We start from the raw sequence: 115343 nt of genomic DNA, 5'->3' as shown, positions 1-115343 counted from the left end.
AGTGTTTTATTGCGAGTACCGAATCGTCGGGCGCGACGGGTACATCCGCTGGATCGCCGACCGACGAGTCAGAATGACTGGCTGGGAGGCGCGGATTGCCGGGATTGCAGAGGATATTACACATCACAAGCAGCAGCTTGCGCTGATGCAACAAACGGAAGCCATCGGCAAGATAGGCGGATGGGAGTTGGATTTTGTGACCAATCGCCTCCGATGGAGCGAAGAAACCTACCGGTTGCACGAAACCACGCCGGACTTGTACAGCCCGACGGTGGAAACCGCATTGAATTTCTACACGCCTGAAAGTCGGCCTCTGATCGCGGAAGCGATCGGAAAAGGGATTGCCAGGGGTGAGTCGTGGGACCTTGAGTTGGAGCTCATCACGGCGATGGGGCGGCCAGTTGCCGTGCGTGCAGCCGGGATGGTCGACGTCATCAACGGACGAGCCGTGCGAGCCTACGGGACGTTCCAAGACATTACCCAGCGCAAGCGAGCAGAGGAGGCACTCCAGCGGGCTCATGATGAATTGGAACGCAAAGTCATCGAGCGTACGGCAGAATTGCAGGCCAGCGAGGAGCGCTACACACGTGCGACGGCCATCGGCAAGGTCGGGGTGTGGGATCTGGATGTCAGAAATGGCCAATACCAAGGAGATACCAATCTGAAGGAACTGTTTGGCTATGGCCCAGAAGAACTGTCATTCGATCCCATTGTGTGGTTGGGCTTGGTCCATCCAGACGATCAGCCGATTGCCATGAAGCACTGGGAGTTAGTGCAAAGGGGAGCAGTCGAAGAGTGCCACTATGAGCTTCGCATGGTGAGAAAAGATGGATCTATTATTTGGACCGACGTGCGATGCCATGCGGTTCGAGACCGCAACGGACGATTGACGCACTTGATCGGTGCGACAGTCGACATCACCGAGCGTAAGGAAGCGGAACAAGCGCTACGGGCCAGTGAAGAACTATTCTCAAAAGCGTTCCGGTCCAGCCCTGACCCAATGACCTTGGTTGAGCTCGACTCGGGACGGTGGCTCGACGTCAACGACGCCTGTCTGTCCGCTCTCGGCTGTCAACGAGAGCAGGTGGTCGGGCGATCGGGGAACGACATCCAGCATTGGCTCACGCCGAGTGATCAGGTTCGCTTCACCGAGAGATTGCGCCGAGAGGGTTCGATCCGCAATTTCGAAGCTGTGTTGCAGACGGCCTGCAGTGAACACCGCGACTACCTCGTGTCTGCAGAGCAGATCGAGTACCACGGAAAACCGTGCATGATCACAGTCAGTCGAGACATTACCAAGCGGAGGCAGGCAGAACAGGCGCTCTGGAAGAGTCAGCAGGCCATTCGAGCATTGCATGATATCTCGTCGGCGCAAGGGCAGTCCTTCAAAGATCGGATTGAAGCGTTGCTCCAACTTGGCTGCCGCATCTTGGAACTTCCGATCGGGATGGAGACCGATCTCAAGGGTGAGGAGCTGGAGGTCAAGCGGGTAAACGCACCAGGCACGGCATTTTACGAGGGCATGCGCGTGCCGCTGGACAAGACATACTGTGCTGAAGCTCTCCGCCGGAACGGGCCGCTGAGTTTCGAACATGCCGGAGCTTCGGCCGAATGGCAGCACCATCCCGCCTATGCTGCATTGAAGTTGGAATCGTACATCGGGACTCCCATCAATGGGCTAGAACGCAATTACGGGACTCTGTGTTTCGGGGGTGTGGAACCCCGCGGAAAAGACTTTACTGAATCCGACAAGGATTTCGTGCAACTGATGGCGCGATGGTTGGGCGGTGAGCTCGATCGCCAAACAGCACTGGACGATCTGCGTGGGAGCGAGGAACGATACCGAACGCTCTATGATGAGACTCCCTCTATGTACTTCACTGTGAATAAGATGGGACTCATCAGATCCGTCAACCAATATGGCGCACAGTACTTGGGTTATCGCGTGGAGGATCTTGTCGAGAAGCCAGTGGAGACGATTTTCTTCGAAGAAGACCGAGCACGCATCTGTGCCGAGATGGACACGTTCTTTCGTCATCCGGAAGGCGTCGCGCAATGGGAGTTTCGCAAGGTGCGAGGGGACGGGACGGTGCTGTGGGTGCGCGAGTTTGCACGTGTGCTGCAGCAGGATGGAGAGCCATTGGCCCTCATCGTGTGCGACGATATCACCGAACGCAAGCACGCGGAGCACGCGCTTCGGGAAAGCGAGGAACGATTCTCCAAAGCTTTCAGAACAAGTCCTCATCCAATCGGGATCACGGAGGCCGCAACGGGACGTTGCATCGAGGTGAATGACGCCTGTCTGCACGCGTTCGGGTTTCGTCGTGAGGAAGTGATCGGAACCACCACGTTGTTGCTCGGGATTTGGCCGAATCTCGAAGATCGAGTGCGGGTCATTGAACGATTGAAAGCGGGGCAGCCGGTACGCAACATGGAGTTTGCCTTACGGGCCAAATCGGGTGCGCTGCGCTACTTTCTGACCTCCGCTGACCTCGCCGAGCTCAACGGAACGCTCTGCGTGGTGACCGTGGCGAACGACATCACGGATCGGAGGCACGCAGAAGAGGCATTGCGCCTTAGCGAAGAGCGGTTTGCCAAGGCATTCCAGGGCAGCCCCCATCCCGTCGTTATTACCGAGTTGGATACCGGTCGAGTCGTGGATATGAATGGTGCTGCCAGTCAGATGTTAGGCTATGGCAAAGAAGAAGTGGTGGAGGAAACGACTTTGCAGATCGGGCTCTGGGATTCTGTGGATGAGCGGGCCCGATACCTGGATCTGTTGAAGCGACAGGGATCGACCCGCAATGTGGAGGTGAAGCTGCGGAGCAGAAGCGGCGAAGTTCGCCAGTGCCTGCTGTCGTCAGAAGTGATCATGTTGAACGGCACGCAATGCGCTGTCACCGTCGGAAATGATGTCACCGAACGCAAACGCATGGAGCAAGCACTGCAGTTGACTCAGTTTTCGGTCGACCAAGCCGTCGAAGCGATTCTGTGGTTGGATCCGACCGCTCGAATATTCAACGTTAACGATACGGCCTGCCGAATGTTGGGGTACTCCAGGCCGGAACTGACGGCGATGACCGTGCATGATATCGACCCCAATTTCCCTGTCGAGCGATGGACGAAGCATTGGGATCATTTGAAGGAACAGGGAGCGTTGGCCTTCGAGGCGAAATATTGGTCGCGCACCGGCGATGTGTTGGAGATGGAGGTGACCTTCAACTATCTGTCGCATGACGGAAAAGAGTACGGCTGTGCGATCTTGAGAGACATCGGAGAACGTAAGCGAGCTGAAGCGGAACTTCACCGGTCGCATGCGTTTTTGAGACAGGTCATCGACACAGACCCGGGACTCATCTTTGCCAAAGATCGGGACGGACGTTTTGCGATGGCCAACAAGACGGTTGCCGACTGGTACGGAACCACGGTGGAAGATTTGGTCGGGAAGTCAGATGCTGACTTCAATCCGAACGCCGATGAGGTGGAGTTTTTTCGGGAAAACGATCGTGAGGTGATGCATACCGGACGGGATCGGTTCATTCCGGAAGAGAAATTCACCGATACCAAGGGGAACACCCGTTGGTTTCAGACCGTGAAACGGCCGATTTTTGATGACGATGGGCAGGTTCGTCTGGTGGTGGGCGCGGCGACCGACATCACTGAGCGCAAGCGAATGGAAGAGATGCTGCTGCAACGCGAGCGGGACTTGAGTGCCGCCCTGCAAGAACGTGAGCGGATCAGTCAGGATCTCCATGACGGGATTCTGCAGTCCTTGTATGCGGTAGGCCTTGGGCTAGAGGGTTGTAAACCGATGATCAAGCAACAGCCGGAACCTGTCGCGGCGAAGTTCATGTCCACACTTGATCAGACGATTGGGCAGCTCAATCACGTGATGGGAGAGGTGCGTAATTTCATTGCGGGTCTAGAGTCTGAGATTATCCAGGGCGGGGACTTTCCAACGGCCCTACGCACCATGGTCCAAACAATGTCCGGTGCTTCTTCGATGACATGTCGTATACAGATCGACGATGCTGCCGCACGTCGTCTGTCCACCGAACAGGCACTTCATATTATGAATGTCGTTCGGGAGGGACTGAGTAATGCGTTGCGGCACAGCCGAGCCACACAGATCATGGTATCGCTCCGAGAACTCGTTCGCACGATTCGTCTCACCATTCGTGACAATGGCATCGGGTTCAATGCGCGGTCGGCTCAAGGCGTTGGTCACGGGTTAAGGAACATGGCAGCCCGGGCTCAAAAGGTCCGAGGATCATTCGCCCTTCAATCGAAGCCATGGAAGGGGACGAAAATCTTACTCGATCTTCCAAAGGATGGTGACTATGCTCACAACTAAAACTCAAGTTCAAACCATTCGTGTGTTGCTTGTCGATGATCACGAAGTGATACGCGTGGGGCTTCGGACGGTGCTGGCTCAAAACCAGGGCATTACCGTGGTAGGAGAGGCCGGGACGATGGCGGATGCCATTCTGGAGGCTCAGAAGCTCAAACCCGATGTGGTATTGATGGATGTACGGCTTCCCGACGGTTCCGGTGTCGATGCCTGCCGAGAGATTCTTGGGGCTCTCCCAGCCACCCGAGTCATTTTCTTGACGTCGTATGCGGACGATGATTCAGTGCTCGCGGCCGTACTCGCCGGGGCACAAGGCTATGTCCTCAAGGAAATCGACTCGCCGGGACTGCTGGAAGCCATTCGTTCGGTCGCCAAGGGGCAATCCATTCTAGATTCGACGGTGACCGAACGAGCCCTCAGATGGTTGCGAGGAGTCCATGATCTCCCGGCCCCTCCAGGTACGGATCAACTTTCGTCTCAGGAAGAACGAGTTGTGGCATTAGTTGCCGAGGGGAAGACCAACAAAGAGATCGCGGTCGCGCTCGGGCTCAGTGACAAGACCGTGAAAAACTACCTTGCAAATGTCTTTCAGAAGCTTCGGATCACGCGGCGCGCCCAGGCGGCCGCCTTTTTTGTCAAACGACAAGGCTGATGATGCAACATTCGGCTCTAGTATTCTAGGGGCAAAATTCTCGCCCCGTTACGACCTTCATCTCTGGGCACTCTCCCTCGATTCGTATAGGCTCACTCTGGGTAGTTGTAGTTACACCTACACGGTGGGTACCTACCGGGAGGTTGTCCCGCATGACTGCTGTTATCTTCCTGGTCTTGCTCTTGCTCGTAGGGCTTTCACTCTGGATTGCCATTCGACAGCATCGAGAGAATGTTCTGCAGGCGAGGGTGATCGCGGCGACAAATTGCGGCGTCCTTGTGACGGATGCGACACTCCTACATCATCCCATCATCTATGCGAATCCCGCGGTTCTGTCGTTAACCGGCTATGCCGAGTCTGACCTCGTTGGTCAGACAACGGCGATGTTGAACGGTCCTGGAACTGATCGGGGAGCGATCGAAAAACTCGCATTGGCTCTCCAAGACGGACGGTCGTGTCGCGTATCGCTGCGGCAGTACCGCAAGAATGGGACGTCGTTTTGGAATGAGGTGACCTTGTCACCGATTGAGGATCGGACAGGACGGCTCCGGTCGGTTATCTGGATCATGAACGATGTGTCCCACCTCCGGCAGGTGGAAGCGGAGCGTCATCGTAAGATGGCATCCTCGACGGTTCTGTGTGATTTTGCCAGAGAAGGTATGCTGGTAACAACCGCGTCCGAGCTCATGTATGTCAACCAGGCTGGGTTGACTATCCTGGGCGCCACTTCGGCCGGGGAAATCATCGGCAGCCAGTATTTGGATTTCGTGCACTATGAGCAACAAGAGGCCGTACGCCTCTGGATTGCACAGACTGTAGGATCACGTCAGTCGAACAGCCGGTTGGAAACGAAGTTTGTACGATGTGATGGGCAGGAAGTGGTTGTCGTTCTGTCTGTGGCTCCTATCATGTGGGATGGAAAAGAATCCGTGCTGGTCTGTTTTTCTGACAGTTCCGGCCAGCACCCAATTGAAATCGAATCCTTCAACAGACGGCCTCAGTTCGTGCAAGCCCAGGCGAATGCGTACCATGATATGTGGGGATGGGCCATCGGGAATGGCGCAGAGATTTGGTCGGAAGAGCACTATCGTGTGCTGGGATATGAACCAGGTTCAGTACCGCCAACCTATGAGACCTTTAAGAAGGCTCTCCACCCAGAAGACCGCGAGCGTGTTCTCTCCCTGGTCGAGGAAACCTTTACTTCGGATCGCCCCTATGATCTCGAGTGTCGGATCATCCAGCCTGGTGGCGATATTCGATTTGTCCGTTGCCGTGGAGTACTGATACGAGGTTCTTCCGATCAACCTATTCGGATGTCTGGAAAGATTGATGATATCACGGACTACAAGTTGCTGGCGGCGATGGCTGAAGAACGAGATCTTCAATTGAAGACGGTCCTGGAGTCGACCTCCGACGGTATGCTGCTGGTTCGTCAAGATGGCACCATCTCCCTTATCAATAGCCATATCGAACGAATGTTTGGGTATGTTCGAGAGGAACTCCTAGGGCGACCTGTCGAGTGTTTGCTGTCAGCGCGAGATCGTGAGGACCAGCGAGAAAGGCGTGACGCCTGTTTCTCACTGGCCGGCTCCGGTCCCCTCGAGATCATTCGAGAAGTGCACGGACGTCGCAAGGATGGTGTGGAGTTTCCGGTCGGGGTTCGGCTGTCTCCTGTTTATCAGTCCAAGGGAAGGACAATCATTATGATGATAAGCGATCTCGCTGCTTGTCAGCAGCCTACACAGGCGAGCGAGGAGATCAAGGCTCGATGTGATCTTGCAGTCCTGACCGGACAGGTGGGGATCTTTGAGCATGACCACCGGACGAACACCCAGATTTGGTCGCCGATCTTGCGTGAGATCTATGGGGTCAGGGAGGACGAGTCACCTTCTCTGGATCGCTATCTGGAGTTGGTCCATCCCGGAGATCGAGAGAGGCTGCGCGCCGCGATGGTGCAGGTCCTCGATCATGAGAAAGAGAAGCGGTATACGGTTGAACACAGGCTGATCCGGCCGAACGGATCCGTCCGACACATTCGTCTTCGAGCCGTGACGCAGTGTGAAGATGCGGGGAGCAGACGGCGACCCACGCACACGATCGGGATGGTGGTCGACATCACGGATCAGGTGAATGCCTCACTGGTGGTCCAAGTTGTGGAGGAGATGGAGACCATGAGGAGCTTGATTGGTGGCATTGCCCACGAGCTCAACAATAGTCTTACTGCAGTGCTGGGCTTCAGCGAGTTGGCGCTGGGCTTGATTCCAGCCGAGACCAAAGCCCACCGCCATGTTAATCAAGTCATCGCTGCGGGGAGAAAAGCCCGCGAGGTGGCTCAGAAGATTCGCCGTGGTCTAGATCATGCGTCGTCCTATCCGGTCACTCGGGCAGCCGAGATCAATTCCGATCAGGAACGATCGACTGTGTCCATCGAGGTCTCGGATGCCGTCGGTCCTCGTAGTTGACGATCAGGACCAAGTCCGCCAGCTCATTCGTGAAACCCTGGAGCAAACCGGCTATGAGGTCGAAGAAGCTCGGGATGGGAAAGAGGGGGTAGAGCGATATCGTACGAAGCCGGTGGATCTTGTGATCATGGACATCCTGATGCCTGATCAAGATGGGCTCGAAGGCATTATGGTGCTTCGACGGGAATTCCCCGACGCTCGTGTGATTGCCATGACCGGAGGATCTGACGCCATCGGCTTCGGCAATGTCTTAGATATCGCTACGATGCTCGGCGTCAGACGGACTCTTCAAAAGCCCTTCGACCTGAAGGTACTCCTTGATACGGTTGCTTCAGAAATGATCGACTAATTGAGCCCCCCGTGCGCTTACCTCCCTCTGTTGACATCACCATGCAGCCCCGTCAAACTCTCCCGTTCGAGCTGACCACCCGTCGGGATTATGAAGTTCCTGAACGTCATACTTGGTACTACGGTTGCGACCGTCGGATTCTGGCTGATCTGGGGCGGTATTTCGCCGTTCATCGTGCTTGGGTGGGCTTTCACCGTAGGCCTGTTTCTATGGGTGATGGCAGAGTCGATCTCGCGAACATGGGCCTGGTCCACGCTCTTGCTCGGCTTAGAAAGCTTAGTCTGGCCAATTGTGTTGATGGTTCAACTCAAGGGGACGTCAGACTCAGTTCCTGAGTCTGAAATGGGAACGATACTCTCTGCTGTCGTCCTCGGTCTCTTTTCATCGGTGTTTTGGATCTCATTTGCGTATGGGTTGTTCAATCGATCTCGGACACCTGATTCGCCACTCTCCAAAGAGCGCTCAAGGACGCCGAGTGGGTCGCGATCGATGAAGAAAGCGAAAAAACCGGCTTAGCCTTGTCCCGTTTCGACAGGGTCTATGTCGATGGCAAACTTGATCCGTCCTTTTTGGTACTGCCGCTCTAATCTCCGAACTGATTCATGGACTCGACGACTCAGAGTCCTCTGTTCAGTGGCTTTGACCAGCATTCGTTGCTGGTGGTGTCGAAGCCGTGGACTAATGGCCTGGACGGGCCCCAGCACGATCAGAGATCCTTGATCAGAACCAACCTGGCCAAGATCCATTGCCCATCGCTTTGCGGCTGCTTCAACGAGCTCACGGGTTGTTCCGGTTACCGAGAGCTCCGCCAAGTGGCACATCGGTGGGTAGTTAAGTAGCCGCCGTGCCTCAAGCTCTTCCCGGTAGAAACGATCGGGGTTTTCCGATAACAGAGCTTGGACGGCATGATGGGTGGGAAATCGCGTCTGGATGATGACTCGACCTCCTGCCGAGGCTGGGGAGGCCAGGTCTGCAGCATCCATCAGAAGCTGATAGGTCCGTTCGGCTGATCGAAAATCGGAGATATACAACTCAGAATCTGCTTGAAGAATGCCGACCAATCCATGTGGAGGTAGAGGATCTCGGCGAAACAGTGCTTGGGTCCCTATCAGAATGTCCCAGGCCCCAGACCTCGCGGATTCCCACAATTGGCGGGCGGCAGCCGATCGACGAAGCGTGTCACCATCGATCCGTGCGATCTTGGCCTGTGGAAACAAGCGACGAGTTTCGGCTTCAATTCGCTCCGTGCCCTCTCCAATGGGACTCACACGGGATGCCTGGCACATGGGACAGGAATCGGGCAACCCATCTGAGGTCCCACAGTAGCGGCAGGTGAGACGGCTGGCCTCCCGATAATAAGTGAATGGAACGGCGCAGAAGGCACAGCGAGGTACCCAGCTACAATCTCTGCACACCAAGGTCCTTGCGTACCCTTTTCTATTGAGAAAAAGCAGTACTTTCGCCTGCCTCTTCAGGGTTTCCTGGATCGCCGAGATCAGTTTCAGGTTGAATAGGGTTTTCCCCGATTCCTTGCGGAGGTCAACGAGCTCGATTCTTGGTCGAAGCGTCGCATTGTGCTGAACGTCGTAATGCTCGGCGGTCGCGTCGAATTTAGACTCAAGCGATGGATGTGCCGAGGCCAGGACGAACAGAGCTCGCTCACTCTCCGCCCTCATACCCGCGACTTCCCGGGCATGATATCGAGGCTCCTGAGGCTCTTTGAGGGCGGTATCCTCTTCTCCTTCAACCCAGATCAGTCCGATCGATTCAATGGGCGAGAAAATGACAGAGCGAGTTCCTACGATCACGGATGGAGTTGAAGTCTCACTTCGTTCCAATCGATCCGACCCGAAAGATGTGTGTGCGAGGGTAATATGAAGCCCTGTGAGAGCTGAGAGGAGCTGCTTGAGCCACAGGGCTCTCGCGATCTCACCGGTTATTACAATGGTGGACCGCTTCAGTAAGTGAGTCTGGTGAATAGCGTCGGCAAGTCTTCTGATCCGATCCGGCCACGGAGCATGTAGGACGAGTTTCTGCATGTGGTTGCCTTGAAGGCACTGGCTGACGCGCGTTCTCCAAGATAGATCTGAGTCCGGAAGGTTTGGATGGAATAGAGCGGTGTCCATCCGTGCTCCGTCACCTTGTTCATTCGACACCAGTGTCATGAGCTGTTTCTGCTCTTCGACCTTGGGGTTGTCCGGAGGCACACGAGCGAGCCAGGACTTCTTGATGAGGGTGTCGATGATCCGTAGAGTGCTTGCTCGTCGCGTCGGATGCAGAGTCGACGAAAGGATTCCCGTCGTTCGACGGGCAATTCGCTGAAGAGTTGGCCGCAGATCGTCAGGGCAACTGCCGGTTGCCAATGCGACACGCCCTTGCGGAGTAGTCATGTATCGAGCGGGGGAAGTCGGGCGCATTGCGAATGGGGAAGATACTAGTCGAAGACATTGTCCCCAAGGTGCAACGTAGTAGGAAGCAATGTCGCGAGAGAGTTGGAACAGCTTGGGGGACAGTAACGGATTCCGTCCATCCTGTACGAGAGAAGAGATTTCCCTAAGAGAGGCGGTTCTTATCTCGGCTGGAAGCTCATGCGTGAGCGAAACAACCGCTCCTTCCAGCATCACACGGCCAAATGGAACAAGGACACGGCTTCCAACGCTAATGGCTTGAGCTAAAGTGGAGGGAACTAGGTAGGTGAAAGCTCGTTCGATATGACGTGGGACAATGACATCCGCATAGAGCGGATTACTTCGCCTCATGGCGGTCGAGTCTGTATCGGAAACCATTCTGCATTCTATCAGTGAAGAACTACGAAGAACATCGGGTATCGCGGCATGCCTGCTGGAGAGGTTTGGTTGATGCATGGAGGGAAACCAGGAACTTCACTTTCGCAGAGCTCCTGGTTTCGGTTGAAACTAGTCCGCTGGTGTCCCGGTAGCGGGTTGTTGAGGCAGATCTTGCTTATCTGTGTCTGCCGTCGGTGGACCACTCGGATCAGAGCCGTTGTCCGTGTTTGACCCATCGCTTCCAGAAGTTTGTGAAGAATCACCCAGCGACAGGGTTCCCGAACGAGCGGGATCGTCTGAACCGGCATGAGCGGAGGTCTGTTGGTCGTCGCTATCACGTGCAGTTAGAGTTGAAAGATTGCCACCCGAAGATTGTGCGTGAGTGTTTGCATCGGATGTAGGCGTTGAAGGATCAGCGACTGGATTGTACAGGAGAATTTCCACCCGCCGATTTTTCGTACGACCTTCCTCAACAGAATTTGTGGCCACTGGCTTGGTGTCCCCAAGCCCCACCGCATTAAGACGAGATGGCTCCACTCCACCTTTCTCCAGCAGATACCGAAGGACCCCGTTGGCGCGTACCTTAGACAATTCCAAGTTGTTGGGATACCGGGATTTGAGAGAGGGGCCGATCTCTACATTATCCGTATGACCTTCGATTCGGATCAGCCTCATATCGTCAGTGGTCCGCAGGTATTCGATCAACTGATCCAGGATCGGGTAATTTTCAGTTTTAATGGCCGCGTCTCCAGAGTCGTAGCGCAGGAACTTGGCCATTTCACCAAGATTGAGACGGCTCTGACCAGCCTCATCCTGGATTGCCAGCTTGCCGGATACCAGATCAACCGGAGTGACTTCTGTCGCCTGTTGTGTCGCGGACAAGTCCTCGTTTGTTGCGACGGGCGGCAGCATAGGTTTGGAGGCTTCAAGGAACTTGAACCGATCTCCTTTCATAACCCGAGTAGTGACCCTCAGGACTTTGGCGACAGCGGTGCGTGGTTCAGTCGTCAGCACCTTGAGTTGGCCGATTGTTCGCGGAGGAAGTCCTGCGCTCTGACGCTGGATATCGAGAAGATCGCCGGATTTCAATCCATCTTCCCACCCTCGATCCAAGTACACAACATTCGATTGGGCTACCAGCGTCATCGATCGGTCCGCTTGGAGTTCAACGATCATCCCTTCGAGATCGGAAACGTGTTCCACGGGGCTTGGTTCGATATCTGCCGTTTGAGCAACAAACCGCACTACTCGGTCGCCTGGAGAGATAGGTCCGTAGCTGATAACGGCCTTCGCTGTGGTAAGGGCATGACTGGCAGCCGTGACTTTCACGATTGCCGATCGATTCACAACAAAACCAAGGTATTCTCCAGTGACTGGGTGGAACACCTTCCGAACCCGGCGATAGACCGTAAAGAGATCTCCAACTGCCACGTCAGTTGAGTTGTTTAATTTAAGATAGAGCGGGTCTTGCCTGCCCAAGAGCATTCGATTACCCGAGGATTGATTATCGCCGGTTACCAAGTTCACGGTCCCGTCCATTGAGGATGTTTTCTGGATGGAGCCGCTGGCGAATGCCAGCGCGCGATCACCCAACCGAACGGATTCGACCTCTGAAACCTGGGCGTGTGCCCCATCGAGTGAGACGCTCAGGCTCAGACACAGGATTAAGACAAGGCATGCCACGGTTTTCATAGGTCGTTCCTTTTAGGCTAGAGTCCTTTGGAAAACCATAGCAAAAGGCGCTGCATTGTCAAGAATTTGAGCATGATTGATCGAGTTTGACCCGCATTTCCTCTCAGTGTTACCTTGAGGTCGGAGGGAGTGCAGGGGCATCCTCCCCAGAAATCTTGTCGGAGTGCTGAAGACGTGAAGACGCATAAGCAACCAGTCTCCCTAGCTAAGTGGTTCAGCACGAAGCATCGAATCGAGACACAGATCCACCGGCGCCGAACGATCAAGATCTTTTCTCCCTTACAAATAGAATGGGATGGTGCCCAGCCGTTCAGGTCCGAGCCTTCTCGCATCGATCCAGATGTCAATCAGGATCCAGCCTCAGAGGGGTGATTCCGTAGAAGGCCAGTGACGCCCTCGCAACGGTGCCCCACGCCCTGTCATTTATTGCTAGGGCTTTCGGCTCGATGGCAATTAGGTCCTTTGTTCTCTTGCTATCCCCGAGAGCTGGGCACTAAGATTCCTCAAATCGGTTGAGGAATACCCTTTCCAGGTCAATGCTTTGTGAAAGAAGATGGGGATGGACGGCGCTGAAATTCTCATTGCGTACCTGACTAAGTACTTCCCAATTCTTCTGTTTATTTTTGTGACTTTGATATTTGGAATGGTGACGTTGCTCATCAGTCATTTTGTTCAACCTAGGTACCCGGAACCAGAAAAATTGACGACTTATGAGTGTGGGTCTGAACCATTTTCCGATGCGCGCATGCCATTCCCTGTCCGGTATTACATTTTTGCGATGCTGTTTGTCATTTTTGATATTGAGGTCATCTTTCTCTACCCGTGGGCGGTTGTTTTTAAGAAGATTGGGATCATTGGGCTAGTCGAGATGCTCATCTTTATCGGCCTTTTCGTCGTGGCATACGTCTATGCTTGGCGCAAAGGGGCATTGGAGTGGGACTGAGGGCTGTATGGGACTGATTCAGTTAGGACGACATGAAAAAGATGGGGCTCCGGACGTCATTACAGGCTCTCTGGAAAAAGCTGTGAACTGGGCGAGAAAGGGCTCCCTCTGGCCTATGACTTTTGGTCTGGCTTGTTGTGCGATTGAAATGATTGCCGCCGTCTCTTCACGGTACGATATGGACCGATTTGGGGCGGGCGTGTTCCGCGGTTCCCCCAGGCAGTCTGATTTGATGATTGTCGCCGGGACGGTATGCCGTCGAATGGCGCCGGTGATCAGAAAGATCTACGATCAGATGCCGGAGCCTAAGTATGTGATTGCAATGGGTTCCTGTTCCACCTCGGGCAATATTTATGACAGCTATCCCGTTGTGCAGGGAGTGGATCGATTCATTCCCGTCGATATTTATGTGCCCGGCTGCCCTCCGACTCCGGAAGCCCTGTTGGATGGGATTCTCAAACTACAAGAGCGCATTATGCAGAAGCGCGTGTTTGTGACTCAACCTGATCAGATCAAGGCGAATTTGAAAGTCTGACCATCGCATGCATCCATTACTCGATCGAATTCAACAGGCTTTTTCGTCGGGAATTACCAGTTTGGGGGAATGGCGCGGTGATGTGGTTGTGGCCGTTTCGCGGGACAAGCTTCATGAGGTTGCCCAGTTCATGCGAGACGATCCATGGATGGATTTTGACTACATCGTCCACGTGAGCTCCGTCGATTGGCCGGATGATGAAGAACGATTCGAGGTTGTGTGGGAGTTCTACTCCATTCGAAAACGTCATCGTATCAGGCTCAAGACTCGAGTGTCTGAGTCGGATTGCGCGGTTGATTCCTTGACGGACCTTTGGAAAGGTGCCGACTTCATGGAGCGCGAGGTTTATGACATGATGGGTATCCGATTCCGAAATCATCCGGATCTCCGTCGAATCCTTATGCCGGATGATTATACCGAGGGGTATCCGTTGCGAAAAGATTTTCCCTTGCGTGGCAAGGGCTGGCGAGACACGTTTGAATTTCTGGATGAAGTGTCCCGGTAGGATTCTGAAAGTATATGGCTTTCGAAGACCAAAGAACCACCGTCTATAAGATCGATCCAGAGCATCCGGAAAGCGAGAGCCTTCCGACGCTGCGAACCGAGGAGCTCTTGCTCAATATGGGGCCTCAGCATCCAAGTACGCACGGTGTGCTGAAGGTGATTCTCGAGTTGGAGGGGGAGCGGCTGGTGAAATCTACTCCGGTGATGGGCTATCTCCATCGTGGGGTCGAAAAGCTCGCAGAAGACGGAACCTACCATCAATTCATCCCACATACGGATCGGTTGGACTACGTCTGCGCGATGTATAACAACTTTGCCTACTGCCGTGCCGTCGAAAAACTCTTGAACCTGCAGGTGCCGGAGCGGGCGGAATATCTTCGAACGATTGTCGCGGAAGTCCAACGCATTATCGGTCACCAATTTTGGCTGGGTGCCCAGGCGCTTGATATCGGCGCCATGACCGTCTTTTTTTATACGTTTCGGGATCGAGAAATACTGCTCGATTGGTTCAACGAACTGTGCGGCGCTCGCCTGACAACCAGTTGGTATCGAATCGGCGGGGTGGAGCGTGACTTGACGCCGGCGTTGATCGACAAGCTTAAACAGTTTTTAGACTATTTCCCGGCGAAGATCGATGAATATCAGGTATTCCTTGAGAAGAACCGCATTTGGATCGGGCGTACGAAAGGGGTTGCCGTCATTTCTGCCGAAGACGCGGTTAGTTTTGGGTTGAGCGGCCCTGTGCTCCGCGGATCAGGGGTGGACTACGACTTGCGCAAGTATGAACCCTATAGCGCGTATCCAAAGTGTGAGTTCAGCGTGCCGGTCGGGAAAAACGGCGATACGTATGATCGGTATTGGATCCGAGTGATGGAACTCTATGAAAGTGTCAAAATTATTCGGCAATGTCTGGAACAGATGCAGGAAGGGCCCATTATGGCGGATGCTCCAAGCGTGACCCTCCCGCCGAAAGAACGAGTCTTCACCAACTTAGAGGCGATGATCCAGCAGTTTAAACTCTTTTCACAGGGGTTCGATGCGCCGCCTGGAGAAATTTACTGCGGGACTGAGGCACACAAGGGCGAGCTGGGCTTTTACATCGTCAGTACGGGAGGTGGAAAGCCATATCGGCTGAAGATCCGCGCCCCATCGTTCGTGCACATGGGTGCGTTTGACCACATGGCTCGAGGTTATATGATCTCGGATGCCTGTACGATTTTTGGTACCTACGATATTGTAATGGGTGAATGTGATCGATAAGACTGCGTGGTGAAGCGTGCGGGAGATAGGCAGTGTTTGGTCGGTAGTGGGCACGGATAAGGAAAGAAGCCGAGACAGGGTGTAACACGATGGGACTCAAGCCAGCTACGAACCCCGATGTTGAATCGACAACGATCGAGCTGAGCATCGACGGAAAATCGGTGACGGCTAAGGATGGCGTGTCGTTGTATGACGTCATCTCAATGACCGGCAAGATCATCCCGGCCATGTGCTACCACTACACGTTCGATCCGTTCGGTTCCTGCGGGATGTGTCTGGTGATGCAAGAGGGGAAGAAGGCCCCTGTGCGCTCCTGTACGGCCAAGGCAGCAGCGGGAATGGTGATCCGAACGGAGGGAGAGGACTTGTTCCTGGCGCGTAAGAAAGCCGTCGAGAAACATCTCTCCGTGCATCCTCTTGATTGCCCGGTATGTGATGCAGATGGGCACTGTGAATTACAGGACATGGCCTTCCAGCACGGGGTAACAAACCTGGCCAACGCCAAGCAGAAATTCATCCCGGAGGACACGCGTAGTCCGGTCCTTGATTTCAATATGAATCGTTGCATCGCGTGCGCAGAGTGCATCAATGTTTGCAAAGATGTGTTGATGATCGACGCGCTGCAGTTCATGAAGAAGGGTGGGTTCAATCAGGTGGTCCCGAAAGGCGACCTGGCTCTCGACTGCGAATTCTGCGGGGATTGCCTAGCGGTCTGTCCCGTTGGAGCGATCACGAACAAGTTTTCCAAGTATCTGTACAAACCCTGGCAGATGAAGAAGACGACCACGACCTGTAATTACTGTGGGGATGGCTGTCAGCTGCACTTGGAAACGAAGGATACGGAAGTGATCCGCGTCTCATCTCCATTGTCCTGGAAAAATAAATGGGGGGATCGTTCTGAAACTGCGAAGGGCCACGGAGGGCTCTGTGTACGGGGGCGTTTTGGATTCGAGTATCTCGATAGTCAGCACAGGCTTGTGCAGCCGTTGGTTCGTGAAGGCGACCAATTGGTCGAAAAGTCGTGGTTGGAGACCATGCACGCCCTGGTAGATCGGTTTACCGAGATTAAGCAAAAGCATGGTGCTGATGCCATCGCGGGCTTGGCGACGGCGCGCTGCACCAACGAAGAGCTGTATGTGTTCCAAAAGCTGATGCGCACCGGTTTCGGCACAAACCAGCTCGACAGCAGTGCGCGCTATGGGCACATGAATTTTGTGCTCGCCTCCAAGCATGCCATCGGAGTAGGGAGGACATCGAACGATTGGGAGGATTTGACGAAGGCGAAGGCCATCATTGTGATTGGTTCCAACATCACGGAAACGAACCCGTTGACCGCCGTACGAATCAAAGAGGCGATCCGGGTCTACAAGGCTCAGGTCGTCACGCTCGACAGTGCCATCACGAATATGGCCAAGCTGGCATCGCATCCATTCTTGATCAAGCCCGGAAGCGAAGGAGCGGTGATCGATGGCCTCGTGAAGGCGTCGATTGCCTATGATCTGGTGGACGAAGCAGCTGTCAGTAAACATCCTGCGGCGTTTGAAGAGCTTAAGAATGCGGTAGCGAATTTAACGCTGGAAGATGTCTCTGCTCAGACAGGGCTCACCGTTGAGACGTTCAAAGACATCGCCTCTATTTTTGCCGAATCGCCAAGATCCATCATTCTGTGTGCGGAAGGGATTGTCAGGAGAACGAATGGCTATCAGAACATCCTCAAGCTGATGGATCTTGCTTGGATTACCGGGAAGATCGGGCGACCGGGGTGTGGTGTGAATACCGTGACCGAAGAGCCGAACGAGCAGGGGGCTGTGGATATGGGCGTGGCCCCGGAGTTCCTCCCCGGACAGGCTCGTTTTGATGACCCATCCGCTCGGGACCGTTTTTCCAGGGCATGGGACGTGTCGCTTCCCTCGATCGGATCGGGAGCACATCTGGTTGAGATTCTGAAAAAGTGTAAGAGTGGCCAGATTAGGGCCCTCTACGTGCTCGGGGAAAATCCTCTGGCAACGTTCCCTGCCTCCATGGAAGTACGGGCTGCACTTGAGCGTTTGGAACTGTTAGTCGTGCAAGATCCTTTTCTAACTGAGACGGCAAAGATTGCCGATTTTGTGCTTCCTGCTTGTACCTATGCAGAAAAGGACGGGACCTTTACGAACTTTGAAGGTCGCGTTCTTCGGATTCGCCAAGCGATGGATCCCTTGGGAGAAAGCTTGCCTGACTGGCACATCATGACGGCCCTCGCCAATGCCATGGGTTGCCGATGGGAATACCAATCAGCCAACGATATTCAGAGCGAAATCATGAAGCTCCTTCCCGGGTATTATAATCTTGGTCAACCTCGAAAATTGGCGCCCGCGCTCGATCAGCATCTGTCCAATGGGTATGTGGAAGAGGTGAAAAGTCGTTACCGTACGAGCCAAGCCTCTGTGGAACGTGCACGCCCCTTTATGTTGATCATGGGGCAGTTGTTGATGCATTCAGGAAAGCTGTCGACGCAAGCATCCGGACTGATCAAGATTGCTCCCAACACCGGGAAATTGCGGATGAATATACGGGATATGGAACGTCTGGGGATGCAGGATGGTACGAAGGTGCGGCTGATCTCTGATCGTGGATCGCTTCAGCTTGCAGTGCAGCCCGATCCATCCATCGCGCCAGGTACATGTTTTTTCCCTGAACATTTCAATGAACCTCCTGTGAAAGATTTGCTGACGGTTTCGATCGATATCACGACGGGTGTACCGTCGTTCAAACAGATGTGGGTCAGTATTGAACCGGTGTAAGTGGATGTGTACAGTGACTGGTTTGTGACGAGGAGCTGCAATGAGTGTCGCTGCCCTGACAAAGAAACTCCTTCATGCAGCGTTGTTCTATGAGATCTGGGACGCCATGAAAGTGACCTTTCGGCACATGCTTCATAAGCCGATGACGTTTCAGTATCCGCGTGAGCAACGAACGATCCCTGATACACACAGAGGAGCGCTGAGTCTGCTTCGGTACGATGACGGACAGGAGCGCTGTGTCGGTTGTGATCTGTGTGAAGTCGCGTGCCCGTCTCACTGCATCAAGGTGATCAGTGCGGAGGATACGACCCGCCCCCTTCAACGATACGCAAGTGAATTCTATATTGATATCACGAAATGCGTGTTCTGTGGCTATTGCGTCGAGGCCTGTCCGGTCAACGCATTGGCGATGACCAAGATGTACGAATATTCGACGCATGATAAACGGAGTCTGTTGTTCGATAAGAAGCGGCTTTATGATATCGGCGAGCGCTATCTTGAGGATGGGAAGAAATACCTCTATGCCCATAATCAGGAAAAGGATGTGGAGCAGAGCCGGGAATACCGGTACTACTTTCCTCAGTCGGTACAGAAGGCTACCCAACAACCTCCTAGGCATCTAAGCTGAGCTGAACACATGATGTTGGTGTTTTTCGCGTATTTCGCGTTGGTCAGTATTGCCTCCGGCGTCCTCACGGTGTCCTTACGCCACCCCGTTCACTGCGCGCTCGCGCTACTTGCCTTACTTTTGCACGTGTCAGGGCTGTTCATCCTTTTGAACGCAGAGTTCTTATGGGCTGTGCAGGTCATTGTCTATGTCGGAGCCATTCTCGTGCTCTACCTGTTTGTGTTGATGTTGATGAATTTAAAAACGGATGAACGCTATTTCCATTCATCGGCTCTGTATTTTGTCGGGCCCGCGGTCCTGGGGGCGGTGTATGTGCTGTTCCTCCTCCTGCAGTCTCCGTTCGATGGTGCGAAGGGTACTGCTCCGGCAAGCGCAGTACTGCAAGACGGTGATACCTATGCAGTCGGTATCAAGATGTTCAGCGACCACATCTTGCAGTTCGAAATCGTCGGTATCTTTCTGCTCGGGGCGATTATCGGTGCCATTGTCCTTGCCAAAACGCCGAAGCCTCTGGACCCCAAGGAAGAACGTTTATGATCCCCCTTTCTGCCTACACAGCGGTGAGCGCCGTATTGTTCATAACCGGGCTTCTTGGCGTACTTGTGAGGCGCAATTTCATCATTGTTCTCATGTCGGTTGAGATGATGTTGAATGCCGCCAACATTAATCTTGTAGCATTTTCGCACTATTTAGAATCTATGGCGGGACAGCTGGTCGCTCTTTTCGTCATTGCCATTGCTGCTGGTGAAGCCGCCGTCGGTCTGGCCATTATCATTGTGGTCTTTCGGGGCAAGATATCAACTAATGTTGATGAGATGAACCTTTTAAAGTGGTAGCGGGATCAGTGCTGTCCCAACGTTGAGGAAAATAGCAATTTGTATCTCGCGAGTGATTGATTCGATTAAGCATGCATTTCGGTGCGCGATTGAAGTCGGCACCAGGTTGAGAAACTTCGAACATCAAGCCAATTAAGGTGTTTCATCTCATGACGACAAAAACGTTGGGACACTACTGTAGCGGGATATCGTTGAAGAACAGAGGGCTCCCTACGCGGTGTGTCATTCCCGCCCATAGGATTCCAAGGTGATTGGCCATCTGGGGAATGATTCCCTGACATAAGATACGGAGAACTATAGGATATCGTGTCGAACCTCACCGATTTGCTGATTAAACTGATACCGATTTTCCCGTTGACCGCAGTCGTTTTGAACGGCCTGCTCGGGAGTCGTTATTCCCGTGATATGGCCCATCGGCTCGCATGGGGATCGGTCGGGCTGTCGTTTCTCTGCACGCTGGCAGTATTCACGGATGTATTGCGGACTGGAACGACGCACGAAGTGATCGCTTACCAATGGATTTTTGGGGGGGATCTGACAGTCAGTCTTGCCTATCTGGTGGATCCGTTAACCTGTGCCTGGTTGCTGGTCGTCACCGGTGTAGGTTTTCTGATCCACGTCTATTCCGTCGGATACATGCATGGGGAAGCCGGGTTTACACGATTCTTCACGTATATGAATTTGTTCATGGTCTCCATGCTCCTGCTCGTCATGGGGAACAACTATTTGGTGCTCTTCATCGGGTGGGAGGGGGTAGGGCTCTGTTCCTATCTGTTGATCGGCTATTACTATGACAAGGTCTCCGCCGCGAAAGCTGCGACGAAAGCATTTGTCGTCAACCGAATCGGGGATGCAGGTTTTCTGGTCGCCATCTTCTTAGTGTTCGTCAACTTCCGTACCCTGGACTATACCAAGGTCTTTGCGCAGGTCGGCCAACTGTCTCCGGAGATGGCCACAGCGATTGCCTTATGCCTATTAGTGGGAGCCGTAGGCAAGTCGGCGCAATTGCCTCTTCACACGTGGTTGCCCGATGCGATGGAAGGTCCAACACCGGTCAGCGCCCTCATTCATGCGGCTACCATGGTAACGGCGGGTGTGTATATGATCGTGCGGAACCACGTGATTTTTGATCTTTCTCCCGTTGCCATGTCCGTGGTGGCGTTGGTAGGTGGTGGCACCGCATTGTTTGCCGCGACCATCGGACTCGTCCAAACCGATATCAAGCGCGTGTTGGCCTATTCCACTGTGAGCCAGCTGGGATACATGTTCCTGGGTTGCGGGGTTGGTGCCTACACCGCAGCGGTATTTCATGTCATGACCCACGCGTTCTTTAAGGCGTTGCTATTTTTGGCTGCGGGATCTGTCATTCACGCACTATCCGGGGAACAGGATATTCGGAAGATGGGTGGGCTAAGCAAGCGTATTCCCTGGACCTATCGTGTCTTCCTGATTGGTACGATCGCCATCGCTGGGTTGCCTCCTCTAGCTGGATTCTGGAGCAAGGATGAAATCATGGCCCACGCCTTCATGAATCATCACTACCTCCTCTATACCATGGCCGCGATTGGTGCATTGATGACATCGTTTTACATGTTTCGGCTCACGTACCTCACGTTCTATGGCTCTTCGAGGATGGATCACCATGCGGAAGAGCACGTGCATGAGTCGCCCATGGTCATGGTCGCACCTTTGATGGTGCTGGCCTTTCTATCCGGAGTGGGCGGATTAGCCCTCGGGTTTCCTCCGGAACATGGGTGGCTGCATGGATTTTTGGCTCCGGTTGTCGGAGTTGCGGAAGAACATGAGGCCAGCACAGGGCTGGTATTTCTGTTAATGGGTCTGGCGGTCGCCATTGCCGTGATCGGCTGGGGACTCGCCCATTTCCTGTATGCGGTAAGTCCGGTCACTGCAGACAATTGGGCGGAGAAGTTTTCGGGGATGTATCGAACGCTCTTGAACAAATACTATGTCGATGAGTTGTATGACCTGCTGTTCGTCGAGCCGACGAAACGCCTCGGTATGGCATTGTACTGGTTTGATCGCACCGTCATCGACGGTGTGGTGCGCGCGGTAGGTCGACTCGCCGATTGGGGCGCCGCTGGGTCAACGTGGATTGAGAAGTACATTGTCTATGCCGGGTTGAATGTCATTGGATATGGCAACCATCTGGCAGCTCGCGAAGGACGAAAAATGCAGAGTGGCATGGTTCACCACTATGCGGCCATCATTGTTGCGGGTCTTTTTCTCCTGGCGGTGGTTGTTCAGCTAGTCGTTCAGATGTAGGTCAGCGGCACACAGGCTATCATTATGCTCGAAGAGCTCACGGCTGGGTTCCCAATTTTGTCCTGCATCCTCTTTCTCCCTCTGGTCGGGGCCACTATCCTGTGGGTGATTGAAGACGAGGATACGGTCAGGAGTGCGGCCCTCACCATCGCCCTTGTGGAGCTTGCTCTTTGTATATTTGTCCTGCTTCGCTTTGTACCGGAGTCGGCCGCCATGCAGTTCACGGAGCGCGTGCCATGGATCCCTGCACTGGGTATCAGCTATCACGTGGCTGTGGATGGAATTAGCGTCCTGTTCGTCGGTCTCACGGCGTTTCTGACGGTTCTGGTCGTAGTCTACTCATGGGATACGATTCGGCATCAGGTCAAATTGTACATGATGTGCTTGTTGGCGCTCGAGACAACGACGATGGGTGTGTTCGTGTCGTTGGATTTGATCCTATTCTTCGTGTTCTGGGAACTGATGCTGATCCCCAGTTATTTCATGATTAAGTTGTGGGGCGGCGGAGCTGAACGTCATTACGCCGCGTTGAAGTTCGTCCTCTATACGCTGTTGGGCAGCGTCTTCATGCTGGTCGGCATCGCTCTGCTGAATCTTAATTTTCATCAGTGGGCCTCATTGCATCATGCTGATCAGGCATACTCATTTGATTTTCTCGACCTTTTGAGTGTGCCTATTCCCATGAGTCAACAGCTAGTGATCTTTTGGCTGATGTTTTTGGGATTTGCGTTCAAGGCACCAGTCTTTCCATTTCACACGTGGTTGCCTGATGCTCTTTTAGAGGGGCCAATCGGTATGTCCGTGGTGTTGGCCGGTCTCAAGCTGGGGACCTTCGGCTTTATGCGCTTCAGCATCCCACTGCTCCCGGACGCGTCGAAAAGTGAAACCGTTGTCTCCATCTTAGTGGTCCTTGGGCTGTGTGCCATTCTCTATGGAGCCTGGATGGCCTTGGTACAGGCCGATTTGAGACGTCTCCTCGCCTACAGCAGTGTGAGTCACTTAGGCTTTGTGGTGGTGGGGCTGTTCGCCTTGAACTATCAAGGTCTGCAGGGCAGTTTGCTGACCATGATCAATTTGGGGTTCAGTACGGCCGGATTGTTTTTTATCGCGGGATTTTTGTACTCGCGCCAACAGACGACACAATTGTCGGCCTTTGGTGGAATGGCTAGGCAAGTACCGTTGCTCGCCACGTTTTTTCTGATCATTGGTCTGGCATCCATCGGACTCCCAGGGACAAACGGCTTTGTCGGAGAGTTTCTTATCCTTCTTGGGGCGTTTGAGGCCAAATGGTGGTTTGGCGCCGTGGCCGTCCTAGGAGTGATTTTCGGGGCTGCATATTTCTTGTGGTACTACGAACGATCCATGCTTGGACCGGTCGGGGCAGCGGTGAGAGCCACCATGAACGATTTGCAACTTCGGGAGATGGTCATTGCGGTCTCATTGTCTGTCATGATTCTTTGGATCGGGCTCTATCCATCTCCGTTTCTACGAATCATGAACGGTTCGGTTCAAGCGCTTGTCGACCGGCTTCACTACGATCAGTCGGCGGCGATTAGCGGTCCTCACGCTCAACAGGGGAAGTAGGTTCCGGTCATGGGAGAGTACGTACTGCTCTATATCCTTTTCGCTCCATTTCTGGGAGCGTTAGGGTTGATCTTTGTTTCGAATCGACAACCTCTACTTGTCCGTAGCATTGCGGCGGGTTCCGCGTTCGTCTCCTTAATCGCGTCGATCTATCTCTTCTACGCCTATGATCCGGTGAAGGGGGGATTTCAGTTTATCCAGAAAATGGAATGGTCCCGACAGCTCGGCATTTCCTTGCACCTCGGTGTCGATGGGATCGGAACCCCGCTGGTGTTGGCCTCGACGATTCTGTTGTTCGCTGGGATTTTCGTGTCGTGGCATATCAAAGATCGGACGAAAGAGTTCTATATTTGGTTGCTGATTCTAGCGGCTGCCACGATCGGCGTCTTTATGTCTCTGGATCTGTTTTTCCTCTACTTCTTCTATGAAATGTCCGTGATCCCGATGTACTTGCTGCTGGGTATGTGGGGAAGTCACACGAAGAAGTACCTCGAAATGACCGATTCCGAAGGAATGAAGCTGAGGGATTCCGTCGGCTATATTTTTAATTTCGGCTCCAACAGCAAAGAATACGCAGCGATGAAATTAGTGCTTTTTCTGTCTGCGTTTGCGGTGGCTGCGTTAATGGGCCTTTTGCTGATCTATAAATATTCCGGCCTCAACACCTTTGATATCTTGGTGCTGCGTGAACACGCAAACCTCATGAATATCCCCGTTCTGGGCACGACACTCGACAAGATTATTTGGGTCTTGATCTTCTTTGGATTTGCCTCGATTGCTCCACTCTGGCCCATGCACTCTTGGTCTCCAGTCGGCCACGCGGCTGCGCCGGCTGCCACGAGCATGCTTCATGCTGGCGTTCTCATGAAGCTGGGACATTTTTCCATTATCAGGGTTGCCTTTGAGATCCTTCCGGAAACCACCAGAGAAATGATGCCGATTGCCGCTGTCCTTTGCATGTTCAGCATCATCTACGGCGGCTTCGTTGCCTTTTACGCCAAAGACACCAAGTATGTCATAGGCTATTCCAGTTCCAGTCACATGGGCTATGTCTTCCTTGGTATGGCAGCTCTCGACTACATCAGCCTGAGCGGGGCCGTTATCTATATGTTTGCCCATGCTATGGCCACGGGTATGCTCTTTGCCATGGCGGGATGGGTCTATGATCAAACCCATACACGCGACATTCCCTCGCTCGGTGGACTGTCCAATAAGATGCCGTTCATTTCTGCCTGTTTTATTGTCGGGTGTATGGCTTCGATTGGCATGCCGGGCACGGTGAATTTTATCGCGGAGATCATGATCATCGTTGGGAGTTGGAATAAGTATCCATTGCAGGTCATCGTTGCCATGCTGGGCATCGTACTGACGCTCGCGTACCTCTTTAAAATGATGAGGGGGTTGTTCTACGGTCCAATGAATCAGAAGTACGGGCATGCACATGATGCCGTTTCGACGGTTGACCGTCTTCCGTTGCTCATCATGATCACGGTCAGTATAGGATTCGGTATTTTCCCGATGCATCTCTATGACGTGGTTCGATCTGGTGTGGATCCGTTGGTCGTGAGGATCACCGAAGTCGTCCCTGTGGCACAATCTGGGAGCGCTGAAGGTGTTCAACAGGCAGTCAGTCACTCGAAGATCCCATTGACCTCACCGATCAGCGTCGATGAGGTGGCAGTGACTCCGCGACAGATTTCAGGAGGAGGACGCGAATGATTTTTTCGCTGAACCTGTCCTTCTCGGATCTGCTGCTACTCGTGCCGGAAATCTTCCTTACCTGTTGGCTCTGCCTTGTGATCATCGTGGACTTCGTATCTCCCCGTCTACCGAAAGAACAGTTGGCGTATCTGAGCGTAGCGGGTCTTGTTCTGACACTCGGATGTTTGGCGTGGTTTGACATCGCTCACGTTTCCGGTGCGCTCTTTGGCAACATGTTTGTGCTGGATCGGATGGCGATTTTCTTCAAGATCTTTGTCCTGGGCGCCACTATTCTTGTGATTCTCTCTTCAGTGGAATACGTCAATCGGTTCACCTTATTCCGTGGAGAATACTATGTCCTTGTGGTGATGTCTGCGATCGGCATGATGTTCATGGCGTCCGCCAATGATCTCCTTTCAGTCTTTGTCAGTTTAGAGTTCTCCACCCTTGGGTTCTACGTCTTGGTCTCGTATTTACGAGAGGATATGGCTTCAAATGAGGCTGGCTTGAAGTTCTTCATCCTGGGCGTCTTTGCCGCGGGGCTGTTCGCCTACGGCATCAGCCTTGTATACGGAGAAACGGGCCAGCTGGTGTTTTCTGAGATGTCGTCCGCACGGGCGACCCCAGGTTTGATTATTGGATTTCTCCTGATCTTTGCCGCCTTAGGATTTAAGATCGGTGCCGTTCCCTTCCATTCGTGGATACCGGACACGTACCACGGCGCCCCAACCCCCGTCACAGCCTTTTTATCCATCGCGCCGAAGGGTGCTGCGTTGGTGATCCTGCTCAGGATTTTCCTCGTCGCGCTGGCTTCGTTTAAGCCGGTGTGGGTGTACTTATTGGTGGCCGTCTCGATCGTGTCGATGACGTATGGAAATATCGTGGCGATCGCCCAACGAAATATCAAACGCCTCCTGGCCTACTCCGGGATTGCCCAAATCGGGAATGTCCTGATTGGACTGGCAGCAGGAACGAAGATGGGAAGTGACGCGATACTGTTTTATCTCCTGGCCTACCTCTTCGCCAATATCGGAGCGTTCGCCGTCGTCATTGCAGTCAGCCACGCTATCGGACGGGATGAGATCGAGGATTATCGTGGTCTCAATCGGCGATCTCCGTTTTTGGCGTTTGCCATGTTGCTGTTTTTGTTGTCGTTAGCCGGGGTGCCGCCTCTTGCCGGGTTTATCGGAAAGCTCTACATCTTTATTGCGGCGATCAAGGAAGGACTCTACGCCTTGATCACGGTCGGGCTCATCAACATCGTCATATCGATGTACTACTACTTAATCGTGGTCAAACAAATGTACATCAATGAGCCTATTGATCCGTCACCGATTAGGATTTCCGGTCCGATGAAGGCTGTTATCTACGTTGGCTTGGCAGGGACTTTGGTGATTGGCATCTATCCCCAACCGTTTACAGATTGGGTCGTTGATGCCACGCTGATGTTTTCTAACTTTGTGACTCCTTCTGCTACAGCGGTTCCTTCGTCTGTTCATGTCGGCGGTTAGTTTTCTGCTTTGTCCTATCTAGAGTTCTGCTACAATTGCTCCGAGCGCGAAGTCTTGCAATGTTCGGATCCCGCACCACCATCACATCGGCGTGATGGCTTGTCATCCAGCCATGGAATCAGCCCCTCACCAGCAGTCAGAGCCGCCGACCCTCGTACCAGGGGACATGGAACCTCGCTCAGACATTGGTCTAGATTCCACGAAATCGAGCAACAGTCGTGTGTCCTGGTTCCAAAACCTGACCATTGAGCAACGGATACTGGCGGGTTTTAGTCTTGTGTTTGTCGGGATCCTTGTTATCACTGCCGTTTCATACCACAACACCAGCATTGTGCTGACCAATAGTCGACTTGATGGTCGCAGCCATGATCTGCTCCAACTTCTCAGTACCATTGATGTTGCGATGAACGAAGCAGAAGATGCCCATCGACGATATCTGGTCACAGGAGAAACGTCCTATCTTGAGTCCTACAAGAAGGTGGTACAACAAGAACCGCTATTCGCCACCTACCTGCGTGAATTGACACGCGGTTCTACGGAACAAGAGCAACGAGCTGGGGTGCTGGAACGGATGATGACGAAACAATTGAACGCCGAGTCCAAGGCCATTGACCTGTTCGACCGGGGTGGGTTTCGAGCGGTGAAGAAGATGGCGATTGAGGGGGCCGGCCGCCGAGAGTTGGGAGCGATTCATCAGCTCATTACCGATATAGATTCAGACGAACGGCAGACCATGAATCGCCGCATGGCGGACTCCGCTGAGGGGACCAAGAATACGATCGTGCTGTTGGGTCTGGGGGCTTTTCTCCAGCTGGTTTTGTTGGCATGGGTCTACTATCTCATTCGCCATGACATTACGGAGCGACGGCGGGTAGCGGAGGAGCTGCAGCGCCGTGGAGAGCTCTTGGAGGCGGCAAACAAGGAGCTGGAAGCCTTCAGCTACTCGGTGTCTCATGATTTACGAGCGCCTCTTCGGCATATAGATGGGTATGCCGCTCTGCTGCGCAAAACCGTCGAGCAGTCGCTGAGTGAGAAGGGTGCGCGGTATTTACAAACCATCTCCGATGCCGCCAAGCAGATGGGTCAGCTCATTGATGATCTGTTGGTCTTTTCACGGATGGGCCGACAAGATATGCTTCACACGAGTGTGAGTCTTGAGCAGTTGATCAGCAACGTCCTTGCGAATTTGCGTCTGGACTTGCAAGGGCGTGAGATATCGTGGACAATCGCCCCATTGCCTGAGGTCAATGGTGATCCGGCTATGCTGAGACAGGTATTTGTCAATTTGCTGACGAACGCCATTAAATTCACCGGCACCAGGCCAAAGGCGTCAATTGAAATCGGTGTCGAGCGTCCAAACTCAGCCGAAGTCGTTATTTTTGTGCGTGACAACGGAGTGGGTTTTGATATGGAATATGCCTCCAAGCTCTTTGGGGTCTTCCAGAGGCTTCACCGTGCAGATGAGTTCGAAGGAACCGGAATCGGTCTAGCCAACGTGCGCCGGATTGTTCATCGCCATGGGGGGCGGACCTGGGCGGAAGGAGCTCCAGATAAGGGAGCCACGTTCTTTATTGCATTGCCAACACGGAGTCGTGAACCATGAATGCGGTGAAACCAATCATCCTCGCCGAGGATAATCCACGTGATGCCGAACTTGCTCTTGCGGCGATGGAGGAGGAACATATCTCGGACAAGGTCGTCCTTTGTCATGACGGGGCTGAGGTTTTGGATTATCTCTACTGCCGGGGGCAGTTCAAGTCACGTTTGAAGGGCAACCCCGCCGTGATTTTTCTCGACTTGAAAATGCCAAAGGTGAACGGGCTGGAAGTGTTGCGTACCATCAAGGCGGATATTAATCTGCGGCCGATTCCGGTCGTGATGCTGACTTCGTCACGAGAAGAACGCGATTTGGCCGAGAGCTATGCGTTGGGAGCGAACGCCTATGTGGTCAAGCCCGTTGAGTTTCACAAATTCTTGTCGGCTGTGAAAGAACTGGGAACGTTCTGGGGGGTCATTAACGAGCCCCCTCCTGATGGTCTCCGGTCCGCTCAACCCCATTCATGACAACTCCGCTACGAGTGCTTCATCTCGAATCGAATCGGCACGAGGGTGACCGCGTTGAGACGATGTTGACGGGTGGAGAGATCCCCTGCGTGATACACCGGGTGGAGAGCCGAGCCGCCTATGCATCGGCGCTCACGGACGCCCACGTCGACCTTATTTTGGCGGAACTCAGCCTGCCTCAATGCGATGGACGGATGGCGCTTGGACTTGCTCGGAGATTGGCTCCTGGTGTTCCGGTTATCTTCGTCTCCGCAACTGTTTTGGAAAACCAACGGATTGAACTACTGTCTGGCGGCGCCACGGATTGTATTCCGAAAGCGGAGCTCGATCGCCTGGTTCCATCGGTGCGACGCGTACGACGTGAGCAACAGGAGCGTGCAGCGCGATTACAAGCCGAAGCAGCACTATCGGAAAGCCGAGCGCAGTTCCGACAGGTGCAGAAACTCGAGGCGGTCGGTCGCCTCGCGGGAGGCTTGGCTCATGACTTCAATAATTTACTCACTGTCATTATGGGCCAAAGTCAAGTGCTGCTCAGCGAGATGGACCTTGCGGATCCCCTAAGAGGTCGAGTTGAGGAGATGCACAAGGCTGGTGATCGTGCGAGGATTCTTATTCGCCAGTTGCTTGCGTTCAGCAGAAAACAACCGTCTGCGGCTAAGGTTCTGAACCTGAATAGGATCCTGGCTGACTTCGAACCCATGCTGCGGAGGTTGATTGGTGAGGATATTCAACTTCTGTTGAGAGGCAGTACGGATGATCTCAGAGTCAAGGCCGACCCAGCCCTGCTCGAGCAAGTTGTGATGAATCTCGCGGTCAATGCACGGGATGCCATGCCGACAGGGGGTAAACTCACGATAGAAACGGCTGCAACAGATCTCGATCGCACGCCCCTGTACCATATCAGTCCGCTAGCACCAGGAGCCTATGTCAGGCTTTCAGTCACCGACAGTGGCTGCGGTATGACTCCAGAAGTACAAGCGCATATGTTTGAACCCTTCTTTACGACCAAGGAAGAAGGAAAAGGAACCGGATTGGGGCTCTCGACGGTCTTTGGCATTGTGACTCAGGGGGGAGGCGGACTGGACGTGACCAGTCAAACTGGGGAAGGAACTCGGTTTGATGTCTACCTTCCACGTGTGGAGGCCGAGATTGAGACTGCTGCGAGTGGACAGGTAATCATGCCGTCACCACGGGGGCACGAAACGATTCTTCTCGTCGAGGATGATGAGAATGTTCGCGTATTGATTGGCGAAGCACTCCGCAAGTGTGGGTATCGAATCGTGGAAGCAAGAAATGGTGTGGAGGCTTGCCTTGTGGCCACCCCATACATCAAGAAGCTCCGGCTCTTGCTCACCGACATTGTTATGCCGGGCATGAGTGGAGTGGAACTTGCTCGGAATCTCCGTGTGATTAAACCGGGCCTCAAGGTACTCTTTATCTCGGGCTACACGGATGATATCGGGATCGGTGCTGGTGATCCAGGTACTCTGTATCTGCAAAAGCCATTCACGCCTGAAGTCTTGGCAGAAAAGGTGCGCGAGGTTCTTAACCTGGAACCTTCCAGTCAAGAGGGTGGTGACCACAGATCGGCGTCGCTGCAGTCATCAGTCCCACGTCAATCTTGATACATGGATAGACAACCCTCAGAATCGTTCAGTGATTGGTTTTCTGTAGGCTATGCGTTTAAGAGGCACCATTTGTCCCGATGGAGTCGGTTCGGAGCAACGTATCTGCTGATAGCCGCATGCGCGTTCCCCACTTCGAGCAGAGCCGGAGACATCTCGTGGTTACAGCTTTCCGACGGTATAAGGGTGTCGGTATGGAAGGCCCAGGATCAATGCCCGATCGTACCGAGAATGTTGATTGTCGATTTGGACCCTGAACGTATAAAGTTCTCCGTTCATTATTATGCCCAGGAAGGATTGTCGGAACCTCACAAGATTGACCAATGGCAGAAACGAACAGGGCACCACGTCGTATTTAATGCAGGGCTGTTCCGTGAGAACTTCGCGTATCTTGGTCTTCTCTATAAGGACGGGCGTTCGCTGGGGAGTCGACGACACCCTTCGTGGAGGGGATTGTTTGTTGCGGAGCCATCTGATTCCAGGTTGAAAAGGGCGCGAGTCCTGGATTTGGATTCGGAGGCCTTCGATGAAGAGCAACCTCCCTATCGAGAGGTCGCACAAGCCCTCATGCTTCTGGATCACGCCGGGAGGGTTCGCGTGCGGGAGTCGGGGAAATATGCGTATCAAACAGTCGTGGCAGAAACGATGGCCGGACACATTCTTCTCTTGAAAACCCTCGGAGCGGCCAGGTTATACGACATCGCGCAGTGTGTGAAGGACGTCCTACCTAGCGTGCGCCAAGCGATGGCCATGGATGGAGGGTCCTCTTCTGATATTCGGATTCTGGAATCGCTGTGGCAGAAGGACATCGACACAGAGGACCGCACGTCATGGAAGAGCCTGTTCGCTGGAAACACCGGGAGTCATATTCCCCTGCCCACGGTGATTGGGGCAAGTCCAAGAGATTGATGAACATGTGGCGCACGCTTGCTGGAGTTCTGGTCTACCTCGCTGTCGGAGGCTGTGCAGACGGTGCAAAGATCGTTCAACAGCACGACAGGGGTGGGGTGGTCATTTATCCGTTTAAGGAAGAGCAGGGACCCGTTCTCTCCTCGTTTCGAAAGGATGCCCTCGACCTGATGAAAGAGAAGTGCACCGGCAGGTCCTACTCCATTGTTCGGGAGGGAGAAGCGCAAGGACGAACTCGTGTGGTCAGTCCGCTGGATGGAGCCCAAGAACTTGTGGCAGAACGGAGATGGGGGATTCAGTTTGAGTGCAAATGAAGAGAGTTGGTTACATGCGATCGTGTTGTGCTAAGCCTGGTCCACCGTCCGCATGAGATCGTGAATGGTCAGGAGACTGATCAGGTGAACTTTTTCTTTTTCCACGCGTGCCCTCCCATCTTGTTCTAGACGGTCCACAATCACCAGTGCATGATCCACTTGAAGGCCTGCTTCCCGTGCGACTCCTACCGCTTTGAGCAGTGACCCACCGCTTGTGAGTACGTCATCCACGATGAGTGCTCGATCGGTCGGACGAACGCTGCCTTCGATGAGTTTTCCCAAGCCATGGTCTTTGGGTTGCTTGCGAACGACGAATGTTCGCCAAAGACGTTGGGGGGAAGCCGCACAGGCGAAATCAGAAATGGTGACAGCAATCGGGATGGCTCCGAGTTCGAGGCCTCCCAAACAATCGAATTCAATATCAGTCAGGGCTTGATAGGCCAGGTGCGCCACCAGACGGCGTGCCTCCGGATGTGCCATAAGGGCCCGACAATCGACATAAAATGGGCTGATTTCCCCGGAGGCGAGTTTGAATCCTTTATCCCGATCCCATTTAAAAGACTGCGTCTCATGGAATAATTTCGCCAATTGCTCCTGAACCGTCACGATTCGTCCTCCCGTTGGCAGGGCCCGGTATGGGCCGGCATTCTACACTGCCTGGAGGGCGGCTGGTATCCCTTTTCACGGATTCTTGTGGAGAATCACCGTGGAGAAGCGACGGACTTGCTCTGCCAACGTGCTGGCGACCAGCTGCAGATCGAACGGCCAGGCATAGCAGAGTTCTACCTCGGGATGTTGTGGCCGGAGATGCTCGAGGATTTCCGGTATCTCGATTTCAGAATGGGAGCCTCCCGGAGTAAACATCGTGGTCGTCACGGTGATGTGTGTCGCACCCTGTGCGATGAGTGCTTCAACGGCCTCTTCTAAGGTGGGAGCGCAGAACTCATTATAGGCGATGCCGAATAAGACGCCATCAAGCTGAGATCGTAACCGTTCAGCGACCGCCTGAAGGCCTGCCTCGTATGGATCGGTTTCTGCCGTTCTCGGCCATCGACGGATCTTTGTATCCAGTTCCATTTCTTCGGGTGATGGCGGTTGCTTGGCTGCACGCCGTTGAGCTTCTAATCGTTTCAGTCGGGTCACCAAATCCTGTGGGCAGTCCTTCGGGATCCCGCCATGACCAACCAGAACAACTCCGTTCATGCGATCTCTCATGGATATTTCCTCCTTCCGGGAATGCGTCGCTGTAGCGACGCGTCTCGATTATGTATCTCGTGGCTGATGGTGGTTTTCGACGTATGTTGCCGTAATTGTTATAGGATGGGTTTCTGGTCCGGCTAAGGTGGATCGTAGGTGGGTTTCCCACCATCCTGACCGTGAACGGTGTCAGGAGTGTCGCCGTTCTGTGTTAATGGTTATCGTTCGTCGCATAGTCGATTCCTCTTAGTCAAGGTACCTTGTGAAGTCCATCCCGTCTTGCTCGTGATCGATCACGGTAACCTCTGGGCGAGTCACTCTCCCGGAGATCATGTGACGCGAACCCCTTATGGGGCTCCGGGTGAGTCACGCAAGCCTCCACTCATTAAGCCTCACGTCCGGTTACACAGGAAAAACAACCTCTACCGGAGGTGCGTGGCGATCCGGTCCTAAGTTGGCCAGACCGACATGTATGTCCTCGACGCAGATCGAGGGAACACTTGGCAATATTACTCATAGCTGGGCATAATCCAAGAGGACCGCCTCAGCTGCTTTCCGGCCCGAGCCCAGCGCCCCGTCCAACGTACCGCTTTCTCGGTAATCACCACAGACGTAGAGCCCGTCGGCCACGCGGGCGGGGGCCGTTTGGTTGTGAGGCGAGAGCCGATCTATTGAAGGCAGCGCCCGGTAGATATGATCGGTCCGTAGATGACGCCACCCGTCAACTTGCGAGCCGAACCATGATTGAAGCGACAGCCGCACCGCTTCTGAAAAATCATCGTGTGGCTCTAGCTGTTCGGTGGCTGTCACTGCGATTAAGGCTCGCCCAGCCGGTGCGTACGAAGGCGCCGCTTCACTCAGCACGCACAGGGTTCGGACTAACCCTTGACCCTCACCATTCAATATCAACCATGGCCCGCATTGCGGAGCTGCCGGTGCATCGAAATACAGCGTCGTCGAACCCCGTGCGGCGGAGTTTGTGGTGTGCTCCCCGCGTAAGCGAGCTGCAGTCACGTCGTCTGTCGCTATCACGACTACCTCGCCTGTGAGCTGTTCTCCTGACTCCAGGACTAGCTTGGATCCCTGAATGCGTTGAACGGCTTGTTTCAGCTTGACGGACCCTGCGGGCAATGGATCCGCAAGGTGCTGTGCGATGGCGCTCATCCCGTCTCGTGGCAAGGCCGTTGCTCCTCGACAGAAGGCTCCCCAGACGAGTTCAAAAATCCAACAAGGAGTGGTCAGCGCTGGCTCCAAAAATACACTGCTGAGAAAGGGGTAGAAGAACCGCGCCATCATGGCGTCCGAAAAGTGATACGCCCGCAAGACGTCGTCGGTCGGCCGACCGGGGTCTCCCATCTTAGAGCAGAGGTGGTGGTGCAATGCGTCTCGACGCATACGCCACATCCGCAACTTATCGGCGAACGAGCCGATAGGACTGAGCAGAGTGTGAAGCATGTCTTGCGGTCGACGAAAAAGATCGCTCATCACATGAAAGCGGCCGCCATACCGAATGAGCACCCCAGGGTGAAACGGCTTAAGATCCAACGATGCATAGTTCAGCGCCTTGCGCGCTTCCGGATAGCCCGTGAGAAAGATCTGGAATCCGCGATCGAGCTGAAAACCTTCTACGTGGTCTGTGCGGACACGCCCACCGATACCGTCAGAGGCTTCAAGTACTGTGCAAGTGATTCCCGATTGTATCAGGCGACGTGCACAGGCCAGTCCGGCAAGACCGGCACCAATAATGTGCACGTGTGGAGTAGAGGGTTTCATAAAGCGGTTTCGTTTCCGGCGATGGCGGCTGTGGGGCGGCGCGTTGCTGTTGGAATATGTATGGCCATTTTCTTCTACTCTACAGTGTGGTTAGCTGCGATTATACCTGGCCAGGCGGTAGCAGTAGGTATTCTTGTAAGTTGGTTTTTCCATAACGGCTCCCTGGGTACACCTTTCGGATGAATCCCGCGACAAGGGCCATCACCTTCTTGACCGAGTGGGTCTTCTCAGGGTCTGTGGCAGGCAACAGACGGACGGTGATCGCGTTCTCGTGCAACTTGAGCTGGACAAAGAACGTGCATGCGGCACCCTGTTCGATCGCTACGGACTCCAGCAAGGCATCTTTCCCACTCCGCGACAAATAGAATTCCTGAACTTTGAGAATCTCGTTGGTGCTTCGGTGAATCATCGGCGTGAATGCTTGATAGGGTCCCTGCAGATCTCCGGCGTCTTCTACAACAACATGTGGCATTGCGTTTCCTCCCTACACATGATTCCGCAACATGAGCTCTTTGGGATGCGGGTTAAGATAGACCTGATCGCGAATGTATCCGACGTCGAAAACCTGGACGTAATGCTTAACCAGCGTGAGAGGGACGATCAAGGGTGTAAGTCCTCTATGATAGTCCGCGATCAGGCCAAGCAGCTCGGCTTTTTCATCCGGTTTTAACCGACCTTTGAAGTGGCCCACAATATGCTGTAGGACATTGACATGCTTACGTACCGTCCCCTTCATCGTGAGGGCTCGCATGAAGTGCTTCCCGTACATCACCGTCAATTCTTTGAGGCGATACCGCTCCGCCTGACCGATCAGACGCCCCATTGTTTGGTAGTGCTGCTGGCTATGGGCTAAGAGCAAATATTTGTGAATCGTGTGGAAGCGTATCAAAGCCTGTTTGGTAACTCCGTTCTGAACCAGATCCTGAAACCGGCGGTAGCAGAACACCCGCTCGATGAAGTTCTCCCGAAGGGAAGGATCACAGAGCCGCCCTTCCTCCTCGACGGGAATCAGGGGAAACTCATCTTGAAAGGCCTTGGCAAAGATTCCCGTGCCACTGTGGCTCGGCATCCCCTGTGTCGTGTACACGCGCACCCGTTCGAGTCCGCAACTGGGTGAGCCTCTCTTGAAGACAAACCCTGAGAGGTCCAGTTTGTTGAGAGAATCGAGTCGGCCCTCGACCATCGTCTCCATTGCTTCGGTGTGATCGTGCTTGCTCGTGATCGTCATCAGTCGAGGGCGATGCGGACTGCCCACCAAACGCATGGCTTCACGGGGAGTGCCCAATCCTGCTTCTACTTCGGGACAGACCGGGACCCATTCAAAGTAGCGACCCAGCACATCAGTTAAGAACTGGTCTCGTTTATGCCCCCCGTCGAATCGGACCTCCTCTCCAAGAAGACACCGACTGATTCCAAGGCGAAGTGGGGAGGTCGTCATCTCGTTGCCTCCTGCTTTCCGAGGGCGAGATATTCCTGACGGGCAAGTTGATGGTCCACAACCGGCGAAGGATAATCGGTTCCGATTCGGCATCCAGCGCGTTCTTGCTCATCTGCCGTCATGAGATGCGGCTCATGAATCCTTTTCGCCGATAGACCGGCAAGTTCAGGGACATATTGGTGAATGTAGGCGCCGTCCGGATCGAACTTCTTGCTCTGGAGAACGGGGTTAAAGATCCGATAGCCGGGCATACTATCGGTGCCGGTCGAAGCACACCACTGCCAATTGCCGTTGTTTGCGGCTGTGTCGGCATCGACGAGATGTTGCATGAAATACCGTTCACCGCTCTGCCAGTCGATACGGAGATCCTTGACCAGGAAGGAGGCAACGACCATTCGGACACGGTTGTGCATCCAGCCCGTTTGATTGAGTTGCCTCATTCCCGCATCCACGATCGGATAGCCTGTTTGTCCGTTGCACCAGGCTTGAAACAGGGAATTGCGCTCCGGACCCGGCTCACGCGCTGGAGGTACGGCCGCCTTGCGGAATGGTCTCTCGGCAACATGCGGGAATGAAGCCAATACTTGGTGAAAGAACTCACGCCAAATCAACTCGTCGACCCAGGTCAGGACATCAGGCCGGGACACTCGCCCACCTTTGGCCAGCGCGTTCAGCGCCGCGTGAACGGCCATGCGCGGCGACAGTGTTCCGAAACGGAAGTGTGGTGAAAGCTTGGCGCTCCCATCGACGGCCGGCAGATTTCTGCCTTGTGCGTATGAATGAATCGGCCCTCCAGTGAACCAGTGCAACCTCTTCATCGCGTTCCGCTCGCCCGGACCAATCCAGGGTACGCCCGGATCGTAGCCAAGCTCACTGGCCGAGGGGAGAGGATGAGAGATTGGGAGTGGAGCGGTTTTCTTGGCTGCAAGGAGCACGGGAATTGGCTGAACCGCTGGGGTCATGGCATGCCATCTAGTCCACCAGCGTGCGCGATAGGCGCTATACCGTTGCAACGGTTCTCCGGTTGCGCTCCGTAGCTCAGGTGCTTCAAACACAACATGATCTTTGAACGTCCGCACTGCCACTCCGAGCTTTGCCAAACGCTGGTGAGCCAGGCGGTCCCGTTCTATCGCGCCCGGTTCGTAGTCGCGATTCCAATAGACCACATCGGCCTTCCAATGAGTTGCCGTTTGAACAATTTGGTTAACCGGCTCGCCGTGCCGCCACTGCAGAGTAAGCCCGAGGGCGGCAAGAGAGGTTCGGAGGTCATCCAAGCATCCCAGCATAAAGTTCACGCATGCTGATCCGAACTCATGCGACTGCAGCAATGGCTTATCGAACACAAACAGCGGAATGACCTCATCGCATTCCTGGCAGGCCGCTATGAGTGCCGGTTGATCATGCAATCGAAGATCGCGCCTGAACCAGACGATTCCTCGCACAGGGTAACTCCTTCCGCTATCTGCTAGGGTGCCGGAGTTCCATGTGATCCAGACGGCCCTTTGGGAAGTTTGTCACCCGCCACTCGCTCGATGGAAAGTTCGTGAAGGCCTTTGTCGTCTTTCGCGCCCACCTTGACGACGGTGCCTGCTTCCCCTCGAATCATGGTGACCACTTCTTCGTACCGCTTTCCCTTCACTGGGATTCCATCAACACTGATGAGCTCATCCCCGTGTCGAAGACCGGCCTTGTGAGCAGGTCCCTCCGGGTGGACCATACCGACATACAAGATGGCTGGGTCCCCGATCTGCTCAGCTCCAATGTGAAGGGAGATACCGATGACACCGTTAGGAAGTTTCCCAGTATCTCCATGCCCATAGGGAAGCGGGGTCGTGGATTGCTCGGCTAGGGCCGAGCCTGAAGCCAAAAGCCCGATCATCAATCCTAGCGTAATGTATGAACGAAGGATTCTCATAGATACACCTCCTCGTGATTATCCTAGACGTATCAATCCAAGCAAACACAGTAGACCCACTGCTAGAAACCCCAGAATCAATCCCGCTGCAACATAGATGGCAAAACCCTCATGAGCCCAGCTCCTCGTGGAGGACGTCGGGCTATCTCTTCTCGAATGGCACCGGCTGGTCGTGATCCCCCTAACATCGATCATGGTATAGGTTCACCAGGGCTAGACTTCTTGAGTATGGTTCGCAACGCTGGTTCCAGCATTGGATATCGAAACGTATAGCCTTCCTGAATTGCTTTTTCTGGGATCACCCTCTGGCCGGTCGTCATTAACGTCCCCAACTCACCAAGGAGCATCTTCAACGCAAAGCTTGGAACGGGAAGCCACGATGGTCGGTGAAGCGTCTGCCCAAGGATGTCACAGAACCGGTTCATCGTCACAGGTTCCGGGGCAACGGCGTTGACCGGACCGGAAACCGTCGGCGTGGTCAGAGCCCAGTAAATCAGACCGATGTGATCACGACGGTGAATCCAGGAAACCCACTGGGTGCCTGGCATGATCGGACCGCCTGTAAAAAATCGAAAGGGCAACACCATCTTGGGAAGGGCTCCACCATCTTGTTCAAGCACCATGCCGGTTCGTAAGAGGACAACACGCGCACCGAACTCCGCAGCTCGAAGGGCTTCCGCTTCCCATGCGAGGCAGAGATCGGCTAAGAAGCCCTGGCCTCGCGCTGCCCCTTCATCCAGGCGGCGATCGTCGCTCGCACCGTAATATCCAATGCCAGACGCGCTGATGAAGGTGGCGGGTTTGGAAGCACATCGGGACAGGGCCTTCACCAGCAAGCGCGTAGTGAGAACTCGGCTATCGGTGAGCAGTTGCTTGCGTGCCGCTGTCCAGCGTGCGTCGGCAATGGGCGCTCCTGCGAGATTGATCACGGCATCGGCTCCCTCAAAGCTTTGTTCCCAGCGGCCTTGATCTCGCCCGTTCCAGAGGACCCAGGTGACCCGGGCGTCCGTTTCATGAGCAACCGGTCTATGGCTTCTCGTGAGGATCCTCACCCTATGGCCGTCGAGCAGGAGAGAATCGCACAACGGTCTGCCGATAAATCCTGTCCCCCCGGTCACCACAATATTCATAGGCCTATCTCCCGGCAACGCTACTGATGTGCTTGATAAGATACCAAAGTGCACTTCTATCTCTTGGTCCGACGACGCGCGACGACCAGGGCAATGGCCTGAGTGAATCCGATGATTACGGCACTCGCCAGGAACCCCATCGTGAGTAAAAGGATTAGGCTCATATCCATGTGTATTCTCCTCTCAATTGTTGAGACACGTTAACAGATGTTCGTCCGAGAGCTCGTACTCCACCGAGGGGACAGGTCTCGGTTAAACCGACACCTGTCCGCCTCGGCCAGCGGCGCCGTGCGGAGTTCCGGCGCCACCTGGACACACTAAAGGGCTAACTTCTGCAATGTGGTTCAATATTTGTGGTGACGTTACGTTCATATCCCTTGAATGGATCGGTTGTAAGAGTTAGGTCAGTCTTCCTCTTGTGTTTTCTTCAACACCATGGAAGCTCTCTAAGCCTTGGGGAACATGGCAGTCCTTGCAGCCTGGATCGGCCCCTAGCGCGCCATAGTGTGAAGATTTCTTCAGCTCCTCATAAGGGTAGGTCTGGGAGTGGCAGCTGACGCAGAATTCGGTCCTGGAGAGTGCATGCTCTCCGCCGAACACCACAGAGCTCGCTCCAACCATGATAAGTGCGCCGATCAGCTGCAACCCGCCGGTCTCGTGTAGGTATCGCCGTAATTTTCGTGCCATGATTCTTCCTTGCTGTACCCTGGCCGCCTACCTTGATCTACGGGTTACTTGCACACCGGAACCCACTGTTGAAGTTCCGATACGCTGGGGAGTCGTAGTCGGTGGTCGAAGGTATGTTGAAGTCGCGGCGCGACGAGCGCAGGGTCTCGGGAGCACCATCCCATGAGCCTCCGCGCAAGACTTTGTATTTACCAGTCTCCGGCCCCTGAGGATTGTTCGACGAACTATCGGCATAATAGTCTGGGTCGTACCAGTCACTCACCCATTCCGCGACATTTCCCGCCAGATCAAAGATCCCATAGGGGCTTTGGCCGTCTTTCAATTCCGCCACTGGCACTAACGCTGCATGGTTGTCCCACTTCTCTCTCCCATAGTTAGCTCGCTGTGGATTTGGTGGATCGTTGCCCCAGGGATACAGAGCTCCATCCGTCCCCCGTGCCGCCTTCTCCCATTCAGCTTCTGTCGGAAGCCGCTTGCCAGCCCACTTGCAATAGCTGTTCGCATCCTTCCAATCGACATTGACAACTGGGCGGTTCTCATAGGAAGGCTGGGCCATAGTTGTCCACGACGGCGGAGGGTCAAAGCTGTTGGCTTCTAGAAACTCCCCATATTGCCCGACCGTCACTTCGTGCACGTCCATGTAATACGCGTCGAGAAAAACTCTGTGCTCGGGCTTCTCATGGTCAGTTCCTTCGTTGCTCCCCATCGTAAAGTCGCCCGCTGGTACGAGCATCATCGGGGCCAGATCTTTGACGGTGACCTTCTTGGGTCCTGCCGCTGCCTTATAATCCGTGTGTTGCGAAGGTTTACCCTTGTGAGAGAAGGTATGGATGAACGCGATCACTTTCCAGATCTGGTCTTCTGAAAGGAGCGCTTTCCAAGGCATCATTGGCGTTTTGGGAATCCCCTCTGCCACGCGCCAGTACCAGTAGCTGTCTGAGAAACGGCTTGTATTGTGCTGATCGCGGAGACCTCCTCCACTGCTTACCGGTTGTCCATCCTGACCATGGCAAGAGTGACAGGCGACCAGTGGGACGGCTTCACCAAAATAGATGTCTCTTCCCTCCTTAACGATCTTTGAGTCGGTCCACCAGCCGGCTGGCATCCGTTTGTCTGCATAGGAGGGTGGAACTGGATCCAATGGCATGAGTTGTGCCGATGAGGCTGCGTGTCCAGCCAGCGTGAGGCTTGATACGATGACGAGGATGAATTGTCCGATCTTGCTTCTTCTCATACCCTTGCTCCTCCCTGGCGTACTAGCACTCTTGTCAGAGAGCCGTCGTCTGTTTCCACTACATAGTGCATTGCTCAAACCAACCGGAGTAGAGGCGCCAGGTCTCTCGCAGGTGTGAGACCCGGCTGCCTCAACTGACGGCGCCGTGCGGAGGAGCGGCGACGTCTGGACGAACTGAGGGACCGGTCTCCGACTGGCTGGTGGTATCAGGAATGAGTAGCACTGCATGGAACAAGATCCTCCTCCTACTTCTGGTTCTTGGTCGCGAGACCTCGAACACATCGAAAGCCTGTACCGTGGGTCTGGAGCGCGAACCCGCCGCGACCTCGTGCCGATGTCGTGATATCGGATGCGGGACTATGCCAGGACCCGCCACGAATCGACCGAACCACTCCCTTTTTGTCGGGACCTTGCGGATTCCGGTTGGGCGCATGCTGGTAATACTCCGCGTCGTACCAGTCCGACACCCATTCGCGCGCATTCCCGGCCATGTCCTTCACCCCATAGGGCGAGTCGCCACCGGGTAGGGTCCCCACTGCGTGCAGGGTCTGCTCGTCCTCCCACTCTCGATCAAAGTTCGCCCGCGTCGCCGTGGGCAGTTGATTTCCCCAGGGGTAGAGACGGCCGTCAGTCCCGCGCGCGGCCTTCTCCCACTCTGCCTCCGTCGGCAGCCGTTTCTTCGCCCAGCTACAATAGGCCTTTGCGTCGTACCAGGTCGTCTGGACCACCGGAAGTTGCTCAATACCCTCGATGGATTGGAGGGTCCCGGTGCCATAGGGATTGGGTGGTGTGCGATGGCCGATGGATTTCACAAAGGCCATATAGCGTTCATTCGTGACTTCGACTTGATCGATCGCATACTCGTCCAGATACACGGATCGTTGCGGCGATTCATCTGCTCGGCCTTTTCCTTCTGGATTGCCCATCAGAAATTCTCCAGCCGGAATCGTGACCATCGGCACCGGGTCAGCCTCTCTTGTCCCCGGTACCGCTTCCACGGTGGGCGAATGCATGAGCGCAAGGACCGTGACAACGACCATCGTTATTCTGGTGAACTGAGTAGATCCGTGCCACAGTCCAGTCATCATTTCTTCTGCTCCTTGCTACCCTGAATGGCTTGGGTGGTATGGAGTCTCACTTGCTTGACAAGGTCTTCGACTTGTCGCTCGTCTCCTCTGTCAGCTGCTTCTTGCGCCTGGGTCACCAGGGTCCTGGCTTCGTGCAGGTGCTGCTCGATTTCCGCCTGAAGGGCAGGCGAGGCCACGGTTCCTCCCAATGCTGCCCGGTGGTAGACCTCCCATGCCTGGTCCACTTCATGATTGGCCGCATGGACCAGTTGGGCCTTATGCTCATGCGGGTGCCCGGGTGAATCGATAGGACCTGCATGGAGAGATGAGGCTTCGAGTAGGGCGATGAGGATAATCCCTTGATAAAGAATTGTCTTGGGTATCATTGTTGCGTCTCCGTCACGATAAACCCCGTATAAGTCCCGTCAAATCTTCCTTCACGGTCGCTTCATCGATTGCTCAATCAATTGTCGAAGGTCTAGGAGCTCCCTATTCCTTGGGTCAAGGGCTAGTCCATGAGCGAGGGCCTCCTGGGCTTCTGCGAAGTGTTCTCGACCCATTTCCACGTAGGTCAAGATGGCGGCCTCCTTGATGCGTTGAGAAAGTTCTGGTGGCGCAGTTGTCGCGCAGCGGAATCCCAGACCCACGCCGTAGCTGTTATTGAGTGGATGATTCCAGAATCGGTGGGTTGTCCTTGTTGTCCCTTCTGGGGCGATCCAGGAGCCACCGCGAATGACGCGCTTCTCGCCGACGGTCAGACGATCCACGTACGTTCCGGTTCCACCCATCCACAAGGGTTGAGCCGGCCCGCCAGGATTCACGCTCGTTTCAAGCCGACCATAGTAGCGGGGGTCGTACCAATCTGAGACCCACTCGAAGACATTACCGGCCATGTGGTGTAGGCCATAATAGCTGGCTCCTTCTGGGTATGAATCAACGGGCATGGTGGCATCGTGCTTTTTCCCATAATTGACTTTCGCTGGATCAAACGCGTTGCCCCAGGGATAGAGATTACCATCTGGCCCTCGGGCGGCCTTTTCCCACTCTGCTTCCGTCGGCAGCCGTTTGCCGCGATAGTCGCAGAAGGCTCTCGCGTCCTCCCAATTGACCCCGACGACGGGCAGCTGAGGCGTATTTAAACGGGGATCGTCCCAGTAGGCCGGAGCTGGGTAGCCTGTTGCCTTGATGAATTCACCATAGTCTTTGTTCGAGACCTCATACGTATTAATGTAGTACGGATCCAAGAACACCATATGAGCCGGACTTTCGTCGTTCAGTGCGTCAGCGGACCAGGGTGTCTTCATGCGTCGTTCGTATAGCGTAGGCTTCTTGCCCGTGGCCGAGGGATCTTCCCGGTCGACCCCCATCACCGATCCTCCCTGCCCGATATACGCCATGTCCTTTGGTGGCAGGTGCTCTTCGGCACGGACTGTCGGGGTCGCTGTTGTAAATGCGACTAGCAGCGCCGCGATCACACTGGTTTGTGTTGTCCGCATTGCGCACCTCCATCACACGTTGGTTTTTTCGTATGCAGCGCTCTCGCCGCTCTCGATACGCCCGGTTCAACGATGGTTCGGCGTTGCCGTCTGCCCATTTGGCCTGTGCGCCATATCGAGCTGTTTCATTTCTCGTAACGCTGCTTGTGCGATTCCCCGTAACATCCCATTGAAGACAAACTCGTGTGGGATGTAGAGGGAATACCAGTACAGTTGGCCTTTCAGTCCCACTGGATCAAAGATCGCTGTCTGCCGTATCTGAGTGGAGGAGCCGGTCTCCGTCACCTCAAACTCCAGCCATGCCCTCCCGGGCAAATTCATCTCGGATTTGAGCCGCAGTTGGCGATTCGGCTCAATCGATTCGACCCGAAAGGAGTCGACGGTGTCGCCGATGCGGAGTGTCGTCGATGAAGGCCGTCCGCGCCCCATGCCGACTCCTCCTTGGAGTAGGTCGAGGAAGCCGCGCACCCGCCACAGCCAGTTGCAGGCGTACCAACCATGGTTACCGCCGATCCTCTCAATGCACCTGAAGACGGCGTCAGGTGGCGCTTCCACTGTTAACGTACGTGAATCGACGATGCGCGTGCCGAACCGTACGCCTCCCCACGACTGTGGCGAGCCGGACGATGAGAGCGAGTCGGACCAGCGTGTGGCGGAGAAATGGGTCTCTTCATGGGCCAAGGCCCGGCGAATGGCTTCATCGATTCCCATCGGACGTACAGAGAAGGTTGTCAGCGCAGTATTGTCCCGTACCACCGTGACATGAACAATACTCTCAATAATCGCTCGGCCGACGCGCGCGTAGAGCGGCGTGATCAGCCCTAGCCACAGTGCAGACAGCCAAGGGGTGAGGACCGGCAGCGGGATGATGAGAGGTGTGAGTCCACGTTGCCGCCCGTACGCATGCATCATATCTGCATAGGAGACTTTGTCCGACCCGCCGACTTCGTAGATACGGTATTGGGAGAGGGGAATCTGGAGCGACTCAATCAGATAGTCCAGCAAGTCGTCGATTCCGATTGGTTGCGCCTTCCCCTTGACCCATTTCGGTGTGAACATGATCGGCAGGCGTTCGACCAGCGCTCGAACCAATTCAAACGAGGCACTACCGGAACCGATCACGGCCGATGCGCGAAACTCACACACGGGGAGTCCTGACCGCCTCAAGATGTCTCCAACCTCGTGCCGACTGCGTAGATGTGTTGACAGCTCCTCCTCGTCGCTGCCTAAGCCTCCCACATAGATCAGACCCTTCACACCCGCTGCCTTCGCTGCCTCACTAAAGTTCCACGCTGCTTGCCGGTCAGTCTCCTCGAACGAGCCAGCCGAACTCATGGAATGGACCATGTAGTAGGCTACGTCGATCCCGTGCAACGCGTTGTCGAGACTCGCTCGCTCGAGCACGTTACCCGCGACAACTTCCGTTGATGGACCAACCTTCGGCTTCAGAATCTCGGGGCGTCTGGCCAGACAGCGCAGGCGGTAGCCCCGATTCTCCAAAGACGGTAAGAGCCGCCCGCCGATGTAGCCACTTGCGCCCGTCAGAAGGACGCGGGCGGTACTTAGGAATGCCGCAGGGTCCGCTGCCGAGTGACTTGAAGTTGTGGGTCGCGATGTACGCACGTGAGATCTCCCTAACGACGTCGACCAGCGAAGGGGGCGAGCGCCCCCTCCGTCAGTCCGTCCACTATTTCTTTTTCATACTGTTCTTGATCAGTTCACGGGTTGCCAGATACTCCTTGTTCTCCGGATCCGAGGCTAAGGCTTTCTCAATGGAAGCCATCGCGTCAGCGTGTTTTTCGGCGCCCATGGCGACTAATGCCAGAATGAATGCGTCGCGGCCTGTTTGCATGGCTTCGTCTGTTACTGTCTGGACGGACTTCGCACAACGAAATCCGAGGCCGACACCGTAGCTGTTATTGTCAGGTTGATTCCAGAATCGGTGGCTCGTATGCAGTGAGGTTTCTGGTGCGAGCCAGGAACCCCCGCGCAGGACCCGTACCGGTCCTTGATTGGCAAAGTTGTAACCTTTATCCGCGCCACGCGGGTTCATGGCTGGACTGGTTTTGTAGTAGTTGAGGTCATACCAATCCTCCACCCATTCGAATACATTTCCGGCCATGTTGTAGACACCAAACCCGCTCACGCCTTCAGGGTACGAGTCGACCGGCATCGTGCGGCCCACGTTCTGTCCATAGTTGGCCTTCTTAGGATCCAGCTTGTGACCCCAGGGATAATGATTGTCCCCATCCGGACCTTTGGCCGCTCGCTCCCACTCTGCTTCGGTTGGAAGTCGTTTGCCGTCCCACTTGCAGAAGGCGTTCGCGTCGGTCCAGCTGACCCCGACGACCGGCTGATTCGACTTTGTCAGTCGTGGGTCATCCCAATATGCGGGTGCAGGATGACTCGTGGACTTCATGAACTCCTTATACCGTCCATTAGAGGTTTCAAACTTGTCGATCAGATAGGCATCCAGCACGACCTGGTGCTTGGCTTCATCTGAATGTTCGTTGCTCCCCATGGTGAACTCACCCCTCGGGATGAGCACCATGTCCTTGTCACTAGTCGGCATGGCCGCCGCTGTGGCGGTGATGGCTCCTAACGCGAGTAGCATGCCGATGGCTACTTGCAAGATTGTTCGACTCCGCATAAGACCCTCCTTGGTTATGGCAATGAACCGGATCGTGATCATGTCCCTGCTACGCCGCGACGAATGATTCTGTTAAGCCAGCGAAAGCCGCAGCTTGACTCAGCTGCCGATTTCGCATAATCACGGCATCAGTGATGTCGCCACACTGCAGGCAGCGTTGTGTAGTGCACCCCAACTCACTGGTGTTGTGCAGCAGATCAAAGCAGGCCTCGTTCACCATGAGTCCTCTGCACCGGGTGCAGATGTCGTGCGAGACTGCCCCGAGGTCCTGGCAGTGAGGCTGGTGGTTTGTTGTCGGGCTTGAGCTCATGCTGTCCTCCATACTCACAATGTCCACACCTTGTACAATGTATGTCTAATGTATAAACCATAGTGTTCAATGTGTCAATGGTTAAATGTATAAATATTTGACAAAGTATGGACTTGTGTCTATACTTTTTCCAGTGAGATGAATACTCATAGAATTCATAGAGTTGCTAAACTCACAGGCCTTTCCAAGGACGTCATACGGGTCTGGGAACGTCGATTTGGTCTCTTGAAACCGACCAGGGGCGCCAATCGATACCGGAACTATTCAGATGAAGATGTGATGATGTTGCGGTATTTGAAAGAACAGCTTGATGGAGGAGCTTCCATTGGAGAGTTGGCAAAGCTGGGGCGGGAAGAACTGATAACACGGGCACGGGCCAATACGCCGCGTGTCGCAGTCGTTGAGAACATGTTTGGGAGGTTGTTGCAGGAGCTCGTGTCTACCTTGAATCCCCTGGACCGCGTGACATTCGAGAAGCGATTAAATGGAGCTGTCGCAGTCGTGCCTTTCGATGAAGCCCTCAATGGAATCCTGCTACCGCTCCAGGAACAAGTTGGACAACTCTGGCACGATGGTCATGTGGGTATAGCGGTTGAACATTACGTCACGAGTCAGATCCAGCAGAAAATTTTCTCAGCCATGAACCAGCTGCCTGTGGCGGAGTTCGGAGCTACTGTCGTCGTAGCTTGTCCGCCAGGCGAGGAACACGACATCGCGGCGTTAGCGGTCGCGTATCAATGCCGGGCTCGTGGCTGTCGAGTCTATTATCTAGGAGCCAACGTACCCATAGCTGCACTAGTCAAACTCTGCCACGAGGTCAAGCCAGACCTTACGATTATCTCTTTCCCCATCGTTCGGGCTGAGAATAAAGCTGCGGAGCTGATTCAAGCACTCGTACAGGATGTGAGCCCAGTATCCGATGTGGCCGTGGGTGGGCACGGCGCAATCGCGATACGCGACCGATTCGTGACCTCTGGCATCGAGGTTCTTGACGACTTCAGCGACCTGGAGAATCGATTGAATCGATTGATGCGAAAACCCGTGTTGCAGCGCTGAAGAAGGGCGACGTGCGAATGGCACGGGGAGTTCAGGGAATGAAAATGGTACTTGGTGGGAAGGGCTTGGTGGTTCCTTCTGGGAAGAGCATTTGTCTGAAGATTTACGGCCCAGGGTGCCTGTGATCCTGGTCAATTGGTCCACGAACGCACCAAGCCGGAAAGGTATAGATCTGAACGAAGCTGAGGACATTGCCGAGGAACGCGTCGACATATTTTGCATAGGTTGGTTGGTGACTTTCTGGGACTACTGACCAATAAGAGGTAGGCTGAATATTCACAAACGGATGACCCGGTGGGATGTTAGGGATGGGAGAATCAACTGCTGGCCCCACAAGGCTGCGCATTTCAATCGGTGCAGGGAGGCGCCACCCTTTTTGGCCTCCAGTGCTTCTGGTCGAGCATGTAGTACGGGCTTCGTTCCAGGTTATCGGGGTCGGTTTGGGGGCGATCTCCCATATTAATTCTGTATCAGTGTCGAGAACGGCTTCGTTGTTGAAATCGGGCAGAACCACAAAGCGGTTTGTGGCTGGATGCGCTTCTTGCCAGTTATGGACGATGTCGGCAATGACGACTTCCTTTTGAGCCAGTGGGCGGGTCAAGAGTTGAGAGCCCAAAAGGAAGGAGGCTGCAATGATGGCCACCATGGCGGAGCGAAATAACCATTTATTGGGCATCACATTGCCTGAGAGTGACGAGTAAAGTGAACGTTTTGCAAGCCTGAGGGGGTATCCTACGCCAGGGATGAGAAGCTGATCAAGCTCGCCGTACTGGGGTTGATGAAGGAGGATCGATACCGCAGAGCTGCCACAGGCTTTTTGCCTGACGAACAGGGAAGGGAGGTGCGGTCTTGCGAGGGAATACAGGCCGCAGGCTCACCCAGACGGGCGCGAGGCCTGAAATTGGTGGGAGGAAGGAATTGGGATTGAAATGATCTGCTTTACAGGAGTAAAATTTCGTTTGTGATAGGGGAGTGTTACTCTCATTCAGGGTTGTTGCTATGTTGTTTTGAAGGCTGTCGGTACGGTAAGACAGAAGAGACAAGTGGGCTTATTTTAGTTAGCGGAGATAAGGAGGGTTATAACTATGGCTAGTCAAGAGCGCGGGTATGATATTTCGCAGTGGTACGACTCGCGGCCAGCCAAGCTCGGCTGGTTTGGGATGTTGGCGATCGGCGTGTTTTGGGTCGTGTATCAACGGACCTTCGGGTACTCCCACGGGCTCGACTCCATGACCCCGGAGTTTGAGTCGGTGTGGATGGGGCTGTGGCGGTTTAACATCGTCGCCAACGCCATCTTCTTTGCCGTGGCGGTGGGCTGGATTTGGGTGACACGGGATCGCAACTTAGCGAACCTGGACCCGAAACTGGAGCTGAAGCGGTACTTTTATTTCATGGGGTGGTTGGTGTGCTACATCTGGGGCGTGTACTACGCGGGGAGCTACACCCTGGAGCAGGATGCGGCGTGGCACCAAGTGATCATCCGCGACACCAGCTTCACGGCGAGCCACATTGTGGCGTTCTACGGGACGTTCCCGCTGTACATCACGTGCGGGGTGTCGAGCTACCTGTATGCGCAGACGCGGTTGCCGCTGTACAGCCAGGCGACATCGTTTCCGTTGGTGGCGGCGGTGGTGGGGCCGATGTTCATTCTGCCGAACGTGGGGCTCAACGAGTGGGGCCATGCGTTCTGGTTTGTGGATGAGCTGTTTGCGGCGCCGTTGCACTGGGGCTTTGTGACGTTGGGCTGGTGCGGGTTGTTCGGGGCCGGCGGGGGCGTGGCGGCACAGATTGTGAGCCGCATGTCGAACCTGGCGGACGTGGTCTGGAACAATGCACCGAAGAGCATCCTGGATCCGTTCCCCAGCCAGGTGGATCCGAATGCGAAGCCTGGCTACTGAGCCGTAGAGAGAGGACGTATGCGGTAAGCAAGGGCCCGGGGCTCCAGTGATGGGGCTCCGGGCCAATTTTTTGGTGGACGCTGAGGTGTTGAGAGCATTGTGAGCTGATGGCCTTTGTAAGAGGCGCATGGCTCTGCGCGGAATCCCGAATGATGGAAGTGATGTCATGATGTGTTGTGTCGATTCCATGTGGAAGGAGGAGCGAGATGAGTGCAGAACGTACGTGTCCCACGTGTAGTACGGAGAATGCACAACGGATCAGTGACATCCTCCGTGAATCACAGTCCACGAGAAGTGGACCGAGGAGTGAGGTCCCGGCTTCGTATCACCCCCCAAAGGCTCCCTGGTCGTATCTTCAGGGGTTTTTGCTTGGCATACCTGTCAATGCAGCCGTCATGTTGACGATGGGATCTCCGCAGGCATCAGAATCTGAGATGGCCATGGCTGAGATGGCTTCCTCTGCGGCCTTCCTTGGGGTCTGGGTCGGTTATGGCATACTGAAGACCAGGAACTACAAACAGAAGCTAGATGAGTGGAAGGAGAAGATTGCCTCAAGGTTCTTCTGTCGGAAATGCAGTCATGCCTTTGAGGGATAGCCGATCTTCCACAAGAACTGGTCAACCGGGTGGTCCTGCTGTTAACCAAGAGGGCCGGTGCTAGGTTGGGCCCCCCGGCATGGACCATGTCTCGTTGAAGGTCATTGGTGATTTGTTCTGAAGGTAGATGTGTTGGCCGTAGGGTGATCCGGGAGTTTTGTACGAGATGCGCTGTGGGCTGGAGGCGACTTCATGGCGGAAAACTGGTGTCCTCAATCGGAATGTGAGGTTTTCAATAGCGTCGTTGGCGCATCTGATCCTTCCGTTTGGAGGGGAATTCCGGCCCGTGCCGCGTAGTGCCTGGGCCGGAGCATCCCGCTCAGCGTCGTGGCTTACCAGCGATCGCGCTTTCCACCACCACCCCCACGACCACCGAATCCACCGCCGCCACCACCGGAACGTGATTCCATCGGTTTCGCTTCATTGACCGTGAGTGTGCGGCCCCCCATGTCCGAGCCATGAAGCGCCGTAATCGCGGCTTGCGCCTCAGCATCTGAGGACATCTCCACGAAACCAAATCCACGCGACTGGCCCGTGAACTTGTCTGCGATGATCTTTGCAGAGGCCACCGTACCATGTGCCCCGAATGTTTCAGTCAATTGCTGCTCGGTCACCGAATACGGTAACCCACCGACGTAAAGCTTTGAACCCATAGCGGGGTCCTCCTGTAATGATGACATTGTCCATGACTCGAGGATTTCGCAAAAGGAAGGAGAGACCCAAGAAGGTACTGCGTAACAGGGCTCAGGGTAGACTTCCGATCACATTCTCGGCAGGCACAACATCGATAATAGGCCGTCTTGAGCTCGTTTCATGCGAGGCCCGACGCAATGAAACAGCCGTAGTGTATCAAGTTGCAATAATAATTGATAGTGTTCCTCGCCGGTCAGGATTTGATTTAATAGATAGGGTGAACAGCAGTCAGGAACGTGGGGATCCCCGTGCGGAGTTGATCTCTTCGCCGGATGCTGCCAGCAGCTCACTGGTCGGAGAGTCCCCTCTTCCCCACGAGGAAGTGCGGAGGAAGGCACACCCTGGCCGACAACTTCCTTAACGAACTTTTCGCCAAATTATGAGGTTTCCCAGATTACAGCGATGAAGAAGGGGACTAGGAGAAAGGCTTTAGCTTTGAGGAGAAAGCCGCCACAGGCAAGCTTTTCAAAGGCTTAGTGCACATTGAAAGGTCTGGTGTCCCCAACGGGATTTGAACCCGTGTTACTGCCTTGAAAGGGCAATGTCCTAGGCCAGGCTAGACGATGGGGACGTGCCGGTTCCGGTAAGAGAACAATCGCACTCTTACCACACTCGGAGTTGTGCTGTCACTAGCAAGGGTGGAGATTCCGGGACTTTATGGATCTGGGTAAATATGGTTTTGACCTGATAATTTTCCTGTCCGGCCAGATCTGCTAGGCTAGCGTTCCATAGACGGGCAGCTCCGAACCCATCGCGTTGAGCGTGGGGAGGCGTTGGTCTTTGGAGGAGAGAATCGGCTCGTTGATAGGCCACTGAATCCCCAAGGCCTGGTCGTTCCATAGAATTCCGCGATCACATTCTGGCGAATAATAGGCGGTGCACTTGTATAAAAATGATGCGGTGGCACTCGTGACGCAGAAACCGTGAGCGCAGCCTGGAGGGATATACATCTGCCGAAGGTTGTCTCCCGATAACTCCACACTATACCACTTGCCGAATGATGGCGAGCCTTTGCGGATATCGACAACTACATCGTAGACAGTTCCCTCAAGGGCCATGACAAGTTTCCCTTGGGCCTGTGGCTCTTGGAAATGGAGTCCCCGGAGAGTCTTGCACACTGATCGTGAATAGTTATCTTGAACGAAACGTTCGCGGATGCCCGCATGCCGATACCGCTCCTCGTGGTAGACCTCCAGGAAAACCCCACGGTGATCGGAGAGAATAGTAGGTTCAAACAAGAGCACACCAGGAATTCCAATCTGCGTCACACGCATAACATACTCCACTCAGGGAGTCGGGTTCGATCCACTCGATGGATGATTGGACGGATCGACGATATCGGGTCTATCGGGGTACAATTTCCCCAACCGATCGATGAGAGGAAGAGCTTCGGGTGAACTGTCCAGGCTTGGTTCACTGACGGGGTGGTCCCACACCAGCGTCGTAATGTTGGCCTCAAGGAGGAGCGATCGAATCGTCGCAGCACACGCATCGAGAGTGAGTTCTGTCCCACCTCGAAGGTCAAGCACTCTGTCTTTGGGATCGATCGGTGGGGCCTCAGTGTGGAGCAGTGACCAGCATCGGTCAAAGATGGTGTTCCGAAGGTCTGTTGGGACGTTGATTGTCTCCAGATCGGATGTGCAGAGAGCCGACACAAAGAGGACAAATTGAAGATCCGGCATGTCGGGGTTCTGGACATTGAGCGAGGGCATAGGGTTTTATTATCAAGAGTGACGCCCGACGAGTCAACTAGAGACTGCAGAGGGTGTGGTTTTCCACTGCATGAGGAGTATGGAGCAATGGTGATAATCGTCCTGACAGGACAACTTCAGACTTTTGACGGGGAGCGTGATCTAGCCTGTGAGATCGATCAATCGATGTCCATTCGGCAGCTGATTCAACGGCAGGGAATTCAACTTCGACATCTCCTTCAGCTGCTTCGAGAAAAGAAGGTGTTGGTGACGATCAACAAGCGAATCGCCAGCGATGATTCGATGGTTCATGATGGGGACACCATCCGCCTCATCGGGCACGATGGGATGGGGGGCAGTGGACTTGGGCCTACTCACTCATAAGAGTCCTCAAAAACAGCGGGACCGAGAAACCTTGTGGTTCTCGGCCCCTTGTCTGTTGTGAAGCTCTCTGGCGAAGTGCCAGCCTTGACGGATCGGTTTGAGTCCGGGCGCTGGAATGCAAATCAGAGCGTTACTTTTTCCCGAGAATTGCATCCTTGGCAGCTTTAGCCACGCGGAACTTCACGACGCGCTTAGCTGGAATCTTGATCTCTTCACCCGTCTGCGGGTTACGGCCGATACGCGCCTTGCGGTTGGCGAGCTTGAGCTTACCGATACCAGGTACGGTAAACACGTTCTTCGCCTCTCGATAGGCCAAGGCAGCCAGATCATCAAGGATCTGCACGGCGCCTTTCTTCGTGATGCCGGCTTTTCCGGCGAGATGATCTGCGATCTGCGACTTTGTCATTGATTTGGCCATTCGTGAACCTCCTTGGGGGTAAGGAATAAAATACGCCTAGAGTTTTGCCTGACGCACCTGATGCAAGAACATCCTAGTTGGCATTGAGAATCCAACGGTGGCTTCGTGCTCACAAGGTGAAAACCCGCGAGAGTGTAGCCAAGAGTCTGGAATGTGTCAACGAGAAAAACTGCATCTGGCGTGGCGAAAATGCGCCTAGGGGCCTCTTGCGGTCCATGCAAATGGAGGGGTACAGTAGAGCCGGATGGTCCTCCGGCGAATTACACGAGGCAAAACATTCTAAGGGATCACAATGGGTAAAGACCTGCCGATTTTATCCGTAAGTACCTCTCAGCCTGATGCCGAACAGGCGGAAGAGTTTGTGTATGCACGAGTCTTCTGTCAAAAGGAAAACTCTCCGCCTCTTAAGCTGCTGGTCGAATTCTTACAGTCTCGCGGGCAAATCCCGATCCTTCCTCCTGATCTGGATGAAGCAGCGCTCCAGGAATGGGCATGGGTTCAAGTTGCGCTGGGATATGATCGTGATCGTAAGCCGATCCAACTCTTTTGTGTGCGTGATCGTGGTAGCTATCGCGATGTCTACGATCAGGAACAGAAGCAATTCAGCGACATCCTGTCTGCTCAGGCGGAGGTAGAGTCACAGCTCGCGCTGGAATATGTCACACGCTGTCGGTTTATCCTGACGACGCGCATCGCGAAAGACGTGACCGACGAGGGCTACGATTTCAACGGCTGGATCCTTGAGTTCTATCAAGAGCAGTGCGATGGGATCGTCCAAATCGACAATCAAGGCTTCTATTCTCCGAAAGGCGACCTCATCGTGGATCTTTCGGCATCAGGCGAAAGCTGACGTGCCGGGGGCGCCCCTCTTGCCATCCAGCACTCTTTTTCGAACGACCTCACACTGGTTTGAACGCGCCAACGCTTCGTTCCTCGACAGTCTTCCCTGTCGGCAAGGCTGCTTCTCTTGTTGTATCGGAGTCTTCCCTGTGACGATCCTGGACCGGCAGGAAATCCAGCGGGGACTGGCGTCGTGTGCTTCGAAGGACCGGAAGAGGATGCAGGACAACGCGAGGGAACAGGTCAACCAGCTCTCCGTCATCGAACCGCGACTGGTGACGAGTCCATTCGTTGATCAGTGGTTGGATGACGAGATGGACAGACTTACCACCCGGTTTGATTCGCTGCCCTGTCCGGCTCTGGAACCAGACGGCCGGTGTGGCCTGTATGAGTTCCGCCCCCTCGTGTGCCGCTCTATGGGGATACCCTCAGATGATGGCCTCACTGTCACTGGTGCCTGCGCCGTTCAAACGTCAGTCCCCCTTATCCGGTTATCGAAAACCCTACGTGACGAAGAATCTGTCCTCTCGGGCATGGAGGCTCAACAACTTGCCAACTTGCGCAGGGCATTCGACGTTCAGGGTGAAGAGCTGCTCTTGCCGTATGCGTTCTTATCGAAGATTGTCACAGGCAGTGGAGGAGACACGAGCTAGACAGTATCTTTCACGCTATGCTAAGGTGATCCCCCTTGGTTGAGGGAGCGCCTGTAGCTCAGCTGGATAGAGCATCAGCCTCCGGAGCTGAGGGCCACAGGTTCAAATCCTGTCAGGCGCACCAAACCGCCGCTTGTGGTCGGTAGCGATAATTCAATACACGGTGGGGCCGTTAGCTCAGTTGGTAGAGCAGCTGACTCTTAATCAGCGGGCCGTAGGTTCGACCCCTACACGGCCCACCAAACCACGCTTGTTCGTACCGCCGGGTTTGATCAATCTAGGCGGATAAACCCCCTACAGTTGCCAGTGGTCTTAAACAGCGGATGCGACAGGAATCGTCCGCGGGTGAAGCCTCATTTTGATTCCACCTTTTGGCCGTAATGTGACCATCAGGTGGGGCTCGACCTTTTCTTGGGCAAGCTGGGGATCGTACCGACGACCGATCAGGGCCAACAGCAGTGGCCCTTCCACTGATGCGAAATGGAGGCCCACACAGGTGCGTGGCCCTGCCCCGAACGGCATATAGGCATAGCGCGAATTTGGCTGCTCACTATTCAGCCATCGCTCCGGCCGAAAGTGTTCTGGGTCCAGCCAATAGTCTGGGTGTCTATGCAGATTATACGTGCCGACCAACACGAATGAGCCTTCCGGCAACGACATACCGCCGACAGTCGTCTGGGTCGCCGCTTTTCGCTGTACGGCTGGTGCGGGCGGATAGAGCCGCAGTGATTCTTCGAAGAGGGCTCGAGTATAGGGGAGGTGCTGGAGATCCTCGGCGTTCGGCGTTCTTCCCTTGAGCACACGGTCGACTTCTTCGTGAAAACGGGCCCGTGCTTCAGGATGGGTTGCTAGGAGGTACCAGGTCCAGGCGAGTGCATTCGCCGTGGTTTCGTGTCCGGCGGCAAAGATGGTCAAGGCTTCATCACGCAGTTCCTGATCGGTCAGTCCCTCACCGGTCTCTTCGTCGCGAGCCTGAAGGAGCAGATCCAGAAGGTCACCACGGTGTGCACCGCTGTGGCGCCGTTCGGCCAGCAACCCATACATCAGTTCGTCCATAAACTGCATCACCGAATGAAATTCACGGTTACGTGCGGTGGGCACCCATAGTGGAAGAAATAGTGGATTACTGAACGAGTCGAAGGCGTACTTGATGCTAACGCGGAGGGCGTGACTGATCCTCTCGATGTGTTGAGTCATGCTGGTGCTGAACATCGTTTGTGAAATCACTTCAAGGGCGAGCAGCATCATCTCTGCCGCGATGTCGATCGTACCTCCCGCACGGTCCTTCCATGCAGCCATGCGTTGCTCGCCGACCTGGGCCATGCGCTCCGCCATCGTAGCGATGCGCGATCGGTGGAAGATCGGCTGGATGATGCGGCGATGTCGCTTCCACACTTCGCCCGAACTTGTCACTAAGCCATTACCCAGGACGAGTGAGAGGCCGGTTGGCCGCTGAGGGTCGTAGACTTTCACAAATCGGTCGGATTGTTTGACTAAGACTTCTTCGGCGAGATTAGGATGACTGAAAAGATAGAGTGTCCTCGGGCCCAAGCGAAAGCGGAGCGCATCGCCGTGCCGCCGCCACCATGCCGTTAGCATCTCCAGCGGTTGCTTTTTGAACGAACCCATGTGCCCAAGAAGTGGGACTGCCCCAGGAACATCGACGAGGGTGAAGGAAGGACCGAGGTTCGGCATAAGGTAAAGGACCCTATCACACTGCGCCTCTGCAGGCCACGTACTTTGTCGATGGGGTGTCTAGAGGCATAAGAGCGATAGGTTTTTGGCTTGACGGCTCCATTAACAAATGGCTGTCATTCACGTAGAGTGTGCGGTAGTAGGTGATAGAGGGGGGTGGGTGTCGGTGAGGGTGTTGCGGAAGCTTGACATCGGACTTGGGAAGTCAGGCATATATGTAATGTACCTTGCTCCGAGTGGTAGGATTCATGGCTAGCTCCACACGCATGTCTCAATTCTCGAAGCAGGATCTCTGGACCAAGGATCTCTCAACTATGCCATGGCCTCAGCGGGCGGGTACTCAGGTGATTCGGCTGGCCACGGCAGTGGGTATGGAGTTCCGGCATCGTTTGCTCGACGCCCGAGCGGCCGGACTTGTTTTTACCACGCTGCTGTCGCTTGTTCCCTTTCTGGCCGTGATGTTCTCGGTCCTGAAGGCATTCGGCGTTCACCATGTGATCGAACCGTCGTTAGCCCAGGCACTTGATCCTCTCGGCCCAAAGGGGCAGGAGATTACAAGGACCATCATCGGTTTCGTGGATAACATCAAGATTGGTGTGTTGGGAGTCGTCGGTATCGGCGGCCTGTTTTACACGACCTACTCCTTGATCGATAAGATCGAACAGGCTCTCAACGCGATCTGGCAGGTCAAACAAGGGCGGACGTGGGAAAGGAAATTTTCCGATTATTTGAGCGTAGTGCTCGTCGGGCCGGTTCTTGTCACGAGTGCCTTCGGTATGCTGGCGTCACTGCAAAGCCATACCATCGTCCAATATCTCGTGGAATTAGAACCGTTTGGGACTCTGGTGGCCTGGAGCGGCGAAGTTCTGCCCTTTGTGTTGCTCTGCGGGGTGTTCACATTCTTCTACAAGATGATCCCCAATACCTCTGTTCAGCTGCGCTCGGCTATGGTCGGTGGGTTTTCAGCAGGCACTCTCTGGATCATCGCGGCGGAACTCTTTGCCACCTTCGTGGTGACCTCAGCCAAGTATAGTGCGATTTATTCGAGCTTTGCCGTACTCATACTGTTACTACTCTGGCTATATGTGGGTTGGATGATTGTCCTCATCGGGGGGCAGCTGTCATTTTTCCACCAATATCCGACTGCCTATTTGTCCCGCCTTCTTTGGGAACAGGGTACCTCCGTCTTTCGTGAACAGCTAACCCTTAAGGTGTTGCGGGTCCTCGGGCACCACTACCTGAAGGGGGATCGCCCATTGAGACTGACGGAACTCTCGAGTGAACTGAATATCCCCCTTTCTCTGGTGGAGGAAGAAGTCGAACAATTGATTGAAAACGGATTCGTGGGTCGTCTGCAGGAACCGGAAGGGCTAAGTCTCATCAAATCACCAGACCTGATCCTTGTGAAAGAAGTTCTGGATAGTGTCCGCAACGGGACCCCTCCATGGATCGTACCCCATCTAGATGCGAGTGATCCGGTCACTGCTCTTCTGCGACGACGAGATCAGGCTGTGCAGAAGGAGTTGGCCGGAGAAACGGTCCAGTCACTGCTACAGAACCAAGAGCACTCAGGAACTGTTCGTTCGTGAAGGCCTGTTTAATAGGACGAACTGCGGCCCGTCGCGTGCCTACGTGCATCTATTCGGTTTGGGTTAGTCTTGGGGATGGCCGAACGATCGCACATACCGCAGGACCTGCCAGGCTTCTTCCTCAGAGAGAATGAGGGGAATAAACGGAGCCATTGCAGTGCCCTTGCTCCCGTTCTTGAGAATCCAGAAAAGTTCTCCGTCCGTTCGAGCCGCCTGCCATTCCTGGTCTGTGAAGTTTCTGGGGAGGGCACCCCTGAGCGTGCCTGGCTCAATGTCAGCCCCTAATCCTTTTCCGTCCTTACCATGGCACGTCACGCAGAAGGCCTTGCCATGGAAAAGTCTTCTGCCGTTTTCAATGGTTTCCTCGGTCGCAGGAAGAGGATTTGTCCAGGTTTTGACGGTTTCGATCTGGTCCATTGGCACTCGCGGTTTAAGGACGGCTTCGTCTGCCCCATAGGATGAGGGATTCCCCGAGATGAGCGCCACGATGGCGATTAGTGTTAATCGTTGCGAGATTCGCATGTAGCGTTTAGTCATGTATCATCCTGTATTCCTTCGGACCTGTGGGCGGGATCTTCACCATGCCAGAGGGAACGATCCCGCCACAGCTTATTCCCCGCACATTATTTGTCAGAATATCCAGGGAACTTATGCCCGAGTGATTGCGGGAACGTTACCGTACCATCCGGGAATTCCTGTCCGTGCTGCCAGAGCTGATAGATGACCCCGTCGGTTTCTGCTGCGGCTTCCGCTATTTTGGTGGCCTGGTCAGGGGCCACACCCAGGACTTGGACCCGGCCTGTGGCGATCTCCACCTTATGATCATGGAAATGTCGGTGCCACTGAATGGCAGGAAGCTTGCGGGTGAGATCCTTGGCAACAAAATATTCGACGGCGACCAAGGGAGCCTTGGGATCAGTGGATTCAAACAGGAGGCATTGAAGGATCTTGTCGGAAACGCCCTTGCAATAGTGGTGGAACGGGCCTCCGGGGGTCCCATCCGGCATCAGATGAGGTGCCTGCACATGAATATCGTATCCGACGGCCGGACCAGCTGGTTCTCCACTCACGGCTTTTTGAGTGGCCACTCCGCTACATCCGACAGCCGCCATTGCGACAATGGCTAATAGTCCTTTTCTCATTGCCATAACCCTCCCAAGGTTGAATAACGCTCGCCCAGCCCATCTAGGTCGAGGAACTTTTACGAGTTGATTTGACATTAGAGTAAAGTTGGGGAAAAAGGATTCAGCCGTCAAGGAGATTACTGCTTGACGGGGGTAGCGACGCTACGACTCCCGTGTTGACGGGGAAGAGGAATTGAGCTTGGTTGGTGTGATGAGGTGTTGGGCTTGCGTGGAGATCCTCCCTTCCGCATCCATCATTTCAAACAGCAAGCAGCATTTCAAGCGTCCACAGACGCCCAGCAAGCGGGGGTCATCGATCGGGATTTCTAGCTTTTTGGCCTGTTTCGCTGTGATGGGTTTCACATCGGTTAGAAAACTTGCGCAGCAGAGCACCAGGCCACAGGTGTCGATCCCGCCAAGCCGCTTGGCCTCTTCCCGTACACCGACTTGACGCATTTCAATACGACCGCCGAAACGACGTGCTAGATCTCGAACTAAGTCTCGAAAATCGATCCGCTCGTCTGCCGTATAGACAAACGTGAGCTGCCTGCGGCTCATGGCCCCATAGACTTCGACGAGTTTGAGGTGCAGGCCGCGCTCAGCGGCTTTGGCACGACAATAGGCAGAGGCCTCCCGGGAAAGCTGCTCAAGTCGGTCGATCAAGGCCCTTTCTTCCGGGTCGGGCAATCGCAGGATGGATTTCATGGCTCGCATGGGGGGTAGGAATGGGGTCGAATAGGGTTCGATGCAGACAATGCCGTATGTTAGCTCATCTTCAACATCTATTAACACGGCATCGCCGGTACGCAATGGCAGCCCAGCTGCGCCGAGCTTCTTCACCTCTCCACGGTTCCTGACCTTCACTCCGGTCAGCCGTACACGGTGAGGATACGCCGGAGGGAGGTCTTCGCATGGGACTCGATCCATGCCCTGATCATACACAACTTCTCTCGTTGGGGGAAAGGCCTGGAGGGAGGGAAATGGAACCTGTTCGGCTAGGAGCTGATTGGCGTGAAATTATATAAGTTAAGGATATATAAGCATAAAATTACTAGCACTCTGTCCCTCTGGTTGTGGTAGGCTAAATCGATTGTTGGGTTAGAGGGAGTGAACGATGGCCATGATGCTCGGAGAACGAAAGAAAATGTTGCGCATTCCAAACCAGGTGGTCCTTCCCTTTGGGTACCGGATTTCTGTCCGACAGCTCTCGGACTCTGAAATGGATAAGCGGGATGCGAATGCCGATGGGATTTGGGACGACGATACCAAGACCATTTATGTCCGAAAGCGGCTTCCGGTGACGCGTCGCCGATATATTCTCGCGCACGAACTTGGTCATGCCTGGTTGGACTGGCAGCACCGCTACATGGACGATGGGAAAGCCAGTATCTAGGCGCCGGCTTTCTCCAAGTTCAAGACGTACTCCCATTCAAAAGGGGTGACGGGCTGAACTGAAAGCCGAGACCCCTTTTGCAGTAAGATCATTCTCTTCAGTTTAGCCTGCCTGCGCAACTCGTCCAAGGTCACCGATCGCTTTAGGTGCCGGACATATGCGATGTCGACCATATCCCATCTTGGTTGAGAGGGCTTGCTTGCTGGGTCGTAGTGCTTGTTCTTCTTATTGAATTGCGTTGGGTCCGGGTAGGCGGTTTTCACCACCCGCGCGATGCCCACTACCGCCGGTGGGTCGGCGTTACTGTGGTAGAAGAGGATTTGGTCACCCACGGTCATTGTGCGCATGAAATTCCGAGCTTGATAGTTTCGCACGCCATCCCAAGAGGTCGTTCCGTTGGGAGATCCCCGCAAGTCTTCAATCGAGAACGTGGAGGGCTCTGACTTCATCAACCAAAAGTTCTTGGGAACCATTCGTCGTTCTCCCTACTATCTGCAGAATTCTGTCATAAGGTGAAGGAAGGCAGGACCGCGTCAGCCGCTTTCCTGTGTGCGGGATTCGAGGAAGTCTATCAGGGCTCGATAGGTGAGCTCTCGCGTTTGGTCTTTGCTGAGGTTCCGTACCGCAAGGTTTCTCTCTAGCCAAACGTGGTTGGAAATCTGTTTGACCGCCTGGTTACAACAGGTCCACATCTCGTGGAGAAACCCGTCGGGCAATCCAACTTGGACCCCTTCCGATTCGATGCGGTCGTCCAGAAGGGCGAGAAGATCTGATATGGCTTGGTCCGGTCTGTAGGCGGGCGGAGTGAAGCCAAACTGTTCTTGTGATTGTGCTTCTTGCTTCGCCTGGTCAACAAGGTCCTGCATATACTCTTTCAGGAGGCCGATGATGTGGCCGGAGAAGACAACGCGTGGTTCCATGTGCCATTATCAGGGTTCTGTAGGGCTGGAGCAACCCCAGGTGCGTGGTAGAAGCGGACAGATATTGCTCTATTATGCGGACTGTTCGGAGGCGCTGTTACGTGGGACAAAGATTAGGGCGGGGGTACATCGTGCTGCCAGGCTGATGAAGTTGCACCTGCATGGGATACAGAAAATTAGGCAGGGTCGATGTACCCGCGCACTATATAGTCTACACCTTTTTCTGCGTCCTACAACGCCGAAGATGGCCTTAGAAGTGAGGCCGTTTGGAGGTAGGCGAGAGCAGGAGCAAGTGGAGTTGGCATACACTGTATAGTGAAAGGGGAAGCCATAGCATATTCCCATCTTGTTTAGGGTGAGAGGGGTGATGCTTGATGGGGCAGCACGTATATCTTACGTTCTCGTCGTACCCTGTGAGCCAGACGAGAACCCAATTGTGGTCCGAGGCTAGAGGAGTCGCATATTGCAAGAGCGGTTTGAGATAGCCCTGAACACGCCGGCTGGGCAGATTGCCAGTGCCGTGGACGTTCCCACTGGAAATGTCTCGGTTAGTGCTGTTGTGCCATTGATGAGGAGTCTGGGAGAGGAGGCTCAAGCGCTGGAGGTGGTTCGCTCACTCGAATCGGGTAAGCCCGTCTCCTGCCATAAGGGCTGTGCTGCCTGCTGCCGGATGCTGGTACCCCTCTCGGGCCCAGAAGCCTTTGCGTTGCGAGATTGGATCCGTTCTCGGCCGACGGATGAACAAGAGCATATTGCGGGTCGGTTTTCTGAAGCAAAGACACGTCTGCTTGCGCAGGGTGTGTGGGGGCAGCTCGCTGCGCTGTGCGAGTCGCCGCTAACAACAGACGATGACACGCTGGAAGGTGTGAATCGGAGTTACTATGCCTTGCGGCTGCCATGTCCATTCCTAGAAGAAGAGATGTGTACGATCTATGACCAACGTCCGGCCGCATGTCGGGAGCTGCTTGTAACCTCACCGGCTGATCGGTGTGATGACCTGACCGAGAATCCCATCGACCCCGTTCCTGTGCCGATACAGGTGAGTACAGTTTTAGGATTGGTGTGGCAAGAATTGACAACGGATCCTACAAGGTTGATCCCCCTTCCACTGGCATTGGAATGGGCCGAGCGGCATGATGAACAGAGTCGTCGTATGTGGAGGGGGGGCGAGTTGTTTGATCAAGCGTTGGACAAGACCTGGCGTTTCTTAGGCCAAGCCTTTGCGAACAGCGACAAGAATCCTACGAAATCGTGACGGCTGCGGAGGAGGTTTTCATACATGAGCACGGAGAGACGAGATGCGTGAGCCAGTGGTAGTGTGTTTGGATCTTGAAGGGGTGCTGGTGCCTGAGATCTGGATTAACGTGGCGGTGAAGACTGGGATCGAAGAGTTGAAGGTCACCACGCGTGAGATGCCTGATTACGACAAGCTGATGGGGCAGCGGCTGAAGATACTGGACAGGCATCATCTTAAGATCAACGACATTCAAGCCGTGATCGCCAAGATGGGACCGTTAGACGGGGCGGGCGAATTTATCGCGTGGCTTCGTGAACGGTACCAAGTCGTGATCCTATCCGATACGTTCTATCAGTTTGCCGAACCACTGATGCGACAACTCGGTTTCCCGACTCTCTTTTGTAATCAACTGGAGATTGACAGGAGTGGACGGATCATCGCGTATCACATGCGGATGGTTGACCCGAAAAGACATGCCGTGGCCGCTTTCAAATCCCTAAATTTCCGTACCATTGCGGCTGGTGATTCCTATAATGATACGGCGATGCTGGCTGAGGCCGATGCTGGGTTTTTCTTTAGGCCCCCTGAGCATTTACCGAAAGAGTTCCCACAGTTTCCAGTGACTCAGACGTACGATGAACTTCAGGGTCGATTTGAAAGTGCGGGGTCGTAAGCAGTCAGGAATAGATGCGGGTGTGATCATACAATGAAGTGTGGGACTGGCTCATGAGACGCCTAAAAGTTGATCCAGAGTTGAGCGTAGGCCCAATCTTGACCAACGGCTCTGCGTCCTAGATTGTGTGAAACATAGGAACCAGGCCAGAAATGACCATAACCGGCTTGAAAAGCGACGAGGCCTTGCATGAAAAAATGGGTCCAGACGAAATTGATTTCATCACCCACATGCGTCTTGGTGTTGTCAGGCCTGGAATAGACATAAACACCTTGACTGGCGCGATACCAATTATCCTTCGCGTTTGCCAGATGCAAGTTCGTGTACCAGATTTCAATGTGATCATTCTGGGTCGCGCGCGCCTGGAAATTGCCTGAGAAACTCATCATGTTCTTCCATGCCATGACATCCATGTACCCCATGTGGATATGATTCGTTGGGAAGAGATTTTCAAATGTGTTGGCGGTTTTGCACGAGCCGTAGGCCGCATTTAATGTACAGTTCGCCCGACCGTCTCCAGAGGCATAGTCGAAGTTAAAGGCGAGGCGAGGCTTTCCTGGCATCTTGAACGCGGTATAGCCAATCCAGTTTCTGGTTGCCCAGGCATTGATGTGGAGACATTTCCCCTCACCTCCTGGGTTGCCACACAAGCTGCTGGCGCTGTCAGCAGTGTCTCCCATTTGTCCAAACTGGTAGGCGATTTCATTGGAAAAATCGAAGCCGCCCTTCTTGACGGCTATGCGGTTCCCAATTGTATGGCGGGTTTGGTTCCCATGCTTGGGTGTCCCGAGACCCTGGGCATTATTGCCATCTGCGCCGAGATTGTTCTTGTAATAGATGTAGAAGGGTTCGACCAGAGCCCAGGGGATGGTCTTGATTTGGTTATAGAACACCAGCATGTCGACTTCGCCCTGTGCGTTTTTGGCCTGACCTGTTCCGGGTAGATTTGGCCCTCCGCTACCGAGAGGGGCACCCTGAGGGAGATCGGTCTCGGCAAGTCGATACCAGCCGAACGAAGAGTCGATGATATCAGTGCTGTAGTTTGTCGTGATTCCGTCGAAGGAGAAACCAGTGTTGGCCCAATCGAAGTGGCCGAGCAAACTTTGGTCTCCGAAGACCAAGTATTGTCGGCCAGCCTTGAGGCCGAGGCCCTTGATTCCGGCAAAGTTGCGAATCAGCATGTAGCCCGCTCGAATTCCAAGGGAACACGTTGATTTCCCACTGCTGAGGGCAGGGCCACACGTATGGGAAATTGGGTCTTGGTTACCTCCCCATGTACGGGAATCAATCAACTCGAGATAGAAATTGATATCAGGAGACAAGTCATAGCCGATACCAAAACGGGTGAGCTGTTGAACGAATTGATCGTTGGCTTTGCCGATCAGACTATTCGGGGACCCCAGGGGCGCATTACACTCTCCGGCGCTTCCGATACCACTTCCAAAACAGACATTATTTCGGTATTCAGGACGAACACGCATGTCGGCGCGGATCCAAAGATTGCGAATATCGAAATTGCGGCCGATCCTTGGGTCAAAGAGTTCGTAGGCCTCTTTTTGGGGAATACCTCGACCGATGACGATTGGATTGGTAATTTTTTCTCCTTCGGGCAGTTCAAACACAGCGTCGGCTGTGGCTGCGAATGTTAGGAGAAAGCAGAGAGTGATGAGGGTGCTGTACGTCTTCGTCCGAATGCTCGACATGATGTGTTCTCCGATCGAGGTTACGGTGTCAGTGCCTTCGCGTAGGTAATAATCGCCTAAGCGGTGCCCATTGACAGGATCAAAGCAGCCAATGCTTGTCTTCATCCCCGATGCAATCGCGGGTTGGACCGCCCGTAGTAGCGAGCAAGGGGCTTGAGCTACGTGAAGGTCGTCGGGGGAGATCCTTGCGAGGTAGAATCTAGTAGAGCAGGTCTATCGTCGATATCTGTGTCATTTACATCTCAGTATGGTGCGTTAGTTTCTTGTATCAGGCGGGCCCGACTTGCCGGCCGTCTCGTCACTTTCTTCTGCAGATCGACCTGCGGCAGTAATCTCTTCCTCCGCTTCTTTTATAGAAGCTTGGAAGTCTTGCTCGACTGTTTTAACCTCCTGCTGGATAAGATTAAGCTCGGGTTCCACTGACTTTCGGAGATCATCCGCAGTATCTTTAAAACCCTTGATAGCCTTTCCAACTTGCCTTCCAACCTCCGGTAGCTGTTTAGGTCCGAAGAGAAGGAATGCGATGATCAGGATGATTAAGATCTCGCTTGTACCCAGTCCGAACATGGTTCACAGTGGCTCAGCTATGCTGACGGTGTAGTGGGCTCCAGCCGTCACGCGTCAGCTGGGCAATCAACCTTGCTTCATCTGGCCCGGTTGGGTCGTTTGCTGACCGGGCGATCGCGATGATTCCGCTTCGGTCGTGGTCTGGCCAGATGGAGCAGTCTGGGATTGGGCGTGTTGGGATTGTTCTCCAGGTGTCACATCGATCGCGTCAGCCTCATGGACCGATTTTTTAAATCCCTTGATGGCCTTGCCGAGGCCTTCTCCTAGTTGTGGGAGTTTGCCGGCGCCGAAAATGATCAACACAATGATCAAGATCAGCAGTAACTCCATCCAGCCAAATGAACCGAACATCGATACCTCACACCCACATTTTGGACGGTCGGTTATGCACGACAGGGACCTGCTTCGACTTCCGGAATCCTAAAACTGTTCGGCTGGAGGCTATAGAAGATCGTATGACAAAGTCAAGCGGGGGATGGAGAAAAAGCCGTTAGGATGGTTGGATAATGCCTCCCCCGAGGACCTTATCCTGGTGGTAGAAAACAGCAGATTGTCCTGGGCTGATCGCTCGCTGTGGGTGGTGAAATCGGACCCCAAGGCTGGAGGTTCCGAGTGGTGAAACGGTCGCGGGTGTTGCAGGTGTCGCATAGCGAAGTTTGACGTGGACTTCGGTTTCGCCTTGGGTGAGTCGTGGATTGAGGAGATTGAGATCTGACACCGTGCACTCCTTCTTGTAGAGAGAGTCTTCTGGGCCGAGCAGGACTGTGTTGGTGAAGGGATTGACTTGCTGAACATAGAGGCGTTGACCGGTGGCAATGCCGAGACCTCGGCGCTGACCAGGTGTGTAGAAGGCAATGCCGTCATGTTCGCCGAGCGGCACTCCAGCTTCGTTAATAAAGAGGCCTGATCTCTTGGCTGTGGGCCGCTCCTGCTGGATAAAGGTTCGATAGTCGCCCTGAGTCACGAAACAAATCTCCTGGCTTTCCTTCAGCTCGTCTGGTGGTAGGCCCAAGGCTTCTGCCTCTTCCCATACCGTTGACTTATGAAGGTCACCAACGGGGAAGAGGAGCTTCTGCAACCACTGACGGTGGAGCCTATAGAGAAAGTACGTTTGATCCTTGCGGTGATCAACGGCTCGACAAAGAACCGGAAGGGGGCCATCCATCGTGACCTGAGCATAGTGACCCGTCGCAACATAGTCGAAGCCTTGGGTGGTTGCCAGGTCGATGAGGGTCCGGATCTTGACTCGTTCATTACAGCGAACACAGGGGTTGGGTGTTGTGCCGGTCGTGTAGCCAGAAAGAAAATCGTCGATCACACCGGCCCGAAATGTCTCACGGGCATCAAGGACATTGTGGGGAATATGGAGACGCTTAGCGACGTGTTTCGCAATCCCTACCTTGCAGCAGCCTCGCTCTTGCCATTTTTTCGAGGTGGCGACGGAGTTGTCCTCGTGTTCCCATACTTGGAGGGTGATTCCGTGGACATGATAACCCTGGCGAACCAGTAATGCCGCTGCGACGGAGCTGTCAACTCCACCGCTCATTCCAAGAAGAACGGAGGGACGATTCATAGTGTTGGTATTGTAGCGGGAGGAGTACGTGAAGAGCTAGAGGTCGGAGGCCCGCATCCTGGCACGGTGGCTGGAAAAGTCGTAGCCGTGCTTGGATGGCGAAGGCTGCTCCTCAACCCATTTATGAGCCCCCATATCACACATCCCGTGGAAGTGGGCCCCATCTTCTATTGAAATGCCGGGGGTTCGAATATCTCCGATCAGGACACCATGTTTCTGTATTAAGATCTTGGCCGTTGCAGTCACGGTTCCATTGATCTTGCCACTGGTCATCAGCGTTCCCACGGAGATAATCCCTTTGACTGTAGCTTGTTCACCGACGATCAAGGTTCCTGTGGTACGCACCTCGCCCTCCACGCGTCCATCGATACGGATCGTACCATCAAAGTTGACGACTCCTTTGAAATCCACTCCTTTCGCAAGGAACGTGAAATTTTCGCTGTCGCCTGGCTCCGGAACCTGCTTTTCGCCTATGGCCCACATGAGGGTTCCCAGCTCCTTGTAGCAAAAAACTGATGAGGCGTACTCTTTACTGCGTCATCTGGTTCACGAAGGTGCCCACTCGTAGTACGTTGAGGTGAAGGAGTAGCGCATCGCTAGCCGTTCACTTTTCGGAGAGGGACCTCGCCGACTGTTCCGACTGGGTGGAGCACCGTGTCCCGTTGGATCGCTCGAACAGGTTGTTCCATCTCCAAAGTTCCGTTAAAGAGAACACCTTCTTCGATGGAAAGCATCGGAGTGGTGACCCCTCCATCGATCATGGCGGGAGCTCGCAGCTTCATCTTATCTTTGGCATGAATGTCGCCGGTGATTTTTCCCTTGCACACGATCGTACCCGCGGTCACTTTTGCTGTGATCACAGCGTCTTCCCCGACCAGTAAAACTCCTTCAGTGTGGATTTCTCCGTCGAGGGTTCCATCAATTCGGACCGTTCCGGGATAGGTAATCGTACCTTTGAAAACGACCCCCTTACCAATAAACGCACTGACATCTTGTCCGGCATCGGACCGCGTGGATTCGAAACCTGGTACAGGACCATCAAGGTCCACCTCATCAGAGCGTCTGCCATCCTGCTTGTCCTTCCACATACGGTCGCCTCCTCTCCCTGCGTGGGATAGCGGTGAGTAGCCGAATAATGAGTTCGTTCCCGTTAGGTGTCGTATCGGTCGGTCCTGCCAAGATATTTAGCGTTGAGAAGTGAAAAAACGCAAATAGATGTGATTTTTTGGCCAGGAGTTAGGCATTGCGGGGGAAGATTCAGGATGGGCTAGCTAAGGATAATATCGACAACGCCGTCAAGCTCTTCCTTTGAGAAGCAATGAATCACGAGGCGTGCTCCCTGCTTTTCAGGTTGGACGGTCACTTTTGTGCCAAGGCGCTTCTGGAGTCGAGTCTCGAGATCCGCCCAGAGTGAGGTGTGTGCAGGGAGGGGGCGACGTGTATTTGTCGCAAGAGAACGAGCAATCAGTTTTTCTGTGGCTCGGACGGAAAGGGAGGTGGAGACTACCATCTTCCCAAGGCGGAGTTGCTCTTCAGACGAGGGGAGGCTGAGTAGCACTTTGGCGTGACCGGCTGATAGGCGTCCGGCTTCAACGAGCGCCTGGAGTTCTGGATGCAGGTGTGTGAGACGAATAAAGTTTGCGACGGATGACCGATCGCGTCCGACTTTGAGCGCAATGGCGTCCTGTGTGAGACCGAATTCCTTCATCATTCGGGTATAGGCACGTGCGGTTTCCATTGGGTTCAAGTCTTCTCGTTGGATATTTTCGATCAGGGCGAGCAATAAGGATTCCTGATCGGAGCAATTCTTAATAATCACGGGGATCGTCTCAAGGCCTGCCTCTTTGGAGGCCCGCCAACGGCGTTCTCCGGCGATGAGCTCATAGGTGCCGTCACCCTTACGCCGCACGACGATTGGCTGCAGAACACCGCTTTCCTTAATGGAGGCGGCGAGGTGAGCGAGTTCTTCCTCCGGAAAGTGCTGGCGAGGCTGATAACGATTTGGCACAATAGCGTCGATCCGGAGCCGTTGAATATCGGGTCCCTCGGCGGAGAGGGTGACCTTGGCGGGTGCTAACAGGGCTCCAAGGCCCTTACCGAGCGCTTTCTTCTCCATGAGCTATAAACTCCTTAGCTAGAAGTATGTACGATTGGGATCCTGCGGACGCAGCATTGTACAAGATTCCAGGCCGACCGTAACTCGGCGCTTCTGCAAGGGCGACATTGCGAGGAATGACGGCTTGATAGACTTTGTGGACGAAGTGGGATCGGATTTGCTCGGTCACCTGTCGGGCCAAGCTGTTGCGTGAATCGTACATGGTCAAGACGATTCCTTGAATTTCCAAGCTTTGGTTCACGGATTGCCTGATAAGTTCAATGCTGTCAATAAGGCGTGAGAGGCCTTCCATAGCGTAGTATTCACACTGCACCGGTATGAGGACTGAATCAGCAGCCGTCAGGGCATTGAGAGTCAACACGCCAAGGGCTGGTGGGCAGTCAACAAAAATCAGATCATACCGTTGCCGTATGTCACCAATTATTGATCTCAGGTGTCCCTCACGCTCTTCAAGATTGGCAAGTTCGACTTCAGCCCCCGCAAGATCTGCGTTGGCTGGAAGCAGTGAAAGCCCTTGGATAGTTGTTGCGAGAGAAGCTTCTTGGATCGAAGTATTTTTCACAAGACAGGTGTACGTGGTTTTCGTCAAGGATCGCTGATCTATTCCTAAGCCACTTGTTGCATTCCCCTGAGGGTCCATATCAATGAGGAGGACAGATTTTCCCTCAAGTGCGATGGCGGCAGAAAGATTGATAGCTGTCGTTGTCTTTCCAACGCCTCCTTTTTGGTTTGCTATTGCGATGACTTTTGCCATTAAGGTACCCCCGGATCGGAATCATGTTCCACGTGGAACAACAAATATGATCGTCAAGGCGATGGTGAGAAAATAGAGATATGCCTTCTCCCGAGTCTTTTTGGAAGATCGAAGGAATAGTCGTTTAACAACCGCCATGGTTTAAGAAAATCGAGTCCACTCATGGACCTGGAAGAATAGAATATTGCGGCTCCGCCAGGGTGGAGGAGCTTAGAGCCGGACTGCAGAATAAGATTCAATTTCAGCGCACGCGTTGTGATGTAATCATAAGAATCGGTACCGCGGCTCTGGGATACAAACTGATCAAGCGTTCCCTCAAATATCTCCATATCTTCTAGCTGAAAGGTTCCGACAAGAAACCGAAGGAAAGAGGTTTTTTTTGAGGCTGGTTCTACTAGCGTGATCCGAAGATCAGGTCTAACAATTTTCAGGGGAACTCCAGGAAAGCCTGCTCCAGTTCCTACGTCAAGAAGACGACTGCCAGACCGCATTTCCACAGCATTCAGCACGGCAAATGAGTCAACGAAATGCTTAATAACGATTTCTTCATCAGAAGTGATGCCAGTTAGGTTGAAGGTTTGATTCCAAGTCTTAAGATGCCATAAATAGGCCACGAATCTTTTGACCTGTTCGTTATTAAGAGAAAGTCCAATACCTGAAGAACATGCATGAACTAAGCGGTGGAGATCGAGTTCATGTTCCACGTGGAACAATTACGCTGATGCTCATGGAAGGTCAATAGTAAAGGGATAGGGTAAGGATACTTCACGACACTGCGGAGCGATTTGATAGGTCTTGTCGTTTCAGTTTTTCAATTGTCACAAGCAGTAAGGATATGGCAGCTGGGGTTACGCCTGAAATACGAGCGGCTTGTCCAATTGTTTCAGGGCGGACTCTATTCAACCGCTCTTTTACCTCATGAGAAAATCCAGATATAGCATCATAATTGAACGTATGGGGAATCAACTTCCGTTCAAATCTCTTGAACTTCTCGACCTGTTGGATCTGTCTCCGCACATAGCCTTCATACTTGATTTGAAGCTCCACTTCATTAGCGGTCTCCTCGTCATTCAGAATCGATTCACCAAAAAACTCGACGAGATCACGATAGGTGGCTTCTTGCCGCTTAAGGAGTTGCGCCATAGTGAGGGTCGGTGAAGCGTCCTCCAGGTAGGTACCCTTGGCTTTCACGGAGTGTTCATCCGTGAATCGTGGCCTTGTCGCATTCAAACGCTCGATCTCCATTTCAATCGACTTCTTCTTCCCCAGGAGCTTTTCGTAAGCATCGTCTGGAATCAACCCGACGTCGTGTCCGATGTGCATCAAGCGCAGATCCGCATTGCTGTGACGCAGTAGGAGCCGGTATTCGGCTCGTGATGTAAACATGCGATAAGGCTCGTTCGTATCCTTTGTGATAAGGTCATCGATAAGAACACCGATGTAGGCTTGAGATCGGTCCAAAATTAAGGGAGGCTGTTGCCGAATCTTCAAGACAGCATTAATTCCTGAGAGCAAACCTTGTGCGGCGGCTTCTTCATATCCAGACGTACCGTTGATCTGCCCAGCGTGATAAAGACCACTCACCAATTTGGTCTCCAGTGTTCTGTAGAGTTGTCGAGGAGGGAAATAATCGTACTCAATTGCGTAACCGGGCTTGAGCATTTTGGCATGCTCCAATCCTGGAATCGTCCGCAACATTCCTGCCTGGACGTCAACTGGTAGGCTGGTTGAGATGCCATTGGGGTAGAACTCGTTGGTGTTAAGACCCTCCGGTTCGATAAAGATCTGATGTCGATTCTTATCTGAAAAACGTACGACCTTGTCTTCGATTGACGGACAATATCGAGGTCCTACTGAATCAATCGCGCCACTGTACAGTGGCGAGCGATCCAGGTTCTCCAGAATAACCTGATGGGTTTCAGGTCCGGTATAGGTCAAATGACATGCAACCTGGGTCGTCGTAACCTGCCGAGTTCGATAGGAGAACGCGGGTGGTGGGGTGTCGCCTGGTTGGGGAATCATGCTTGAGAAATCGATTGTGTCTTTGTCCAAACGAGGCGGGGTTCCAGTCTTGAGTCTCCCAGACTCAAACCCAAGATCGCGCATACAATCAGAAAGATGTTCTGCCGCTGCTTCCCCGGCGCGACCAGCTGGAAAATGGCTAAGTCCAATATGGATAAGACCCCTAAGGAAAGTACCTGATGTGAGAATGACGGCTCTCCCGTGGATCGTCTCACCACACCCGGTCACGATGCCAACAATTGAACCCTCAACGACGAGTAATCTGTCTACGACACCCTCCATCAACGTCAGGTGTTTCTCCTGCGCGAGTGTTTCCTGCATCGCCGTCCGATATAGCGACTTGTCGCATTGCGCCCGCAATGCACGCACGGCAGGACCCTTACTGGTATTGATGAATCGAAACTGGATGCCCGCTCGGTCGGTGTTGCGCCCCATTTCGCCACCGAGCGCATCAATTTCCTTTACCAGGTGTCCCTTAGCAATTCCTCCAATTGCTGGATTGCACGACATCTGTGCGATACGGCTTAACTCCATGGTCAAGAGCAACGTCCTCGTTCCCATTCTTGCCGCAGCCAGGGCTGCCTCGCACCCTGCATGGCCCCCGCCTACCACAATGACGTCAAAGGATGTCATGACAAGGTCTGCTACTTTCCAATGCAAAATTCTGAGAAAATGCGGTTCAATATATCATCCGACGTGATGTCGCCGACAACCTCTCCGAGCGCATCCGAGGCTCCTCGAAGATCCACCGCTACAAACTCAGGTTGGACATCACTACCAACTGACGTGAGCGCCTGATCGAGGGAACCCATCGCTCGTTCTAGGGCCAGGCGATGGCGTAAATTGGTAATGATTAACCCATCACTGGCTTCCAGCGAAGGACCCAAAAACAGTGCTTCGATCACTCGCTTCAACTCCTCCAACCCTTCTCCCGTTCGGACTGAGATCGGCACCACCGTGTAGGCGGTATCTTGAGAGAGCGCTTCGCAGAGCTGCACAACGGATCCGGAATTAACAAGGTCCATCTTGTTCACCACGATCACATCGTGATGCGCAAGACCCGGGGAGACGAACTCAGCGATAGCAGTCTTGCCCACCTCCGCTGCGTCTACAACATGAAGGACCAGATCGCTGTCCTCCTGAGCCATTCGCGATCGCCTGATGCCCTCCTGTTCAACTACATCGGAGGTATCACGGAGTCCCGCGGTATCGACAAATGTAAGTCGCAATCCTTGCCACTCTACAGAGTCTTCGATCAGATCTCGCGTGGTTCCGGGAATATCCGTTACAATCGCACGGTTCTCTTGGAGAAGAGCATTCAGCAAACTGGATTTTCCCACATTGGGTTTTCCGACAATCGCGATGCGGCCTCCTTCTCGCAAGATGCGACCCGTTTCCGCAGTCGAGACCATCCGTTGGATCTGCATTCGCGTGTCCTCGAGCGATGCAATTAGCTCCTGTCGTCCGACAAATGAGATATCTTCGTCAGAAAAATCAATCCCGGCCTCAACATGGGCCAGCATGGCCATCAGGGAATTTCGTAATCCGGTCACCTGCTGGCCGAGGGCACCGCGGAGGTGACGTTGGGCCATCTTCAGGCCAAGCTCCGATTTAGCTGTGATCGTATCTAACACGGCCTCAGCTTGGGACAGGTCCAGACGTCCGTTTAGGAATGCCCGTTTTGTGAATTCGCCCGGCTGAGCTAAACGGGCGCCAGCCACCACGCAAGCCTCGCAGACGCGCTTGAGAGCAATTCCGCTCCCGTGACAATGAATTTCAACAACATCCTCGCCCGTGAATGATCGCGGTCCTTTCATGTAGACGGCCAAACCTTGATCGATGAGATTCGAATGGAAACGGGCTTCATCAGGAGGTGACTCGTTGCGTGGAACAGTGTGAGGGGGACCGAAAATATCAACTGTACGAAGCATGTGGGATGCGGCAGCTTGAAAGGACTGATTGGAACGGAACCGTACGACTTTGTGGGCAACATGGGTGGCGTTCGGCCCGCTAATCCGAACAATTCCGATCCCTCCCTCGCCCACGGGAGTCGCGATGGCACAAATGGTATCGTCAGGTGATCCGTCGAGAGCCATGGTCCTGACCGTTCTTACGGTGTGAAACCCTACCAGAGTCGAAAGCAACCGAGGGATTTCATTTCTTTACGGTGGCGTTCTCTGCGCTGGGTAAAACAGGTCGATTCTTGAAGAAGAACCGATCAGTGACAAACTGCTGAACGATGCTCAATACATTGTTGGTGAGCCAGTACAGCACTAAACCGGCAGGAAAGTTAATAAACAGAAACGTCATGAACACGGGTAGCAGCAGCATGATTTTTGCCTGGTTCGGATCCATAGTGGTAGGCTGGATCTTTTGCATCACGAACATGCTGACTCCCATGATGATGGGGAGAATGTAGAAGGGGTCCTGCACGGATAAATCAGTAATCCAAAGGCCGAGAGGCGCTTGGCGTAAGTCGATGGTCATGTACAGGATATTGAACAGAGCCACGAATACCGGCATCTGTAACACCATCGGGAGACAACCCCCCACGGGATTCACTTTCTGATCGCGGTAGAGCTTGATGAGTTCCTTATTCAGGCGCTCTCGATCGTCCTTGAGCTTTTCCTGTAGCGCCATCACTTTGGGTTGAATGGTCTGCATCTGCTTCATAGACTTATAACTCTTGTACTGCAGAGGCACGAACAGCACTTTGATTCCCACCGTCAGGAGGATGATGGTCAACCCATAGTTATGCGTATATTCATTGATCCAGCGGAGAATATGGAAGATTGGCTTCGCGATCGCTCGAACCGTGTCCCAGCTCCCAAAAAGAAACCATCCGAAATCGATGGTATCTTCCAAGCCCTCGTGTAGGTTCTCAAGGGTGTCATGCTCCTTAGGACCAGCATAGAGCTGCAGGAGAAGCGGTGCCCCTGAACCATCAATTGGCAGACGAACAGCGGTCGAAACGAGTTTTTCACCCTGATTATTGGCTACTGTCGAGGAACCATTCTTCGGCATCAAGGCCGAAATGAAATACTTGTCCTGCAAGGCGACCCATTTTACGGTACCTTTGCGCTCCAACTCTGCGTCGGGCATGCCCTTTTCAATCTTGTCATCGACGAGCGATGCTGCCCCGACGGAACCGATGAACCCCTCGCCCCAGTCCACGATGCCAAAGTTCGTCCCCAATTCAACTTGAGTGGACGCCGATAACCCGTTCTGCACTAGTTCCATGTCCACCACATAGCTGTCGACATGAAAGGTGAACCGCTTTTCCAGTCGTGTTCCGCTTCCTGGGTTCTCATAGGAGAAGGTGACATGACCGGTTGGGTGCTCCTGATCCAATGTCGTGAAGTCCTTCGAGACGCGATAGATTCCCTGGCCTAACTCCTTTGTGAGCGCGGTGTCATCGGTTGTGACTGCCAAGGGCTGGGCGAACTTACTGCCTTGTCTGACGAGCTGAACCAGTGTTTCAGCCTCAGGGATGCTACGATACTCTTTGAGTTCCCAGCTTGTGAGGGTGGCCCCCCGACTCGTGAATTTGGCACGATACAGATTCGTTTCCACCTCGACCACTTCAGGTGCAGTAAGCTCCTTCCGGGCCGCCTGCGCGTTCACATTGTCGGTGATCAGTTTTGGAGAGGAATCTCCACTACCTGTCTGCAGGGGAGGAGCCTGAGACTCCAGACCTCCAGTACCTGCGTTAGAAGATAGTTCCTCGGTGGTCGTCTGATCACCCGGCTCGGACACAGTCGTTTCGGGGAGCAAACCAAGCTCAGTGAGCAGGTACTCGTATCCGAGAATAATTGTGACCGAAAGCGCCAGGAATACTATGACTCGCTTATCCATGAGAGAGTTATGCTTTCTTTAAAAAGATGGAATTGTCACTACTTGACCGGGTCTTCACCCCCGGGGTGGAAAGGATGACACTTCAGGAGCCGAATCAGGGCCAGCCCGAGGCCGTGCAACGCCCCGTACCGGGTAATCGCCTCTGACGCATATTGCGAGCACGTTGGGTCGAAGCGGCAATTTGGCCCGAGGAATGGGGAAATCACCATCCGGTAGCCTTGAATGAGCCATAAGCATAGGCGTCGCATATCACGACCTACCTTTTATACTGTGACGAAGAAGCTGCATGCGCTCCAGCGAAGATTTCCACGCATTGGTCAGTTCTTCCCTCGACTGCAAGAGAGCGTCACGTTTGGGAAATACGAGAAGCCCTCGGCCCGGTACCAAGTCCGGATACCATGCTCTGGCCAAGTCACGGAATACCCGCTTAGCTCGATTGCGCCGAACGGCGTTTCCGAATCGCCTTCCAACAATGATCCCCACTCGAGTGGGGGCCTCGTCCATCCTGCATGCGAGAAGATTGAAGAAGGTCGTAGAAAAACGACGCCCATGACGTTTGACGACTTCGATATCTCGGCTACTCCGTAAATAAATGTTCATGCGTCGAGGTGCCCTCGGCGCCATATGAAAAAGCCGATCCCTTCGTGGTACCCACTCGGAACAATCCTTATGGAAGCTACGAAGTGGTGGGTGGCCCTACACAGGGCAGCACGAAGAGAAGTGAGGCGCACACCGAAGAACACCGCTGATCAGGCACACGGTGTCTAGACGGTCAACCGTGCTCGTCCTTTTGCCCGCCGCCGGGCCAAGACTTTACGACCGTTCTTGGTGCTCATGCGCTTTCTAAATCCATGCTCACGCTTCTTTTTGAGGTTGGACGGCTGTTGAAATGTAAACGACATGGTTCTCCTTCCGCTCTCCAACAATTAGGATTCTGTTTAAAAATGAACGGTGAATTATAGGTGAGGCACTACGAGGAGTCAATTTCGTGTTCGCCGCAACTATAACACAAATTTGGATTCCATACTGCCATAGTCTGACCGGATGATTTCCGATTGAGGTCTTTTTGCAATCGACTGCCGAAACGCCACAAACCGTACCGTCGTCTCCTAGTTGACTTCTTTCTAAATATGCGAAATAGATTGTATACTAAAAAGGAACCAGCCAGGCTGTTGGCATCGAGCTTGCTAGTCTCCAACAGTTGGCATCCCATGGTAGATTGAATCGTGCGCAGGCTTGCAAGCAAGCCCTTAAGGAGGACCCATAGCTATGCAGAGCAGAGTATCCCTCGTAGCCATCGCTCTTATGATTGTCGCGACAGCGGGATGTGCCGACCCGCCTACAGAACAAATCCAAGAAGCCGAGAAAGCGCTCAACGATGCACGGGAAAGCGGAGCATCCACCTATTCCCCGGATGACTATGCAAAGCTCGAAGGGACGCTCGATGCCATCAAGAAAGAAGTGTCGGAACAAGATGGAAAATTTGCTTTGTTCAGGGACTATGGAAAAGCGCAGCAATTATCCGTCTCCGCGAAAGCCGACAGCGAACGAATAAAGGTGGTCACTGCGCAGAAAAAGGAAGAGGGCAGGGCCGCTGCCATGCAGGCCCAGCAAGTCGCTGAAGAAGCCGTGAGGGCCGCCCAAGAGTTGGCCGCCAAAGCACCGGTAGGAAAAGATCGCGCTGCAGTAGAAGCGATAAGGAACGATATCGAAGGACTTAAGTCGTTGTTGAAACAGGTGCAGGAATCCATCGACAAGGAAGATTACCCGGCCGCGCAGACGCAGGCCAAGGCTATCAATGAGATGAGCCAAGGAGTTCAGAGCGAACTCCAGCAGGCTCTGGCGAAGGTAGGAAGAGGCAAGTCGGCTCGTTCAAGCAGACACTAACAGGCCGCCATGGACGTTGGTCAGCTCAATCGGCTGCTCACATCAGCCCTCTGTATGTTCTCCCTTTCCGGTTGTGTCCAGGCCGTTCCTCCGGACCTCCTCACGGCTCTTGAATCCATTGACCAGGATCTGATTGTGTTGCGGGCTCCAGAAACCGCACCTGAGGAGTACGGTTCGTTCGTGCGACAGTGGATCGTGCTGAAGACCCGCGCCGAACTGGACGATGACCTCATTCGATGGCCGTGGGAAACAAGCGAGCTCGAGAACGAGCTCAGAGGGTTATATCTCCGAGGTGAGCGTACCGTTTCCCAGCTCCATGATCGGAAGGTCGCTCAGCAGCGCGAAGTACGATCACGAGTGGAGGGCCTTGAGGATCAACTTTCCCATCTCACCTCACAGGTTGAGGCTATCGACGGCCGCATCGTGTTAGGGGCGCAAATCGTCCACACGCACCACCTTGTGAGACAAGCTCGCTCGTTCTTGGAAACAGAGGATTACCAACGCGCCCTACACCTGGCCGAACAGGCGGACCAAGCACTTCTGAACCAGACAACATTGTTACGTGAAGAACTGGGACGATATGCCGATCCAAAGCGGATCGCCTCTTGGCAGACCATGGCGCGACAGACCATCGAGTGGTCACGAACCTACCAATCACCGGCGATCGTTGTGAGCAAAGCCGACCGCCAACTGACTCTCTATCTAAACGGACGGAAAGCGTTATCATACCCAGTACGATTGGGGTTCAACGGCATACGAGAAAAACAGGTTCAGGGTGACGGAGCGACCCCGGAAGGCCGCTATCGCGTGACTGATAAGCGCGGGCCTGGGCAAACGCAGTTCTACCGAGCCCTCGTCCTGGACTATCCTAATGCCGAGGATCGTCGCCGGTTCAACCTATCCAAGAAAACCGGGAAGATCGCCCCTGGAAGAGGCATAGGTGGCCTCATCGAAGTCCATGGTGTGGAGAACGAATCGGCGGAGCAGACGCTGGGCTGCGTCATGTTGGAAAATCCCAATATGGCCATCCTCTTTGAACGGGTCTCTGTCGGCACTCCGATCACCATCGTCGGTGCCTTAACTGAAGCCAATGCTGTAGCACGAGCTCTGTCTTCTCTGACGAAGCGCGGAGCGGAGATCTGAACGGAGGGCCATGGGTCGGGTCATTCTTGCTGGTACAGCAGTAGCGGTTCTTATCATCTGGATCGCCATGGCTCCGGACGCCAGGATTACTACCTCCATCCCCACTAAGGCCGTTCATCGGCCCGTTATTCGGGATGTATCAAACTTACGTGCCCTGCAAGCCAAGTATAAGACACTCTCCACACAGCTCTCCAAGCTACGGCCGAACCAACCGTATATCTTGGTGGATACGGCGCGAAACCGGCTCTACGTCAAGCGTCACGGAGAGGTGGTTCTGGACGCCATCGCCTCCACCGGCAGTGGAACCATCCTTGACAAACCCGGGGGGGATGCCGATCAGTGGATTTTTGATACGCCGCGCGGAGAATTCCTTGTGCGGTCGAAACTCACAAAACCCACGTGGATCAAGCCTGATTGGGCCTTTATCGAAGAAGGGCTCGGAGTCCCGCAGAATACGGCGGATCGTGCTGAGGAGGGTGTTCTTGGTGATTATGCCCTAGGATTTGGGAAGGGGTATTTTATTCATGGGACCCTCTACACACGATTGCTCGGGAAAAATGTGACGCATGGATGTATTCGCCTCAACGATAACGATCTTAAAGGTGTCTACACCCTCGCCCGTGTTGGGACGCCGATCATGATCTTTTGATTCCTCTGAACCCACAAACCTTTCATAGAGCTCTCTGTGCTCTCTTCCTGTTCCTTACACCGACCACCAGCAGTTGGGGTAATGATCTCGAGGCCTTTCCTAACCTTAATCTCAATGATCCGGGGAGTGTGAAAGAAGCCGCGCGGGTTCTGGAGGAAGAACTCAAACTTGCGGTTCGCCCTCAAACCTACGTCCTGATCGATCTCGCTGAAAAAACCATTTACATCAAGGGACGAGGGCTGGAACTGCATCATATGCCAATTAGTCAGTGGACTGTCAAAGCCCCAGGCACATTGACCGGGGTTCACCGCTTGGTAGCTCGGCCCTCGGTCGTTCGTCGTAAAATTGAGCCCGGAAAGAGTGCGGAGCAAGATCCGATCTCGCTGGCTGACATGCCGGCGGACTACGACTTGTCGTTTGCGTCCGGGCTGACGATCGTTGTGGCCTCCTCAGCCGCAAAGGACAGTCTTGTGCAGGGCATCGCCTTCATGGGGAAAGCGTGGTGGCGTCGAGTGAAAAACTGGGCCAGCGCCATCGGCCAGGATTCCTCGATACCGCCGGCTCATCTGGAATTAACGATCTCCGTTGGTCATGCACAGTCTCTCGCCTGGTCGCTGGTCGATGGGATGGCTATCATCATACGACGACCAACCGATACATAATCAGTTGATGCGTGCCTAGTTAGGCAGGTCTGGTTTGACAAAAGACCACATGATGACAGCATATTGGTGTCCAGGACCGACGAAACAGGAACGTTGCGAACGAAAAACCCCACCAGGTTTGTAGCACGACCATTTCTATCCATCAGACCACGGAACGGAATACTAAACACAGCTAGGTAAGACCCGCCAGAGACCAAGGCTCAGGCCGATCGGCTATTTCCTGTCGACTCAACATTTTACTGATATAAAGAGATGTTCCGTGAGTCCCCGCTCTTACTTTCATGATCGAAAGCACTACGTAACTCGAAAGAGGGGTTGCATGTCTCGATCAAAATCGGTACACCTCGCGCCGATCAAATGATTCCATTTTCATTCTTGAGCTGGGTCTCCAGGACGCAAGTTGGGAAGAAAGTTCAATTTCAACCAAAAGGATCCTAAGCGTATGGCGGAGCACACAACCAAAGAGCAGGAATCGGGAGAATTGTATGGGAGTGAAAGAAAAGCGAAGGAGCAGAAGCAATCCGCACTCGGTATGAGCCGGCGAGGGTTTCTTACAACATCAAGTCGATTCGCGATGGCCGCGTTGGCCGGCAGCGCCGTCAGTGTCGGGAGTGAATCGAAGCTCGCCCACGCCTTCAGAGGCGGTGATCACCGTCGAGACCGAGAGGGAATTCAACGGCGCAACGAAGCATTTCAAGTCCGCCAACAGGCGGCTGTTGCGCAACATCAATTGCCGGTGGTTCCGCATCCAACAAACGGCGACGACGACCGATACCACAACAAAATTGCCAGCTACACGAAAGGCTTACCGCATAACCAGCTCGGTGAAGTCGACCTCTCGGCCTATGATAGGCTGATCAAGGCGTTGGACAGTGAACGAGCCGGAGATTTCGATGCAATCCCGCTGGGATGCCAAGATCCGACGAGGCGCAAACTTGTGTGCCCGCAAGCCGGAGCGGCCTTCGACCTGGAAGCGACGGATTGTCAGCAACTCTTCATGCCGTCGGCACCGGCCTTCAACAGCGCAGAACGGGCGGCGGAGGCCGTCGAGCTCTACTGGATGGCTCTGACGCGTGACGTCCCCTTCCACTCCTACGTGTCGGATCCGACGGCGCTGGCTGCGGCGGACGAACTCTCTGGGTTGACCAAATTCACCGGCCCCAAACAGAATGGTTCCGTCAGGGCCGATACCCTCTTCCGCGGGGCGACACCGGGCGATCTCACAGGCCCTTATATCTCGCAATTCTTGTTCAAACCAGCTCGATTCGGCGTACAAGAACTCTCGCAAAAGTTTGCCATCTACGCCCAAGGCATCGAGTTCATGACCACCTATGACGACTGGCTTGCCATTCAGAACGGCTGCGGGCCGACGGCCTCACGCCAGTTCGGTCCCACTCGCTATATCCTGACCGGGCGAGACCTCGCCACCTATGTGCACACTGATGTCAGCTATCAGGCTTATTTGAATGCCTGTCTGATCCTGTTGGGAATGGGTGCTCCACTGAACCCCGGTAATCCGTATCGAAGTTCCCAGACGCAGGTGGGGCATTCCACGTTCGGCACTCCGCACATCATGACGCTGGTGGCCGAAGTCGCCACGCGAGCGCTCAAAGCGGTATGGTTCCAGAAATGGTATGTCCATCGGCTCCTCCGCCCGGAAACCTTCGGTGGCCGTCTGCATAACGTCATGGTGAATGGTGCCGGATATCCCATCCATGCCCAAGTATTAACTTCCTATGCTGTGAAAGAAGTGGGGAAGCGCAACGGCACCTATCTACTCCCGCAAGCCTATCCGGAGGGATCACCGACCCATCCGTCTTATGCGGCAGGCCATGCGGCCATCGCTGGCGCCTGCGCTACCATCCTCAAGGCCTTCTTCGATGAAACGTTCATCATCCCCAACCCGGAAATTCCATCAGAGGAGGGCAGTACATTGGTCCCCTACAACGGGCAACTGACGGTCGGCGGAGAATTGAACAAACTCGCGGCGAATATTTCCAACGGTCGCAACTTTGCAGGCATTCATTGGCGGAAGGATTTCGTGGAAGGAGCGAAGCTCGGCGAAGATGTGGCCATCAGCCTTCTGCGCGACCAGCGCTACACCTTCAACGAACCATTCTCCGGCTTCACATTCACGAAATTCGACGGCACCCAGATTACCGTTTAAACAATACCCGGCAAGGACGAACATCCCTCCTTGCCGGCTTCTCCACTCACTCGTGCAGGCAGCAGTCCTCTACCGACACCGATAGGCAGCTGCTCGGCATTTCCCCGCACAAGACACAGACAATCCGATCCATATTGCAGCAACTTAACAAGATGTACCACCCTTGTCTTGCATGGATACGAAGAAGCGTTGCCTTTTCTCCGCTAGCTTCATAAGATACGAAGCACTACCTACCCACTGCACCAGGTGGAATAAATCGAAAGGGGATCTCGATGCCCACACGGTTGCGCGACAGACTCCCATCATCATTTGAGCCGACGGTCAATTCAGCCCTTGAGAATCTCCGCCGCGATCGTGTCATTGATCGTGTCTGGGCAAAAGATCATCGTGTCTGGAAGGACAATCCCAAAGAGATCAGCGACCGGCTTGGGTGGTTGACCGTGCAGGATCAGATGCAGCAACAGCTGCTTCAACTGCATCATTGTGTATCGGTGGCGAAGGAGATGAAGGTCAAGGATGTCGTGCTCCTGGGAATGGGAGGCAGCAGCCTGGGACCGGAAGTGTTCCGTACGGTCTTTGGATCGAAGAAGGCCGCTCCTCGTCTATGGGTTCTAGACTCGACCGTTCCTGGCTGGGTTCGACTGGTGACGAAGGCCATTTCCCCATCACGAACACTCTTTCTCGTTGCCAGCAAATCCGGGGGAACGATCGAAGTGATGTCCTTGTTCGGTCATTTTTGGAAACTGGTCGCACAGGCCAAAGGCAATCATGGCGGAAAACAATTTGTCGCGATCACCGACCCTGGGACCGGTCTTGAGCAACTGGCAAAGGAGTACGGATTTGGGCAGACCTTCACCAATCCAGCCGACATCGGCGGGCGTTATTCCGTTCTCTCTCTCTTCGGTCTTGTCCCTGCCGCACTCCTGGGTCTGGATATCGCTCGGCTCTTGGCCCGTGCAACTGGCATGGCGGAGCGATGTCGGAACCAGGACGATGTGGAAGCCAATCCCGGTTCCTATTTGGGAGCCGCGATGGGGAGCCTCGCGAAAACCGGGCGGGATAAAGTCACAATCATCGCCTCACCCGCTCTCGCCACATTCGGTCTATGGGTCGAACAGCTCCTTGCCGAAAGCACAGGCAAAGAAGGGACGGGGCTCATTCCCATTGCGCAGGAACCGGTCCTGAGGCCACAGGCCTACGGGAACGACCGACTCTTTGTCTATCTGAAGCTCAAGGGAGAAAGGAACGGAGCGCTTGATCGAGCGGTTCAAGCCCTGATCAAGGCACAACATCCGATCATACAGTTCGATCTTCGAGATCGCTATGACGTGGCCGGCGAATTTTTCCGATGGGAGTTTGCAACGGCCGTCGCCGGGCACCTCCTCGGCATTCAGCCCTTTGACCAACCGAACGTTCAGGAGAGTAAGGACAATACCAATCGAGTCCTGGACGCGTATCAATCGACCGGACGACTCCCGGAGCAGACCAATATCGATCCGAAAGGTGTCGCACCAGATTTTACGCACCATCTGCAGCCCGGCACCTATGTCTCAGTGCTGGCGTATACAACACCATCACGATCATTCGAAACGGCGATGAGCCGACTGCGCAAAGCTCTAATGAGCAAGCACCGAGTCGCCACCACATTTGGCTATGGCCCACGGTATCTGCACTCGACAGGCCAACTTCACAAGGGCGGGCCCAACACGGGCGTCTTTCTCGAATTGGTGGATCGCATGAAGCCAGACCTGGCAATCCCTGGTAAGCCCTTCTCGTTCGGTACACTGGCGCAAGCACAGGCAGCCGGTGATCTCGCGTCGCTCCGTGCGCACCATCGTCACGCCATCCGAGTCCAACTCGGCCCGGATCCAGCTGCCACGGTAAGCCGCATCACGGCTGCTCTTCGGCCATCACCGCCACGACGACGAGCGACGGTGAAGACACGCCGTCGAGTCACTCGCCGCTGATATGGCCGCCACTCCAGAAATTTGTGTCACCTGTCAAGAAGACTGGGCCCAAAAGGCGGCTGCAGTCATCCTGACCATCAGTGAGCAAGCGATTAAATCCACCGGTCGATGCGTAATCGCCCTCTCGGGTGGATCGACACCAAGGACACTCTACCAGACCATCCGAACACCAGAATGGAACACCCGTTTCAATTGGTCGCGTATTGTCTTTCTATTTGGAGACGAGCGGTGCGTCGCGCCAGAACATCCCGACAGTAATTATGGAATGGCGCAGCGTGAACTGTTTCAGCCGTTGAACTTGTCCCAAGATCGGATTCATCGCCTGAAGGGTGAATATCCAGATCCAGCCGTGGCAGCTTCGGAGTATGAGCGAACTCTTCGAGATGTGACGACCTGTCCGGCGCCAGCGATCCCTCGTATCGATCTGGTCCTGCTCGGCCTCGGAGACGATGGCCATACCGCATCACTCTTCCCAGGCACCGCGGCGCTGCAAGAGCAATTCAAACTCGTGACGGTTGGCCAGGCCCCGACGGGTATTCGTTCGCGCCTCACCCTCACCCTAGGTGTGTTGAACCAGGCGGCTGTGGTACTGTTCATCGTCACGGGAGCCGGGAAGGCACAGATGCTCCACAGGGTCATCGAGTCGGACGCAGAACATTCGCTGCCCGCTTCGAGAGTTTCGCCCGATAATGGACGACTCGTGTGGATCCTCGACCAAGCCGCCGCACAACACCTGACCACGCAACCAACGAACTGAGACGACACATGATTTTAGCCGGCGACATCGGTGGGACGAAAACGAACCTTGCCCTCTATGAATGGACCAGCGAACGGGTGCAACCGATACGCCTGGAAAGTTTCCACAGCGGTGATTACACCTCTCTCGAAGATATCCTTGTTGAGTTTCTGACACCGCCGCAACCGCCTCGGCCAGTGGAATCCCTGGAGACTGAAGGTAGCAACGAGGGTGAACAAGCCGACAGGCCAGCCACTGAACGGCTAACGCTCGCGGCAGCCTGCTTCGGCATCGCCGGACCAATCATCGACAATCGCTGTCAAACGACAAATCTCCCTTGGATCGTCGACGGACGGGCGATTGCCAAACAGTTCGAGATTCCACGAGTTCAATTGCTCAATGACCTGGAATCCACCGCGTACGGTGTGCTGTGGCTGCGTTCCGATGAGCTGGAAGTGCTCAATGCAGGCGATCCACCGAAGAAGCGGCAGGCGCTGGCGCTGATCGCGGCAGGCACGGGGCTCGGTGAAGGTATCCTGTTCTGGGACGGCAAAGCGTACCGTCCGATGCCGTCCGAAGGCGGCCATGCGGATTTTGCCCCAAACAACGACCAGGAAATCGAACTGCTTCGCTATCTCCGCAGCCAGTATCTCCATGTGAGCTACGAGCGCATTGTCTCCGGCCCAGGCCTCCATGCCGTGTATGAATTTCTGCGCGACACGAAAAAGAACGAGCCGACGTGGTTGGCAGAAAAGATCAAGGTCGGAAATCCGGCTGCAGAAATTGCTCAAGCAGGATTGCAGGGGCAGGCCGAGATCGCTCAGCAAGCCCTCGACCTCTTTGCCTCAATTTATGGGGCTGAGGCCGGAAACCTTGCCTTGAAGGCGCTCTCGCTCGATGGTGTCTATGTGGGCGGCGGCATCGCCCCAAAGCTCATCACCAAACTCCAAGATGGCACCTTCATGAAAGCCTTTACGAATAAAGGTCGTTACAAAAAATTGATGAGGCAGATGCCTGTGAAAGTCATCATGAACCCACACACCGCTCTCTTGGGGGCCGCGTCCGTCGCAGCGGCCCTCTCGCATGCTCCCGCGCCATGACGTCCCACGATCTCGATCGCTTCAAGAAAGCTGCCGCGTTACGCGCTGTGGAATTTGTCCGGAACGGCATGGTCGTCGGACTCGGGACCGGGTCAACTGCCAAACATTTGGTGCTCGCGCTCGGCGAACGCGTCCGAGCCGGTATGAACCTACGCGGGGTGCCGACATCCCAAGAGACTGCTATGCTGGCCAGAGAATCCGGAATTCCCCTCCTCGATTCAGAAAATCGCTGGGAGATCGATGTCGCCATCGACGGGGCCGATCAGGTGGACCCAGACCTCAATCTCATTAAAGGCGGAGGCGGAGCGCTCCTGAAGGAAAAGATTGTGGCAGCCTCAGCCAAGCAGTTCATCGTGATGGTCGATCATACCAAGCAAGTTCCTGTACTCGGTGGATCCTTCCCTCTCCCTATCGAGGTGATCCCCTTTGGGTGGGGCAGCACGGCCCACGCGATTGAATCATTGACCAACAGTCGTGTGATCCTTAGAGAGCGCAACGGAATCCCATTTAAAACCGAGGCGGGGAACTTGATCGTCGATGTCCATATCGACCGCATCGCTCAGCCAGGTGAACTTGAAACGGCTTTGAACCTGATCCCCGGCGTCGTGGAAACCGGCCTGTTCGTCGGTCGAACGAACGTTTTGATCGTCGGCACGCCTCAAGGGGTCCAGACCCTTCATGTGTCGCCTAAACGATGAGGCCATCAACCGTAGAGAGATGTTATGGCGGTTGGCGAGACAGACGCGTCTCTTTCTGTGCTTTCCACTCGCTCACGCAGTAATCCCACGATCTGAATCTTCCGGCGCTACAACGACTACCATCGTGCCCAATGGAGTTGAGATGAATGACAACCTTCACGGAACCAGCGATCTTTACCGACTCCCTCGACATGTGATTCCTACCCGTTACGATTTGAGGCTTGAGCCGGACCTAAAGGCCGCCACATTCACTGGAAAGGTCAGCATCACCCTGTCAGTCAAGCAGGAGACCCAGACCATTCTTCTGAACGCAACCGATCTCCATATCTCATTCAATGGAATCGAAGGGCAGAACGGCAAGAAGATCGCAGCGGAAGTTGAATTGGAACCAGCCCTTCAACGTGCACGCATCTCGTGTCATCCACCTCTTGCCAGGGGTGAATGGCGGCTGCATCTCTCTTTTCACGGAACACTGAATAATCAGTTGAGAGGGTTCTATCGCAGCACCTACAAGGACGCGTCGGGCACGGTACAGACTCTGGCGGCAACGCAGTTCGAAGCCACAGATGCGCGCCGCGCCTTTCCCTGTTGGGATGAGCCGGATTTCAAAGCCGTCTTCTCAACCACGCTCGTGGTCGATCCACCACTTACGGCTATCTCGAACACATCGGTTGTTTCTGAGTCGATCGAGCAAGACAAAAAGGTGGTCCGGTTTGGCGAGACGATTAACATGTCAACGTACCTCGTTGCGTTCGTCGTCGGTCAACTCCAACCAACGGAACTCGTCTTCGTCGGCCAGACACCGCTGCGAATTTTAACAGTCCCGGGGAAGCAGCACCTTACCGTGTTCGGCCAGGAGATTGCCGTGGCGTCGTTGAAGTTCTTTGAAGACTATTACGGCATCCCCTATCCAGGCGACAAACTCGATCTGGTAGCCATTCCCGACTTTGCCTCCGGTGCGATGGAGAATTTTGGTGCCATCACATTCCGTGAAACTGCACTCCTCGTCGATCAGAGGTCCGGTACCCACGCCGAGCTTGGACGGGTTGCCGATGTCGTGGCCCATGAAAATGCTCATATGTGGTTTGGAGACTTGGTCACGATGTCCTGGTGGAACGGCTTGTGGCTGAACGAGGCCTTTGCGACCTTAATGGAGATGCTGGCAGTCGATGCGTGGAAACCTGAATGGAAACGGTGGGAAACGTTCAGTGTCGCTCGTGCAGCGGCGTTCTCGGTAGATGGCTTGGTGAGCACGAGGCCCATCGAATTCCCCGTGCGGGCGCCGAAAGATGCGGAGGCAATGTTCGATGTCTTGACCTATGAAAAAGGGGCGTCGGTCCTTCGGATGCTGGAACAGTACATCGGACCAAACGTGTTTCGTGACGGTGTACGGCAATACCTCCGCACCCATGCCTATGACAATGCCGATACCAAGGACTTATGGACGGCTATCGGCGCAGTCGCACGCCAGTCGGTGCCTGAACTAATGAATGGCTGGATTTTTCAACCTGGTTTCCCGCTGGTCACCGCTGAGGTGAAGGGCCAGACCCTTATCCTGTCACAGCGGCGGTTTACCTATCTCAAGCAAGAAACAGCGGAGGAGTTTTGGCACGTCCCAATCCAGGTTCGTCTGATGACTGACGACCGTGCCGAAGAGCAGCGGTTTCTCTTAACAGAGCGGGAAGCGACAATGCCGCTGCCGCGTGGCATAACAGCCTTGTTGATCAATGCGGGAGGGCATGGCTTTTACCGGGTCCACCATCGTGGGGCCCTTCTCCAGCAATTGCTCGATCATGGCCGTGACCATCTGGCGCCGATTGAACGGTTCAACCTAGTGAGCGACGTCTGGGCCACGACGGTGGCTGGAATCATACCGCTGGGCGACTATCTCACACTTACTGCACGGTTCAAGAACGAGCGGGACAAAAATGTCTGGGCCGTCCTCCTCGACTCATTCTCATTTCTGAACAGGATCATCGCGCCTGACGACCGCCCATTCCTCGAAGGCTTGGTGCGTGAGCGCGTGGGGCAGGCCGTCAAGGATCTCGGTTGGGATCCGAAGTCGGGTGAGTCCGATCTCGTCCGACAGTTGCGTGGCGACCTCCTTGCTGCCCTTGGGCGCAAAGGGAACGACTCGGCAACGCAACAGGAGGCGGTGGAACGGTATCGGCGATATAGAAACGACCCCTCAGCCGTTGATCCGAACATCGTGCCCGCGCTTGTGAGCATCTTGGCCTATATCGGGGACGAGGCCCGCTACGAGGAGTTTTCCGAGCGGTACCGAAAGGCCTCCACTCCTCAAGAAGAACGACGCTACCTCTTCTCGTTAGCCATGTTCCGCTTGCCCGAATTATTGTCTCGAACATTAGCCAAGACGACTAACGGGGAAATCCGTACGCAGGATGCGCCCTTTATCGTCGCAGCTACGATGACGAATGTGTATGGTCGCGAGCTAGCCTGGGAGTTTGTGAAAACGAACTGGGATGAGATGGACCGGCTCTTCCCGAAGCAAGGCCTCCGGCGGATGTGCGGAGGAATCGTGGGACTCGCCACCCCAGAGCTGGAACAGGATGTCAGGAATTTCTTTATCTCCCGGAACATCGGTCTTGGTGGGAGAACGTTGGATCAGTACTTGGAACAGCTCCGTATTGCCGTGGCCCTTCGAGAACGAGAAGGCAATAGCATACAGGTCACCCTGGCCAACGCAGCTCAACCGATCTTTTCAGCTTCATAGTAATTGTTTTCGCCTTCATCGACGTGAGTGCGGATTACACGAAAGCCTTCACGCTCGAGGGTGCGAGTGTAGGTGGCCCGACCGAGTGACCAACACTCAAGACCCGTTGTGATATCCTGCCAGGTCCCCATTTCGACAGGAGCCGTGAAGAGAAAACGCCCTTGCGGCCTTAGAATCTCCGATACTCGATGAAGGAAGGCCAGCTGCTCATGTTCAGGAAGGAGCAATAGGAAGCCGATCGAGGTGACTGCATCGAACGTGCGCCCAAAGTAGTCACAGTCCAGGGCGGATGCGCATTGTGTGGGAATGGCTGGGAAGCGTAATCGAAATTGTTTCATCAATGTGGGCGATGAATCGATGGCCCATACCGTGAGTCCGGAGTCCACGAGGACTCGCGTAATGGGATACCCTCCACCGCAGGCGATTTCGACGACACTACTACCGAGAGGGAGAGATCTTGCCCAACTCTGAACAATTCCGGTTCCTACACGAGATCGATCTCGAACGTCAAGGTACTTCAACGCCTGGGTTTCATAGAAACGGGCTGCATCCGTCATACAGTTATTTCCTCCACCAGGAAGCAATGGCTAAATTGCGAGATTCTAGCTCGATGCTTGTCCCAGCAACTATGCGATTCGGCAAAGAGACTGCTAAGACCACCGCCCCCTTACTCGTTTGCATGAATCATTGACTCTCACCTTAAGTAGGATTTGTATAATGGCTCACCTCAAGCCAGAGGTCAAATACATGGTCGTACAGGGTTATGCAATCTTCTCTTAGCACGATTATCCACGGCTAGTACCTCTGAGCACCTGTTACGTATATGCCCTCTGTTGCTCCAAGCACGGACGCTCGATAGAATTCTCAGCGAAGGGGTAACTGATGGGGGGCAAAACATCCAATATCACCTGCCCGACTTGCCATGGAGTAAAAGTTCGCCTGGCAACCAGAAAAGGCCTGTCGGATGTCCTGCTCGGCGGGTTCACCATTTATCCGTTCCGCTGCCAGCTCTGCGCCGAACGGTTTTGGGAGTTTCTCGGTCGACGGACACTCAATCCTCGAAGGAGTTTCGATCGGGTGGACGTGTCGTTCCCGACTTGGTTTCGAATACCACGGACTCCAGGCTCGCCACGAGTTGGTCAGGAAGGTGTGATCGAGAATCTCTCCATTCGTGGGTGCCGGATTCGCACGACTGCTCCACTCCTCATCGGCTCCCGAGTAGAACTGGAATTTCAGTATTCCAACGATTCGCTCCCCATCACCATTGCGGAGGCAGTAGTCCGCTCTTCAGTAGGGAAGGGTGCGATCGGCTTGCGATTTACCCGTCTCCACAGGGGAGAAGAGCGGAGAATCAGGCGTATCATCGATGTGTGGTTGCCTGAACCCATGCCGTCACGCATATAACCTCCATATCTCCAGACGAGCATGAGGTCTGCGTACTATTCCTGCCGAAGGACGGCCAGGGGGGGGTGCCCAAGAATTCGGTAGGTGCTAAGAAAACCCACCAGCAGGGTCAGTGTGACCGTGGCCAGGAATCCTATGGCCAACACCCCCGGTTGGAGGCTCCAGGAAAGGTCGAACACGGTCTCAAGGACCGCCCAGGATAATACGCTGGCAAGCGCAATTCCCAGAAGCCCACCCAGGGCTCCCAGCATGGCATACTCGAGGGCGAACGAGCGGGCGATCACGCCGCGTGTCGCGCCCAAGGCTTTGAGAATCACGGATTCGTACAGCCGACGAAACCGAGTCGCAGCTAAGGCCGCTGCCATCACCAACCCCCCTGATAAGACACAGAACAACGCGACAGCACGGATGGCAAGGGACAATCGATCCAGCACCCGAGCAAAACTATCGAGTACGTCGCCGATATTGATTGCAGTGACATTCGGGAAAGCCGCCACGATCGCTTGCTGGAGAGGTACTTCATCTGAGGGAGCCACGCGAACGGTGGCAACGTAGGTATGCGGTGCTCCCTCAAGCGCACCCGGTGAAAAGATCATGAAGAAGTTGGTCGACATGTTCCCCCACTCGACCGATCGAATACTGCTGATCTCACCCGCGATGGGTACGCCTTGGATATCAAATTCGATCGTATCGCCCACGGTAACACCGAGTTGCTTCGCGGCGTCCTCTTCCATCGAGATCAGTGGTTTGGTGAAGACTTGCTCTGGTTTCCACCACGTGCCCTGAATCACCTTGTTGTCTTTGGGCAGGTCATGAAGGAACGTCAGGACATACTCTCGTGTCAGAAACCACCGCTTCCGACGTTCTTCTTTCTGGGCTGCTTTGTTCCCCTGCTCTTCTTCTTCCGACAACGGTTCAAACTTCACCGACTCGTTCTTCACGGCGGACAGTCGCGAGCGGACCAAGGGAGTTAACTGAGGAGTTGGGTCTCCGGATCGCTGGCGCAAGAGACGCACCATTCCTTCTGCCTGATCCGGCTGAATATCGATGAAGAAAAACGTCGGGGTGTCTATCGGTCGATTCTCACTCACCTGCTCGAGCAATGACCGTTCGACAAGCGAAACGGTCGTCACGACCATCACACCGATGCCAATGGCGATCGTGATGCTCACCGCCTGACTACCCGGCCGAGTCACATTCCCTACGGCTTGGCGGAGCGACAGGTGCTCGGGGCGCGGCCATTTCTTGACGACGAAAAGGACTGCGCGGGCCGATACCCCTAACAGCAGCACGGCGGCTGCAAACGCCAGAATAAACAACAGACCGACTTTCCACGATCCGGCCTGCCAGATCGATAAGAGCGCCAATCCGAGACCAATTCCAATCGCCACGACCAGCTTAATCGGGTCAAGATCACGCCAAGCTCCCCACCATCTGGTCCGTACCGAACTGGACATCTGGGAGGAGGAGGCAATCTCACGGCGAAAAATCCGCGCGGGTTTGACGTCTCGGATCGTCAGCAACGGCCATAGGGTAAAGAGCAACGTCGAGAGCATGCCCAAGGCCAGTCCCTTCAACAACGGAGCGAACGAAAGGCCCAGCCATCCATTTCCGAAACCTAATTGGTCGAGGAGATCCGAGGCCATGACAGCGGCCATCACCCAGGGAAGACCCAGGTGGAGGGCCATGCCGATGAGCAAGCCGACGAGGCTTCCGATTAGACCCAGCATCAGGGCTTGTAATCCATAGGTCAGCACGATGGTTTGGGAATCCGCACCGACCGTCTTCAGAATCGCGATCGTGTTCATCTTTTCCCGCACAAAGGCATGAACCGAAGTGGCGACTCCGAGGCCTCCGACAAACAGGGCGGTCAGCCCGATGAGGCCCAGATAGCGGGTCAACTGTTCCAAGGACTGCTTCAGTTGCGGCTGAGCTTCACGGTAGCTCGAGACACGAGCTGATTCCGATGTCAGTCGACCTCGTAATTCGTACAGCAGAGATTCAGGCGGCATCCCACTTGGAATTCTTAACAGGAACCGTTCACGAACCCTACTGCCCACCTTAACCAGGTCAGCCGTGCGGAGTCCCGCTTGCGACATCAGGACTCGCGGGCCCAAACTGAAGGCGTTGGCCATGCGATCCGGCTCCGTTCTCACGATACCGGTAATCACGAACTGCGCTTGTCCAATTTTCAGCCGATCGCCGACCGACAATCCCATTCTGATAAGCAGAGCCTCTTGCACGACGACCCCAAAACAGGCGCGCTCTGGACCATCCCGATCTTGCTCGCGAAGCAATTCTCCTAACCGAGTGTCAGGCTCAATGCGGAGTGAGCCGTACAACGGATATTCTGTTTCGACGGCCTTGAGTTCCACGATCTGTGTCGGCTGACCAACACTTGTAGGTTCCGCGCGTGCCGCCATCGCGACAAGCTCACTGACATGTGTGTGTTCGATGCCGCGCGCATCCAAAGAATCCAAGACCTCCTGGCCTTGAGGACCGATGGGCCGGGATAGCCGAATCTCAAGATCGCCACCCAGTAGACCACGTGCTTCTTTCGTCACGGTTCGCTCTACCTGGGTGCCGAACAGAGACACTCCCGTCAGGGCGCCAACGCCGATGGCAATACAAACCAAAAAATAGAGAAAGTGTCGCCAGGCGGCACGCGTCTCACGCCAGGCCATCTTGACCAAGAACCTTGTCATGAGCCGAATTGGAAGGGAGCCGCGGTTAGGGACAATCGGTCTGACCGTCGGGAGTCAGTCGATCTGCCATCGATGAATGATGGGTCGGAGGACATGCGATCGGAGTCCAGGTGCCCATCGCGGAGCGACAGTACGCGCTGCATTGAAGAGGCCAACGTGGTGTCGTGGGTCACGAGGACAAGCGTCGTCCCGTGATCCCGGTGGAGAGCCAACAGCAATTCGACGATATGAGAGCCGGTCGTGCTATCGAGGTTGCCCGTTGGTTCATCCGCCAGCAAAATCGGCGGACGACAGGCAAAGGCGCGAGCCACGGCCACTCGCTGTTGCTCCCCACCGGACAATTGGACCGGATAATGTCCCATGCGATCGGACAACCCCACTGCGGAAAGTAAATCAGCCGCGCGATCACCGGCCTGACTCTCCCCGCTGAGCTCGAGTGGAATCGCCACGTTCTCTATGGCTGTGAGTGTGGGAATGAGATGAAACGACTGGAAGATGTAGCCCACCTTTTCTCGTCGGAATCGGGCCATCCGGCTTTCAGCCATCGTGGTGATGTCGGATCCGTCCAACTCGATGGATCCGCTGGTCGGCCGATCAAGGCCCGCCATCAAGCCGAGCAGCGTCGATTTACCGCTCCCAGACGGTCCCACGATTGCAACCGTCTGTTTCGCCTGGATTTGAAAGCTAATACGGTCCAGGATGGTGACCGAACGCCCTCCCGCAGCCAAGACCATCGACACATTTGTCACGGTGATCATTGAAACCCTATTCCATTCCCTCGGTTCATGTGTGTAGAGAATGATATTATACAGGACGAGGAGGGGGAGCAAACGTTGAGTGTCATTATGCGACGGCGAAAAACATTTCGCGAAATATTGTTGCCCGCAGTGATGCTCGTCCTGTGGCCCTTCGCGGTGCATGCGACCTCTTCTTCTGCATCGGACACAAGGCCGCGGATTGTGGCCTTCGGGGACAGTCTCACGGCCGGGCTTGGGGTCCAAGCCAACGAAGCCTACCCTGCCCAACTGCAGCGGAGATTGGACGATCTCAGATATCCCTATCGAGTCATTAATGCCGGTGTCAGCGGAGACACCACGGCCGGCGGATTGAGGCGTGTGCCGTGGATCCTGAACAATACGCCCGAGCTGGTAATCCTCGAATTAGGGGCGAATGATGGACTTCGCGGGCTGGATGTCGATCAAGTCAAACATAACCTGCAACGGATTATCGAGCGATTGAGAGAAGCCGGTGCTACCGTGGTCTTGGCCGGCATGAAGCTCCCACCGAACTATGGACAGGATTACACGACGCGCTTCGAAGCCATCTATCCGGCACTGGCACAAGAATATGGTTTAGCCCTCATTCCTTTCTTTCTCGACGGAGTGGGAGGCGCCTCCTCGTTGAATCAAGCCGATGGTATTCATCCAACCAAGGAAGGCTATGAAATCATTGTGGAGCAGGTGCTCAAAGCCCTCAAACCTGTGTTGAGCAAACCTCTACATGACCCCTGAGTGGCCCAAGAGTCTACTCGCATGCTCGATCACTGGCTGAAACCGGCAAGAAATCAGGCAAGCGGACGCACGCCAGATCTAGAGATCGTTATGACTTCTTGAAGAACGTGTCGTAGACGCCGTACGCGAGGATCCCCCCGATCAGCACATAGTACAAGCCCGTAATGCCACTATAGTCCGGAGGTCCTTCGCCCTCTGGCGCATTGGCCAAGACAGGCAGTGCCTGGGCCAACAGAATACCCATGATCGCACTCGCATGCGAAAGTAACCGCTTCATTGTTGCTCCCTCCAAGGTCTGACAATCTAACGAGAGCCGCATTTTACTGGACCTGAATCGGAAGGCGCAAGAGGGATCCATATGGGGGAATGTCATGCACGGTGGGTCATTCCGAATCTTTCAGCATCGGCTTAGCCGTAGCGATGAGTGTCTGGGCGAGTTCTTTGATCGATCCGGCGATCTTTTCGAACTGCGAATCCTGCTGGAGCAGATCACTTGTCGCTAACCGCATTTGTTCCTCATACGCGACCATTTCGATCGCTAAGTGAGCCACCTTGGTGAGCCGATCCTCATGGGTCGCGATCTTGAGCCGAAATTCCTCGGCTGTCATCTGTGCGACCTTCGCCTCGTCCATCGAAATTTGGAGTTCCTCGGTCACCCGTCGCACATGCGTTTCCCGATCCCGCATTTCGGCCCTCAGCCTTGTGACGGCTTGATCACTTGTGCGACGGCCTTCCGCCAAGTGGCAAATGGCATGGGTCCAAGCCGAAACATCCGGAGAGGTATATTGAGGAGGGTCCGGAAGTTGTCCTTGTGCCTGGATTGCTAGCGTCGCCGATGGAAGCCATTCCATAAGCTTGACGACGTCACTCAATGTCACTTCAGGGATAGATGAGCTGTTCCCAGCGGTCTTTCTGCTCACAAAATGAGCTGGCTGATTTGGAGGAGGTGAGTCTTGTGGAGCATCGGCGTTCGGTTTTGGCTGGGACCATCGATGGTACTCCAGCAGGACCCCAATGCAGTGGCGGCACATGGGTTCTTCCGATAGCGTGCAAGAGCACTTGGACAGGAGATGGCCATCTTTCAGACGGATGGTCTGCTCGTACAGGCCGGCATTACCGATTACGGCCGACGTGATCTGGGCATCGTCGGCTTCCGCGATCCGGACCCGATTCTCGGTTAAGTATTGCTGAGCAATTTGAAAGGCCGACGCTTCCGAGACCGCTTGGATCATCTGGGGATCCAGCAAGCCGAGTCGTTCAGCGCTGCAGGGAATCTTGTTTCGCATCGTCGATGCCGAAGCAGTCCATGGCTTTTGATGGCCCCAGTCTGCCGGGCGAAGTGAAAGGTGTCAAGTATTGCCTAAATAATGAGTGGGAAGGTATCCCCAGCCTCAGGAGCTGATAGAACGCTGGAGGGATTCTCTACCGGCAGGGCTTAACAGAGCGTGCCTTGTCCATCGGCGTCAGCCAAATGTAGTCCGCGATGGGTTCTTGGATGAGCGAGCGCACGTCCCCAGCTTTACTCGAGTCAAAAGAGAGCAGATAGATCGTCGCCTGTTTGACCTCTCCGTCCAGCCGCCTCGCGACGCGCTTCGGCACAGGAAGTCCGTATTGGACGTGGCCGGCTCCGGTGTAGCTTACGATTATGCGACGGGTACCGGTTTGATCGCGGCGGAGCTCTTCTTCCCTCAGGACCAGCGTCTTGGCCATACCTTCGTCGCGTACCATGGATGCTTCGTACATAGTGCGATAGTGCTCCGGGGACCCTCCATGGCACCGCTGGAGTTGATCGAAGATCTTCTCGCGATAGGCGGGATCGTCGACAATCTCTTCTTGATCAAGCCCCCATGTAGCCCATTCAGGATCCTGTTTGGCCTGATCGAGCCCGAGTTTCACGACATGGCGAATCAATGGCTTGGGTGGGTTCATGGCACGGACGGATACATGTCGGTCGCGGGCGAATGTGAGCAAGGGCACGTAATCTTCAAAAGCGCCACCCCAATTTTGTTTCCAACGCACCTGTTCCAAAAACTCATTCGTGACAGGTTGGGTGGTCGAAACATAGCTGTCCAGAGCCGCTTGACCATCCCACCCGAACATCTCCATGCCGATAGTGGGTTCAATCCCATCCTCAACCAATTGCGTCAGCACCTTCAAGGCCGCTTCGATGTGGTGGGGGTTGTGGTGTTCTTCTCCTAGATAGATGATGTCCTGCTGTTCCAAGTCTTTTATCAAGTCGGGAAACGAGATGACCTGACCGGTTCGGGTGTCTAGGATTTCCCAGGGCTGCCATCCGATCTGCAGATTGGGACCAGGGCCGCCCCCACGCTCCATCGCGCATCCGCTTGGGAACACCAGCAGGAAGACGGATAGACTCAGTGTGGCGACGGATCGCCAATGTTCAAAAACAATGGGGCTGAATGGGATGTACATGAGACCACTCCTACCATACCGGTTGGATTACGAACAAGCTGATTGACCATGAAGTTTCCATGCGACTATGCTCAGATCACAGATACCATCCATATGGTGCCACACGCGTCTGCGCATGTTCCATAACTCCTGATCCGCTCGCTGAGTTCCGCTACATCCGAATCCGCCGAAGAGCCATCTTCCTGGGAGTTCCTGCGAGTAGTACCGCGCGTAAGTTCTCTGCCATGAGCGAAGAGGGTCCGCCCTGGATGGTCACCCTCGTTCCAGCATAGCGATCTCGGTCCGCAACCTGAGCGGCACAAAAAACATGAATAATTGACCGATCTTAGACCTCTTGTTAGACTTTGACCGTGTCCGATCACCGAGTCTTTCTACAGCGATCTCCCGCACGCTAGTCCCAATATGAATTCACCACCGACCATTCGAGATATCTTGGAGAATATTGCCCAGGTTATCAAAGGGAAACCTCATGTCATCGAGATGAGCGTCGTCGCCCTTTTGGCTCGAGGACATCTGCTCCTGGAGGACGTCCCCGGGGTCGGGAAAACGACGTTGGCCCATAGTTTGGCCCGGTCACTAGATTGCTCCTTCAAACGGGTTCAGTTCACGAGTGATCTGTTACCGTCGGACATCGTCGGTGTGTCAATTTTTAATCGCCAGAAACAGGCGTTTGAGTTCATCCCAGGTCCGATCTTCGCCAACATCGTCCTGGCTGATGAAATCAATCGAACGACGCCGAAAACTCAGAGTAGTCTCCTGGAAGCGATGAGCGAGGCGCAGATTTCGTTCGACAATAAGACCTACCCATTAAGCCAGCCCTTCATGGTCATCGCGACCCAGAACCCCTCAGAATATCATGGGACATTTCCGCTTCCAGAATCGCAACTCGATCGCTTTCTCATGCGGCTTCGTATCGGATACCCGACGCCTGAAGAAGAGCGAAAGGTGTTGGAACGCCCGCAATCATTGCATCCGGCTGAACAGCTCTGCCCATTGCTTACAGCACAGGATGTCCTTGAGTTGCAGGGCCAGGTCGATAGGGTTCGTATGGAAGAGAGCATCACCGACTACCTCCTTGCCATTGTCCAGAGTACAAGACAGTCGGATCTCTTATCCTTAGGCGTGAGTACGCGCGGCGCGCTGGCGTTAAGCCGGGCGGCCAAGGCGCTCTCGTTTGTTCGCGGTCGGACCTATTGCCTGCCGGACGATGTGAAGGAGTTAGCCCCCATCGTGTTGTCTCATCGCATCATGGTGGCCCGTGCACAGGGTTCACGCCAGCGAAGCTCGGAACAGGCCGAGCAGATCATCCAGGATTTAGTGGAGTCGATTCCAGTCCCTGTCTAACGCGCTCCTGACATGAGCTGGTCGGCATGGAGCTGGTGGAATATGCCGCTTCAATTACCCGTCTATGTGCGCCGATCGTTTCGCCACCGGTCCACACGGGTCACGTCCGAAGGCCTTCAGTTCTTGATCTTTACCCTCGCGATCGGTATTGCTGCCATCAATACCGGGAACAATCTGTTCTATCTCCCCCTCGCTATGATGCTGAGTCTGATTTTGATCTCAGGGATCGTCGCGGAATACTGCCTGCGACGGCTGGAATTTCACCGCCATCTTCCCGATCTCATCATGGTCAATCACCCGGTGACGGCCACGCTGGTGGTGAAGAACCGAAAATCGAGTCTTCCCAGTTATTCTCTGGTGATCGTCGATATCAGTGACGGTCATGATCTGGATCGCGGAGTCACTCTTCACCACTTGCCGGCCGGTGCCAGCCGGTTGGTATCGTATCCGTTTCTGGCACGGCGACGTGGGAGGTTACATTTTGAAGGGGTTCGCGTTGCGACGGAATTCCCCTTTGGACTATTCATGAAGAAGGCGTTGTACCAAGTGGAGGGTACGGTCATTGTGTATCCGGAGATCACGCCGCTGAGTGAGACTCTGCTCCGAGGTCTCATGAACGCCGGCCAAGAGCAGGCCCTTCATCGCCGGGGCCATGGGAGCGATCTGTATAACCTGCGCCTGTACCATGCCGGAGATGACTCTCGGAACATCCATTGGCCGACGACCGCGCGCACGTCGCAGTTGACGGTCCGAGAGACCGAAGCCGAAGAACAGCGCCGAGCGACCATTCGGCTGCCGACCGCCGTTCCCGCAAGCCACGATGCGGCATTTGAGCAAGCGGTCTCCATGGCTGCGTCTCTGGTTCAGCACGTGTCGCACCGGGGCTACCTCGTTCGGCTCATCGTGGGGTCGTCCTGCTCCGAATTCAGTCAAGGCGACGCCCACCTCTACGACCTGCTGCGGATGCTCGCGCTCTGTGAACGATGTGTGCCGACCGAAGGAGTCGATGCGAGTGACCACTATCAGGTCGAGGACTCCGAAGGCGAGGGAGGGACGGAGATCGTGGTGCAGTCGTGGGGTGGAATTACAGATATGCAGCCAGATCACCCGACGATCCTGATCAACGGTCAGCCCGTCATCGGAGGAGTCCATGGCGTATAGCCAGGCCCTTCGTCTGACGTCAATTCTATTGGCGGCGGTATCATTCATCGGACTGACACTCGGTTCGGGGTTGCCTGCCTGGCTGGCGGTCTTCACCGGGGCGGCCCTGATCATTGTGCTCGTTCGACACGTAGCAGCCGGGCCCATCGTGCATCTGATGCCGCATGGGCTGTTTTCACCCGCTGGCTGGAACCTTCTGGTCATCATCGGGTTTCTGGGGTTTTGGGTGGACTTGTTTTTGGTGTCAGGCGAACTCCTGCCGGCGGGCATTCATTTTCTCATGATCCTTATGGTCACTAAGCTGTTCAACCTCAGGCAACGCCGGGACTATCTCCATCTCTATGCCATCAGTCTCGTTGCCATTTTGGCATCAGGGTCCATCACAACGGATCTCTGGTACCTCCCGATTTTTCTGCTCTATCTCGTAGCAGGGGTATGGACGCTGATCCTGTTCCAGATTACGAAGAGTGCCGGGGACAAAAGCGTCTCGCTGGCGAGTGCTCCCTCTGTTCAGGTTGAGTCGCCAGGTCGAGTCACGCCTCAGCTCTTTTGGCTTGCAAACGGACTCGCGCTGGTTTGTTTCGGGATGACCGTGGCGATATTCTTTACGATTCCTCGACTCAGTGCGGGCTTTTATCACAAAGGGTTTGGGGAGAATATTCGGACGTCTGGTTTTTCCGAGACGGTCAACTTGGGTGCGATCGGACCAATCAAACGCGATCCCAGTGTCGTGATGCGGATCGAGGTAACACATCAGGAACCCCACTCCTTGGACCGGTTGTATGTGCGAGGGCTCGCCTTCGATCAATATGACGGCAAATCGTGGACGAATCGATTGGGCTACAGGCGGAACTTGAACGAAGAACATCCCGGGACGTTTCTCATCCGTGGGCAGCAAGGTTCGGCGGGGTTAAAGCTTGGTGACACCATCCAGCAGAACATCATCCTGGAATCGCTCGATACAGCCGTCCTCTTTGCCGCACCCTTTGTTGAACGAATCAGCGGAAAATTTCCGGTGGTCCAGTCGGATTTAGCGGGGTCAGTATATCTTCCCTTTCCTAGCGCCTCCCGTATCGAATACTCCGTCGTGTCGCGATCCAATCCCCTGCTCCCGGCCGATCTTGGGTCCGATGCGCCGTTGTACCCAGAATCATTCGCCAGACATTTCTTGCACCTCCCCTATCAGTCCGAACGAATCGGGAGATTATCAGAGGACATTACACGCTCCCAAGCCGGCCCGTATGAAAAAGCACATGCCATTCAGACATACCTGACTCGCAACTATCGGTATAGTTTGGATGCGCCGCTTGCAGGCTTGGATCGGCCGCTTGAAGAATTTCTCTTCATTCGTAAAACAGGGTATTGCGAGCACTATGCGACGGCTATGGTGATCATGCTGCGGATGGTAGGAATTCCGGCCCGGCTCGTTACGGGATTTCTGGCCACGGAATGGAATGAGTATGGGAACTACTACGTGGTGCGCCAGCAGGATGCCCATGCATGGGTCGAGGTGAACCTGCCGCATTCCGGTTGGATCATGATGGATCCGACCCCGCCGTCCAATGAAGTCGTCAGAAACGAATATCCTGCATGGCAGGCCTTAGGACGCATTGTGGACAGCGTCAAACTGCAGTGGAACAGGTTTTTTGTCCAATACAGCGCGGGTGATCAACTGGCTGTCGTTCGAGAATTGAAAGCCGGTGGGAAATCGGTCGGCCATAGAACCCTCGACTCCCTGGCCACCATCCTTAGTCCCTTCACTCGACTGCTCTGGATGATTCCCGATCAGCTTTTCCGAGGTAGCATTCAGCCACAGGCGGCCATTGTTGGTGGTACGGTTCTTCTTCTCATCATTCTGCTCTGGCTGGGCATGAAAGGAATCAAGGGTAGGATACGTGTCGATAAGAAGATCACACCGCAAGAGCAGCGTATCGTCGAGCTCTATAAACAGATGCTTGCACGTCTGGCCGACAACGGCATCGCAAAGGCAGCCGGCACCACGCCGTGGGAGTTAGTTCATGTCACCCACAGGAGATGGGGTGAAGCCAATTCCGCTGTAGCCTCAATCACGGAGCTTTACTGCAGAGCTCGGTTCGGTGGATTCCTTCTGACGGATGAGGAACTTCAGATAGCGAAAGACAGGCTTACACAGTTGGCGTCGTTAGAGAAACCCTGACAGAAATCGTGAAATAAGTGGATTGACACTTATACCACAGAGAAGAGAGCCTGAATGGAGCGGGAAAAGGGATTTGAACCCTCGACCCTCGCCTTGGCAAGGCGATGCTCTACCACTGAGCTATTCCCGCTCGAGAGGCGCAGAAGGTGCGGAGTGTACTGAGCTCGCAGGACACTGTCAAGCCACGAGTTGACGAGAGTAAGTCATAGGCGAAACCGGTAACAAGAGTGAATACATTACCTTATCGTAACACGGTGAATTGTGCAGGCGGTCACATAATATAAGTTCTCAATATCTAATAAAATAATGAGATCAATTCTGGTCTTCACTGTTCTGGTATCTCCAAATATGATACGTAAACTACTCAAAACTGATCGCTGACCGCCTATGAGGAGCACGGGCGAATAAATTAAATAACCTCAATCCATTCGAATGGTTAAGAATAAGCACGAGTGATATCGAGACCAACAGATCTCAGTGGTTTGAATATTGCGAGATACATAGGTTGCAACTGGTGAGGGTTAGTGCTACATACCTGTTGCTTTTTTAAAAACAATAAGACGATTTTCCAAGCTTGTAAGTCAACAAATTATAGGAACTGACCAAAAAGAAAACGAAAAAGTCCTTCAAGTTTAAACGTGAGGAGGTATCAACGATGTTCTTGTCGCGTCGACAATTTCTAAAGGTTTCTGCAGGCACGGTGGCTGCCGCAGCCGTGGCTGACAACGTCCTGGCATTGACGGCCCTTCAGCCGGTAGTCGAGGTTGGAAACCCACTGGGAGATTATCCTGATCGCTCGTGGGAGCGCGTCTACCACGATCAATACCGCTACGATTCATCCTTTACGTGGGTGTGCTCGCCGAACGACACGCACGCCTGCCGCGTCCGAGCGTTTGTGCGGAACGGAGTGGTCATGCGTGTCGAACAGAACTATGACCACCAAACTTATGAAGATCTTTATGGAAATCGCGGAACCTTTGCCCATAACCCCCGGATGTGCTTGAAGGGGTTTACCTTCCACCGACGCGTGTATGGACCGTATCGATTAAAGGGTCCGTTGATGCGGAAAGGGTGGAAGCAGTGGATGGATGACGGGTCTCCTGAGCTCACTCCGGAGACCAAGCGGAAGTACAAGTTTGATAGTCGATTCCTCGACGATATGCTCCGCGTGTCGTGGGACACGGCCTTCACCTACGCGGCCAAGGCGATGATTGTGATTGCTACACGGTATAGCGGCGAAGCGGGAGCACGGCGTCTCCGCGAGCAGGGCTATGCACCGGAAATGATCGAAATGATGAAAGGTGCAGGCACGCGGTGCTTCAAGCATCGGGCCGGAATGCCCGTGCTTGGTATCATCGGCAAGATGGGTAACACCCGCATGAACGGCGGAATCAATGCGCTGCTGGATACCTGGATCCGCAAGGTCGGTCCGGATCAGGCTCAGGGCGGACGGTATTGGTCAAACTACACCTGGCACGGGGATCAAAATCCTTCACATCCGTTCTGGTCCGGCGTGCAAGGGTCTGACATCGACCTCTCCGACATGCGCTTCTCCAAGCTGAACACCAGCTGGGGAAAAAATTTCGTTGAAAACAAGATGCCGGAAGCGCACTGGAAGCTGGAGTGTATTGAACGTGGAGCCAGAGTCGTCGTCATTACCCCTGAGTACAACCCAACCGCATATCGTGCGGACTATTGGATGCCTCTCAGGCCGCAATCGGACGGCGCCATTTTTCTGGGCGCCATGAAGATCATTGTCGACGAAAACCTACACGACACGGATTTCTTGAAGCAATTTACCGACGCCCCCATTCTGGTGCGCACGGATACCTTGCAATATCTGGATCCGCGTGATGTCGTGGCGGACTATCAATTCCCTGACTTCTCGAAGAGTTATTCGGGGCGCATTCAATCCTTGAAGCCGGAGCAGATTCAGCGACTGGGCGGCATGATGGTCTGGGATCTCAATAAGAAGCAGGCGATTCCGCTCCATCGGGAGCAAGTCGGTTGGCACTATACAAATAGCGGCATTGATGCCGCTCTTACCGGCACGTACCGGGTCAAGCTGCTCAATGGACGTGAAATTGATGCGATGCCAGTCTGGCAGATGTATCTCGTGCATTTCCAGGATTACGACCTGGATACCGTCCATCAAATCTGTCGGACGCCGAAGGATCTCCTCGTGCGGTGGGCCCGTGACTCAGGCACGATTAAGCCAGCAGCCATCCACAACGGTGAGGGTGTCACGCACTACTTCCATATGACCCCAAACGGACGAGCGGCCGCGATGGTACTCATCATCACCGGCAACGTCGGGAAGTTCGGAACCGGGCAGCATACCTGGGCCGGTAACTATAAGGCTGGAACTTGGACTGCAACGCCCTGGTCTGGAGCGGGTCTCTCTGTGCACACGGGCGAAGATCCATTCAACATTACATTGGATCCGAACGCCCATGGTAAGGAAATCAAAACCAGGTCATACTATTACGGCGAGGAAGTCGGCTACTGGAACCATGGTGATACGGCCTTGATCGTCAATACCCCCAAGTATGGACGAAAGGTGTTCACCGGGAAGACGCACATGCCGACACCGAGCAAGCTTCGTTGGGTAGTCAACGTGAACGTCTTGAATAACGCCAAGCACCACTACGATATGGTGCGCAACGTCGATCCGAATATTGAATGTCTTATTACGCAGGATATCGAGATGACGTCCGACGTCAACCACAACGATATCGCCTTTGCCTGTAACTCCTGGATGGAGTTCACCTATCCAGAAATGACTGTGACCGTTTCCAATCCGTGGGTCCAGATTTGGAAGGGTGGTATCCGGCCGTTGTACGACACTAGAAACGACCTCGATACCTTTGCCGGTGTGGCAGCCAAGCTGTCGGATATGACCGGCGACAAGCGGATGCGCGATTACTTCGCCATGGTCTATGCCAACCGTGTCGATGTGTACGCACAGCGTATGCTTGATGCGTCCAGTACGTTCTACGGCTATTCTGCCGACGTTATGCTCAAGTCGGAAAAAGGCTGGATGGTGATGGTTCGTACCTATCCACGGCATCCCTTCTGGGAGGAGACCAACGAGTCGAAGCCGATGTGGACCCGCAGCGGTCGATACGAAAACTATCGGATCGAACCCGAATCCATCGAGTACGGGGAGAACTTCATCTCCCATCGTGAAGGTCCAGAGGCGACACCGTACTTGCCGAATGCTATCTTCACGACGAATCCGTATTGCCGACCGGATGATTATGGGATCCCGATCACCGCACAACACCACGATGACAAGACCGTGCGTAACATCAAGTTGTCATGGCACGAAATCATGCGGCATTCCAACCCGCTATGGGAGAAGGGGTATCAGTTCTATTGTGTCACACCAAAAACCCGTCACCGGGTCCATAGCCAGTGGTCGGTGAACGACTGGGTGCAGATATATGAATCCAACTTCGGCGATCCCTATCGGATGGATAAACGGACTCCGGGAGTCGGCGAACACCAGATCCACATTAATCCGCAGGCAGCCAAGGACCGTGGTATCAATGACGGAGACTACGTGTATGTAGATGGCAACCCGGTTGACCGACCTTATCGAGGTTGGAAGCCGAGCGATCCCTATTACAAAGTCGCTCGCTTGATGATTCGGGCAAAGTACAACCCATCGTATCCCTATCATGTGACCATGTCCAAGCATGCGCCGTTCGTGTCGACGCCTAAATCAGTGAAAGGACATGAAACTAGACCGGACGGTCGAGCCATCGCGATCGATACAGGGTATCAATCAAATTTCCGGTACGGAGCGCAGCAATCCTTTACGCGTAACTGGCTCATGCCGATTCACCAAACGGACTCTTTGCCGGGCAAACATGCAATCGCCTGGAAATTCAAGTGGGGCTATCAGGTCGATCACCATGCCATCAACACAGTGCCGAAGGAATGTCTCATCCGCATCACCAAGGCGGAAGACGGCGGCATCGGAGCTCGTGGTCCGTGGGAGCCTGTACGAACGGGATTCACACCGGGTCAGGAGAATGAGTTCATGATCAAGTGGCTCAAAGGCGAACACATCAAGATCAAGGTCTAACTGCAAGGCAAACTGAAAGCGTGGGTGGTGGCTCGGCGTGGGCCCCACCACAGGCTTCGAACATTGCCACTGACGAATTACGGAGGAGACTATGCCTGAAGTATATAACTGGCAACTGGGACGAAAGATGTTGTACCCCTATGAGGAACGACATCCGAAGTGGCAGTTTGCCTTCGTCTTCAACATTAATCGCTGCTTGGCCTGTCAGACCTGTAGTATGGCTGATAAGTCGACCTGGCTCTTTTCCAAGGGACAGGAATACATGTGGTGGAACAACGTGGAAACCAAGCCCTATGGTGGCTATCCACAGTTCTACGATGTCAAAATTACCCAGCTGATTGAACAGGTCAATCCTGGAGGGCAGGTCTGGAACGTCCGTGTGGGACGGAAACATCATGCTCCCTATGGCGTGTTCGAAGGAATGACCATTTTTGATGCCGGTGCCAAAGTCGGGCAGGCAGCGATCGGGTATATCCCGACGGACCAAGAATGGCGCTTCGTCAACATCTATGAAGACACTGCCACCTCCATGCGGGCGTTGGTCGAAGGGATTGATAAGACGGGTTTCTCCAAAGAGGAACCGTGGAAAATGACCGGGAGCAGTCTCCCGGAACATGAGACCTTCTTTTTCTATCTACAGCGCATCTGTAATCACTGCACCTATCCGGGCTGCTTGGCAGCTTGTCCACGCAAGGCTATTTATAAGCGTCCGGAAGACGGCATAGTGCTGATCGATCAAAACAGATGTCGAGGTTATAAGAAGTGTGTGGAACAGTGTCCCTACAAGAAACCGATGTATCGAGGAACCACCAGGGTCAGCGAAAAGTGCATTGCGTGCTATCCTCGTATTGAGGGAAAAGATCCATTGACTGGTGGTGAGCCGATGGAAACCCGCTGCATGGCAGCCTGTGTCGGGAAGATTCGTATGCAGAGCCTGATGCGCATCGGCGATGATGGGCTCTGGGCAGAGGACCGGTGGCATCCGCTGTACTACGCCATTCGTGTGGAGCAAGTGGCGCTGCCGCTGTATCCGCAATGGGGCACTGAGCCAAACGGATTTTACATCCCGCCACGCCATTCGCCGCGCGGCTATGCCAGACAGATGTTTGGTCCTGGCGTAGATAACGCGATTGAGAAGTACCTGGTCCCGAGCCGGGAACTATTGGCCGTGCTCCAGTTGTGGAGAGCCAGCCAACAGATCGTATTCCGCTATGATGTTATTCCTGGTCCGAAAGTGTTTGAAACCCAGATCCACGGGAAGCGGTTCGAGATGTACAACGACACCGTATTGGGCTTCAACAAATCCGGGAAAGAAGTGGCACGTGTGCAGGTCGAAGAGCCGATCTACATCCGGCCGGCCGAGCGCGTGACCTGGTTGTAAGTCGACAAGGATCGATACAGAGTTCAAGGGGCGGGTCTTCCAAATGGGGGCCCGCCTCTCTACATTTATAGAGAGGTCTCCTGGCAAACATGATCGCGTATCTACCGGAGCGGAAGGTGAGCTATGTACATCCAGCGTGTAGTGGTAGAGTCAGATTGTCGGTGCACACCAGTCTTTCGGCTCAGCGTGTACTAGATAGTCCGTGCACTTGACGAGATTCATTGCCTCCAGTAAATTTTCCTGAAGGCCACTATACTCACTCTTGACGGAGCCCATTCAGCGTGACACCCCAACCGCAGCAATCAGTCCCATTTGCTGCTCAGGCGATCCCATTTGATGACTTCCTTGCGTCAGGGCAACTCCCCGCAGGTTATCTTGATGGCGAATATATGGAGCAGCAATTTGTTGAACGACTCGTTCATTATGTTTTGAGCGTGCCTTCGGGAAGCTATTCAATGGCTCAACTCAGCCAGCTCCTTGAACAGCTTGACCCACGAGGACAAGTGTTTTTCTTTAAACGTCTCAAAGAGACAAGTCCTGATTGTCTGAAAGATTTTGCCCCTCTGTACTATGGGTTCATGAATGAGTTCCATTCCCTCCTCTTCACGTAGCCCTAAAAATACTCCTTGTCCGTCCCTCAATCTGATGTATAATTACATTTCATCATTAGGAAAAGGAGCATCATGAACCCATCGTTACAACGTGGCGTTACGAGTTTTTATAACCTCATTTATGAAGCCCAAACATTTGCCACCGCAATGGCCAGGATCGATACCGCTGAGCAGGAGCATTATGCCGGACGCATCGAAGGACTCAATTGGGTCCTGGATCGTTGTCAGGAACTGGAAGATATGGATACCAATCTCACCCCTTCATCCCTTCAGAGAATCCTGGGAGAGGTCAAATCTGATCTGGAGCATGAACTCTCGGTCCAGCGTCGAGAAAAGGGGCGTCGTGCAGATGGGCGCGAGGAAGCCTTGAATTTCGTCGCAGACTACCTGTCGAGCTTGATCACCGCTACGGAGATCGAATCGGCCAAGACCGCAGTGTGACCGGCGTCGATGGAGTAAATACCGGACCAATTCTTGAGATGACGCCAGGGGACCTCTTTATGATGAATGGGATATGGTCACAAGGTCGTGTCGGGCTGTTGCCTATCAACGTTCACGTAGACTCCCATACCCCTTGACGCTCAAATCGCTATCCTCATAAAATTGTCCATGCGACCGCCACCGCAGAGACCCCTGGGCATACTCGGGGGACAACGAGCCAACCGAAGCCGCCCGTCGACAGACCATGGGCAACGACAGTTCGACTCTCTTAGGGCGTCTCTCCTGTTTTGCCCACGCTGTCAGGTGGCTACGCCCACCCGTGAACGTCTTCTGCTCGTCCTGCCGAGTGGGAATCTGTATGAATACCTCTGTGTCCACTGTGGGACTTCAACAGGATCTAAAACAGAAACCCCCGTCAAGCCGATCGAGATCATCGGACCTTAATCCGAAAAATCCTGAGTACACGGCCAGGGTCATCAAGTAAAAAGTCAGCGATATGTCGATCTATTCCTCAATCGTCCGACTGAGGGGTCTACTGAGAAGAGTAGGGGAAACCCGGTCGGTTTAGGTGCTAGAGAGGACCTGTTCAAGCGGAATCCCTTCCTCAATGAGCATAACCGGGATTTGCTCGCGGATCGGATACAAGATCTGTTGATCTTCCCGTACCAGGCCACCCTCGATCTGTCCGGCCAAGAGTTGACTACCCTTGTTTCGGACATGACCCTTACCTATAGCCGCATTTACCTTTTGAATGAGGGTCGCATCAGCGAGGCTCACCGCTTGCTTGGTCTCGGGGCAGCACAAAATCGCGAGAAGGTCCGGATCTAGGCTCATGAGAAGAAGTCGTCCAGTTAAATAACGTTGTCACAATACTGCATCGACAGGTAAGACCGCAAGGCCACGAACGCGCCTGCACATCGCAGGCCATATCTGCTACACTGACCAATAGACCAAGGTAATCATCCATGATCACCGCATTCTGGAAGACCTGCGTCGCCGGCCTTATTGTCTTGGTGCCTGCCTGGGCGACCTACCTCATTCTGTCGACGCTCTTCACGACCCTTGATGATCTCGTCGGTCGATACATGTACTATCGAATACCTGGGCTTGGCCTGCTGCTGCTGATCCTCGTCTTGATTCTAACCGGTATCTTTTTCGATCATGTCGTGGGACAGAACATCCTGGCGCGAATCGAACGGCGCATTGAGCGCATCCCGCTCGTCCAGAGCGTCTACCTCACGTTAAAGGGCATGACGGACATCTTGAATTTCCGCTCCCGTTTCGGGCGGAGTAAAGTCGTGGCGTTTCCCTTTCCTCGTGACGGCTGTTGGGCCTTAGGATTTGTCATGGGGGTGGCTCCACCGTCCATTCAGGTCGTACCCTCACAGACCCTCTGCATGGTGTTTGTCCCAACCGCCATCCATCCATTCACCGGCTTTCTCGCCTTCATTCCCGAACAGGCGCTCCATCCCATTAATCTCCAGGTCGAGGACGCGATGAAGATGGAGTTTTCCGCCGGGTTCTACCAACCAAAGAACGGATGGCTTAGCCCATCAGATCAGCAAGCATTGTGAGGGGACGACGTCATGCCCAATCCCATCCATATCCGACAAGCGGCACCGGACGATACGAATACCATCACGGCATTCAATCTCGCTCTGGCACTGGAGACTGAAGATCGCCGCCTCGACGGGGCCACCTTGCGCGACGGAGTCCGCTCGTTACTCGTGCAACCGCAATACGGCTTTTACATTATCGCCGAACAGCCGGGTGGCCATGAGACACAACCCGTCGGACAGCTCATGATCACCTATGAATGGAGTGATTGGAGAAACGGGGTGTTTTGGTGGATCCAAAGTGTCTATGTCATACCGGAGCAGCGGGGCCGTGGAGTCTATCAGGCCATGCATCGGCACATTACCGACGAAGCGAAAAACGATTCCCGCATCTGCGGCATTCGACTCTACGTGGCACACGAGAACGAGCGGGCCCATGCCGCGTACCGGAGGGCCGGATTACTCCCCTCCGCATACGACATGTATGAACACGACTTTGTCCTTGGGCCTCATGCCCTCAACCCATAAACGAGGCAACGTGATGAAAGCAAAAGCCGGTATTGGTTTCCTCGTCCTCGCGATTCTTATCCAAGGCTGCGCCTTTAGTCGCGGCACCTTGGGGGATGAAATCAGCGCGGACGCTATTGCCACCCTCCACAAGGGCGAAACGACCAAAGAGCAAGTGATCCATCTGCTCGGCGCACCGGATCGACTCGTCCAGCTTAACGGGCGCGACGTCTTTCAATACTATCGATATGACGCCAAAGCGGGCAGTCTGCTCTTGATCGTCCTCAATTTCACCCGCCTCTCCCTCAAGAGCGACGACCTCTTCGTGGTCCTGAATCAAGAGGGTTTCGTTGAGGATGTCATTTTTTCTAAAAGAACCGCCGGGATGAAGTTTCGTTTCTGGCCCTTCGGGGACTGACATGGGGACCATGCGGAACCACATCGTCTTCTCCTTCCTGGTTACCCTGGTCTGCCTATCGCTCGTCGGCTGTAACGTCGTCCGGGTCTCCCTGAATACGACGCTCACGCCGGATGATGTCGCCTTCATTACTCCGGGGAATACCACCTTCACGGATATCGTCACCCAACTCGGGGCACCGGATTCCATCGGCGAATCCGAGACCGGCATGGTCGCCACCTACCGCTTTCTGGATCTGAAATACTCACGGGTCAATTTTGGATGGCTCGCAAAACCCTGGACACCGGTCGATCCGGATCTGATCTTTTCTCGAACCGGACTGGGAGTCGACGCATTCCAAGTCGCGTTCGATCCTTATGGAATTGTGGTTCACTCAAGCTTTCAGCGCCACCTCTCCGGGCCTCCATTTTATCCATATCCGTTTTAGGCGATCAGCGGTTTTGCCGAGCACGCATTGCCGCCTCGAGATGGGGTGGTTATAATACCGATCCATGGACTCGGACACATCCGACCAGGCTCCCGCCCTCCAGCAGGGGGGGCAATCCTCCTCCTCCTACATCCCGGCCGACAGGGATACTGAGTTTCTTCAGCGCGATGAATTGCGTTCCGTCAGGCTCGGACTCGAACTGTTGAAGCCGGAGCTGATTCAGACGGACGAAGGCATCGGCTCCACAATCGTGGTCTTTGGCAGTGCCAGACTCAAAGAACCTGGTGCCGCACAACAAGAACTTCAGCAGGCAGAAGCGGAGGCAGCGCGGGCTCCAGGCGATCCGGTTCGCCGCCGACGCGTGACGATCGCCAAACGACAGCTCGAGCTGTCGCAATTTTATGACATTGCCAGAGAGTTCGGCCGGTTGGTGTCATCCACCTGCCAGATCGGCGGCCACTGTGACTACGTGATCGTGACAGGAGGCGGACCTGGTGTTATGGAGGCGGCCAACCGAGGGGCGGCGGACGTACAGGCTAAGTCCATCGGACTCAACATCACCTTGCCCCACGAACAGCATCCCAACCCCTACATCACCCCGAAACTCAGCTTCCAGTTTCGCTATTTCGCCGTCAGAAAAATGCATTTCCTCCTCCGCGCCAAGGCACTGGTCGCATTTCCCGGAGGCTTCGGCACGTTAGACGAGCTGTTTGAAACACTCACCTTGCTGCAAACCGGGAAAACCGACCGGGTGGTGGTTGTCCTAGTTGGCCGTGAATTTTGGGACCGGCTCATCAACTGGCCGCTCCTCGTCGAGTATGGGCTGATTGCGCAGCATGATCTTGAGCTGTTTCACTATGCCGAAACAGCCAAGGACGCGTGGGATATCATCGTCCGTCACAATGGAGTCGGCACTGTATGAAACTCTCTTTCCATGGGGCGGCACGCTCGGTCACGGGGAGTCGGCATCTGTTGGAGGTGCCAGGGTTTCGAGTCCTCCTCGATTGCGGTATGTTTCAGGGACGTCGAGACGAAGCGGTTCGGCGTAACCGACACCTTGGATTCGACGCCAAGGCCGTGGGCGCGGTGCTGCTCTCGCATGCACATATCGACCACTCCGGCGCCCTACCCGTGTTACCGGGTCAGGGCTTCGCCGGCAAGGTCTACCTCACCAGAGCCACGGGAGATCTGGCCGGCATCATGCTCGAAGATTCCGCGCGGATCCAAGAGAATGATTGCCGCTATGTGAACAAGACGGAAAAGCGGCGCGGTCGCGTCTGTATCCGCCCGATGTACGATAGCGCCGATGTGCGTAAGGTCATCCGGCGCTTCGAGGGCGAACGCTACGGCGATCAGATTAAGCTCGCGCCACGGCTCACGGCGTCGTTTCATGATGCGGGGCACATTTTGGGATCTGCCGCGGTCCGAGTGAAATACACAGCGCGCGGCAACAGCACGACGGTCTTGTTCAGCGGCGATCTCGGGCGATCGCAGATGCCGATCCTTCGCGATCCGGAACCTCCGCCGCCCTGTGACGTATTAATTCTCGAATCCACCTACGGCGATCGGCTGCACGAGCAGCTCGGCGAGGATATGAAGAAAAAAGCACAAGACCTCATCGAGCATGCCCGTAGGCACAAGAGCAAGATCATTGTCCCGGCCTTCGCAGTGGGCCGTACGCAAGAGCTGGTCATGCGCATCAAAGAACTGGTGGGAGAGGGGCGGGTAGATCCCATTCCGATTTACATCGATTCGCCTCTGGCCAACAAGGCGACCGGCGTATTTAAACGCCACCCGGAATGTTACGACGAAGAGACGTCCAAGACCTTCTCCGACACAGGCGATGTTTTTGCGTCTCGCTACATTCATTTTGTGTCGTCACCGCAAGACAGCAAGCGGCTTAACGCCATGCGGGGCCCCTGCGTCATCATCTCGTCCTCCGGGATGTGCGAGGGGGGCCGCGTGGTGCACCATCTCAAACATGCCATTCAGGACGAGGCGAATGTCATCGTGATCGTCGGGTTCCAAGCGGAACATACGCTGGGCCGCAAGCTGGTCGAGGGGTGGGACGTGGTGCCCATCTTCGGCGTGCCCACGCGGAGGCGGGCTCAGGTCGTCAAGTTCAACGGGCTGTCCGCCCATGCCGACCGGAACGACCTGTTGGCCTACGTCCGAGCCATCGATCCCCTGCCGAGCACCATCTTCGTGGTCCATGGCGAGGAGAAGCAGGCCCTTTCGTTAGGGACCGCTATCCAGACCGAGCATCCACACATCGACGTCCGCATTCCCCATCACGGCAGCACCCATGAGCTTTAACGAAAACCGGATCGGCTCCGTCACCGTGCACCGGATCGTGCCGCTCGTGTTGGGGTCGCTCGGCGCGGCACTGATTGCGGGCTGCCTCTCCACCGCAGCAGCAGAACCTGAACAAGGCCGAAAACGGCTGAGGGACCTAGGCATGGCGATCGGGCAATACCAGCCAGGGCCGCTGAACGCCATCACCGACGTGGTCGGGGTGAAAGTCGGCCATCGAACGCTGATTTCGGGAGAGGGGAAGCTCACGCCGGGCGAAGGGCCGGTGCGCACCGGCGTCACCGTCGTCGTGCCACGAGACGACGTGTGGCACCACAAGGTGCCGACGGGAGCCTTCGTCCTGAACGGCACAGGGGAAATGACCGGCCTCGCCTGGGTGGCGGAATCCGGATTTCTCGAATACCCCATTGCACTGACCAATACCCTCAACGTCCCTCGCGTGGCGAACGGCGTCATGAGCTGGATGATCCGGCAATATCCGGAGATCGGCATCACCGACGACACCCTTACCCCCGTCGTGGCCGAGTGTGACGACAGCCGCTTGAATGACAGCCAAGGTCGGCATGTGTCCGAACGGGATGTCATCGCCGCCCTCGACGGCGCGAGCAGCGGCCCTGTGCAAGAGGGCACCGTAGGTGCGGGAACCGGCATGGTCTCGTATGGGTTCAAGGGCGGGATCGGCACGTCATCGAGAACACTGTCGGACCAGGAAGGCGGCTACACCGTCGGCGCGTTGGTCAACGCCAACCATGGGCGACGACCAGAACTCGTCGTGAACGGTGTGCCGGTCGGGAAGCTCTATGAACCACCTATGCAGCTGTCCGAATCGCTCGTACCGGGTCAAAGCGAGGGATCAATCATCATTGTCGTGGCAACCGATGCGCCGCTTGATAGCCGTCAATTAACGCGGCTCGCCAAGCGCGCTGCCCTGGGTCTCGCCCGCACCGGTTCCACGGCGCGACACGGGAGCGGAGACTTCATGCTCGCCTTTTCCACTGCC

Annotated in this window: 107 protein-coding genes and 4 tRNA genes (2 of these 111 cut by a window edge); 59 read left to right on the top strand and 52 right to left on the bottom strand. The window is 54.5% G+C overall.

The features are described from left to right. The 5 genes from IPM58_06890 to IPM58_06870 all read left to right on the top strand — a co-directional run. Positions 1 to 4354: the 3' portion of a PAS domain S-box protein gene (locus IPM58_06890; protein ID MBK9306807.1), read on the top strand. Its footprint begins 2066 nt before the window's first position; only the last 4354 of its 6420 coding nucleotides appear in the window; its start codon lies off the left edge, out of view; it ends in the stop codon at positions 4352 to 4354. After that, a complete protein-coding gene (locus IPM58_06885; GenBank protein ID MBK9306806.1) occupies positions 4341 to 5003 on the top strand; it encodes a response regulator transcription factor in 663 nt (220 codons plus the stop codon). Before IPM58_06890 ends, IPM58_06885 begins: the two co-directional genes overlap by 14 nt. A 152-nt stretch (positions 5004 to 5155) precedes the next feature. Beyond that, entirely contained in the window at positions 5156 to 7465 is a 2310-nt protein-coding gene (locus tag IPM58_06880; protein MBK9306805.1) for a PAS domain S-box protein, read from the top strand. Next, positions 7443 to 7814 carry a response regulator gene (locus IPM58_06875; protein MBK9306804.1) on the top strand — a complete coding sequence of 124 codons (372 nt, stop codon included), beginning with the start codon at positions 7443 to 7445 and terminating at the stop codon, positions 7812 to 7814. Before IPM58_06880 ends, IPM58_06875 begins: the two co-directional genes overlap by 23 nt. Positions 7815 to 7904: 90 nt before the next feature. Continuing rightward, positions 7905 to 8330 (top strand): hypothetical protein, encoded by a 426-nt coding sequence (locus tag IPM58_06870; protein MBK9306803.1) that lies wholly within the window; start codon positions 7905 to 7907, stop codon positions 8328 to 8330. Here the strand turns inward: IPM58_06870 and priA are convergent. Both priA and IPM58_06860 read right to left on the bottom strand, forming a co-directional pair. Further along, on the bottom strand, positions 8327 to 10600 hold the full coding sequence (gene priA / locus IPM58_06865; GenBank protein ID MBK9306802.1) for a primosomal protein N': 2274 nt from the start codon (positions 10598 to 10600) through the stop codon (positions 8327 to 8329). The genes IPM58_06870 and priA overlap by 4 nt on opposite strands. Before the next feature lie 129 nt (positions 10601 to 10729). Then, positions 10730 to 12292, bottom strand: coding sequence for an OmpA family protein (locus IPM58_06860; GenBank protein ID MBK9306801.1), 1563 nt, complete (start codon positions 12290 to 12292; stop codon positions 10730 to 10732). A 559-nt stretch (positions 12293 to 12851) separates the two neighbouring features. Here IPM58_06860 and ndhC point away from each other — a divergent pair. From ndhC to IPM58_06775, 17 genes are all read left to right on the top strand, one after another. Further along, positions 12852 to 13235 (top strand): NADH-quinone oxidoreductase subunit A, encoded by a 384-nt coding sequence (ndhC, locus tag IPM58_06855; protein ID MBK9306800.1) that lies wholly within the window; start codon positions 12852 to 12854, stop codon positions 13233 to 13235. 7 nt (positions 13236 to 13242) lie between these two features. Then, on the top strand, positions 13243 to 13770 hold the full coding sequence (locus tag IPM58_06850; protein MBK9306799.1) for an NADH-quinone oxidoreductase subunit B: 528 nt from the start codon (positions 13243 to 13245) through the stop codon (positions 13768 to 13770). A 7-nt stretch (positions 13771 to 13777) separates the two neighbouring features. Continuing rightward, positions 13778 to 14275, top strand: a complete 498-nt coding sequence (locus tag IPM58_06845; GenBank protein MBK9306798.1) for an NADH-quinone oxidoreductase subunit C — start codon at positions 13778 to 13780, stop codon at positions 14273 to 14275. A gap of 14 nt (positions 14276 to 14289) precedes the next feature. Further along, a complete protein-coding gene (gene nuoD, locus IPM58_06840; GenBank protein ID MBK9306797.1) occupies positions 14290 to 15534 on the top strand; it encodes an NADH dehydrogenase (quinone) subunit D in 1245 nt (414 codons plus the stop codon). 89 nt (positions 15535 to 15623) lie between these two features. After that, a complete protein-coding gene (locus IPM58_06835; GenBank protein MBK9306796.1) occupies positions 15624 to 18317 on the top strand; it encodes a molybdopterin-dependent oxidoreductase in 2694 nt (897 codons plus the stop codon). A gap of 40 nt (positions 18318 to 18357) precedes the next feature. Further along, the gene (gene nuoI / locus IPM58_06830; protein ID MBK9306795.1) at positions 18358 to 18945 is read left to right on the top strand and encodes an NADH-quinone oxidoreductase subunit NuoI; all 588 of its coding nucleotides are present in this window, start codon (positions 18358 to 18360) and stop codon (positions 18943 to 18945) included. A gap of 9 nt (positions 18946 to 18954) precedes the next feature. Then, on the top strand, positions 18955 to 19482 hold the full coding sequence (locus tag IPM58_06825; GenBank protein MBK9306794.1) for an NADH-quinone oxidoreductase subunit J: 528 nt from the start codon (positions 18955 to 18957) through the stop codon (positions 19480 to 19482). After that, positions 19479 to 19781 carry an NADH-quinone oxidoreductase subunit NuoK gene (nuoK, locus tag IPM58_06820; protein MBK9306793.1) on the top strand — a complete coding sequence of 101 codons (303 nt, stop codon included), beginning with the start codon at positions 19479 to 19481 and terminating at the stop codon, positions 19779 to 19781. Before IPM58_06825 ends, nuoK begins: the two co-directional genes overlap by 4 nt. A gap of 306 nt (positions 19782 to 20087) precedes the next feature. Continuing rightward, on the top strand, positions 20088 to 22064 hold the full coding sequence (gene nuoL, locus IPM58_06815; protein MBK9306792.1) for an NADH-quinone oxidoreductase subunit L: 1977 nt from the start codon (positions 20088 to 20090) through the stop codon (positions 22062 to 22064). 24 nt (positions 22065 to 22088) lie between these two features. Beyond that, entirely contained in the window at positions 22089 to 23648 is a 1560-nt protein-coding gene (locus tag IPM58_06810; GenBank protein ID MBK9306791.1) for an NADH-quinone oxidoreductase subunit M, read from the top strand. Between the two features lie 9 nt (positions 23649 to 23657). Next, entirely contained in the window at positions 23658 to 25367 is a 1710-nt protein-coding gene (locus IPM58_06805; protein MBK9306790.1) for an NADH-quinone oxidoreductase subunit M, read from the top strand. Further along, on the top strand, positions 25364 to 26860 hold the full coding sequence (locus IPM58_06800; protein MBK9306789.1) for an NADH-quinone oxidoreductase subunit N: 1497 nt from the start codon (positions 25364 to 25366) through the stop codon (positions 26858 to 26860). Before IPM58_06805 ends, IPM58_06800 begins: the two co-directional genes overlap by 4 nt. A 649-nt stretch (positions 26861 to 27509) precedes the next feature. After that, the gene (locus IPM58_06795) at positions 27510 to 28463 is read left to right on the top strand and encodes a hypothetical protein (protein MBK9306788.1); all 954 of its coding nucleotides are present in this window, start codon (positions 27510 to 27512) and stop codon (positions 28461 to 28463) included. Continuing rightward, positions 28460 to 28924: a response regulator gene (locus tag IPM58_06790; GenBank protein MBK9306787.1), complete on the top strand. Its 465-nt coding sequence runs from the start codon at positions 28460 to 28462 to the stop codon at positions 28922 to 28924. The genes IPM58_06795 and IPM58_06790 overlap by 4 nt, the downstream gene beginning before the upstream one ends. After that, positions 28921 to 30549, top strand: a complete 1629-nt coding sequence (locus tag IPM58_06785; protein ID MBK9306786.1) for a response regulator — start codon at positions 28921 to 28923, stop codon at positions 30547 to 30549. The genes IPM58_06790 and IPM58_06785 overlap by 4 nt, the downstream gene beginning before the upstream one ends. 231 nt (positions 30550 to 30780) lie before the next feature. Then, the gene (locus IPM58_06780; protein ID MBK9306785.1) at positions 30781 to 31458 is read left to right on the top strand and encodes a phosphodiester glycosidase family protein; all 678 of its coding nucleotides are present in this window, start codon (positions 30781 to 30783) and stop codon (positions 31456 to 31458) included. Positions 31459 to 31463: 5 nt separating this feature from the next. Continuing rightward, entirely contained in the window at positions 31464 to 31772 is a 309-nt protein-coding gene (locus IPM58_06775; GenBank protein ID MBK9306784.1) for a hypothetical protein, read from the top strand. 30 nt (positions 31773 to 31802) lie between these two features. Here the strand turns inward: IPM58_06775 and pyrE are convergent, their stop codons facing one another. The 15 genes from pyrE to IPM58_06700 all read right to left on the bottom strand — a co-directional run bounded on the left by pyrE (position 31803) and on the right by IPM58_06700 (position 46359). Further along, positions 31803 to 32378 carry an orotate phosphoribosyltransferase gene (gene pyrE, locus IPM58_06770; GenBank protein MBK9306783.1) on the bottom strand — a complete coding sequence of 192 codons (576 nt, stop codon included), beginning with the start codon at positions 32376 to 32378 and terminating at the stop codon, positions 31803 to 31805. 75 nt (positions 32379 to 32453) lie between these two features. Next, the gene (locus IPM58_06765; protein ID MBK9306782.1) at positions 32454 to 32987 is read right to left on the bottom strand and encodes a CbiX/SirB N-terminal domain-containing protein; all 534 of its coding nucleotides are present in this window, start codon (positions 32985 to 32987) and stop codon (positions 32454 to 32456) included. Between the two features lie 495 nt (positions 32988 to 33482). Then, positions 33483 to 34742: an FAD-dependent oxidoreductase gene (locus IPM58_06760; protein ID MBK9306781.1), complete on the bottom strand. Its 1260-nt coding sequence runs from the start codon at positions 34740 to 34742 to the stop codon at positions 33483 to 33485. Between the two features lie 100 nt (positions 34743 to 34842). Next, on the bottom strand, positions 34843 to 35214 hold the full coding sequence (locus IPM58_06755; protein MBK9306780.1) for a hypothetical protein: 372 nt from the start codon (positions 35212 to 35214) through the stop codon (positions 34843 to 34845). 12 nt (positions 35215 to 35226) lie between these two features. Continuing rightward, entirely contained in the window at positions 35227 to 36180 is a 954-nt protein-coding gene (locus IPM58_06750) for a DUF523 and DUF1722 domain-containing protein (GenBank protein MBK9306779.1), read from the bottom strand. Then, positions 36177 to 37622: a deoxyribodipyrimidine photo-lyase gene (locus IPM58_06745; protein MBK9306778.1), complete on the bottom strand. Its 1446-nt coding sequence runs from the start codon at positions 37620 to 37622 to the stop codon at positions 36177 to 36179. Before IPM58_06745 ends, IPM58_06750 begins: the two co-directional genes overlap by 4 nt. A 23-nt stretch (positions 37623 to 37645) precedes the next feature. Beyond that, complete coding sequence (locus tag IPM58_06740; protein MBK9306777.1) at positions 37646 to 38095, bottom strand: PDZ domain-containing protein; 450 nt, start codon at positions 38093 to 38095, stop codon at positions 37646 to 37648. A 191-nt stretch (positions 38096 to 38286) separates the two neighbouring features. Beyond that, a complete protein-coding gene (locus IPM58_06735; protein MBK9306776.1) occupies positions 38287 to 39225 on the bottom strand; it encodes a TIGR01777 family protein in 939 nt (312 codons plus the stop codon). 399 nt (positions 39226 to 39624) lie between these two features. Beyond that, positions 39625 to 39912, bottom strand: a complete 288-nt coding sequence (locus IPM58_06730; protein MBK9306775.1) for a NapC/NirT family cytochrome c — start codon at positions 39910 to 39912, stop codon at positions 39625 to 39627. Positions 39913 to 39949: 37 nt separating this feature from the next. Continuing rightward, the gene (locus tag IPM58_06725; protein MBK9306774.1) at positions 39950 to 41146 is read right to left on the bottom strand and encodes an SUMF1/EgtB/PvdO family nonheme iron enzyme; all 1197 of its coding nucleotides are present in this window, start codon (positions 41144 to 41146) and stop codon (positions 39950 to 39952) included. A 245-nt stretch (positions 41147 to 41391) separates the two neighbouring features. Next, on the bottom strand, positions 41392 to 42186 hold the full coding sequence (locus IPM58_06720) for an SUMF1/EgtB/PvdO family nonheme iron enzyme (protein ID MBK9306773.1): 795 nt from the start codon (positions 42184 to 42186) through the stop codon (positions 41392 to 41394). 44 nt (positions 42187 to 42230) lie between these two features. Next, positions 42231 to 42599 carry a hypothetical protein gene (locus IPM58_06715; protein MBK9306772.1) on the bottom strand — a complete coding sequence of 123 codons (369 nt, stop codon included), beginning with the start codon at positions 42597 to 42599 and terminating at the stop codon, positions 42231 to 42233. Positions 42600 to 42650: 51 nt separating this feature from the next. Next, entirely contained in the window at positions 42651 to 43709 is a 1059-nt protein-coding gene (locus IPM58_06710; GenBank protein ID MBK9306771.1) for an SUMF1/EgtB/PvdO family nonheme iron enzyme, read from the bottom strand. 66 nt (positions 43710 to 43775) lie between these two features. Then, positions 43776 to 45332: an SDR family oxidoreductase gene (locus IPM58_06705; protein MBK9306770.1), complete on the bottom strand. Its 1557-nt coding sequence runs from the start codon at positions 45330 to 45332 to the stop codon at positions 43776 to 43778. Between the two features lie 64 nt (positions 45333 to 45396). After that, positions 45397 to 46359 carry an SUMF1/EgtB/PvdO family nonheme iron enzyme gene (locus tag IPM58_06700; protein ID MBK9306769.1) on the bottom strand — a complete coding sequence of 321 codons (963 nt, stop codon included), beginning with the start codon at positions 46357 to 46359 and terminating at the stop codon, positions 45397 to 45399. A gap of 448 nt (positions 46360 to 46807) precedes the next feature. On the opposite strand from IPM58_06700, the gene IPM58_06695 reads away from it, so the two are divergent. Beyond that, complete coding sequence (locus tag IPM58_06695; GenBank protein MBK9306768.1) at positions 46808 to 47725, top strand: MerR family transcriptional regulator; 918 nt, start codon at positions 46808 to 46810, stop codon at positions 47723 to 47725. 103 nt (positions 47726 to 47828) lie between these two features. Here the strand turns inward: IPM58_06695 and IPM58_06690 are convergent, their stop codons facing one another. Then, positions 47829 to 48401 (bottom strand): DUF1566 domain-containing protein, encoded by a 573-nt coding sequence (locus tag IPM58_06690; GenBank protein ID MBK9306767.1) that lies wholly within the window; start codon positions 48399 to 48401, stop codon positions 47829 to 47831. Positions 48402 to 48810: 409 nt separating this feature from the next. Between IPM58_06690 and IPM58_06685 the strand changes: the two genes are divergently transcribed. Further along, complete coding sequence (locus IPM58_06685; protein MBK9306766.1) at positions 48811 to 49623, top strand: methane monooxygenase/ammonia monooxygenase subunit C; 813 nt, start codon at positions 48811 to 48813, stop codon at positions 49621 to 49623. A gap of 928 nt (positions 49624 to 50551) precedes the next feature. Here IPM58_06685 and IPM58_06680 read toward each other — a convergent pair. The 4 genes from IPM58_06680 to IPM58_06665 all read right to left on the bottom strand — a co-directional run bounded on the left by IPM58_06680 (position 50552) and on the right by IPM58_06665 (position 52594). After that, entirely contained in the window at positions 50552 to 50872 is a 321-nt protein-coding gene (locus IPM58_06680) for an RNA-binding protein (protein ID MBK9306765.1), read from the bottom strand. Positions 50873 to 51405: 533 nt separating this feature from the next. After that, a tRNA-Glu gene (locus IPM58_06675) sits at positions 51406 to 51483 on the bottom strand. A 142-nt stretch (positions 51484 to 51625) separates the two neighbouring features. Then, positions 51626 to 52186 (bottom strand): dTDP-4-dehydrorhamnose 3,5-epimerase, encoded by a 561-nt coding sequence (gene rfbC, locus IPM58_06670; protein MBK9306764.1) that lies wholly within the window; start codon positions 52184 to 52186, stop codon positions 51626 to 51628. 12 nt (positions 52187 to 52198) lie between these two features. Next, positions 52199 to 52594 (bottom strand): hypothetical protein, encoded by a 396-nt coding sequence (locus IPM58_06665; protein MBK9306763.1) that lies wholly within the window; start codon positions 52592 to 52594, stop codon positions 52199 to 52201. A gap of 117 nt (positions 52595 to 52711) precedes the next feature. Between IPM58_06665 and IPM58_06660 the strand changes: the two genes are divergently transcribed. After that, positions 52712 to 52987 (top strand): MoaD/ThiS family protein, encoded by a 276-nt coding sequence (locus tag IPM58_06660; protein MBK9306762.1) that lies wholly within the window; start codon positions 52712 to 52714, stop codon positions 52985 to 52987. Between the two features lie 130 nt (positions 52988 to 53117). Here the strand turns inward: IPM58_06660 and IPM58_06655 are convergent, their stop codons facing one another. Further along, complete coding sequence (locus tag IPM58_06655) at positions 53118 to 53405, bottom strand: HU family DNA-binding protein (protein ID MBK9306761.1); 288 nt, start codon at positions 53403 to 53405, stop codon at positions 53118 to 53120. A gap of 292 nt (positions 53406 to 53697) precedes the next feature. Between IPM58_06655 and IPM58_06650 the strand changes: the two genes are divergently transcribed. The 4 genes from IPM58_06650 (at position 53698) to IPM58_06635 (ending at position 55140) form a co-directional block, all read left to right on the top strand. Further along, complete coding sequence (locus tag IPM58_06650; GenBank protein MBK9306760.1) at positions 53698 to 54255, top strand: hypothetical protein; 558 nt, start codon at positions 53698 to 53700, stop codon at positions 54253 to 54255. Position 54256: 1 nt separating this feature from the next. Beyond that, positions 54257 to 54898, top strand: a complete 642-nt coding sequence (locus IPM58_06645) for a YkgJ family cysteine cluster protein (GenBank protein ID MBK9306759.1) — start codon at positions 54257 to 54259, stop codon at positions 54896 to 54898. Between the two features lie 47 nt (positions 54899 to 54945). Beyond that, a tRNA-Arg gene (locus IPM58_06640) sits at positions 54946 to 55022 on the top strand. Between the two features lie 42 nt (positions 55023 to 55064). Further along, positions 55065 to 55140 (top strand) — tRNA-Lys (locus IPM58_06635). Positions 55141 to 55210: 70 nt separating this feature from the next. Here IPM58_06635 and IPM58_06630 read toward each other — a convergent pair. Further along, on the bottom strand, positions 55211 to 56593 hold the full coding sequence (locus tag IPM58_06630) for a cytochrome P450 (GenBank protein MBK9306758.1): 1383 nt from the start codon (positions 56591 to 56593) through the stop codon (positions 55211 to 55213). Between the two features lie 248 nt (positions 56594 to 56841). On the opposite strand from IPM58_06630, the gene IPM58_06625 reads away from it, so the two are divergent. After that, a complete protein-coding gene (locus IPM58_06625) occupies positions 56842 to 58182 on the top strand; it encodes a YihY family inner membrane protein (GenBank protein MBK9306757.1) in 1341 nt (446 codons plus the stop codon). Positions 58183 to 58245: 63 nt separating this feature from the next. On the opposite strand, the gene IPM58_06620 is transcribed toward IPM58_06625, so the two are convergent. The 3 genes from IPM58_06620 to IPM58_06610 form a co-directional block, all read right to left on the bottom strand. Beyond that, positions 58246 to 58704 (bottom strand): cytochrome c, encoded by a 459-nt coding sequence (locus tag IPM58_06620; protein ID MBK9306756.1) that lies wholly within the window; start codon positions 58702 to 58704, stop codon positions 58246 to 58248. A 101-nt stretch (positions 58705 to 58805) separates the two neighbouring features. Next, complete coding sequence (locus tag IPM58_06615) at positions 58806 to 59324, bottom strand: DUF1264 domain-containing protein (GenBank protein ID MBK9306755.1); 519 nt, start codon at positions 59322 to 59324, stop codon at positions 58806 to 58808. 144 nt (positions 59325 to 59468) lie between these two features. Beyond that, complete coding sequence (locus IPM58_06610; protein MBK9306754.1) at positions 59469 to 60233, bottom strand: hypothetical protein; 765 nt, start codon at positions 60231 to 60233, stop codon at positions 59469 to 59471. Positions 60234 to 60420: 187 nt separating this feature from the next. Between IPM58_06610 and IPM58_06605 the strand changes: the two genes are divergently transcribed. Beyond that, positions 60421 to 60699, top strand: a complete 279-nt coding sequence (locus IPM58_06605) for an ImmA/IrrE family metallo-endopeptidase (GenBank protein ID MBK9306753.1) — start codon at positions 60421 to 60423, stop codon at positions 60697 to 60699. On the opposite strand, the gene IPM58_06600 is transcribed toward IPM58_06605, so the two are convergent. After that, positions 60696 to 61172: an EVE domain-containing protein gene (locus tag IPM58_06600; GenBank protein MBK9306752.1), complete on the bottom strand. Its 477-nt coding sequence runs from the start codon at positions 61170 to 61172 to the stop codon at positions 60696 to 60698. The two genes, IPM58_06605 and IPM58_06600, sit on opposite strands and share 4 nt — an antisense overlap. Before the next feature lie 60 nt (positions 61173 to 61232). After that, positions 61233 to 61619, bottom strand: coding sequence for a hypothetical protein (locus IPM58_06595; GenBank protein ID MBK9306751.1), 387 nt, complete (start codon positions 61617 to 61619; stop codon positions 61233 to 61235). A 460-nt stretch (positions 61620 to 62079) separates the two neighbouring features. On the opposite strand from IPM58_06595, the gene IPM58_06590 reads away from it, so the two are divergent. Then, positions 62080 to 62874: a YkgJ family cysteine cluster protein gene (locus IPM58_06590; protein MBK9306750.1), complete on the top strand. Its 795-nt coding sequence runs from the start codon at positions 62080 to 62082 to the stop codon at positions 62872 to 62874. Between the two features lie 43 nt (positions 62875 to 62917). After that, positions 62918 to 63529 (top strand): bifunctional phosphoserine phosphatase/homoserine phosphotransferase ThrH, encoded by a 612-nt coding sequence (gene thrH, locus IPM58_06585; protein MBK9306749.1) that lies wholly within the window; start codon positions 62918 to 62920, stop codon positions 63527 to 63529. Between the two features lie 62 nt (positions 63530 to 63591). Here the strand turns inward: thrH and IPM58_06580 are convergent, their stop codons facing one another. The 15 genes from IPM58_06580 to rpmH form a co-directional block, all read right to left on the bottom strand. Then, a complete protein-coding gene (locus tag IPM58_06580) occupies positions 63592 to 65232 on the bottom strand; it encodes an alginate export family protein (GenBank protein ID MBK9306748.1) in 1641 nt (546 codons plus the stop codon). A gap of 255 nt (positions 65233 to 65487) precedes the next feature. Beyond that, the gene (locus IPM58_06575; protein MBK9306747.1) at positions 65488 to 65799 is read right to left on the bottom strand and encodes a twin-arginine translocase TatA/TatE family subunit; all 312 of its coding nucleotides are present in this window, start codon (positions 65797 to 65799) and stop codon (positions 65488 to 65490) included. Positions 65800 to 65865: 66 nt separating this feature from the next. Continuing rightward, a complete protein-coding gene (tatA, locus tag IPM58_06570; GenBank protein ID MBK9306746.1) occupies positions 65866 to 66150 on the bottom strand; it encodes a twin-arginine translocase TatA/TatE family subunit in 285 nt (94 codons plus the stop codon). A gap of 139 nt (positions 66151 to 66289) precedes the next feature. Further along, on the bottom strand, positions 66290 to 67372 hold the full coding sequence (gene mnmA, locus IPM58_06565; GenBank protein ID MBK9306745.1) for a tRNA 2-thiouridine(34) synthase MnmA: 1083 nt from the start codon (positions 67370 to 67372) through the stop codon (positions 66290 to 66292). Positions 67373 to 67408: 36 nt separating this feature from the next. Then, on the bottom strand, positions 67409 to 67855 hold the full coding sequence (locus IPM58_06560) for a polymer-forming cytoskeletal protein (protein MBK9306744.1): 447 nt from the start codon (positions 67853 to 67855) through the stop codon (positions 67409 to 67411). 113 nt (positions 67856 to 67968) lie between these two features. Continuing rightward, positions 67969 to 68460 carry a polymer-forming cytoskeletal protein gene (locus tag IPM58_06555; protein MBK9306743.1) on the bottom strand — a complete coding sequence of 164 codons (492 nt, stop codon included), beginning with the start codon at positions 68458 to 68460 and terminating at the stop codon, positions 67969 to 67971. Between the two features lie 179 nt (positions 68461 to 68639). Next, positions 68640 to 69488 (bottom strand): ParB/RepB/Spo0J family partition protein, encoded by an 849-nt coding sequence (locus tag IPM58_06550; protein MBK9306742.1) that lies wholly within the window; start codon positions 69486 to 69488, stop codon positions 68640 to 68642. Continuing rightward, a complete protein-coding gene (locus tag IPM58_06545) occupies positions 69466 to 70242 on the bottom strand; it encodes a ParA family protein (protein ID MBK9306741.1) in 777 nt (258 codons plus the stop codon). The genes IPM58_06550 and IPM58_06545 overlap by 23 nt, the downstream gene beginning before the upstream one ends. A 53-nt stretch (positions 70243 to 70295) precedes the next feature. Continuing rightward, on the bottom strand, positions 70296 to 70946 hold the full coding sequence (gene rsmG, locus IPM58_06540) for a 16S rRNA (guanine(527)-N(7))-methyltransferase RsmG (GenBank protein ID MBK9306740.1): 651 nt from the start codon (positions 70944 to 70946) through the stop codon (positions 70296 to 70298). A 61-nt stretch (positions 70947 to 71007) separates the two neighbouring features. Continuing rightward, entirely contained in the window at positions 71008 to 72897 is a 1890-nt protein-coding gene (gene mnmG, locus IPM58_06535) for a tRNA uridine-5-carboxymethylaminomethyl(34) synthesis enzyme MnmG (protein ID MBK9306739.1), read from the bottom strand. An 11-nt stretch (positions 72898 to 72908) separates the two neighbouring features. Further along, the gene (mnmE, locus tag IPM58_06530) at positions 72909 to 74360 is read right to left on the bottom strand and encodes a tRNA uridine-5-carboxymethylaminomethyl(34) synthesis GTPase MnmE (protein MBK9306738.1); all 1452 of its coding nucleotides are present in this window, start codon (positions 74358 to 74360) and stop codon (positions 72909 to 72911) included. A 58-nt stretch (positions 74361 to 74418) separates the two neighbouring features. After that, positions 74419 to 76119 carry a membrane protein insertase YidC gene (gene yidC, locus IPM58_06525; protein MBK9306737.1) on the bottom strand — a complete coding sequence of 567 codons (1701 nt, stop codon included), beginning with the start codon at positions 76117 to 76119 and terminating at the stop codon, positions 74419 to 74421. A 38-nt stretch (positions 76120 to 76157) separates the two neighbouring features. Continuing rightward, a complete protein-coding gene (yidD, locus tag IPM58_06520) occupies positions 76158 to 76367 on the bottom strand; it encodes a membrane protein insertion efficiency factor YidD (protein MBK9306736.1) in 210 nt (69 codons plus the stop codon). Position 76368: 1 nt separating this feature from the next. After that, a complete protein-coding gene (rnpA, locus tag IPM58_06515) occupies positions 76369 to 76719 on the bottom strand; it encodes a ribonuclease P protein component (protein ID MBK9306735.1) in 351 nt (116 codons plus the stop codon). 164 nt (positions 76720 to 76883) lie between these two features. After that, positions 76884 to 77021 carry a 50S ribosomal protein L34 gene (rpmH, locus tag IPM58_06510; GenBank protein ID MBK9306734.1) on the bottom strand — a complete coding sequence of 46 codons (138 nt, stop codon included), beginning with the start codon at positions 77019 to 77021 and terminating at the stop codon, positions 76884 to 76886. A 367-nt stretch (positions 77022 to 77388) separates the two neighbouring features. Here rpmH and IPM58_06505 point away from each other — a divergent pair, with 367 nt between their 5' ends. The 10 genes from IPM58_06505 to IPM58_06460 all read left to right on the top strand — a co-directional run bounded on the left by IPM58_06505 (position 77389) and on the right by IPM58_06460 (position 89862). Beyond that, a complete protein-coding gene (locus tag IPM58_06505; protein MBK9306733.1) occupies positions 77389 to 78006 on the top strand; it encodes a DUF4398 domain-containing protein in 618 nt (205 codons plus the stop codon). Positions 78007 to 78015: 9 nt separating this feature from the next. Continuing rightward, positions 78016 to 79149, top strand: coding sequence for a L,D-transpeptidase (locus tag IPM58_06500; protein MBK9306732.1), 1134 nt, complete (start codon positions 78016 to 78018; stop codon positions 79147 to 79149). Between the two features lie 10 nt (positions 79150 to 79159). Beyond that, positions 79160 to 79798 (top strand): L,D-transpeptidase, encoded by a 639-nt coding sequence (locus tag IPM58_06495; GenBank protein ID MBK9306731.1) that lies wholly within the window; start codon positions 79160 to 79162, stop codon positions 79796 to 79798. A 128-nt stretch (positions 79799 to 79926) separates the two neighbouring features. Beyond that, the gene (locus IPM58_06490) at positions 79927 to 80460 is read left to right on the top strand and encodes a hypothetical protein (GenBank protein MBK9306730.1); all 534 of its coding nucleotides are present in this window, start codon (positions 79927 to 79929) and stop codon (positions 80458 to 80460) included. Between the two features lie 670 nt (positions 80461 to 81130). Then, positions 81131 to 82627, top strand: a complete 1497-nt coding sequence (locus IPM58_06485) for a vanadium-dependent haloperoxidase (GenBank protein ID MBK9306729.1) — start codon at positions 81131 to 81133, stop codon at positions 82625 to 82627. Between the two features lie 272 nt (positions 82628 to 82899). Further along, positions 82900 to 84594 carry a glucose-6-phosphate isomerase gene (locus tag IPM58_06480; protein ID MBK9306728.1) on the top strand — a complete coding sequence of 565 codons (1695 nt, stop codon included), beginning with the start codon at positions 82900 to 82902 and terminating at the stop codon, positions 84592 to 84594. Position 84595: 1 nt separating this feature from the next. After that, the gene (pgl, locus tag IPM58_06475; GenBank protein ID MBK9306727.1) at positions 84596 to 85351 is read left to right on the top strand and encodes a 6-phosphogluconolactonase; all 756 of its coding nucleotides are present in this window, start codon (positions 84596 to 84598) and stop codon (positions 85349 to 85351) included. Positions 85352 to 85359: 8 nt separating this feature from the next. Then, the gene (glk, locus tag IPM58_06470; protein MBK9306726.1) at positions 85360 to 86430 is read left to right on the top strand and encodes a glucokinase; all 1071 of its coding nucleotides are present in this window, start codon (positions 85360 to 85362) and stop codon (positions 86428 to 86430) included. After that, positions 86427 to 87128 (top strand): ribose-5-phosphate isomerase RpiA, encoded by a 702-nt coding sequence (rpiA, locus tag IPM58_06465; protein MBK9306725.1) that lies wholly within the window; start codon positions 86427 to 86429, stop codon positions 87126 to 87128. Before glk ends, rpiA begins: the two co-directional genes overlap by 4 nt. 142 nt (positions 87129 to 87270) lie before the next feature. Continuing rightward, entirely contained in the window at positions 87271 to 89862 is a 2592-nt protein-coding gene (locus tag IPM58_06460) for a M1 family metallopeptidase (protein ID MBK9306724.1), read from the top strand. Here the strand turns inward: IPM58_06460 and IPM58_06455 are convergent. Next, on the bottom strand, positions 89838 to 90419 hold the full coding sequence (locus IPM58_06455; protein MBK9306723.1) for a class I SAM-dependent methyltransferase: 582 nt from the start codon (positions 90417 to 90419) through the stop codon (positions 89838 to 89840). The two genes, IPM58_06460 and IPM58_06455, sit on opposite strands and share 25 nt — an antisense overlap. A gap of 325 nt (positions 90420 to 90744) precedes the next feature. On the opposite strand from IPM58_06455, the gene IPM58_06450 reads away from it, so the two are divergent. Then, positions 90745 to 91266, top strand: a complete 522-nt coding sequence (locus IPM58_06450) for a PilZ domain-containing protein (protein ID MBK9306722.1) — start codon at positions 90745 to 90747, stop codon at positions 91264 to 91266. A gap of 35 nt (positions 91267 to 91301) precedes the next feature. Here IPM58_06450 and IPM58_06445 read toward each other — a convergent pair whose 3' ends face one another. Beyond that, positions 91302 to 93971, bottom strand: coding sequence for an ABC transporter permease (locus IPM58_06445; protein ID MBK9306721.1), 2670 nt, complete (start codon positions 93969 to 93971; stop codon positions 91302 to 91304). Beyond that, the gene (locus IPM58_06440) at positions 93968 to 94729 is read right to left on the bottom strand and encodes an ABC transporter ATP-binding protein (GenBank protein ID MBK9306720.1); all 762 of its coding nucleotides are present in this window, start codon (positions 94727 to 94729) and stop codon (positions 93968 to 93970) included. Before IPM58_06440 ends, IPM58_06445 begins: the two co-directional genes overlap by 4 nt. Before the next feature lie 132 nt (positions 94730 to 94861). Here IPM58_06440 and IPM58_06435 point away from each other — a divergent pair, with 132 nt between their 5' ends. Next, a complete protein-coding gene (locus tag IPM58_06435; protein MBK9306719.1) occupies positions 94862 to 95482 on the top strand; it encodes an arylesterase in 621 nt (206 codons plus the stop codon). Positions 95483 to 95570: 88 nt separating this feature from the next. Here the strand turns inward: IPM58_06435 and IPM58_06430 are convergent, their stop codons facing one another. The 3 genes from IPM58_06430 to IPM58_06420 form a co-directional block, all read right to left on the bottom strand. After that, positions 95571 to 95759: a hypothetical protein gene (locus IPM58_06430; GenBank protein ID MBK9306718.1), complete on the bottom strand. Its 189-nt coding sequence runs from the start codon at positions 95757 to 95759 to the stop codon at positions 95571 to 95573. 106 nt (positions 95760 to 95865) lie between these two features. Then, positions 95866 to 96768 (bottom strand): hypothetical protein, encoded by a 903-nt coding sequence (locus IPM58_06425; GenBank protein MBK9306717.1) that lies wholly within the window; start codon positions 96766 to 96768, stop codon positions 95866 to 95868. Positions 96769 to 96904: 136 nt separating this feature from the next. Beyond that, entirely contained in the window at positions 96905 to 97915 is a 1011-nt protein-coding gene (locus IPM58_06420) for a ChaN family lipoprotein (GenBank protein MBK9306716.1), read from the bottom strand. 402 nt (positions 97916 to 98317) lie between these two features. Between IPM58_06420 and IPM58_06415 the strand changes: the two genes are divergently transcribed. From IPM58_06415 to IPM58_06405, 3 genes are read left to right on the top strand one after another with little or no spacing between them, the layout of a single operon-like run. Continuing rightward, positions 98318 to 99259 carry a MoxR family ATPase gene (locus IPM58_06415; protein ID MBK9306715.1) on the top strand — a complete coding sequence of 314 codons (942 nt, stop codon included), beginning with the start codon at positions 98318 to 98320 and terminating at the stop codon, positions 99257 to 99259. A 42-nt stretch (positions 99260 to 99301) separates the two neighbouring features. Next, a complete protein-coding gene (locus IPM58_06410; protein MBK9306714.1) occupies positions 99302 to 100420 on the top strand; it encodes a DUF58 domain-containing protein in 1119 nt (372 codons plus the stop codon). Continuing rightward, positions 100410 to 102596, top strand: coding sequence for a DUF3488 domain-containing protein (locus IPM58_06405; protein ID MBK9306713.1), 2187 nt, complete (start codon positions 100410 to 100412; stop codon positions 102594 to 102596). Before IPM58_06410 ends, IPM58_06405 begins: the two co-directional genes overlap by 11 nt. A gap of 55 nt (positions 102597 to 102651) precedes the next feature. Here IPM58_06405 and IPM58_06400 read toward each other — a convergent pair. Further along, positions 102652 to 102726: transfer RNA gene (locus IPM58_06400), tRNA-Gly, on the bottom strand. A gap of 525 nt (positions 102727 to 103251) precedes the next feature. Here IPM58_06400 and IPM58_06395 point away from each other — a divergent pair. From IPM58_06395 to IPM58_06380, 4 genes are all read left to right on the top strand, one after another. Further along, the gene (locus tag IPM58_06395; GenBank protein MBK9306712.1) at positions 103252 to 106689 is read left to right on the top strand and encodes a molybdopterin-dependent oxidoreductase; all 3438 of its coding nucleotides are present in this window, start codon (positions 103252 to 103254) and stop codon (positions 106687 to 106689) included. A gap of 91 nt (positions 106690 to 106780) precedes the next feature. Beyond that, on the top strand, positions 106781 to 108070 hold the full coding sequence (locus IPM58_06390; GenBank protein ID MBK9306711.1) for a nitrate oxidoreductase subunit beta: 1290 nt from the start codon (positions 106781 to 106783) through the stop codon (positions 108068 to 108070). Positions 108071 to 108351: 281 nt separating this feature from the next. Then, positions 108352 to 108681, top strand: a complete 330-nt coding sequence (locus IPM58_06385) for a hypothetical protein (GenBank protein ID MBK9306710.1) — start codon at positions 108352 to 108354, stop codon at positions 108679 to 108681. Between the two features lie 72 nt (positions 108682 to 108753). Further along, positions 108754 to 109122, top strand: a complete 369-nt coding sequence (locus IPM58_06380) for a hypothetical protein (GenBank protein ID MBK9306709.1) — start codon at positions 108754 to 108756, stop codon at positions 109120 to 109122. A 564-nt stretch (positions 109123 to 109686) separates the two neighbouring features. Here the strand turns inward: IPM58_06380 and IPM58_06375 are convergent. Further along, a complete protein-coding gene (locus IPM58_06375) occupies positions 109687 to 109956 on the bottom strand; it encodes a Trm112 family protein (protein ID MBK9306708.1) in 270 nt (89 codons plus the stop codon). Between the two features lie 131 nt (positions 109957 to 110087). Here IPM58_06375 and IPM58_06370 point away from each other — a divergent pair, with 131 nt between their 5' ends. From IPM58_06370 to IPM58_06340, 7 genes are all read left to right on the top strand, one after another. Next, positions 110088 to 110696, top strand: coding sequence for a DUF502 domain-containing protein (locus tag IPM58_06370; GenBank protein ID MBK9306707.1), 609 nt, complete (start codon positions 110088 to 110090; stop codon positions 110694 to 110696). A gap of 12 nt (positions 110697 to 110708) precedes the next feature. Next, on the top strand, positions 110709 to 111206 hold the full coding sequence (locus tag IPM58_06365) for a GNAT family N-acetyltransferase (protein ID MBK9306706.1): 498 nt from the start codon (positions 110709 to 110711) through the stop codon (positions 111204 to 111206). 10 nt (positions 111207 to 111216) lie between these two features. Beyond that, positions 111217 to 111603: a hypothetical protein gene (locus IPM58_06360; GenBank protein MBK9306705.1), complete on the top strand. Its 387-nt coding sequence runs from the start codon at positions 111217 to 111219 to the stop codon at positions 111601 to 111603. 1 nt (position 111604) lies between these two features. After that, positions 111605 to 112030 carry a hypothetical protein gene (locus tag IPM58_06355; protein ID MBK9306704.1) on the top strand — a complete coding sequence of 142 codons (426 nt, stop codon included), beginning with the start codon at positions 111605 to 111607 and terminating at the stop codon, positions 112028 to 112030. A gap of 64 nt (positions 112031 to 112094) precedes the next feature. Beyond that, positions 112095 to 112952 carry a TIGR00730 family Rossman fold protein gene (locus tag IPM58_06350; GenBank protein MBK9306703.1) on the top strand — a complete coding sequence of 286 codons (858 nt, stop codon included), beginning with the start codon at positions 112095 to 112097 and terminating at the stop codon, positions 112950 to 112952. After that, entirely contained in the window at positions 112949 to 114346 is a 1398-nt protein-coding gene (locus tag IPM58_06345; GenBank protein MBK9306702.1) for an MBL fold metallo-hydrolase, read from the top strand. The genes IPM58_06350 and IPM58_06345 overlap by 4 nt, the downstream gene beginning before the upstream one ends. Before the next feature lie 142 nt (positions 114347 to 114488). Beyond that, positions 114489 to 115343, top strand: the 5' portion of a protein-coding gene (locus IPM58_06340; GenBank protein MBK9306701.1) for a P1 family peptidase. Its footprint extends 216 nt past the window's final position; the window shows 855 of its 1071 coding nt (coding positions 1-855); it begins with the start codon at positions 114489 to 114491; the stop codon falls past the right edge of the window.

The sequence above is a fragment of the Nitrospira sp. genome (assembly GCA_016715825.1).
GTDB lineage: Bacteria > Nitrospirota > Nitrospiria > Nitrospirales > Nitrospiraceae > Nitrospira_D.
This window is presented reverse-complemented; position numbering and strand designations above follow the sequence as displayed.

Excerpts from the sequence above, each read along its gene's own strand:
- IPM58_06440 (MBK9306720.1), bottom strand. The coding sequence starts at position 94,729 with ATGATCACCGTGACAAATGTGTCGATGGTCTTGGCTGCGGGAGGGCGT.
- IPM58_06380 (MBK9306709.1), top strand. The coding sequence starts at position 108,754 with ATGAACCCATCGTTACAACGTGGCGTTACGAGTTTTTATAACCTCATT.
- IPM58_06775 (MBK9306784.1), top strand. The coding sequence starts at position 31,464 with ATGTGGCGCACGCTTGCTGGAGTTCTGGTCTACCTCGCTGTCGGAGGC.
- IPM58_06875 (MBK9306804.1), top strand. The coding sequence starts at position 7,443 with ATGCCGTCGGTCCTCGTAGTTGACGATCAGGACCAAGTCCGCCAGCTC.
- IPM58_06415 (MBK9306715.1), top strand. The coding sequence starts at position 98,318 with ATGAATTCACCACCGACCATTCGAGATATCTTGGAGAATATTGCCCAG.
- IPM58_06845 (MBK9306798.1), top strand. The coding sequence starts at position 13,778 with ATGCATCCATTACTCGATCGAATTCAACAGGCTTTTTCGTCGGGAATT.
- pgl (MBK9306727.1), top strand. The coding sequence starts at position 84,596 with ATGGCCGCCACTCCAGAAATTTGTGTCACCTGTCAAGAAGACTGGGCC.
- IPM58_06725 (MBK9306774.1), bottom strand. The coding sequence starts at position 41,146 with ATGAGAAGAAGCAAGATCGGACAATTCATCCTCGTCATCGTATCAAGC.
- nuoI (MBK9306795.1), top strand. The coding sequence starts at position 18,358 with ATGAGTGTCGCTGCCCTGACAAAGAAACTCCTTCATGCAGCGTTGTTC.
- IPM58_06790 (MBK9306787.1), top strand. The coding sequence starts at position 28,460 with ATGAATGCGGTGAAACCAATCATCCTCGCCGAGGATAATCCACGTGAT.
- IPM58_06755 (MBK9306780.1), bottom strand. The coding sequence starts at position 35,214 with ATGCCACATGTTGTTGTAGAAGACGCCGGAGATCTGCAGGGACCCTAT.
- IPM58_06420 (MBK9306716.1), bottom strand. The coding sequence starts at position 97,915 with ATGTACATCCCATTCAGCCCCATTGTTTTTGAACATTGGCGATCCGTC.
- IPM58_06730 (MBK9306775.1), bottom strand. The coding sequence starts at position 39,912 with ATGGCACGAAAATTACGGCGATACCTACACGAGACCGGCGGGTTGCAG.
- tatA (MBK9306746.1), bottom strand. The coding sequence starts at position 66,150 with ATGTTCGGTTCATTTGGCTGGATGGAGTTACTGCTGATCTTGATCATT.
- IPM58_06455 (MBK9306723.1), bottom strand. The coding sequence starts at position 90,419 with ATGACGGATGCAGCCCGTTTCTATGAAACCCAGGCGTTGAAGTACCTT.
- thrH (MBK9306749.1), top strand. The coding sequence starts at position 62,918 with ATGCGTGAGCCAGTGGTAGTGTGTTTGGATCTTGAAGGGGTGCTGGTG.
- IPM58_06795 (MBK9306788.1), top strand. The coding sequence starts at position 27,510 with ATGGCGATTGAGGGGGCCGGCCGCCGAGAGTTGGGAGCGATTCATCAG.
- IPM58_06550 (MBK9306742.1), bottom strand. The coding sequence starts at position 69,488 with ATGGAGAAGAAAGCGCTCGGTAAGGGCCTTGGAGCCCTGTTAGCACCC.
- IPM58_06545 (MBK9306741.1), bottom strand. The coding sequence starts at position 70,242 with ATGGCAAAAGTCATCGCAATAGCAAACCAAAAAGGAGGCGTTGGAAAG.
- IPM58_06445 (MBK9306721.1), bottom strand. The coding sequence starts at position 93,971 with ATGACAAGGTTCTTGGTCAAGATGGCCTGGCGTGAGACGCGTGCCGCC.
- IPM58_06460 (MBK9306724.1), top strand. The coding sequence starts at position 87,271 with ATGAATGACAACCTTCACGGAACCAGCGATCTTTACCGACTCCCTCGA.
- IPM58_06600 (MBK9306752.1), bottom strand. The coding sequence starts at position 61,172 with ATGGTTCCCAAGAACTTTTGGTTGATGAAGTCAGAGCCCTCCACGTTC.
- IPM58_06395 (MBK9306712.1), top strand. The coding sequence starts at position 103,252 with ATGTTCTTGTCGCGTCGACAATTTCTAAAGGTTTCTGCAGGCACGGTG.
- IPM58_06800 (MBK9306789.1), top strand. The coding sequence starts at position 25,364 with ATGATTTTTTCGCTGAACCTGTCCTTCTCGGATCTGCTGCTACTCGTG.
- IPM58_06495 (MBK9306731.1), top strand. The coding sequence starts at position 79,160 with ATGGGTCGGGTCATTCTTGCTGGTACAGCAGTAGCGGTTCTTATCATC.
- IPM58_06505 (MBK9306733.1), top strand. The coding sequence starts at position 77,389 with ATGCAGAGCAGAGTATCCCTCGTAGCCATCGCTCTTATGATTGTCGCG.
- IPM58_06560 (MBK9306744.1), bottom strand. The coding sequence starts at position 67,855 with ATGTGGGCCATAGGCGAAAAGCAGGTTCCGGAGCCAGGCGACAGCGAA.
- mnmE (MBK9306738.1), bottom strand. The coding sequence starts at position 74,360 with ATGGCTCTCGACGGATCACCTGACGATACCATTTGTGCCATCGCGACT.
- IPM58_06410 (MBK9306714.1), top strand. The coding sequence starts at position 99,302 with ATGCCGCTTCAATTACCCGTCTATGTGCGCCGATCGTTTCGCCACCGG.
- IPM58_06710 (MBK9306771.1), bottom strand. The coding sequence starts at position 43,709 with ATGCGGACAACACAAACCAGTGTGATCGCGGCGCTGCTAGTCGCATTT.
- IPM58_06695 (MBK9306768.1), top strand. The coding sequence starts at position 46,808 with ATGAATACTCATAGAATTCATAGAGTTGCTAAACTCACAGGCCTTTCC.
- IPM58_06715 (MBK9306772.1), bottom strand. The coding sequence starts at position 42,599 with ATGATACCCAAGACAATTCTTTATCAAGGGATTATCCTCATCGCCCTA.
- yidD (MBK9306736.1), bottom strand. The coding sequence starts at position 76,367 with ATGCGACGCCTATGCTTATGGCTCATTCAAGGCTACCGGATGGTGATT.
- rpmH (MBK9306734.1), bottom strand. The coding sequence starts at position 77,021 with ATGTCGTTTACATTTCAACAGCCGTCCAACCTCAAAAAGAAGCGTGAG.
- IPM58_06735 (MBK9306776.1), bottom strand. The coding sequence starts at position 39,225 with ATGAATATTGTGGTGACCGGGGGGACAGGATTTATCGGCAGACCGTTG.
- IPM58_06700 (MBK9306769.1), bottom strand. The coding sequence starts at position 46,359 with ATGCGGAGTCGAACAATCTTGCAAGTAGCCATCGGCATGCTACTCGCG.
- IPM58_06575 (MBK9306747.1), bottom strand. The coding sequence starts at position 65,799 with ATGTTCGGACTGGGTACAAGCGAGATCTTAATCATCCTGATCATCGCA.
- IPM58_06625 (MBK9306757.1), top strand. The coding sequence starts at position 56,842 with ATGGCTAGCTCCACACGCATGTCTCAATTCTCGAAGCAGGATCTCTGG.
- glk (MBK9306726.1), top strand. The coding sequence starts at position 85,360 with ATGATTTTAGCCGGCGACATCGGTGGGACGAAAACGAACCTTGCCCTC.
- IPM58_06750 (MBK9306779.1), bottom strand. The coding sequence starts at position 36,180 with ATGACGACCTCCCCACTTCGCCTTGGAATCAGTCGGTGTCTTCTTGGA.
- IPM58_06435 (MBK9306719.1), top strand. The coding sequence starts at position 94,862 with ATGCTCGTCCTGTGGCCCTTCGCGGTGCATGCGACCTCTTCTTCTGCA.
- IPM58_06825 (MBK9306794.1), top strand. The coding sequence starts at position 18,955 with ATGATGTTGGTGTTTTTCGCGTATTTCGCGTTGGTCAGTATTGCCTCC.
- IPM58_06605 (MBK9306753.1), top strand. The coding sequence starts at position 60,421 with ATGGCCATGATGCTCGGAGAACGAAAGAAAATGTTGCGCATTCCAAAC.
- rfbC (MBK9306764.1), bottom strand. The coding sequence starts at position 52,186 with ATGCGTGTGACGCAGATTGGAATTCCTGGTGTGCTCTTGTTTGAACCT.
- IPM58_06595 (MBK9306751.1), bottom strand. The coding sequence starts at position 61,619 with ATGGAACCACGCGTTGTCTTCTCCGGCCACATCATCGGCCTCCTGAAA.
- IPM58_06365 (MBK9306706.1), top strand. The coding sequence starts at position 110,709 with ATGCCCAATCCCATCCATATCCGACAAGCGGCACCGGACGATACGAAT.
- IPM58_06760 (MBK9306781.1), bottom strand. The coding sequence starts at position 34,742 with ATGAAACCCTCTACTCCACACGTGCACATTATTGGTGCCGGTCTTGCC.
- IPM58_06390 (MBK9306711.1), top strand. The coding sequence starts at position 106,781 with ATGCCTGAAGTATATAACTGGCAACTGGGACGAAAGATGTTGTACCCC.
- IPM58_06870 (MBK9306803.1), top strand. The coding sequence starts at position 7,905 with ATGAAGTTCCTGAACGTCATACTTGGTACTACGGTTGCGACCGTCGGA.
- IPM58_06430 (MBK9306718.1), bottom strand. The coding sequence starts at position 95,759 with ATGAAGCGGTTACTTTCGCATGCGAGTGCGATCATGGGTATTCTGTTG.
- IPM58_06620 (MBK9306756.1), bottom strand. The coding sequence starts at position 58,704 with ATGCGAATCTCGCAACGATTAACACTAATCGCCATCGTGGCGCTCATC.
- IPM58_06720 (MBK9306773.1), bottom strand. The coding sequence starts at position 42,186 with ATGGTCGTTGTCACGGTCCTTGCGCTCATGCATTCGCCCACCGTGGAA.
- IPM58_06630 (MBK9306758.1), bottom strand. The coding sequence starts at position 56,593 with ATGCCGAACCTCGGTCCTTCCTTCACCCTCGTCGATGTTCCTGGGGCA.
- nuoK (MBK9306793.1), top strand. The coding sequence starts at position 19,479 with ATGATCCCCCTTTCTGCCTACACAGCGGTGAGCGCCGTATTGTTCATA.
- mnmG (MBK9306739.1), bottom strand. The coding sequence starts at position 72,897 with ATGACATCCTTTGACGTCATTGTGGTAGGCGGGGGCCATGCAGGGTGC.
- IPM58_06880 (MBK9306805.1), top strand. The coding sequence starts at position 5,156 with ATGACTGCTGTTATCTTCCTGGTCTTGCTCTTGCTCGTAGGGCTTTCA.
- IPM58_06835 (MBK9306796.1), top strand. The coding sequence starts at position 15,624 with ATGGGACTCAAGCCAGCTACGAACCCCGATGTTGAATCGACAACGATC.
- IPM58_06650 (MBK9306760.1), top strand. The coding sequence starts at position 53,698 with ATGGGTAAAGACCTGCCGATTTTATCCGTAAGTACCTCTCAGCCTGAT.
- IPM58_06785 (MBK9306786.1), top strand. The coding sequence starts at position 28,921 with ATGACAACTCCGCTACGAGTGCTTCATCTCGAATCGAATCGGCACGAG.
- IPM58_06610 (MBK9306754.1), bottom strand. The coding sequence starts at position 60,233 with ATGGATCGAGTCCCATGCGAAGACCTCCCTCCGGCGTATCCTCACCGT.
- yidC (MBK9306737.1), bottom strand. The coding sequence starts at position 76,119 with ATGGATAAGCGAGTCATAGTATTCCTGGCGCTTTCGGTCACAATTATT.
- IPM58_06350 (MBK9306703.1), top strand. The coding sequence starts at position 112,095 with ATGGACTCGGACACATCCGACCAGGCTCCCGCCCTCCAGCAGGGGGGG.
- IPM58_06740 (MBK9306777.1), bottom strand. The coding sequence starts at position 38,095 with ATGAGAATCCTTCGTTCATACATTACGCTAGGATTGATGATCGGGCTT.
- IPM58_06425 (MBK9306717.1), bottom strand. The coding sequence starts at position 96,768 with ATGCGAAACAAGATTCCCTGCAGCGCTGAACGACTCGGCTTGCTGGAT.
- nuoD (MBK9306797.1), top strand. The coding sequence starts at position 14,290 with ATGGCTTTCGAAGACCAAAGAACCACCGTCTATAAGATCGATCCAGAG.
- IPM58_06780 (MBK9306785.1), top strand. The coding sequence starts at position 30,781 with ATGTTGATTGTCGATTTGGACCCTGAACGTATAAAGTTCTCCGTTCAT.
- IPM58_06370 (MBK9306707.1), top strand. The coding sequence starts at position 110,088 with ATGATCACCGCATTCTGGAAGACCTGCGTCGCCGGCCTTATTGTCTTG.
- IPM58_06860 (MBK9306801.1), bottom strand. The coding sequence starts at position 12,292 with ATGAAAACCGTGGCATGCCTTGTCTTAATCCTGTGTCTGAGCCTGAGC.
- IPM58_06685 (MBK9306766.1), top strand. The coding sequence starts at position 48,811 with ATGGCTAGTCAAGAGCGCGGGTATGATATTTCGCAGTGGTACGACTCG.
- IPM58_06580 (MBK9306748.1), bottom strand. The coding sequence starts at position 65,232 with ATGTCGAGCATTCGGACGAAGACGTACAGCACCCTCATCACTCTCTGC.
- IPM58_06345 (MBK9306702.1), top strand. The coding sequence starts at position 112,949 with ATGAAACTCTCTTTCCATGGGGCGGCACGCTCGGTCACGGGGAGTCGG.
- IPM58_06665 (MBK9306763.1), bottom strand. The coding sequence starts at position 52,594 with ATGCCGGATCTTCAATTTGTCCTCTTTGTGTCGGCTCTCTGCACATCC.
- IPM58_06765 (MBK9306782.1), bottom strand. The coding sequence starts at position 32,987 with ATGAGAGATCGCATGAACGGAGTTGTTCTGGTTGGTCATGGCGGGATC.
- rnpA (MBK9306735.1), bottom strand. The coding sequence starts at position 76,719 with ATGAACATTTATTTACGGAGTAGCCGAGATATCGAAGTCGTCAAACGT.
- IPM58_06480 (MBK9306728.1), top strand. The coding sequence starts at position 82,900 with ATGCCCACACGGTTGCGCGACAGACTCCCATCATCATTTGAGCCGACG.
- IPM58_06885 (MBK9306806.1), top strand. The coding sequence starts at position 4,341 with ATGCTCACAACTAAAACTCAAGTTCAAACCATTCGTGTGTTGCTTGTC.
- IPM58_06355 (MBK9306704.1), top strand. The coding sequence starts at position 111,605 with ATGGGGACCATGCGGAACCACATCGTCTTCTCCTTCCTGGTTACCCTG.
- IPM58_06450 (MBK9306722.1), top strand. The coding sequence starts at position 90,745 with ATGGGGGGCAAAACATCCAATATCACCTGCCCGACTTGCCATGGAGTA.
- rpiA (MBK9306725.1), top strand. The coding sequence starts at position 86,427 with ATGACGTCCCACGATCTCGATCGCTTCAAGAAAGCTGCCGCGTTACGC.
- IPM58_06850 (MBK9306799.1), top strand. The coding sequence starts at position 13,243 with ATGGGACTGATTCAGTTAGGACGACATGAAAAAGATGGGGCTCCGGAC.
- IPM58_06680 (MBK9306765.1), bottom strand. The coding sequence starts at position 50,872 with ATGGGTTCAAAGCTTTACGTCGGTGGGTTACCGTATTCGGTGACCGAG.
- ndhC (MBK9306800.1), top strand. The coding sequence starts at position 12,852 with ATGGACGGCGCTGAAATTCTCATTGCGTACCTGACTAAGTACTTCCCA.
- IPM58_06500 (MBK9306732.1), top strand. The coding sequence starts at position 78,016 with ATGGACGTTGGTCAGCTCAATCGGCTGCTCACATCAGCCCTCTGTATG.
- IPM58_06660 (MBK9306762.1), top strand. The coding sequence starts at position 52,712 with ATGGTGATAATCGTCCTGACAGGACAACTTCAGACTTTTGACGGGGAG.
- IPM58_06555 (MBK9306743.1), bottom strand. The coding sequence starts at position 68,460 with ATGTGGAAGGACAAGCAGGATGGCAGACGCTCTGATGAGGTGGACCTT.
- IPM58_06615 (MBK9306755.1), bottom strand. The coding sequence starts at position 59,324 with ATGAGAAAAGGACTATTAGCCATTGTCGCAATGGCGGCTGTCGGATGT.
- IPM58_06805 (MBK9306790.1), top strand. The coding sequence starts at position 23,658 with ATGGGAGAGTACGTACTGCTCTATATCCTTTTCGCTCCATTTCTGGGA.
- mnmA (MBK9306745.1), bottom strand. The coding sequence starts at position 67,372 with ATGAATCGTCCCTCCGTTCTTCTTGGAATGAGCGGTGGAGTTGACAGC.
- IPM58_06810 (MBK9306791.1), top strand. The coding sequence starts at position 22,089 with ATGCTCGAAGAGCTCACGGCTGGGTTCCCAATTTTGTCCTGCATCCTC.
- IPM58_06405 (MBK9306713.1), top strand. The coding sequence starts at position 100,410 with ATGGCGTATAGCCAGGCCCTTCGTCTGACGTCAATTCTATTGGCGGCG.
- priA (MBK9306802.1), bottom strand. The coding sequence starts at position 10,600 with ATGGTTTCCGATACAGACTCGACCGCCATGAGGCGAAGTAATCCGCTC.
- IPM58_06375 (MBK9306708.1), bottom strand. The coding sequence starts at position 109,956 with ATGAGCCTAGATCCGGACCTTCTCGCGATTTTGTGCTGCCCCGAGACC.
- IPM58_06655 (MBK9306761.1), bottom strand. The coding sequence starts at position 53,405 with ATGGCCAAATCAATGACAAAGTCGCAGATCGCAGATCATCTCGCCGGA.
- IPM58_06690 (MBK9306767.1), bottom strand. The coding sequence starts at position 48,401 with ATGCCCAATAAATGGTTATTTCGCTCCGCCATGGTGGCCATCATTGCA.